General features: G+C 57.9%; 82 protein-coding genes (1 of these 82 running past the window's edge). 39 read left to right on the top strand and 43 right to left on the bottom strand.

The window, feature by feature from the left end:
• Both HY868_08535 and HY868_08530 read left to right on the top strand, forming a co-directional pair.
• On the top strand, positions 1-216 hold the final stretch of the coding sequence (locus HY868_08535; protein MBI5302169.1) for an FHA domain-containing protein. 1,482 nt of this gene lie to the left of the window's left edge; only the last 216 of its 1,698 coding nucleotides appear in the window; its start codon lies beyond the left edge, outside the window; the stop codon is at positions 214-216.
• A 102-nt stretch (positions 217-318) separates the two neighbouring features.
• Positions 319-4,332, top strand: coding sequence for a tetratricopeptide repeat protein (locus HY868_08530; GenBank protein ID MBI5302168.1), 4,014 nt, complete (start codon positions 319-321; stop codon positions 4,330-4,332).
• Between the two features lie 33 nt (positions 4,333-4,365).
• Here HY868_08530 and HY868_08525 read toward each other — a convergent pair whose 3' ends face one another.
• The 3 genes from HY868_08525 to HY868_08515 all read right to left on the bottom strand — a co-directional run bounded on the left by HY868_08525 (position 4,366) and on the right by HY868_08515 (position 5,883).
• Complete coding sequence (locus tag HY868_08525; protein ID MBI5302167.1) at positions 4,366-5,073, bottom strand: 1-acyl-sn-glycerol-3-phosphate acyltransferase; 708 nt, start codon at positions 5,071-5,073, stop codon at positions 4,366-4,368.
• A 237-nt stretch (positions 5,074-5,310) separates the two neighbouring features.
• Positions 5,311-5,610, bottom strand: coding sequence for a redoxin domain-containing protein (locus tag HY868_08520; GenBank protein ID MBI5302166.1), 300 nt, complete (start codon positions 5,608-5,610; stop codon positions 5,311-5,313).
• 27 nt (positions 5,611-5,637) lie between these two features.
• Positions 5,638-5,883 (bottom strand): hypothetical protein, encoded by a 246-nt coding sequence (locus tag HY868_08515; GenBank protein ID MBI5302165.1) that lies wholly within the window; start codon positions 5,881-5,883, stop codon positions 5,638-5,640.
• 134 nt (positions 5,884-6,017) lie between these two features.
• Here HY868_08515 and HY868_08510 point away from each other — a divergent pair, with 134 nt between their 5' ends.
• From HY868_08510 to HY868_08475, 8 genes are all read left to right on the top strand, one after another.
• Positions 6,018-6,716, top strand: coding sequence for a response regulator transcription factor (locus HY868_08510; GenBank protein MBI5302164.1), 699 nt, complete (start codon positions 6,018-6,020; stop codon positions 6,714-6,716).
• A gap of 189 nt (positions 6,717-6,905) precedes the next feature.
• Positions 6,906-8,111: a HAMP domain-containing histidine kinase gene (locus tag HY868_08505; protein ID MBI5302163.1), complete on the top strand. Its 1,206-nt coding sequence runs from the start codon at positions 6,906-6,908 to the stop codon at positions 8,109-8,111.
• 16 nt (positions 8,112-8,127) lie between these two features.
• Complete coding sequence (locus tag HY868_08500; protein ID MBI5302162.1) at positions 8,128-9,261, top strand: molybdopterin-dependent oxidoreductase; 1,134 nt, start codon at positions 8,128-8,130, stop codon at positions 9,259-9,261.
• An 87-nt stretch (positions 9,262-9,348) separates the two neighbouring features.
• Positions 9,349-9,936, top strand: coding sequence for a hypothetical protein (locus HY868_08495; protein ID MBI5302161.1), 588 nt, complete (start codon positions 9,349-9,351; stop codon positions 9,934-9,936).
• A 141-nt stretch (positions 9,937-10,077) separates the two neighbouring features.
• On the top strand, positions 10,078-10,665 hold the full coding sequence (locus HY868_08490; GenBank protein MBI5302160.1) for a sigma-70 family RNA polymerase sigma factor: 588 nt from the start codon (positions 10,078-10,080) through the stop codon (positions 10,663-10,665).
• Between the two features lie 54 nt (positions 10,666-10,719).
• Positions 10,720-11,562, top strand: a complete 843-nt coding sequence (locus tag HY868_08485; protein MBI5302159.1) for a hypothetical protein — start codon at positions 10,720-10,722, stop codon at positions 11,560-11,562.
• 224 nt (positions 11,563-11,786) lie between these two features.
• Positions 11,787-12,776 (top strand): BtrH N-terminal domain-containing protein, encoded by a 990-nt coding sequence (locus HY868_08480; protein MBI5302158.1) that lies wholly within the window; start codon positions 11,787-11,789, stop codon positions 12,774-12,776.
• The gene (locus HY868_08475; GenBank protein MBI5302157.1) at positions 12,773-13,777 is read left to right on the top strand and encodes a carboxypeptidase regulatory-like domain-containing protein; all 1,005 of its coding nucleotides are present in this window, start codon (positions 12,773-12,775) and stop codon (positions 13,775-13,777) included. The genes HY868_08480 and HY868_08475 overlap by 4 nt, the downstream gene beginning before the upstream one ends.
• 164 nt (positions 13,778-13,941) lie before the next feature.
• On the opposite strand, the gene HY868_08470 is transcribed toward HY868_08475, so the two are convergent.
• The 6 genes from HY868_08470 to HY868_08445 form a co-directional block, all read right to left on the bottom strand.
• Positions 13,942-14,847, bottom strand: a complete 906-nt coding sequence (locus HY868_08470; protein ID MBI5302156.1) for a hypothetical protein — start codon at positions 14,845-14,847, stop codon at positions 13,942-13,944.
• Positions 14,844-15,638: an inositol monophosphatase gene (locus HY868_08465; GenBank protein MBI5302155.1), complete on the bottom strand. Its 795-nt coding sequence runs from the start codon at positions 15,636-15,638 to the stop codon at positions 14,844-14,846. The genes HY868_08470 and HY868_08465 overlap by 4 nt, the downstream gene beginning before the upstream one ends.
• A gap of 100 nt (positions 15,639-15,738) precedes the next feature.
• A complete protein-coding gene (locus HY868_08460; protein ID MBI5302154.1) occupies positions 15,739-17,028 on the bottom strand; it encodes an extracellular solute-binding protein in 1,290 nt (429 codons plus the stop codon).
• A 56-nt stretch (positions 17,029-17,084) separates the two neighbouring features.
• Entirely contained in the window at positions 17,085-18,224 is a 1,140-nt protein-coding gene (locus HY868_08455) for a glycosyltransferase (protein MBI5302153.1), read from the bottom strand.
• Positions 18,224-19,600, bottom strand: a complete 1,377-nt coding sequence (locus tag HY868_08450; protein ID MBI5302152.1) for an MFS transporter — start codon at positions 19,598-19,600, stop codon at positions 18,224-18,226. The genes HY868_08455 and HY868_08450 overlap by 1 nt, the downstream gene beginning before the upstream one ends.
• An 84-nt stretch (positions 19,601-19,684) precedes the next feature.
• Positions 19,685-19,888 (bottom strand): DUF951 domain-containing protein, encoded by a 204-nt coding sequence (locus HY868_08445; protein ID MBI5302151.1) that lies wholly within the window; start codon positions 19,886-19,888, stop codon positions 19,685-19,687.
• 124 nt (positions 19,889-20,012) lie between these two features.
• Here HY868_08445 and HY868_08440 point away from each other — a divergent pair, with 124 nt between their 5' ends.
• Complete coding sequence (locus tag HY868_08440; GenBank protein ID MBI5302150.1) at positions 20,013-20,894, top strand: hypothetical protein; 882 nt, start codon at positions 20,013-20,015, stop codon at positions 20,892-20,894.
• A gap of 81 nt (positions 20,895-20,975) precedes the next feature.
• A complete protein-coding gene (iolG, locus tag HY868_08435) occupies positions 20,976-21,983 on the top strand; it encodes an inositol 2-dehydrogenase (GenBank protein ID MBI5302149.1) in 1,008 nt (335 codons plus the stop codon).
• 41 nt (positions 21,984-22,024) lie between these two features.
• On the opposite strand, the gene HY868_08430 is transcribed toward iolG, so the two are convergent.
• From HY868_08430 to HY868_08390, 9 genes are all read right to left on the bottom strand, one after another.
• Positions 22,025-22,654 carry a DUF47 family protein gene (locus HY868_08430; protein MBI5302148.1) on the bottom strand — a complete coding sequence of 210 codons (630 nt, stop codon included), beginning with the start codon at positions 22,652-22,654 and terminating at the stop codon, positions 22,025-22,027.
• On the bottom strand, positions 22,651-23,643 hold the full coding sequence (locus tag HY868_08425; protein ID MBI5302147.1) for an inorganic phosphate transporter: 993 nt from the start codon (positions 23,641-23,643) through the stop codon (positions 22,651-22,653). Before HY868_08425 ends, HY868_08430 begins: the two co-directional genes overlap by 4 nt.
• Before the next feature lie 89 nt (positions 23,644-23,732).
• Positions 23,733-25,094, bottom strand: a complete 1,362-nt coding sequence (locus HY868_08420) for an extracellular solute-binding protein (GenBank protein ID MBI5302146.1) — start codon at positions 25,092-25,094, stop codon at positions 23,733-23,735.
• Positions 25,095-25,197: 103 nt separating this feature from the next.
• Positions 25,198-26,772, bottom strand: a complete 1,575-nt coding sequence (locus tag HY868_08415) for an extracellular solute-binding protein (GenBank protein ID MBI5302145.1) — start codon at positions 26,770-26,772, stop codon at positions 25,198-25,200.
• Between the two features lie 102 nt (positions 26,773-26,874).
• On the bottom strand, positions 26,875-27,831 hold the full coding sequence (locus HY868_08410) for a carbohydrate ABC transporter permease (GenBank protein ID MBI5302144.1): 957 nt from the start codon (positions 27,829-27,831) through the stop codon (positions 26,875-26,877).
• Entirely contained in the window at positions 27,828-28,844 is a 1,017-nt protein-coding gene (locus tag HY868_08405; protein MBI5302143.1) for a sugar ABC transporter permease, read from the bottom strand. Before HY868_08405 ends, HY868_08410 begins: the two co-directional genes overlap by 4 nt.
• A 143-nt stretch (positions 28,845-28,987) precedes the next feature.
• Complete coding sequence (locus HY868_08400) at positions 28,988-30,508, bottom strand: extracellular solute-binding protein (protein ID MBI5302142.1); 1,521 nt, start codon at positions 30,506-30,508, stop codon at positions 28,988-28,990.
• A gap of 165 nt (positions 30,509-30,673) precedes the next feature.
• Positions 30,674-31,561, bottom strand: coding sequence for a carbohydrate ABC transporter permease (locus HY868_08395; GenBank protein ID MBI5302141.1), 888 nt, complete (start codon positions 31,559-31,561; stop codon positions 30,674-30,676).
• Positions 31,562-31,654: 93 nt separating this feature from the next.
• Positions 31,655-32,653 (bottom strand): sugar ABC transporter permease, encoded by a 999-nt coding sequence (locus HY868_08390; protein MBI5302140.1) that lies wholly within the window; start codon positions 32,651-32,653, stop codon positions 31,655-31,657.
• A gap of 268 nt (positions 32,654-32,921) precedes the next feature.
• On the opposite strand from HY868_08390, the gene HY868_08385 reads away from it, so the two are divergent.
• The 6 genes from HY868_08385 to HY868_08360 all read left to right on the top strand — a co-directional run bounded on the left by HY868_08385 (position 32,922) and on the right by HY868_08360 (position 37,200).
• On the top strand, positions 32,922-33,083 hold the full coding sequence (locus tag HY868_08385) for a redoxin domain-containing protein (protein ID MBI5302139.1): 162 nt from the start codon (positions 32,922-32,924) through the stop codon (positions 33,081-33,083).
• Positions 33,084-33,092: 9 nt separating this feature from the next.
• On the top strand, positions 33,093-33,410 hold the full coding sequence (locus HY868_08380) for a redoxin domain-containing protein (GenBank protein MBI5302138.1): 318 nt from the start codon (positions 33,093-33,095) through the stop codon (positions 33,408-33,410).
• Positions 33,411-33,543: 133 nt separating this feature from the next.
• Positions 33,544-33,918, top strand: a complete 375-nt coding sequence (locus HY868_08375) for a DUF2203 domain-containing protein (protein ID MBI5302137.1) — start codon at positions 33,544-33,546, stop codon at positions 33,916-33,918.
• A 165-nt stretch (positions 33,919-34,083) separates the two neighbouring features.
• Positions 34,084-34,320: a DUF2283 domain-containing protein gene (locus tag HY868_08370; GenBank protein MBI5302136.1), complete on the top strand. Its 237-nt coding sequence runs from the start codon at positions 34,084-34,086 to the stop codon at positions 34,318-34,320.
• Positions 34,321-34,438: 118 nt separating this feature from the next.
• Positions 34,439-36,166, top strand: a complete 1,728-nt coding sequence (locus HY868_08365) for an ABC transporter permease (protein ID MBI5302135.1) — start codon at positions 34,439-34,441, stop codon at positions 36,164-36,166.
• Entirely contained in the window at positions 36,163-37,200 is a 1,038-nt protein-coding gene (locus HY868_08360; protein ID MBI5302134.1) for an ABC transporter permease, read from the top strand. The genes HY868_08365 and HY868_08360 overlap by 4 nt, the downstream gene beginning before the upstream one ends.
• A gap of 53 nt (positions 37,201-37,253) precedes the next feature.
• On the opposite strand, the gene HY868_08355 is transcribed toward HY868_08360, so the two are convergent.
• Positions 37,254-38,066, bottom strand: coding sequence for a c-type cytochrome (locus tag HY868_08355; protein ID MBI5302133.1), 813 nt, complete (start codon positions 38,064-38,066; stop codon positions 37,254-37,256).
• 183 nt (positions 38,067-38,249) lie between these two features.
• Here HY868_08355 and nifJ point away from each other — a divergent pair, with 183 nt between their 5' ends.
• The 5 genes from nifJ (at position 38,250) to HY868_08330 (ending at position 45,559) form a co-directional block, all read left to right on the top strand.
• Positions 38,250-41,771, top strand: a complete 3,522-nt coding sequence (nifJ, locus tag HY868_08350; GenBank protein MBI5302132.1) for a pyruvate:ferredoxin (flavodoxin) oxidoreductase — start codon at positions 38,250-38,252, stop codon at positions 41,769-41,771.
• 101 nt (positions 41,772-41,872) lie between these two features.
• On the top strand, positions 41,873-42,874 hold the full coding sequence (locus HY868_08345) for a dihydroorotate dehydrogenase-like protein (protein MBI5302131.1): 1,002 nt from the start codon (positions 41,873-41,875) through the stop codon (positions 42,872-42,874).
• Positions 42,875-43,033: 159 nt separating this feature from the next.
• Positions 43,034-43,642 (top strand): PadR family transcriptional regulator, encoded by a 609-nt coding sequence (locus HY868_08340; protein ID MBI5302130.1) that lies wholly within the window; start codon positions 43,034-43,036, stop codon positions 43,640-43,642.
• 45 nt (positions 43,643-43,687) lie between these two features.
• Positions 43,688-44,083 (top strand): hypothetical protein, encoded by a 396-nt coding sequence (locus HY868_08335; protein ID MBI5302129.1) that lies wholly within the window; start codon positions 43,688-43,690, stop codon positions 44,081-44,083.
• A gap of 72 nt (positions 44,084-44,155) precedes the next feature.
• Positions 44,156-45,559, top strand: coding sequence for an MFS transporter (locus tag HY868_08330; GenBank protein ID MBI5302128.1), 1,404 nt, complete (start codon positions 44,156-44,158; stop codon positions 45,557-45,559).
• Positions 45,560-45,574: 15 nt separating this feature from the next.
• On the opposite strand, the gene HY868_08325 is transcribed toward HY868_08330, so the two are convergent.
• Together HY868_08325 and HY868_08320 are read right to left on the bottom strand one after the other, a co-directional pair.
• Complete coding sequence (locus HY868_08325; protein ID MBI5302127.1) at positions 45,575-48,343, bottom strand: MBL fold metallo-hydrolase; 2,769 nt, start codon at positions 48,341-48,343, stop codon at positions 45,575-45,577.
• 170 nt (positions 48,344-48,513) lie between these two features.
• The gene (locus HY868_08320; GenBank protein ID MBI5302126.1) at positions 48,514-49,506 is read right to left on the bottom strand and encodes a hypothetical protein; all 993 of its coding nucleotides are present in this window, start codon (positions 49,504-49,506) and stop codon (positions 48,514-48,516) included.
• Between the two features lie 301 nt (positions 49,507-49,807).
• On the opposite strand from HY868_08320, the gene HY868_08315 reads away from it, so the two are divergent.
• On the top strand, positions 49,808-50,014 hold the full coding sequence (locus tag HY868_08315; protein ID MBI5302125.1) for a hypothetical protein: 207 nt from the start codon (positions 49,808-49,810) through the stop codon (positions 50,012-50,014).
• Positions 50,015-50,161: 147 nt separating this feature from the next.
• Here HY868_08315 and HY868_08310 read toward each other — a convergent pair whose 3' ends face one another.
• The 7 genes from HY868_08310 to HY868_08280 form a co-directional block, all read right to left on the bottom strand.
• Complete coding sequence (locus tag HY868_08310) at positions 50,162-52,531, bottom strand: pyruvate, phosphate dikinase (GenBank protein MBI5302124.1); 2,370 nt, start codon at positions 52,529-52,531, stop codon at positions 50,162-50,164.
• A gap of 15 nt (positions 52,532-52,546) precedes the next feature.
• Complete coding sequence (locus HY868_08305; protein MBI5302123.1) at positions 52,547-52,963, bottom strand: hypothetical protein; 417 nt, start codon at positions 52,961-52,963, stop codon at positions 52,547-52,549.
• A 56-nt stretch (positions 52,964-53,019) separates the two neighbouring features.
• On the bottom strand, positions 53,020-53,271 hold the full coding sequence (locus tag HY868_08300) for a hypothetical protein (protein ID MBI5302122.1): 252 nt from the start codon (positions 53,269-53,271) through the stop codon (positions 53,020-53,022).
• Positions 53,272-53,519: 248 nt separating this feature from the next.
• Positions 53,520-56,375: a LuxR family transcriptional regulator gene (locus HY868_08295; GenBank protein MBI5302121.1), complete on the bottom strand. Its 2,856-nt coding sequence runs from the start codon at positions 56,373-56,375 to the stop codon at positions 53,520-53,522.
• Positions 56,375-57,433, bottom strand: coding sequence for a hypothetical protein (locus HY868_08290; GenBank protein ID MBI5302120.1), 1,059 nt, complete (start codon positions 57,431-57,433; stop codon positions 56,375-56,377). The genes HY868_08295 and HY868_08290 overlap by 1 nt, the downstream gene beginning before the upstream one ends.
• Positions 57,434-57,540: 107 nt before the next feature.
• Complete coding sequence (locus tag HY868_08285; protein ID MBI5302119.1) at positions 57,541-59,199, bottom strand: DEAD/DEAH box helicase; 1,659 nt, start codon at positions 59,197-59,199, stop codon at positions 57,541-57,543.
• Positions 59,200-59,697: 498 nt separating this feature from the next.
• Positions 59,698-61,083, bottom strand: coding sequence for an aminotransferase class III-fold pyridoxal phosphate-dependent enzyme (locus tag HY868_08280; protein ID MBI5302118.1), 1,386 nt, complete (start codon positions 61,081-61,083; stop codon positions 59,698-59,700).
• A 638-nt stretch (positions 61,084-61,721) separates the two neighbouring features.
• On the opposite strand from HY868_08280, the gene HY868_08275 reads away from it, so the two are divergent.
• The 11 genes from HY868_08275 (at position 61,722) to HY868_08225 (ending at position 82,210) form a co-directional block, all read left to right on the top strand.
• Positions 61,722-63,218 carry a hypothetical protein gene (locus HY868_08275; GenBank protein MBI5302117.1) on the top strand — a complete coding sequence of 499 codons (1,497 nt, stop codon included), beginning with the start codon at positions 61,722-61,724 and terminating at the stop codon, positions 63,216-63,218.
• Between the two features lie 276 nt (positions 63,219-63,494).
• Positions 63,495-64,550 carry an ornithine cyclodeaminase family protein gene (locus tag HY868_08270; GenBank protein ID MBI5302116.1) on the top strand — a complete coding sequence of 352 codons (1,056 nt, stop codon included), beginning with the start codon at positions 63,495-63,497 and terminating at the stop codon, positions 64,548-64,550.
• A 2-nt stretch (positions 64,551-64,552) separates the two neighbouring features.
• Entirely contained in the window at positions 64,553-65,698 is a 1,146-nt protein-coding gene (locus HY868_08265; GenBank protein MBI5302115.1) for an acyl-CoA dehydrogenase family protein, read from the top strand.
• Positions 65,699-65,730: 32 nt separating this feature from the next.
• On the top strand, positions 65,731-67,311 hold the full coding sequence (locus HY868_08260) for an amino acid adenylation domain-containing protein (protein MBI5302114.1): 1,581 nt from the start codon (positions 65,731-65,733) through the stop codon (positions 67,309-67,311).
• A complete protein-coding gene (locus HY868_08255) occupies positions 67,292-68,035 on the top strand; it encodes a hypothetical protein (protein MBI5302113.1) in 744 nt (247 codons plus the stop codon). The genes HY868_08260 and HY868_08255 overlap by 20 nt, the downstream gene beginning before the upstream one ends.
• Entirely contained in the window at positions 68,035-68,304 is a 270-nt protein-coding gene (locus HY868_08250; GenBank protein ID MBI5302112.1) for an acyl carrier protein, read from the top strand. The genes HY868_08255 and HY868_08250 overlap by 1 nt, the downstream gene beginning before the upstream one ends.
• A 94-nt stretch (positions 68,305-68,398) precedes the next feature.
• On the top strand, positions 68,399-74,083 hold the full coding sequence (locus tag HY868_08245; protein MBI5302111.1) for an amino acid adenylation domain-containing protein: 5,685 nt from the start codon (positions 68,399-68,401) through the stop codon (positions 74,081-74,083).
• On the top strand, positions 74,080-76,848 hold the full coding sequence (locus HY868_08240; GenBank protein MBI5302110.1) for an amino acid adenylation domain-containing protein: 2,769 nt from the start codon (positions 74,080-74,082) through the stop codon (positions 76,846-76,848). Before HY868_08245 ends, HY868_08240 begins: the two co-directional genes overlap by 4 nt.
• Positions 76,849-77,014: 166 nt before the next feature.
• Positions 77,015-77,803, top strand: a complete 789-nt coding sequence (locus HY868_08235; protein MBI5302109.1) for a class I SAM-dependent methyltransferase — start codon at positions 77,015-77,017, stop codon at positions 77,801-77,803.
• The gene (locus HY868_08230) at positions 77,800-79,728 is read left to right on the top strand and encodes a hypothetical protein (GenBank protein ID MBI5302108.1); all 1,929 of its coding nucleotides are present in this window, start codon (positions 77,800-77,802) and stop codon (positions 79,726-79,728) included. The genes HY868_08235 and HY868_08230 overlap by 4 nt, the downstream gene beginning before the upstream one ends.
• A gap of 52 nt (positions 79,729-79,780) precedes the next feature.
• Complete coding sequence (locus HY868_08225) at positions 79,781-82,210, top strand: hypothetical protein (protein ID MBI5302107.1); 2,430 nt, start codon at positions 79,781-79,783, stop codon at positions 82,208-82,210.
• A gap of 8 nt (positions 82,211-82,218) precedes the next feature.
• Here HY868_08225 and HY868_08220 read toward each other — a convergent pair whose 3' ends face one another.
• Positions 82,219-82,947, bottom strand: a complete 729-nt coding sequence (locus tag HY868_08220) for a 4'-phosphopantetheinyl transferase superfamily protein (protein MBI5302106.1) — start codon at positions 82,945-82,947, stop codon at positions 82,219-82,221.
• A gap of 241 nt (positions 82,948-83,188) precedes the next feature.
• Between HY868_08220 and HY868_08215 the strand changes: the two genes are divergently transcribed.
• The 3 genes from HY868_08215 to HY868_08205 all read left to right on the top strand — a co-directional run bounded on the left by HY868_08215 (position 83,189) and on the right by HY868_08205 (position 87,478).
• Complete coding sequence (locus HY868_08215; protein MBI5302105.1) at positions 83,189-83,791, top strand: HupE/UreJ family protein; 603 nt, start codon at positions 83,189-83,191, stop codon at positions 83,789-83,791.
• Positions 83,792-84,167: 376 nt separating this feature from the next.
• On the top strand, positions 84,168-85,790 hold the full coding sequence (locus HY868_08210) for a hypothetical protein (GenBank protein MBI5302104.1): 1,623 nt from the start codon (positions 84,168-84,170) through the stop codon (positions 85,788-85,790).
• A gap of 380 nt (positions 85,791-86,170) precedes the next feature.
• Positions 86,171-87,478, top strand: coding sequence for a hypothetical protein (locus tag HY868_08205; protein MBI5302103.1), 1,308 nt, complete (start codon positions 86,171-86,173; stop codon positions 87,476-87,478).
• A 177-nt stretch (positions 87,479-87,655) separates the two neighbouring features.
• Here the strand turns inward: HY868_08205 and HY868_08200 are convergent, their stop codons facing one another.
• The 3 genes from HY868_08200 to HY868_08190 all read right to left on the bottom strand — a co-directional run bounded on the left by HY868_08200 (position 87,656) and on the right by HY868_08190 (position 89,861).
• Complete coding sequence (locus HY868_08200; GenBank protein MBI5302102.1) at positions 87,656-88,714, bottom strand: hypothetical protein; 1,059 nt, start codon at positions 88,712-88,714, stop codon at positions 87,656-87,658.
• Positions 88,715-88,884: 170 nt separating this feature from the next.
• A complete protein-coding gene (locus tag HY868_08195; GenBank protein ID MBI5302101.1) occupies positions 88,885-89,637 on the bottom strand; it encodes a hypothetical protein in 753 nt (250 codons plus the stop codon).
• 53 nt (positions 89,638-89,690) lie between these two features.
• Positions 89,691-89,861, bottom strand: a complete 171-nt coding sequence (locus HY868_08190) for a hypothetical protein (protein ID MBI5302100.1) — start codon at positions 89,859-89,861, stop codon at positions 89,691-89,693.
• A gap of 340 nt (positions 89,862-90,201) precedes the next feature.
• Here HY868_08190 and HY868_08185 point away from each other — a divergent pair, with 340 nt between their 5' ends.
• Entirely contained in the window at positions 90,202-90,582 is a 381-nt protein-coding gene (locus HY868_08185; GenBank protein ID MBI5302099.1) for a hypothetical protein, read from the top strand.
• An 87-nt stretch (positions 90,583-90,669) separates the two neighbouring features.
• On the opposite strand, the gene HY868_08180 is transcribed toward HY868_08185, so the two are convergent.
• The 11 genes from HY868_08180 to HY868_08130 form a co-directional block, all read right to left on the bottom strand.
• Positions 90,670-91,269, bottom strand: a complete 600-nt coding sequence (locus HY868_08180; GenBank protein ID MBI5302098.1) for a sigma-70 family RNA polymerase sigma factor — start codon at positions 91,267-91,269, stop codon at positions 90,670-90,672.
• An 11-nt stretch (positions 91,270-91,280) separates the two neighbouring features.
• Positions 91,281-93,809, bottom strand: coding sequence for an ABC transporter permease (locus HY868_08175; protein MBI5302097.1), 2,529 nt, complete (start codon positions 93,807-93,809; stop codon positions 91,281-91,283).
• A 27-nt stretch (positions 93,810-93,836) separates the two neighbouring features.
• Positions 93,837-94,712 carry a hypothetical protein gene (locus HY868_08170; GenBank protein ID MBI5302096.1) on the bottom strand — a complete coding sequence of 292 codons (876 nt, stop codon included), beginning with the start codon at positions 94,710-94,712 and terminating at the stop codon, positions 93,837-93,839.
• 75 nt (positions 94,713-94,787) lie between these two features.
• Positions 94,788-96,563, bottom strand: coding sequence for a S8 family serine peptidase (locus tag HY868_08165; GenBank protein MBI5302095.1), 1,776 nt, complete (start codon positions 96,561-96,563; stop codon positions 94,788-94,790).
• A gap of 167 nt (positions 96,564-96,730) precedes the next feature.
• Positions 96,731-97,564, bottom strand: a complete 834-nt coding sequence (locus HY868_08160) for a thioesterase (protein MBI5302094.1) — start codon at positions 97,562-97,564, stop codon at positions 96,731-96,733.
• Positions 97,565-97,603: 39 nt separating this feature from the next.
• Positions 97,604-98,905: an MFS transporter gene (locus tag HY868_08155; GenBank protein ID MBI5302093.1), complete on the bottom strand. Its 1,302-nt coding sequence runs from the start codon at positions 98,903-98,905 to the stop codon at positions 97,604-97,606.
• A gap of 64 nt (positions 98,906-98,969) precedes the next feature.
• The gene (locus tag HY868_08150; protein ID MBI5302092.1) at positions 98,970-102,896 is read right to left on the bottom strand and encodes an amino acid adenylation domain-containing protein; all 3,927 of its coding nucleotides are present in this window, start codon (positions 102,894-102,896) and stop codon (positions 98,970-98,972) included.
• A gap of 113 nt (positions 102,897-103,009) precedes the next feature.
• Positions 103,010-104,632 (bottom strand): hypothetical protein, encoded by a 1,623-nt coding sequence (locus HY868_08145; GenBank protein ID MBI5302091.1) that lies wholly within the window; start codon positions 104,630-104,632, stop codon positions 103,010-103,012.
• Positions 104,633-104,834: 202 nt separating this feature from the next.
• Positions 104,835-106,508, bottom strand: a complete 1,674-nt coding sequence (locus HY868_08140; protein MBI5302090.1) for a hypothetical protein — start codon at positions 106,506-106,508, stop codon at positions 104,835-104,837.
• A gap of 33 nt (positions 106,509-106,541) precedes the next feature.
• Positions 106,542-115,052 (bottom strand): amino acid adenylation domain-containing protein, encoded by an 8,511-nt coding sequence (locus HY868_08135; GenBank protein MBI5302089.1) that lies wholly within the window; start codon positions 115,050-115,052, stop codon positions 106,542-106,544.
• Positions 115,049-115,343: hypothetical protein (locus tag HY868_08130; protein ID MBI5302088.1), on the bottom strand; the 295-nt coding region annotated here is incomplete at its 5' end. The genes HY868_08130 and HY868_08135, both read right to left, overlap by 4 nt.

The raw sequence follows: 115,343 nt of genomic DNA, 5'->3' as shown, positions 1-115,343 counted from the left end.
GGACTCAAGACGACGACGCGTGTGAATGTGCAACGCAACGCGGAAGGCATGTGGCGCGATGTCGAGTTCGTCAGCGGCGAAGCCGGCGATGACACGATTCCCGACAACAGCACCGTGATGGAAAATTCAGAAATTCATCCGGTCGAGCAACATCACGGATCGTTGTATGTGGACAACGACGTCAAGATTCGATTGAAGTTGGAATTGACTAGATAACCTCACCTCACTCCCCCAACCCCCTCTCCTTTAGCCACGTCCTTAAGGGCGTGGCTAAAGGAGAGGGGGCAAGGGGGTGAGGGATGAGGCGGTAGGTACTCTATGTCCACCCAAACCTTCGGCAAATATCTCGTCACGAAAACGCTGGGACGCGGCGGAATGGCGGAGGTATATCTCGCGCGCGATCCGCTGCTCGAACGCAACGTCGCGATCAAAGTGATTCATCCGCATCTTGCGACCGAATCCGATTTCGGCGAGCGCTTTCGGCGCGAAGCGAAACTCGTCGCGTCGCTCCGTCACGCGCACATCGTGCAGTTGTATGATTTCGATATTCAAAACGACACACCGTACATGGTGATGGAATTTTTGGATTCGGGCAGTCTCAAGATTCGGCTCGGCACGTTGCGCGCGCAAAACACGCTTCGCGTGATGCCGCTCGCCGAATGTGCGCGCATTCTCGACGCGATTGCAAGCGCGCTCGATTTCGCGCACGCGCGCGGCGCGATTCATCGCGATGTGAAACCGGCAAACATTCTTTTCACCGCGAACGACGACCCCGTGCTCGCCGATTTTGGCATCGCGAAAATCGTCGGCGAAGCCGCGCAGTTGAGCGCGAGCGGCGCGGTTGTCGGCTCGCCGGCGTACATGTCGCCGGAGCAAGCCGCAAGCAAACCGGTGGACGCGCGCAGCGATATTTACGCGCTCGGCATCGTCGCGTACGAAATGGTCACCGGGCGCGTGCCGTTCCAGGGCGAATCGCCGACGGCGGTGTTGATGCAACACCTCAACACCGCGCCGCCGCCGCCGCGCCAATTCAACGCGAGTGTGCCCGATGCAGTGCAAGCGGTGATTCTCCAGTCGCTCGCGAAAAATCCGGCGGAACGATTTCCACGCGCGGGCGAGTTCGCGCGCGCGTTCACGGCGGCATTGCGCGGTCAAGCGCCCGAAGCATCCGCCGGGTTATCGTCCGCCGGCACATTCGTCGAAGCGCCCGCCACGTCGAAAGACGCGGGTACGCTCGTCGAAAAACCTGGGACGCCGGAACCGGCGGCGAGTCCGCTTTCGACGATGGATCGGCGCGTCTTGTCCGGCGCGGGCAGAATCGCGCAAATGTTTGCGCCGCTCATCGGGCGCGATGTGCCGGATGTGCGCCAGCCGCAAGACCGGCGTAGTTACCTCGCGACGATCCTGGGCATCATCGGCATTCTCATCGCGAGTCTGCAATTCATCGTCGGTTTTTTCGATTTGATCACGCGCCCGCTGGTGCCGTTGATGTCCGCGTTGCCGTACGTGATTATCGCATTATTCGTCGCGAGCGGCGCGCTTTCGATTTTTCTCGTCGCGCGTCCGCGTGATCGCGTGATTCGTCAACGCGCGGCGATGATGCTCGGCGCGATTATTCTCGCGGGCGGCGCGTGGGGCGCGTGGACGATGTACGATCGGCTCACGCCGTCGGGCACGTTCGTCATCGCGATTGCGGATTTCGACGGCTCGCAAGCGCGGAGCACGATTGATTTCGCGCAACGCATTTATCGGCGCATGAGCGACGAAGCGAAAAACGCCGGCGGCGCGTTCGAAATTCAACGTACGGCGGAGATGTACAAATCGCCGGACGAAGCGCGCGCGCGCGCGGCGGAGCGCAAAGCGTCGCTCGTGATCTGGGGACGGTACGATGACGCGGGTGTGAGCACGGATGTGGTGCAATTGCAAACGGCGACGCTCACGCGCGAATCGTTGAGCGTGCCAGTCGTGTTGCAAGCCGCCGGACTCGGCGGACTCGCGTTGCCGGAGTTGCCGAAGGTGGGGCAAGTCACGCGCGCGGTGCGCGTGCCGGAAACGCTCGTGAGTTTCGATCTGTTCGGCAAAAATGTCCCGCAACAAATTGATTTGATCGCCATGTCCGGGCTGGGTCTCGCGTACTATCTGAACGGCGACAACGACAATGCGATCGCGCTGTTCGACAAGTCGCTCGCGCAAGGCGCGGCAAGCGGCGAAGGTTCGTCCGGGCTGGAGACAATTCGCTTTCATCGCGCGGCGGTGCTGTTCCGGCAAAATCGGATGGCGGACGCGGCGACCGAGTTGGAGCAAACGGTCAAGGCGAAACCGGATTTCTTCGAGGCGCAGTACAATCTCGCGATTGCGTACACCGAAACGTGCAACCCCGCGCGTTACGACCTCGCGCTCGACAAGGCGAACACGGCGGCGCGTCTGCGCCCGAGCAGCGCGGCGGCGCAACGTTTGCTCGCCGATCTGTATAACCAGGTTGGCAAGACCGATCTCGCGCTACGCGCGTTGGAGGGCGCGCTAAAACTTGCGCCGAACGACGCGACGACGTACGAAATGCTCGCCTCCATTCAAGCCGCGCTGGGTCAGGACGCGGCGGCGCAAAGTTCGCGCCAAAAAGCGATCGCGTTGCGCGAACAAGCCAAGCAACAAGCGACCGCGTCGGTCACCGCGTTGCTCGCGTTGGGCGACGCGTACTTGAGCAGCGGCGACGCGGACAAGGCGATGGCGGAATTTCAGCAAGCCGAAAAAATCGCGCCGAACGACGCGCGCGTGTTTCGCGCGCTGGCGAGTGCGTACTATAACAAAAAAGATCTCGCCGCGGCGGAGCGCGAGTACAAACGCTGGGTCGCCGCCGTTCCGAAAGGCGCGAACGCGCGTGTGTTGCTGGGTCTGCTGTACAGCGAGCAAGGCAACGCGCCGGCGGCAATCGAAGAACTGCAACAAGCGGTGCAGCTCGCGCCGTGCTCGACGACGGCGTACCGCACGCTCGGCAGTTTGTACTTTAACCAAAACGATATGCCCAAAGCGATTGCCGCGTACCAACAAGCCGTGAAATTCAACGCGCAGGATGCGGATTTGTTGTACGTGCTCGGCGCGTTGCAGTACGATCAAAAACAGTACGCCGACGCGGAAAAAAATCTCCAAGCCGCGCTCGCCTTGCGACCGAATTTTGCGTCAGCGCGTTTTGCGTTGAGCGCGGTGTATCAGGAACAACAACAATATCAAAAGGCGGTGACGGAACGCGAACAACTCGTCAAACTCGCGCCGAACGAAGCGTACTATCACGCCGCGCTCGGATTTGCATACGAAAAGGTCGCGCGCTGGGATGACGCGATTGCCGCGTACCAAAAATCGCTCGCGCTGCAAGAGGATCCGAACAATCGCGTCTATCTGGGCATGGTCTATAATCGGCTGGGCAAGTACGATGCGGCGGCGGTGGAATTTCAAAAAGCGCTCGCCGCGAATCCGAGCGATGCGCTTGCGAGCGGCGGCATGGCGCAAGCGCGCTTTGGCGTCGCGTCGAACGAGCTGCGGCGCTGCAACCTGAATGCGGCGCTGCAAGCCGCGAACGCGGCGGTGACGCTCGCGCCGGGCGAAGCGTTGTACAAGGATTTGCTCGCGGCGTTGTTCGAAGCGCAGGGGCGCGGGGACAACGCGGCAAAACTGTATGGCGAGTTGCGCGCGTTGCCCGCGAGCAATGCGCTGGCGCATTTGTTCGCCGGCGAATTCTTGTTGCGGAGCGGAAAAGCCGATGATGCCGCGCGCGAATTTCAAGCGTTGTTGGCGACGCCGAACTTGCCGCCGCTCGTGGCGTCGTGGACGCGTTATGATTTGGGCGACGCATTGTACGCGCAAGACAAACTGGCGGACGCGGAACGCGAGTACAAACTCGCGCTGATCGCGTTGCCGGCGAACGCGCTCGCGCAAGCGCGCGTGGGCGACCTCGCGTTGCGCCGCGGCGACGCGGCGAATGCGCTCGCGGAGTACGACCGCGGGATCGCCGCCTTGCCGGCGTGGACGCAACAAGTGGGGATTGAATCGGCGGCGTTCGTCGAGACGGGGTTGCATGTGCGGCGCGCGCTCGCGCTGACGCGCTTGAATCGGCGCGCCGAGGCGACGAGCGCGTTCGACGCCGCGCAAACGGTCGCACAAAAGATCGTCACCAGTTTTCCGCAGTGGTCGCGCGCGCGCTTTAATCTCGCGTTCGTGTTCCTCGCGCGCGGCGACAAAGCCAAAGCCGATCCAGAATTTGCCGCCGCGATCACGTGCGATCAATCGCTCGGCGCGGCGCGCGCGTTGTTGGAAGCGGAGTTGAACAAGTTGAAATGAGAAAACCTTCCAGGTTTTGACCTGGAAGGTTTTTTACAACTTGCGCGCGCCGAGGCGTCCGGAATTGGGCGGCAGTTCGCGCATCCACTTTGGCAACAGCGCCGCGACGTGATCGCGCATGACCCAGGACGCGCGGTCGGTCTGCGCGGGCGTTAGCTCGGTATCGTAGAATTCGTCGAGTTCAAAGACCGGACCGATGCGAAGCGTGATTTGAACCGGGCGCGGAAATTTTGCGCCGACCGGCAATGCGCGTTCGGGTCCCGTCGCGCCGACCGGCAGAATCGGGATGCGGCGCGTAATCGCGATTTTCGCGATGACCGGTTGGAACGCCTGAAGCTGTCCAGTCGGACTACGCGTGCCTTCAGGCGCGACCGCGAGCAAATTGCCGTCGCGCAAAACCGTGAGCATCGCCCGCATCGCGGACATGTCGCTGCGTTCGCGGTCCACCGGAAACATGCCGATGCCGCGCGCAAACCACGCGAGAATCGGATTGACGAACAATTCTTGTTTGGCGACCGCCCAGAGGTGAATGCCGGGGATAAGGTCTTGCCGCGCAATCGTCGTGCCGAGCGCGAGCACCTCGAGCACGCTCACGTGATTGGGGGTGACAAGCAGAGGTCCGTGCTTGGGAAGATGTTCGAGACCTTCGACGCGCAATTGGTGATAGAGCCGGAAATAGAGCCAAAAAAATCCAGTGACAAAAGCGACATAGATTCGATGGCGCAGTGGCACGCGAGACATGCTTCCTCCCAGCGATGGATTCGCGCTCGAGTCACTGGATTATAAAGCGTTGCCGGGAAAGCGTCAACCGCAAAATCTGGCGGGGGTGTCCGTCGAAATTTTGGAACACTCAACCTTGCGAAAGTTTTGACGACGAATCAAATAGGATTGCCGTTCAACCTTCGCAAGGTTTTTTCACCACCCAAAAACTTGACGCACACTCTTCTGGCGGAACCGCGTACCTCCGTCAGTTCTTATTTATGATGGTTCTTTCAACAATTCTTGAATCACGCGCTCCGATTCCGCGTACGCGCCTTCGCCGACATGCGTGAACCGAATCGCTCCGCGCTTGTCGAGGATGTACATCGAGGGCCATGCCCAGACTTTATACGCTTTCCAGATGCTAAAATCGTTATCGAGCGCGACCGCGTACGGAATGTTCAACTCGTTGATCGCGCGTTGCACGTTGGCGACATCCTGCTCGTACCCAAACTCGGGCGAGTGGACGCCGATCACGACGAGACCTTGCGCGTGATATTTGTTGTGCCAATCCCTCAAACTAGGGATTTTGTTGCGACAGTTGATTCAGCCGAACGTCCAAAACTCGACGACGACGACATGACCGCGCAGGTCGTTCGGCGCGAGCGGCGCAGAATTCAGCCAGGTATTGCTCGCAATCTCCGGTGCGAGTGGTCCGCGCGGGGCAGCGGTGGGTGCGATTGGTTTTGCTTTCGCAACATCCTCGGTCGCTGACCTGCGCCAGGCTTGCCACGCGCCCGCGCCGAACAAGAGCGCGACGACGACGAGCGCGAGCAGGATCGCGGTTTTCATATTTTTCGCTCCTGACAGTTGATATAATTGTTCCTAGTTTACGCGCTTGCTCTTTCTGGTCACTTACCAAATTCTTAACAGTTTCTTAAGCGTTTCGTTAGCGCAAAGCAAGAATTCCCGACTAAAATACAACTATGAGTAGCGAACGCATTCTCGTCGTAGACGACGAACCCCAAGTTGTCGAAGTTCTGCGGCTTTACCTCACGCGCGATGGATTTCGCGTGCAGACCGCGCGCGATGGACAAGCCGCGCTCGACGCGTTTTACGCGCAACCACCGGACTTGATCGTGCTCGATTTGATGCTGCCCAAAGTGGATGGTCTCGACGTGTTCAAGCGCATTCGCGCGAAACACGCAACGCCGATCATTATGCTGACCGCGAAAGGCGACGAACTGGATCGCTTGCTCGGACTCGAACTCGGCGCGGACGATTACATCGTCAAGCCGTTCAGCCCGCGCGAAGTCGTCGCGCGCGTCAAGAACGTGTTGCGCCGAGTAACGACTCCGCCGGACAATGGCGCGGGTAAAACGATTGCCTTGGGCGATTTGCGGATTGACCCGACGACGCGCCTCGTCCAAGTGAATGATCGCGCGGTGGACGTGACGAGCAAGGAATTCGATCTACTCTATTTTCTCGCGCAACATCCGGGGCAAGTGTTCACGCGCGCGCAGCTGCTCGACAAGGTGTGGGGGTACGAGTTCTTTGGCGATGCGAGCACCGTGACGGTTCACGTGCGGCGACTGCGCGAAAAAATCGAAGCGGACGCGGCGAACCCGTGTTACCTGGCAACCGTGTGGGGCGTCGGCTACAAGTTTGAGAGCGGTAAGCGGTAAGAATACGCAATACGCAATACTGTGCAGGGTTTTGTCATTGTCATTTCGACGAGCGGTTATTGCGAGGAGAAATCTCTGTTCGCGCAGCAAAAAGATTTCTCGCTTCGCTCGAAATGACAGACAGGTGCGACTTTGACAAAGCCCTGCAATACGGTGTGATGCGTATTGCGTATTGCGTAAAGAGGTTGGATGCTGTTCGTCGTCTTGTGGATTCTCGCGCCGGTCGGCGCGCTGGCGCTCGCGGCGTTTTGGCTCGGCGCGTCGCGCGACGATTTGATTTTTCTCGCGCAAATTTTTCTCGTTTCCGAAACGGTGTCGCTCGCGCTCGGCTGGGCGGCGTACCGCGTTGGCTTGCGCCTGGGTATCGCGAGTGTGCAATTAAAGATCGCGCTGACATTCGCGCTGGGTCTTGGCGTGACGCTCCTCAACATCTTGTTCGCTTCGATGCCGATGTTTCTCTCCGCGCACGACAGTGGGTTGTTGATCGTGCTCCTTTTTTTCGCGACGTTTGTCGCGCTGGGATTCGGTCAATTGATGGCGCGCTCGATCACCGGCAGTCTCGCGCAGCTCGCGGACAGCGCCGAGAACATCGCGGCGGGCGATTGGACGACGCGCGCGCGCGTGCAATCGCGCGATGAAGTCGAGCAGGTTGCGGACGCGTTCAATCGCATGGCGCAACAACTCGGCGCGATGCAGGCGCGCGAAAAGGAACTCGAACTCGCGCGGCGCGCGCTCGTCGCCGCGGTATCGCACGATTTACGCACGCCGCTCACCTCGCTCCGCGCGATGATCGAGGCGATCAACGACGGCGTGGTGACGGAACCGGAAACGGTCAAGCATTATTTGATGCTCGCGCAAAACGAGATTCAGAGTTTGTCGCGTTTGGTGGACGATCTGTTCGAGTTGACGCAACTCGACGCGGGCGCGCTGAATTGGACCACGGAACCTGGTTCGTTGCGCGATTTAATTTCGGACACGTTGGAGACGATGCAAGCGCAAGCCGCGCTCAAGCAAGTCACGCTGTCAGGTCAAGTGGATGCGTCGGTTGATCCCGTACCGATCAACGCGCTCAAGATGCAACGCGTGTTGTCGAATCTGTTGCAGAACGCGATTCGACATACGCCGGCGGGTGGCGCGGTTTCGGTGTGTGCGCGCGTGCGCGACCAGTGTGTCCAGGTCGAAATCGCGGACACCGGCGAAGGCATCGCGCCGAACGACCTCCCGCACATTTTCGAGCCGTTCTATCGCGGCGAAAAATCGCGCGCGCGCGATGGAAGCGGCGCGGGGCTGGGTCTCGCGATCGCGCGCGGCATTGTCGAGACGCACGGCGGAACGATTCGCGCGGAAAGCGAAGCGGGCAAAGGCAGTCGTTTTGTGTTTACGCTACCCAAATGAAATGTGAGCAAATCCGATGAATAAAAAATTGACGCGCCGCGATTTTGTGCGGCTGTTGGTATTGAGCGCCGGCGGCGCGGCGCTTGCCGCATGCCAACGCGCGACCGAGCCAATCGCGACGGCGACGCGTGCGCCGGAACCTATCGCACTGCCGACGCGCGCCGCGCCCACGCCGGAAATCGCGCGTGCAACCGCGACGCCAGTCGCATCGCCAGTTATGCCCACAGTTGTTTCGCCGCCGAGCGTGACTCCTGCCACGCGCTCAGTCCCGATTACGCCGATCAAGGAATTCTACACCGTGTCGTACGGACAAGATCCGTTCCAAGTTCCGAAAGATTGGGAACTCGCGATTACCGGTCTGGTGGATAAACCACTCGCGCTTTCGCTCGACGACATCAAGGCGATGCCGGCAGTGACCGAGATGCGAACGCTTGAGTGTATCTCGAACTCGGTGGGCGGTGAATTGATTTCGAACGGCGTGTGGAAAGGCGTGCGCTTGAAAGATGTGCTCGCGCGAGCCGGCGTCAAGCCGAGCGCGCAGTACATCAAACTCGAAGCGTACGACGGTTTGGACACCGGCATTCCGCTCGACCTGGGAATGCACGCGAACGCGTTACTCGTCTACGAAATGAACGGCGAACCTTTGCCGATTGCGCACGGCGCGCCGTTGCGTTGTTTGTTTCCGGGACGGTATGGAATGAAGCAACCCAAATGGATTCAAACGATCACCCTCGTGGACAGTTTGTATCGCGGGTATTGGGAAAAGCAAGGTTGGTCGAACGACGCGTTCATTCTGCCCAACTCGCGGATTGACGATCCGCAAGACAACGCGATTGTCACGACGCCGACGATCACACTTTCGGGCATTGCGTTCAGCGGCGAGGAGGGTATCGCGAAAATTGAGATCGTGTGGAATGATCGGAGTGATTGGCAGGAAACCAGGTTGACGCGTGGACCGTCGCCGTACGTGTGGACGATTTGGGAGTGGACGGGTCCTGCACCCAAACCGGGCAAACACCAGTTGTCTGTGCGCGTGACGACCAATTCCGGCAAGGCGCAAACGCGCTCGGAACAAGCAAGCATGTTCGGCGAAGCATTTCCGAACGGCACGGACAAGACGCACTCGATTGTGATCGAGTTTCGCGGATAGAAAATTCCGGGGGAGCAGGGGCGCAGAGGAGCAATAAGAATTTCTCCCCTGCTCCTCTGCGCCCCTGCTCCTCTGCATTTGATCTGTATGCAATCTACTCGTTGGAGATTTCTCGCGCTCGGTGTGGTTGCTGGTATTGCCGCGCTCGCCGTCTCGGTGGGCTGGGTATCGTATCAAGAACAGGACAATCGTTTCTGCGCGTCGTGCCATACGCAACCTGAAGTCGAGTACGTCACGCGTTATGCGCGCGCCGAGCAACGACCGGCAGACGACCTCGCCGCGTTTCACCATCGCAAAGACCAAGTGCGGTGCATTGATTGTCACGTCGGCGAAGGATTCGATGGACGCGCGGTCGTCGTCGCGTTTGCCGGGTGGAACGCGCTCAAGCATTACACCGGCAGCGCACAACAACCGGCGAAAATTATCGTGCCGCTCCAAAACGAGGCGTGCATCAAGTGTCACCTCGACGCGCTCAAGCGACCTGGGTTCGAGAATCACATGCACAACAAGTACTATGACCCCCAGGAATCGCCGCCGTTTCTCCGGTGTACCGATTGTCACCTCGCGCATCGCCCGGGCGACGAACGCACGCGCTTTCAATTTCGCGATGCGATCTATCCCCAGTGCGAAGAATGCCACGTCAAGATGGCGCGGGGTCCGCGCGGGCTAAAGTGAGAATTTGCGATTCTTGATGTACGATTTATCGGTCACTTGCTGAAATCTGTGTAATCCCCTGCAACTTTTTCTCGCCTCCTGCATTAGTATAGTATGGTGATTGTTACGACGCGTTATGTTTCACAAAGCAACAATGGATTTATGGATCTTGAAACAGAAAAACGCTTGATTGAAGATGCCAAAAGCAACCCGCTTGCGTTTGGTGAACTTTACGATATCTATTACCCCCCAATCTCCAATTATCTTCTTCACCGCTTGCCCCGCGCCGAAGTCGCGCAAGACATCGCCTCCGAAGTCTTCTTCAAAGCGATGACCAAGCTGCGCACGTTTTCCTGGCGCAACCTCTCTTTTTCTTCGTGGCTCTACAAGATCGCGAACAACGAAATCAAGATGTATTACCGAAGAAAGGAACGGAGTTTCTTTTCTCTGGATTTTCTTTTTGACCAGCAAAATTTCGAATTGCCTGACTCGTCGGATATCGAACAGGACTGGATCGCGGCGGAAGAAGAACTAGCGCGGAACGAAAAGTTCAAACAAGCTCAAAAGCATCTTCTCGCGCTTCCACTGATCTATCAAGAAGTTCTTGCTCTGCGTTTCTTTGAAGGGAAGAGTCTGGCGGAAATTAGCGAGATCACCGGTAAGAATCTGAACACGGTCAAGTCTCTGCTTTCCCGCGGGACCGAACAAGTGCGAATACGAATGACCCGGCGAAATGGGAGTGAACCATAGTTCTTGGACGCGCAACCTTTTTAGCCAGTCCGCATTATCCAAGTAGGGGACCCTATGAAACCGAAAACGACTAACGGCGTTTTGGAAGCAATCGAGATTCAACCGGTTGATATGCAACATCATCGTGCGGAGTTGCGACGCGCCTTGCTCGCTTCACCGTATTGGCAGAAACCAAACCCAGGTTTATTCTCGAAAGGAAAAGAAACAATGCTTAGGAGAACATTTATCGCGGCGGGAGCCGCTTTGAGTATCGCGGTGATCGCGCTCGTGTTCGGAATGATTTTTATGCCGACCAGTACGAACACCGCCTACGCGGCAGAAATCGCGCAAAAAAGTTACCAAGCTGTGAACGCATTACCACCGGAACAACAGGGCGAAGTTGGAAGAAAACTACAGGTCAGCGATCCAAAGGAGTTGCTGGAAAAAGCGAAAAACGCCAAGGACCTCAAGGCGCTCACGTATGACCAATTCGCGAGTCAGCATCCGGTACCACCGGATGAAATCGCCAACTTGCGCCGTCTAACTTTCCTGCAATTCACCGATGCGGATGGGAGTCAATTCGTGCTCGGCATTGACCCGAGTACCAATTTACCGTCATTCGTTGTGGTGGGATGGGGAAACCCAGGATCATCGAAACCCGACAAGCCGATGCATCGCAGCGTCAATTCTGATTCGTCGAAGGATGACGGCAGTAAGCGTCTCAGTTTCCAATCGCTGGAAAATGGTGTTCAAGTGGAGGGTACGATTGCCGCTGATGGCAAAGCAACCTTCAGCGTCAACGGCAAAAAATATGCCGCACCCCCAGATACTCAATTCTCGCTGGAGGAGCCACCGTCGGTAAAGATCGTGGGGAACGACGTGTACGTCAATGGTATAAAACTAGCCCCAGAGAATTAGTCGAGTCCGACGGGTAACGGTCAAACCAGGAGTTCAAAAAGCCGCCTTGTATAAAGGCGGCTTTTTGGTTCATCAAATCCCTTTCGCGATGCGATCTATCCCCAGTGCGAAGAATGCCACGTCAAGATGGCGCGCGGACCGCGCGGACTCAAATGAGGATTTGCGATTTTTGGTTTTTGATTTATGATTGGGCTGTCAACGAAATCAAAAATCGAAAATCGCCAATGAAACTCATCTCCAATTTTACCCACGCTCCCGGTGTTCACTGCGGCTCGACCGCGCTCGGCGATCTCGCGCGTTACCAGGGACTCGCGTTGAGCGAGGCGATGTGTTTTGGTCTAGGCAGCGGCTTGGGGTTTGCGTATTTCCCCAACACGCGCAGCTCGCCCTCGCGCCTATTTCACGGACGCACCCTCACACTCGAACAGGATTTTTGCGCGCACCTGGGCTTGGATTACGAAACCGGCGCGGAGAAAGTTCCGGCGATGCTGTGGCAGATCGCCCGCGCGTGGGTGGACGCCGATACGCCCGTGTTGCTCGCGGTCGAGTTGAATCAGTTGCCGTACTATCAAACGCGCACTTCGTTTCCGGGACATCGAGTTGTGCTCGCCGGGTATGACGATGCGCGCGCTACCGCGTTTCTTGCCGACACGCATTTCCCCGGCTTGCAACCCATCGCGTACGACGCGCTGCTTGCCGCACTCGACATACGCGCCGGGACGTTTCCCGCGCGCGACACCTGGCTGGCGATCCGCCCGGTGCGTCCGCGTGTGCCGCTCGTGGATGCCACGCGCGCGGCGTTGCGCGATAACGCGCGCGCGATGAATCTCGACCGCGCGCCGCACCTCGCGATCATGGGCATGGAAACATTGGCGGAGGATTTCGAAAATTGGGCGGACGCGCCGGACTGGGAGTGGTGCGCGCGGTTCGGTTATCAGATCATCGAAAAGCGTGGGACGGGCGGCGGCGCATTTCGCAAACTTTACGCCGCGTATCTGCGTGAGGCGGAAGCGCGCGACGACGCGTTGCGCGCCGCGCGCCTCGCCGAGACGATGGCTGAACTCGCGGACGAGTGGACGGCGTTCGCCGCAGTGCTCAAACGTGTGTCGGAAGAAAAGGAGCGCGCGTTGTTTGCCGATGCCAGCCGCGCGATCCGGCGACTCGCGCTGCGCGAGGAACATTTCTGGGGACGCGTGATGGATTTGACCGCGTGAGCGAAGAAAAAAGATTCCCGGCTCAAGTGCTTGCCGGCAGTATCGCGACGATCCTTTTCCTCGCGCTCGCGTTCTCCGCGCGCGCGCAATCGCCAACCGCGCACATCACCGGCGTCGTCCTCGACGCGCAGACCGGTGCGCCGGTTGCGAACGCGCGCGTGAATGCCGCCGGCGCGGAAACCTTCACCGACTCGCGCGGCGCGTTTACGTTGGCGAATCTTGCCATCGCAGCACCGTACGAGTTGGCGACGATTCGCGTGACTGCGCCGGGCTATGGTGGGTGGACGATGCGCGACGCCTTACTTTATCCTGGTGTGACGCGCACACTAACAATTCATCTCGGTTTGGAAGATGAAACGATTGTCGCCGGCTTGCCGCGCGCGCTGACCAGTGATCAGCCGTTCGATTGGCGTGGGAATTCGCCGCGCGTGCCGCGCTATTATTCCAACGACATTCTGCCGTTAACCATCAAAGTTGGCATCACCGATTATGCTCATTGCGGTGATTGGGTCAGCGCGGGCATGCCCGTGAAACGCGTGGATGTGATAGATTTCAAAACGTACGTGAAGAATGTTTTGCCGAACGAGTGGTACGCGGCGTGGGGAAACGATGCGCCGAATTCGCTCCGCGCGGGCGCGCTGGCGATCAAATCGTTCGCGTGGTGGCGCGTCAACCTGGGCGGCGTGCGCCCGCTCGGCGCGGAAGTCGTGGACAATACGTGCGACCAACGGTACATCCCCAACACGAACGATCCGCGCACCGATGCCGCCGTGGACGAAACCTGGGATTACTTGATGCGGCGCAACGCCCAGGTCATCGAGATTCATTATCTCGCCACCGTCGCGCAGTGCCAGACGTCGCCGTACCAACCGTGCATGCCGCAGTGGGGCACGTACTACGACGCGTTAGATGGAATGGACTGGCGCGCCATCGCGCATCGTTACTATGACCCAGTCGCCATTTCACCAGAGTGGTCTTTTTTCCCGATCATTCAAAAATAAAAAACCGCTCGCATCAAGAGCGGACCTGTGGCAATTGGAAATTGCCCCGCGGGAGCCATTGGCTGGTCGCCCGCCCCCACTCCGCTTCGCTAAGGGGCTATAGTGCGCGGGCGAAAGCGCGTCCGCGCAGGCGGACGCGCGGTGGAACCCCCGGAGAGGCGATTTCAATCGCCCCAGTTTTTTTTCGCCACGCGATACACCTCGCGCACCGTTGCGACATTCATCCCGGCGACCAAGCCGCCGCACGAACCCAGGATGAAACGCCGTCCATCGCCGGACAGACGCGCGATGAGTGCGCGAATATCGTCGTCCGCGCGCGGCGCGCTGAGAAAATCGAAACTCAGGTTGCCCCACAGCGTCAGCGCCGCGCCCACGCGCGCGCGCGTCGCGACCACGTCCATCCCCGCGCCCGGTTCCAAGCCCTGCAAGCCGTCGAGTCCACACGCGACCAAATCGTCGAGCACTGCGTTGAGATTTCCGTCCGAGTGATAGAACACCGCAAGCCCTGCCGCGCGAATTTCGCGCGCGAGCCACGCGACCGCTTGCCAGTACAACTCGCGTAGTTGCGCCGGCGCGATGTACGTTTGACTGCCGTAGGCAATGTCCTCGCCCAGCACGACGCCATCCGCACCGGCATCACGAATCGCGCGCGCGATCACGCGCGCGTCTTCTGCCCCGCGTTGAAACCACTCGCGCGCCAGTTCCGGCGCGCCGTGAATCGCGTGCATCGTTTCGTTGAAACCGTGTTGGCGAATCGCCGCGCTAAAAGGTCCGTCCATCACGGCGACGATAAAGTGCGATTCCGCCGCGCGCCAACGCGCGACATGTTCGAGCGCGCGGTCGGCGTCGGGTTGTTCGAGCGCGCCCCAGCCCTCGCTGAACGCGACGGGCGCGATGTCGAGATCGAGTTGCGCGATCACCGCGCGCTGCTGTTCCCACGCAATCGGCGCGTCGGCATCTAACGTGCGGAACGCGCGCGTGAAATCATCGGCGATGAAAAATTCGCCGCGCGCGAGTCGGTCGGTTAGTTCGCCGCGTAGTGCGCGCGTGATTCGTTCGCGTCCGTTCATTTGAAACAACGCATCATTTGCTTGTGGAGATGTCCGTTCGTCGCGACATAGGATTGCGAATGCACCGTCCACGCGTCGCCGGCCGGCGTAGTCACGCGTCCGCCGGCTTCTTCGACGATCAACGCGGCGGCGGCGACATCCCAGGATGAGAGCGACAAGTGAAAGTACGTGCTCAAGCGTCCCGCCGCGATGTAACAGAGCGACAGCGCGGCGCTGCCGAGCGCGCGTCCGCTCATCGCACGGACGACCGTGCGTTTGAACACATCGGCGGTGCGTCGGCGAATTGCCGCGGCGCGCGCCCACTCGGTCGCGGCGATGCCTTCTTCGAACACGCGCGTGTCGGTCACGCGAATCGGTTTGCCGTTCAACGTCGCGCCCTTTCCGCGCGCGGCGGCGAATAACTCGCCGCGCAGTGGATCATAGACCGCGCCGAGTTCCACGCGATCCGCGTGGAACAGCGCGAGCGAGGTCGAAAAGAACGGAACGCGGTGCGCGTAATTCGTCGTGCCGTCGAGCGGATCGGCGATCCACAGGTAGATTCCGTTTTCCGCGCGTGCGTTCGCCCACAGTTGCTCGCGCGTCTCTGCCGAATCTTCTTCCGACAGAAACGCATCGTTGGGAAATTGCGCGTGAATGATTTGACGCAACGCGTGATCGGCGGCGTAATCCGCGTCGGTCACAATGTCGCGTCTGCCTTTCAATTTGATCTCGCGCGGGTGCTCGAATTTTTCGCGCAGAACCTTGCCCGCCGCGCGCGCGGCGCGGCGAGCGATTTGATAACGCGTGGACATGGTTGTTCCTTTGACGAACGACCGCTGACCACTGACCGCCGACCGCTTTTGTTTTGGCGGCGGTTTGTGGTCAGCGGTCAACTCATTTGGATTAATTGCTTCAGGGAGTCTGCCCCAGCAAACGATTAACGCGCGTCGTCGCGCGTGTCAACGCGCTGGCGATATCGGCGGTCTGCGCGACGCTCGTCCACAGTTCGACGATGGCGGCGTCAATCCACAGCGCGTCTTTGACCGTCGGCGCGGCGCGCAGCGCGGGCAGTGGATCGTGCCACGCTCCGCGCAACAAGACGAGATTCGGGTCGGTTGCAAGCGACGCGCGCGCGGACAAACGCGTCGGCAACGCGTAGGTGGCTTGCGTCCAGCGCGTGGCTTGCGCCGGTTGCACAAGCCAGCGCGCGAATTGCCACGCCGCGCGCACGCGTTCATCCGACGCTTTGAACACCGCGATCTGCGAGCCAAAGACCACGCCGACCGGGCGCGTCGGGTCGGTTTGCGGTACGGGCGCGATGCCGAACCCAAACGTCGCGTGTGTGCGCGCGAGCGCATCGGACAACCCAGGCAGTTGATCGGTCGTGACGAACAAGAACGTGGCGCGCCCTTGTGCGAACTCGTCGAACGCCGCCGCTTCGGTTTCGACGAACGTTGCCGCGCCGCCGCGATTCAACGCGACGATCATTTGCAAAACCGACATGCCCGCCGCGTCGCCGAACTGGGCTTGCGTTAGCGCAGCGTTGAGTACGCTGCCGCCGCGACCCAGGATCAGCGCGTCGAATACGCGCGCGTCTGGTTTCATCGTCCAGCCGTGCGCGTTCGCACGCGTCGTGGCGCGCGCGGCGGCGCTGAACTGATCCCACGTGCGCGGCGCGTCCGCACGCGCGGCGACGAGCAAATTCGCGTTGTAGCACAGCACGACGGTGCGCGCGTCGAAAGCAAAGGCGCGGAGTTGATTCGATGCGCGTCCGGCGTCGAGCAAGCCGGGGATGAGATCGGCGCGTTCGTTTTCGCTCAACCCAATCCTGGGATCGTTCAGCCATCCATCGAGCGGCGCGAGCGCGTCGCGGCGCGCAAACTCGGCAACCGTGCGGTCGCTGGCGATGATGAAATCGGGTAATTGGTTCAGCGCCATCGCGGCGATACCTTGCCGCAATAGATCGCCGTCATTCGGTCTGGCTTCGCCGCGCACGACGATGCCTGGATTCGCCTTGTGAAAATCATCGGCGAACGCGTCGAGCGTTGCGGCGGCGACGCCGGTTTGCGCGTGCCAAAACGTGAGCGTGAGTGCCTCGTTCGTCGGCGCGGCGACCGGCGTGACACTGTTGCACGCGCTTGCGGCGATGAGTGTGACCGCGCTCCACGCGCGGAGATGTCGAGTGAAGAACTGTGGAAACATCGGGTTAGAAGGAAAACTAGGGAAATAAGGATAATGCGCGAAACAGAGATTCCTATTTACCGGTTTGCCTGATCCTCCAGGGTCGCGCGCAAAATGCTCGCGATGTCGAGCGCGGCGTGCGGACGCGCGAGTTCACGCGCGCGCGCGGCAAAACGCGTCAAGGTGTCGTTGCCCGGCGCGAGCCATTCGCGGAGCGTGCGCGCAATGTCCGATGGCTCGCGGCGCAACACGCCTACCTCGCTCCGCTCGACAAAGGTCACGTTGCCTTCTTCCTGCCCCGGCAAAAACCCGCTCAGTAAAATCGGCAAGCCGCACGCGACGGCTTCCATGATCGTGCCCGGTCCGGCTTTGGTGATAATCACGTCGGACGCGCGCATCCAGTCCGGCATGTTCGTAACGAACCCTTGGAGCGAAACGGGAATTTGCCACGACGCGTCTTGCAATTGTTTCAACAACGGTTTGTTGCGTCCGGCGATGACCGCAAGTTGCGCCGGCAATTTCGCGTCGTTCAGCGCGCGCGCGATCGGAAAAAGCGGTCCCATGCCCTCGCCGCCGCCGACGAGCAGAATCGTCCGGCGATTCGCGTCCAGACCCAGTTTCGCGCGCAGGTCGCGTTGATCGTGATCGTTCGCAAGAAATTTCAAACTGACCGGCAAACCGGTGAGCCGCAATTTTTCCGGCGGAATGCCTTCGGTTCGCGCAAATTCGTACGCGCCTTGCGTGGGCGCGATGATCAAGTCTGCCTCGCGGTCGAGCCACAAACGATGAATGCTGAATAGATCGGTGATGACCACGACGAACGGCGCGTGCGAACCGAGCGCGCGCAGCACGCGGCGCGGAATCGTTGTGAGGAGCGGATGCACGCTGACGACGAGATCGGGCGCGGCTTGTTGCAAGAGCGGTCGCATCTTGCGTGTCAGGACGCGCTTGAGCACGCGGAGCGACGTTGGCGCGATGCGGTTGCTCACGTTGAACAACGCGCCCCATGCCGGTTCGGCGTACGTCGTCATCGGCAAGTACCAATCGGCGGCTTGGTTGAAGGGAAACCGCGCGCCGTGTTTGATGCCGTCGAGCAGAGTCACCTCGTACTGCGCGGCGAAATCGCGCGCAAAGACACTGGCAATGGCTTCGGCGGCGCTGCGATGTCCGCCGCCGGTGTCGGACATTAGAATAAGAATGCGTTGTTTAGATTGCATCACGGTTGTTTCGGAGTGGAACTGGGAGGATGAATGGGCGCGGCGTGGCGCAAACGCGCGTGGCGCGTTGCCCACATCATCCACGCGAGATTGAGCGCGGCGAGCAGAACGACGAGTCCCGCGACCGCAAAGGTGACGTGCGGAATTCCATAGATGTCGGCGAGATTACCGATAAACAACATCGGCGGAATTCCCAGCGCGTTCGAGATGGTGAATTGCACCGCCATCACGCGCCCGCGCACATCGTTATGCGTGCGTTCTTGCACGACGGTCTGCGCGGGAATGTTGATCGCCGCCATTGCGATGCCGGTTAACAAGGCGAACAGCATCACAAAGCCGGCGGTGCTTGGCACGAGTTCGGGATGCAAGTGAAAGAGCGGCACTTGGTCCGCGCCGCCGCCGCCCGCCCAACCGAGTCCCGTCAGCGCGAGCGCGAGCGCGAACATGCCGATGCTCGCCAACACTTCGCGCGAAACGAAATGACCGAACCGCCCGACGAGAATGCTCGCGAGCAACATGCCGACGCCGGCGGGCCAGAACACGTAAATGGAATCCTCGGCGCTGAGACCCAGGACGCGCGCGGCATACCCCGGCGCGAGCATCGTCATCACCATCACGAGCATCGAGATGAGCGACAGTTGCAACAGCGCGGTGAAAATCGCGCGATGGCTCATCGCAAAGCGCCAACCCTCGCGAATTTCATTCCACGCGTGTTGCAATTCCGATACGCCATCTAATTTGCCGGCGCGCGTGACGTGGTCGCGCGGGATGAGCGCGACGCAGATCGTCGCGATGAGGTACATCGCGACGGCGACCCACAGCGAGCCGACGATGCCGATCGTTTTGATGCCGAGCGGCGCGAGAATGATCAAGCCGAGAATCTGCGACGCGGTGAAGGTGATCGTGAACAGCGAGTTGGCGGGCAGGAGATTTTCCGAGCGGACGAGGAGTGGGATCATCGCGCCTTCGGCGGGCGCAAAGAATTGACCGATGGCGGAGATGACGAACACGAGCACATAGATTGCGGCGAGAAAAAACGCTTCGTTGAGTTTTTGTCCGGGCAATTGCGCGGCGAGCAGCGCGAGCGCCGTGCCGGTCACCACGCGCAATCCATTCGACGCGACCATGATCCATTTTTTCGGTACGCGGTCTACGATCAAACCCGCCAGCGCGCTAAGCAGTACCGCCGGCAGACTGAACGCGAGGATCACCGCGGCGAGATGAGCGCTCGACCCGGTCACCTGCTCGATCAAAATGAGTTGCAGAAAGAACGCGCCGTTGAGCGCGGTGTTCGACGTGATCTGCGCGATCCACATCGCGACGAACTTGCGATTGCGGAGCAGGGCAGTGTAGCCGCGGGGATTGAGAGTGTCCATACGTAGCATCCAGTATCCAGTGTCCAGTGTTCAGTATTCAGGTCATCCGTGTCAATCTTCTGACTACTGAATACCGAATACTGATTACTGATTACTGGCATCGCCTCGTTTGACGAATGTCTTGACGCGTTTTTCGAGTTCACTGCGGGGCAAAAGCACGCGGCGTCCGCACGTCGCGCAGACCAAGCCAATGTCCGCGCCGAGCCGGACGATTTGCCATTCGTAGCCGCCGCACGGATGCGGTTTTCGCAGTCGCACGACGTCGCCCAATTGAAATTCCAGCACCATCTCGGCGCGGATTATAGCACGAATCGCGCTGAGAGCGAAACGGACGCGCGTTTTGACAATTCGAGAGTCGGAGTGTATATTCTTTTTGCACACGTTTGCATAAAATTACCGCTGGATGAAGGAAATGAGTGATTCGTTTGATGTATTGATGTTCGGGCATGTTGCCAAAGACCGCAACGTCGTGGATGGTCGCGGCGAGATTCAATCCGGGGGCGGCGTGTATTTCGGCAGCGTCGTTCTGCGCCGGCTGGGGTTGGATGTCGGCGTCGTCACGCGTTTGCATCCGGATGATTTTCCACGACTCGGTGAACTGGAACGCGAAGGGATTCGCGTGTTTGCGAGCGCCGCGTCACAAACGACCGGCATCGAGAACACGTACAACTCGGCGGATATGGAACGACGGATTTGCAAGCCGCTCGGTTTTGCCGGGGCGATTCGCGTGAACGAAATTCCGAAAACGCCGGCGCGGTTGTACGCGATCACGCCGATCATCGCGGGCGAAGTGGAATTGCCGGTGATCGTCGCGCTCGCGGCGCGCGGTCCGGTCGCGCTCGACGTGCAGGGGTTCGTGCGCGTGCACGAAGGGGATGCGCTCGTGTTTCGTCATTCCGACGAACTGAACGAGGGATTGCGCCACGTGACCTACCTCAAAGTAGATCGCGCGGAAGCGGAACTTTTGACCGGCGAAACCGATCTCGCGCTTGCCGCGCACAAATTGCGCGACCTGGGTCCGCGCGAAATCGTGTTGACGCAATCCTCCGGCGTGACCGTGTTCGCGAATGGGCAGGTGCACACTGCGCCGTTCACGCCGCGTTCGCTCGCCGGACGCACCGGGCGCGGGGATACGTGCTTTGCGACGTACCTCGGCAAACGTTTGAGCGCGTCGGCGGAGGAAGCATGTCGGTGGGCGGGCGCGGTCACCACGCTCAAACAAGAAATTTCCGGACCCTGGCGCGGCTCGCTCGCCGACGCGCAAGCGTTGATCGAGCAACGCACGTACTCGTAGAGCAAATTTCTAATTTGCCCTACATCTCTGGCAGACATCGGGCAATTTAGAAAATTGCCCCACTTTTACTGGAGGTCAACGATGACAATTAACTTAGGTGTTCTCGGCGCGGGACGCATCGGACGCGTGCATGCGGAAAATCTCGCGTACCGCATTCCCGGCGTCAAACTGCTTGCGGTCGCCGACGTGATTCCGGACGCGGCGAAAAAACTCGCGGCAGACCTGGATATTCCGTCCGCGTTCGACAACCCGCGTCCGATTCTCGACGATAAAGAGATCGACGCGGTGGTGATCTGCACGAGCACCGACACGCACGCGCAGTTGATCGAGGATGCGGCGCGCGCGGGCAAACACATCTTTTGCGAGAAACCGATCGCGCTCGATCTTGCCAAGATTGATCGCGCGCTCGTGGCAGTGCAACGCGCCGGCATCAAGATGCAACTCGGTTTCAATCGCCGGTTCGATCCCAGCTTCAAACGCGTGCGCGATCTGGTCGCAGCCGGCGGCATCGGCACGCCGCACATTTTGCGGATCACGAGTCGCGATCCCGCGCCGCCGCCCATCGCGTATGTAAAAGTGTCGGGCGGAATTTTTCTCGACATGACGATTCACGATTTCGATATGGCGCGCTTTTTACTCGGCGAGGTTGAATCGGTGTACGCGGCGGGCGGCGTGCTCGTAGACCCAGCCATCGGCGAAGCGGGCGACCTTGACACCGCCGTCATCACGCTGCAATTTGCGAACGGCGCGATCGGCGTGATTGACAATAGCCGCAAAGCAGTTTACGGGTACGACCAACGCATCGAGGTATTTGGTTCGGCGGGCGTCGCGATGGCGAACAACCAAACGCCGGACACGGTCGTGACGAGCGACCTGGTCGGCGTGCATTCCGCGAAACCGTTGCACTTTTTCGTCGAGCGGTACGCGGACGCGTACGTCGCAGAGATGTCCGAGTTTATCGCGTGCTTGCGCGAAAATAAAACACCCGCGGTGACGGGTGTAGACGGACGCGTGCCCGTGGTGATGGGCTACGCGGCGCAAAAATCGTACAGAGAAAAACGACCGGTCAAGTTGAGCGAGATTGGATGAAAAAACAGTAGAGACGTTCCATGGAACGTCTCTACTGTTTTTTACGTCATCTTGACGACGACATCGCTGATGATGTTCGCCGCTTCATCGCCGCGATCTGCCGCATTCGACAAGTGGCGATAAATCTCGCGCAGTTTCAACGCCTCGACGATGTGATCCACTTCGGCGGGACCGTTGAACAGATCGGCGAGCGCCTCGCGGTACACGCTCTCGACGCGATTCTCCAATGCCTTGGCGCGCTGGGCGTGATCGGCGGCGACGTTCGGGTGATCCTTCAAACGTTGCATCGCGAGAAAGACCTCGTTCGCGCCATCGCGCAAGAGCGACACGATTTGTTGAATGTGCGTGTTCGGCTTGACGTGCAAAACGGTCATCTCGTCTACAGTCGAGTACGCGTAATCGAGAATGTCGTCAATCGCGCGCGAGAGCGCGAAAATATCTTCGCGATCCATCGGCGTGACGAACGTGCGATTGAGTTCATCCACCAAGATGCGGCGCACCTCGTCCGCTTCTTTTTCGAGTCGCCGCACATTTTCGGCGGCGTTCCCATCGCACGTGCGCGTGTACTCCAACAGCGCATCGAGTCCGCGCACCGCGTATTCGGACTGTTGAATCAACAGACGCACAAAATTGTCTTGCCGTGGTTTAGTCAGTTTGTCTAGCCAGCTCATATCCAATTCCTCAATAGAGCGGCAAAAATTGCCGCGAGAATCGCCGCGACCGGAATCGTCGTCAGCCACGCGATGACGATTTGCTGGGCGGTACCCCAGCGCACTTTCGAGAATCGCTCGGCTGACCCGATGCCCATAATCGCGGAACTAACGACCTGGGTCGTGCTCACCGGTCCGCCCAGCAATGCCGCGCTCAGAATCACACCGGCGGACGTGATTTGGGTGTTGAATCCATGCACCGGGCGAACCTTAAAGAATTTGCTTCCCAACGTTTTGATCAAGCGCCACCCGCCCGTCCAGGTGCCCAACGCGATCGCCGCCGCGCTGAGAAAGATGACCCACAGCGGAACTTGAAAGGAATCAATCGCGCCGGCGGAAACCAAACCCAGCGTGATCACGCCCATCGTCTTTTGCGCGTCGTTCGTGCCATGCGACAGCGCCAACAAAATCGCCGTCGCAATTTGCATCCGTTTGAAAAAGGTGTTGATCGAAGGCGATGCGCCGCGCGCGAGATAAAGCACCACGCGCATTACGATAAACCCGCCCACAAAACCAATGACCGGCGAAATCGCGAGCGCCGTGATGACTTTGAGCAAGCCGGCAAGTTTGACCACTTGAAAACCGCTCTCAACGACCGCCGCGCCGATCAAGCCGCCGACGAGCGCGTGGGATGAACTCGAGGGAATGCCAAACCACCAGGTCATCAGGTTCCAAATAATCGCGGCAAGCAGCGCCGCCATGACCACCGAGAGTTTGATCTGGTCGTCATTCAAGATTTCGTGTCCCAGCGTTGTGGCGACCGCGACGCCGAAGAGAAACGGACCGATGAAATGCGCGATGGCGGTGATGGCGAGCGCCGATTGTCCGTTCATCGCGCGTGAGGCGATCATCGTCGCGACGATGTTCGAACTATCGTGAAAGCCGTTCAGGTAATCGAACGCCAATGCGAGCGCGATTAGAATCAAGAGCGCGACCGATAATTCCGGCATACCGAGTTCTTCCTCGTTGAGGATTTTTTGCACACGTGTGCATAAATCATACCACGATTTCCCGGATAAGACAAATTTGCGGTTCGCCGTTATTTTTTTGCCGACCCTGCGCCGTTATTCGCGTTTTTCGCCGCGTCGTTGAGCGCGTCGGACGCGGCTTTACCATTCGCGACTGCGAGCATCGCGTCTGCGAGGTTCACGCGGATCGTCGCCCACGCATCGAGGTTTGGCTCGGCGCGCGCGAATTTGAGCCAGCCGAGCGCGACGCCGTACTGCAGATTCGCTTTGGCGTAATCGGCGAGCGCGGTTTGTGCGGAGGCGCGCGCGGGAAACGCGCCGGTCGCTTTTGCCCACGCAACGTTCGAGGCACTCTCCAGCATCCACGCTACAAACGCGCGCGCGGCGCGTTCGCGCGCGGGCGTCGTTTGGAGAATCGCGAGACTTGTGCCGGACGCGAGAATCACCGGGTCGCGCGTCGCGCGCGGCGAGGGCGCGATGCCCCACGCGAACGGTTTCGCCGTGTTCTTGATCGCGCGGTCGTACAACACGAGTCCGCTCGTCGTGTCGAACGTGAACGCGATTTTGCCGAGCGCGAAATCGGTCGGTTCTTGAAATGCTTTGGCGGCAAGCGCCGCCTGTTTTTTCTTGAACAGGTCGCCCAGCAGGTTCAACGCCTCCACGCCGGGCTTGGACGCGAACGTAAGCGTCTTGCCATCCGCGCTCGCGATGTCGCCGCCGCGATTGGTGAGCCAGGTTGTAAACGTCGCCGCGCTCGGATTCATCACGTAACACAGCGCGTCGGGAATTTTGGCGAGCGCGTCGCACACACGTGCAAACTCGTCCCAGGTTTCCGGCGGGCGCAGCGCGCCGGCAAGTTTGAGCAAATCCGCGTTGTAGTACAGCACATGAAGATGGCGCGCGAACGCGATGCTGAATATCGAGTTACCGAATTGTGGATAGCGATCCACGAATGCCGGGAAAATATCTTGCGCGTCACGCGCGGACAAGACATCGTCGAGCGACGCGAATGTGTTTTGCCGAATCAGCCCGGCGAGATCGTCCGGATATGCGAGTAGTATGTCCGGCGGATTGTTCGTGTTGATCGCGTTGCGCGTTTTCTGGATGAGGTCGGTGGAATCACCTTGGTACGCTTCGACCACGCGAAGGTCGGGATGCGCTCCGTTGAATTGCGCGACAAGCGCGGCGAGCGTTGCGTGATGCGCGTAGGGTTGCGCGTGCCAGAGTTGCAGCGTGACCTGGGACGGTGTAGGTGTGGGTTGAATAGTTGAATAGTTGGGTAGTTGCGCGTAAGCGGTTGGGGCGTTAGGTGGTTGCGCGTCAGCGGTTGGGGCGTTGGATGGTTGAATGGAAGGCGTATGCGCGGGTCGGGTTGGTGTGGGCGCGCACGCGGTCAGAGCGAAGATGAGCACAAGCGCGAATAAAATTTTCATCGGCATTCAAAAAGTTGGCGGGCTGATTATGTTGCAGCCCGCCAAACTATCTACGCAAGACCCAAAGGGTTCGCTCCGCGAAAATCCTTTGGGTCTGAACGATCTACTTGCCGTACTGTTCCAACTGCTTGTTGACGCGTTGCACGCCTTCTTTTGCCGCGGCTTCCGGATCGGTCGCGGTAAAATCGGGCGAAGTCTTGGCGGTGGAGACCGCGGTCAACATGTTTTGGATGAGCGCGCGTGCGCCTTGCCATGCCGGCGAGATCGGTTCGCGCACGCCCATCGGGATAAAGCCGATGGCTTTCTTAAACTGCGGCAGCACCAACGCGATGCGGGCGTTCGTGCCCTTGACCTTGTCGGCATCCATCGCGACGATTTGATCGCGCGCCGACTTGGTCGCCGGGAAGTAGGACAAGCGCAATCCGAATTCGACCAGGTTCTGCGGTTGGAGCATGAATTTCATGAACAACCATGCGCCCTTTTGTCTTTCGGGCGTCGTCTTCAAGATTGCCATGCTGGGTCCGAAAAAGTCAACGAGTTGCTTGCCTTTAGCGCCAGCCGGATACGGCGCGATGCTCCACTGGAACGGACCTTCCTTGCGACCGTTCACCCCATCTTGATAGAACGGCAAGCCGGCGGTCGAGCCGAATGTGAACGCGAGTTTGCCATTGCCAAAATCGGTCTGGTCGCCGCGTGAAGTAGTCGAAGGCGTCTTCGCCCAGCCCTTGCTCACCAAGTTCTTGAGCCACGTAAGCGATTCGATACCAGCGGCATCATCGAACGTCGCTTTCTTTTCGTCCGCGCTGGCGTACGTGCCGCCGCGACTAAAGACCCAGGAGGCGAACGTCGAAGTTTCGACGCTGGGCGAGCTGATCGCGAAGCAATAATTGTCGCCCTTGGTCACTGCCGCGCAAATTTTGTCGAAATCGTCCCAGGTCGCGGGCGGGTCGTTGAAGCCAGCTGCCTTGAGCATATCCGCGTTATAGTACAACACGCTCATCGAGCGACCCGGCGACACGCCGAGCGTCTTGCCGCCGACTTGGTCGAAGAACAATTCGCCGTTCGGCGTCTTCATCGTCATGTCCGCGAGTTGATCGGCGGTCAGACCATCTTTCGCGTCTTTGATGTAATCGTCGAGCGCGACGACGGCGGCGGACGTGTTCCAGTCGAATACATCGCCCGGGTTGCCGGTCGCGATTTCGGGCAACGCGTTCGCGGTGATCGCGGCGTTCACTTTGCGACCGATGTCGCCGGTTGTGCCTTGCATCGTCACGACGACATAGTATTGCGGATTCTTGGCGTTGAACTCATCCGCAAAGCGCTGCATCATTTCGACTTGCTCGGGTGCGCTAAAGTGGTGCCAGACATTGATGCGAACTGCGCCGGGCGCGGCAGTCACAGCGGGTGGACGCAGAGTCGCGGTCGGTGCGGGTGGCTTGGTTGCCGCGGCGGCTTGCGTTGGCGCGGTGGTTGCCGCGGGCTTGGTCGCCTCAACCGGTTTCGTTGCCGGGACAGGTGTGGGTGCGGTGGTTGCCGGCGCCACAGTTGGTTTCGGCGCATCCGTCGGTTTTGCCGCCGGCACGGCAGTGGGTGGTACCGGTGTCGGCGAAGGCGCGGCGCACGCGACGAGCGCGAATACCGCGAGCAACATCAGCAAAAGCATCAATTTGGATTTCATTTGTTTGCTTCTCCTCCAAGAGAATGTGGGGTTTACGATTTTAGGACACGCGATTTTATTTGAGTAGACACCTCCATTCGTAACGCAAATTGGAAATTTGCGCTACCCGCGAATGCCGACATTTGCAATGCCGGATACGAACCACCGTTGCAGGAACAAGTACAGAATGATAATCGGAATGATCGTGATCGTCGCGCCAGCAAGCAGTAACTGCGTTTGCGTACCGGCTTCGGTGATGAGCGAACGCAACCCGACCTGGATCGGACGCATCTCCGGCGAATTGGTGACGAGCAGGGGCCACATCAACGCGTTCCACGATCCCAGGAAGGTGAGGAGCGCGCTCGTGATGAGCACCGGTTTCGACAGCGGCAGGACGACGCTGACGAGAAAACGCGAATGCGTCGCGCCGTCGAGCAACGCCGCGTCGAACAATTCGTTCGGAATGCCTTTGAAGAATTGGCGGAACAGGAAAATACTGAACACGGTTGCGATCCAGGGAATGATCATCGCATAGTACGTGTCAATCCAGTTGTGCGGTTCAGCGCCCGGCAAACCGAACGTCGTCGCGAACCAGGATTCGGGCGTGGGGAACCAGACCATGAACACGTAATTTGGAATCAAGGTCAATTCGCCGGGAATCATCATCGTCGCGAGCAACAGTTTGAACAACAACTCGCGCCCGGGAAAATGCAAGCGGGCGAACGCGTAGCCGGCGAGAACGCCCGTCGTCAAAACGCCCAGCACGGTGCCGAACCCGATCACGAGCGTGTTCGCAAAGTAGCGCACGATGATACAGCCGCGATCCCGTTCCAGGATCAACCACGGATTGGATGGATCGAATACGCAGGGTTTGCTGCCGTTCATCGTGCGGATCACATCGCCATAGTTCGACCACATCGGCGTGCTCGGCAGAAACTCGCCGCGCGTCGTTTCGGCAAACGACTGGAGCGAACCCAGCACCATCCACGCGAAGGGAAAGATCATAAACAGCGCGCCAGAAATCAAAATGAGATGAATGCCCAGGTTGGTCAGCTCGTGGCGCAGGCGATCGCGGTTCATGCGTTCTCCTTTTCTCCGCTGCGCTCAAAGTAGCGGAATTGGACGAGTGTCAGCGCGAAGATGATGAATGACAGGACGACCGCAATCGAGGTGGCGTACCCCGCGCGATTCTGGCTATAGAGTTGGTCGAACATATAGATGCTGACGGTGCGGGTCGTGCCGAGCGGACCGCCGAGCGGTTGCGACGCGGCGATGTTCATCGTGTAAATGTGATTGAATGCCTGGAACGAGCCGATAATGGAAATGACGAGGATGAAAAAAATCGTCGGGGTGAGCAAGGGAATCGTGATGTGGCGGAACAATTGCCAACCGTTCGCGCCGTCAATGCGACCGGCTTCGTACAATTCCGGGTTGATGTTCGTGAGACCGGCGAGAAAAATGATGACGTCAAAACCCAGGGCTTGCCACACTGCAAAGATCATTACCGAGACGAACGCAAGACTGGGACCGAACGCCCAGCTCGGCAACGGGATACCCAGTTGCATTCCAATCAACTTGAACACGCCGTCCGATTCGAGCAACCATTTTTGTTGCGGCAAGCCGATCAATTCGAACAACCGATTCGCGATCCCGCCGGTGGGGTTGAACACCCACGCCCACACAATCGCGGAGGCAACCGACGAGATGACATGCGGCAAAAAATAAACGACGCGATACACGCCGCGCCCGCGAATTTTTTGGAACAGCAGATACGCGACGAACAGACCGAGCGCGATGTTGACCGGCACGGTGCCCAACACGTACCACACCGTGTTGCCGAGCGCGCCCCAGAATTCCGGCGATTCGAGTGTGCTGATGTAATTATCCAGACCGATGAAACGAAACGCGCGGATTCTGCCGCCTTGCGTACTGATCCACAACGCGTAACCGACCGGCAAGATGTGGAACACAGTTAGAATTAGCAAAGCCGGGGCAAGGTAAACGTAGCCGATCCAGTCAACGCGTTGACGTTCGACCAACGTTGTTTTTGCCGATGCTTGTTTGAGCGGGACGGATGTGGCGGGATTAGACACCGATGTCTCCTTGCGCAAGTGGAATGGACTCTGGCGGCGCACGCGCCGTCAGAGTCCATTTTGCTTGGCGTGCTCAAGTTTGTCAAGTTGGGAGCAAGACCCGAAGGGTTTTCGCGAAGCGAACCCTTCGGGTCTGGTGAGCACTACTTGGGCGCGTTCTCTTTCAAGATTTGATTCGCTTCTTTCACCGCATCGTCAAGCAATTTCTTTGGGTCAACGGTGAAATCGGTGAGGACGAGCGTCATCATTTTTTTGTCAATGTTGTCACGCACCGGGTCGTAGCCGGCGACCGGCGATTCGATCATCGAGTACTGCACCCAGTCGAAAATCTTGGCATACGAATCGGCGACGGGACCCCACGCGGGATTCTTTTTGAGCGTGTCAATCACGTCCTGTTTCGCGCTTTGGCGCACCGGCAGATAACCGGTCGCCGCCGCCCACTTGGCGGTCTGCGTTTTTTCGCCGAGGAACTTGATCACGAGCCACGCGGCGAGTTCTTTTTCCGGCGTGGTCTTGTAGATCGAGGCGCTCGCGCCGTAGAGGTTCATCGCGGGCTTGGCGCCGCTCTGCGGCAACAACGAAATATCCCACGCAAATTTTGCGCCCTTGGCGACCGAGTCCTGATAGAACGACATACCGGAAGACGACGCGAAGACGAAGAGGACTTCGCCGTTGCCAAAGCGTGTCTGCTCGCCGTTGCGTTCGGCGACCGGAATTTCGACCGCGCACTTGTTCTTGAACATGCGTTGAATCATCGCGAGCGTGTCTACGCCGGCTTGGCTGTTGAACGCGTAGGACTGTCCATCCGCGGCGAGGATGCGCCCGCCGCGCGAGAATACCTGGGACGCAAAGTTGGACGCGTCATGGCGGAATGCCCAGCCGTACTTTTTGGTCGCGGGATCCGCGGCTTTACACGCCGCTTCTTCCCAGGTCTTCCAATCCTTCGGGATTTCGTTGTAACCCAGTTTCTTCAACCAGTCCATATTGACGTACATCACCTCGGCGGAACGCTGGGTCGGGAAGCCGAGGCGCTCGTTCTTGAATTGTGGATTCTGGTCGGTGTCGAGGAATGCCTGGACGTAGTCTTTTGCATCCGCTTCGCTCAAGCCGTATTTTTTGCTCTTGAGAAACGGATCAATGTTGACGACGGCGTTCGAACCGCGATAGAACGCGGCTTGGTTCTGGTACGCGACGGACATTTCCGGCGGTTGACTGGCTTGAATCGCCGCGCTCACTTTGGTGTACACGTCGGGATACGATGCGCCAGCGATTTCGGCTTTGGCGGTGATGCCGTACGGATTCGTCTTGTTGAATTCGTCGAGCATGGACTGCAACAATTCTTGTTGTGCTTGCGGGCGTTGGTGCCAGTACGTCACCGTCACTTTTTTGCCCATTAAATCAATCGCGTCCACCATTTCGGGCGAGGTTGGCGGATTGGTGACCGTCACGGGCTTGGGCGCTTCGGTGGGCTTGGGTGCGGCGGTTGCCGGCGCCGTTGTCGGTTGGGCGGGCGCTTTGGTCGGCTCTGCCGCCGGAGCTTTGGTTGCCGGGACCGCCGTTGGCGCCGGGGGCTTGGTCGGTTCGGGCGTCGGCGCGGCGCAACTCACCGCGACGAGCGCGAGAATCACCAAAGCGATCAGCGAAACGAACTTGAACGTACGCATTTTCTTTCTCCTCCTGGGATTGGATGTTGGACGTTGGAGGTTGGAGGTTTGATGTTAGACGTTGGATGTTGGAATCGCGTCTTTTGGATCAACACGCCAACCTCTAAGCACTAATTTCCAATTTCCAATTTCCAATTTCTAACTTCCAACTGCAAACCTGGGACACTAACCCTTGATACCGGTCGTGATCACCCCCTCGGTAAAATATTTTTGCGTAAAGAAGTAAAAGACCACAATAGGTACGACGACCATCGCCGCGAATGCCATCATCAATTGCACTTTGGTGCCGCCTTCGCTCACGAGAAATTGTTGCAAGCCGACGGCGAGGACGCGCATATTGCTATCGCGCGTGACGAGCAGGGGCCATTTGAAATTGTCCCACGCCCAGATAAAGTTGAGGAGCGCGGTCGTCACGATGGCGGGCTTGCTCAACGGTACGACGATGGTGATGAGATAGCGCAAATGTCCCGCGCCGTCCATCCGCGCGGCGTCGAACAAGTCTTTCGGTATCTGCAGAAAGAATTGGCGAATCAAAAAGATGCCAAACACGCTGGCGAGGAACGGCACGGTCAACGCGAGGTACGTGTTGTACCATTTCAAGTTGAACATCATCACGACTTTGGGCACGAGCGTGAGATCGTTCGGCACCATGATCGTCGCGAGAATCAACATGAAAATGAGGTTGCGCCCGGGTAGATTGATGTGGGTGAGCGCGTACGCCGCTAGCACCGACGTGATGACCGTGCCCGCGACAATGATCACGCTCGTGATGACACTGTTCGCAAAGTAGCGAATGAACAAGAAGGTTTGCCACTGCGTATCCTTGCCGCTCGTTTCAACCGCTTCGGTGAAATTGATCCACTGGAGCGGCTCATCGCCGAACGGCGCCCAGGGCCACCCGACGTTCGTCGTCGCGCTGCCGTACGTCTTGAAGGCAGTCATCACCATGTAAATGAACGGCGTCACCGATGCAAGCGCGCCGAGAATCAAGACGCTGTAAATCAGTACGCGGTTGAGCGATATTTTCGGAAGCTTATTTGTTGTGATTGTCACCGGAATCCTCGCTAGGAAAGGAAAGATTGGAAAGCGGAAATTTGATATTTTCTAATCTCCAGATTCCAACCTCCAATCTCTAATTTCCAATTTCTAATCATACACCACGCGGCGACCGGCGAATCGGTTTTGGAAGATCGTCAGCGCCAGAATTACCGCGAACAGGATGAACGATAGCGCCGCGCTATAGCCGTAGCGATTGAACTGGAACAACTGTTTGAAGATATAGATGCTCGTCGTCGTCGTCGCATCCACCGGACCGCCCTGGGTCATCACCCAGATGTGGTTGAACGCTTTGAACGTGCCGATGACGGTGAGAATCAACAAGAAAAACGTCGTGGGGGAAAGCAGGGGAAAGGTGATGTGACGAAACAGAGTCCAACCGCTCGCGCCGTCCACTTTGGCGGCGTCGTACAGTTCGGTTGGAATGTTGCCCAAGCCGGCGAGAAAGATCGCGATGTCGTAGCCGACAAAGACCCAGGTTGTGTAGATGACGAGCGCGACCATCGCGAGACTGGGACCATCCGCCCAGCCCGGCAAATCCACGTTGAAATTATTCGCCAGCAATTGGAAAACGCCGGTGCGTTCGCCGAGCCAGCGAAATGCCGGCAAGCCAAGCCGCGTGAGGATCGCGTTGATCAAGCCCTTGTCTTGATTGTAGAGAAAACTCCACACTGCGGCAGAGGCGACGGTTGACGTGATGTAGGGCGTAAAAAAGAGCACGCGGAAAAATTGTTGCCCGCGCACTTTTTGAAACAACAGATATGCCAACCCCAAGCCCAACCCCAACTGCACCGGCACCGCGATGATCGAATACGTCGCCGTGACCAACAACGATTGCCACACAGCCGAGTCGTCAAACGCGCGCAGGTAGTTGTTGATTCCGATGAAATCCACGCAAGTCAGACGCCAATCGCAGGCGCTGATATACAAACCATAAAAGATGGGGAAGATCTCGAAAACGATGAGGATGATTAACGTGGGCGCAAGCAACAAATACCCGAGCGAAACTTCTTGCGCCCGTCGCCATATCCGAACCGATGAGCGGCGTGTGGTGGTGACGCCGGTCATTTCAACCGAACGGGTCGCCATACAACCTCCATGCTGCTACACTGAATCAGGCGGAACCTGAGGGTGAGTTGTCCTGGCAGTGCGATAAGATCGCGTATGATTGTAAAGAGAGTATGGGTGGATGGTAAATCACACGTGAAGAATTGGACAAGAATTCATCATCTTGAACCGTGAGGTTTTTGACACGATGATTATATCTGAAAGCATTTTGTTTGACAACCCGCGTCAGTACTGGTACAATCGAGCCAGAGTGTCAACCGATCGCTGTTCCATTTACAAGGAGTCAACTATGTCCGATCTGCTTCGCGTCGGTGAAGTCGCCCCGGACTTTACGTTGCCCGGCGTCATCACCAAGCCCGAGGTTGCTCGTCTCGAAATCAAACTGAGCGACTATCGCGGGCGCAAAAATGTCGTGCTGGCGTTTCACACGTTCGCGTTCACCGCGACCTGAGACAAGCAAATTCCTTCCTACGAAGCGCAACGCGCCGAATTCGAAGGATTGCATAGCCAGGTTCTGGCTATCAGCAGTGACCCCATCTTTTCCAAGCAGGCGTGGGGCAAAGCGTTGGGCGGCATCTCGTATCCGCTCGTCGCCGATTTCTGGCCCCACGGCGAGGTCGCCCAAAAGTACGGCGTGTTCAATCCAAAGCTGGGTCGTCCTGACCGCTCGATTTTCATCGTAGACAAGCAAGGTATTATTCGTTGGGTGAAACTGTACGAACCCGGCATCTTGCCCGACAACGCCGACCTCTTGGCGGAATTGCGAAAACTCGGGTAATCTTTCGGAGCGCCTATTGGTTGGGGCAACGCAAGTCCCGCGCGTTGCCTCAACGTTTTTCCGGTTTTTGGTGATTGCTCAACCTTGCGAAGGTTGGGCGGAGTAGACACAGTTTTGGCGAGGTTGTTTCCCCTTGAAAGTATTTACGCACGCAGAAGCCACCGCACTGCTTCCGCGAATCAATGCCTTGCTCGACGAGATCATCCGTCTGCGCGATCTGCTGATCGCCCAAGGCGCGTCGCTTCAATCCGTGCTCGCGCACGCGGACGGGAATGGCGGCAATAAACATTCGAGCGAGTACGTCGTTGCGATGAAACAATTCAACGATTGCCTCAACGCGTTCAAAGACCTGGGTTGCGAACTCAAGGATATTGACGCGGGCTTGGTGGATTTCCCCGCGTACCGCGATGGGGAACTAGTCTACCTATGTTGGAAACGCGGCGAGACCGCCATCGAATTCTGGCATGCGCTCGATTCCGGCTACGCCGGGAGACAACCGCTCGACTGACCGTGGATGGCGAATGGCGAATAGCAAATAGCGGATGGCAAATGGCAAATGGCGAGTCGAACCGACGACGAAACTTTTCTCGACAACTGTCCGCGACATCTGATGGTGAGACGGTCCACAATGCGTTTTTCGACCGTCGTTTCAAACCTTGAAGGAGGCAAGACTATGCTTTTTGAATACCATTCGGATAGCGATATGCTCTATATAAAACTTGCCGACGAAGCAAGTACCGAGTCCGAAGAAATTGCGCCAGGGGTCGTGCTGGATTTCGACACAAATAATCGGGTCCTTGGCGTCGAGATTGAGGACGCCAGCAAGTTTATTGATCTATCGCGATTAGAGTTAAGAGCATTACCCATTGCTGATTTGATTCTCCGCGAAAGAATTCCAGTAGGTGCATGACACTCCAAGACACGAACGGGGAACCTACGCACCCCCAATAGTCGGCAGATAAAACGGCGACCGTCGCAATTCGCAACGTGATACTGTCTGCCATCTGCTATCAGCGATTTAGACTTACATGCGCCCCATCCTCACCATCGCGCTGCGCGAAATTACGCGCCTACAAAAACGGTTCAGCGGCGGCGCGAGTCCACTCACCGTCGTGTTGTTGCTTGGCGCGCTCGCGTTGTCGGCGTTCGCGTTCCGTGAAATGTCCGTACTCGGCAACGGATTGTATCGCGTCGGCGTGTCGCCCGACGCGCCGGCGATGCGCGATAATCGCTTCGCCGTCGTCGCCACGGATGCGACACGCGGCAAGACTCTTCTCGAGCAACACGCGCTCGACGCGTACATTGACGGCGCGCGCGTGCGCGCACGGCGCGATAACAAATCGCTCTACGCGGTCGGCGCGCTCAAACGCTACCTTGAAAAGCAAGAACTGGGTCGCATCTACGCGACGTACGAATTGACGCGCGCGTTTCCTCTGCGTGTTGAAATCAACTACCTCGATTCACCCACCGACGCCGCGCCGCGCGGCGCACTCGACGAGACGTTGACCGCGCCGCCGACCACCGCGCCCGCGCGCGCGAGCGACGCGGCGCTGCAAAAGCAACTCGAAAAAATCCAGACCGAAGGCAAACTCTCCGAAATCCGGATTGACGCGGCGAGCGATAAAGAAATCATCATCCCCTCGTTGATGACGCCGCCCGCGCCGTTCGCGCAAGTGATCGTCGCGTTCCTCTACATCATGCCGGTGACGTTCATCAGTATTTTCTTCACCAGCAGTTTTATGGACGAGAAGATCAACCGGCGACTCACGCTCCTGCTCTCCGCGCCGGTCACGCCGTTTCAAATCATCCTCGGCAAAATGTTGCCGTACGCGATCTTTGCGCTCATCGCGACCGCGGTGATGGCGATTATCACGCGCGGGAATGTTCTGCTCGCGCTCGCGATTTTCATTCCGACCATTCTATTCATTCTCGCGATCTATTTGATGGTGCCGCTGTTCTATCGCACGTTCAAAGACACCACGTTCATCTCGATGCTTGCGACGACCACAACAACCGCGTTCCTCGTTTTCCCGGCGATGTTCACCGGCATCAGCGACCTCGCGTTCATGTCGCCGCTCACGCTCGCGGTGAAAATGTATCGCAACGAGCCGTTCGGTTGGCAAGAGTATCTGTTTCCCTCCGTGCCGATGGTCGCGATTTTCGGTCTCGCGTTGTACGCGGGCACGCGCCTGTTGAACGAAGAATTCTTGATGGGCTTTCGTCCGATCACGCGCAAAATCGCCGATGGCATTTTTCTCGTGCTCGACCGCGCGCACCCGTACCTCTCCATCGCGTTGATGAGTCTGCTCGTCATTCCCGTCGTCTATCTGATGCAGTTGGTTTTGCTCGCGATTGCGACGAACCTGCCGACCGGGTTGATGCTGGGCGGCGCGCTCGTCATCGCCGCGACGATTGAAGAGGTGGCGAAGTCCGCCGGCATCGCCGTGTTCGTTGAGCAACGCGTCGTGCGGACGACGCGCCAGGCGCTCGCGCTCGCGTTTCTCTCCGCGCTCGGTTTTCTCGTCGGCGAAAAATTACTCCTGCTCGTTTCGGTCAACCTGGTTTCGCAGACGATGCTCTCGACCGCGTTGTTCAACACCGGCTTTTTGCTCGTTCCGCTCGCGGCGCATTTTGTATTCACGTCCATTGTCGTCGTGCTTCACGCGCGCTGGCGCGTGCGGTATCCTATCGCGATTCTCGTAAGCGTCATCCTGCACGCGATCTACAACGCGCTTATCGCGGGAGGGTTATCGTGAACGCGTTCCTCGCCATCTTGCGCCGCGAAGTGCGCGCGGTCTTGCGCGAGCGCACGATCCTCATCGCGATCTTGATCCAATTGTTCATCGCGTCGTTCTCGTCCGCGTTGCTCATCGGCTTGTTGTCGTTGTACGATCCGGAATCCATCGGCGTGTACGCGCGCGTGAATCTGGGCATCGGTTTGCTCGGCGCGCCGAATAGCGCGCTCGCGCCGATCTTGAGCGAGCGCGGCATTCGCGTGACGCCTTACGCGACCGCCGAGGACGCGCAAGCCGCGTACCAGCAAGGCGCGATTGACGCGATCATTGCCGCGCCGGATGATGGCGCGGGTCCAGTCGAAATGAAACTGTTCTTGCCGCGCGCGGAAGCGAAATCGTCCGTCATTTTGATGGTTCTGCAAGAACCGTTCAAGCAGTACGAAAATGTGTTGCGCGCGCAACGCGGCATCGAGGTACGCTACACTGACCTGCGCGGCTTGCCGCCGACGACGTTCGAGTTCATCTACTCGATCATCATTCCGGTCCTGATGTTTTTTCCGGCATTCGTCGCGGGGAGTATGGTCGTGGATTCGTTGTCGGAGGAATTGGAGAACAACACGCTCGACACGTTATTGACCGCGCCGCTCTCGTTGAACACGATTGTCGGCGGCAAGATTGCCGCGGCGTGGTTGCTCGCGTTCGTTCAGTGTCTGGCGTGGCTGGCGTTGTTGCGCGTGAATCGTATCGCGGTGGAAAATGTTTGGCTTGTGCTTGCGCTCGCGGTCATCACCGCCGGCATCATCACCAACGCGTCGGCATTCGTTTCGGTGGTGTTCAAGGATCGCGAACGTTCCCAGTTCGTCTACTCGCTTTTGATTCTCGCCAGCACGAGCATTAGTTACGCATTCGACGCGTCGCCGATCAAAACGATGACGCGCTTGGCGAGCGGCGATTATTACACGGGCGCGCGCGATGTGATTGGTTTTGCGGTGACGCTCGTTGTTGCAATCGTCGTCTTGTGGTTTGGCGCGCGACGCGTGGAGCACGCGCGATGAAATAAAAGAATCCAGGTTTCTTCAAGAAACCTGGATTCTGGTGACTTCATTATTTACGCCGGATTTTTTCTCGATCCCGCCAATCCCAGGGCGAGCGCGCCCAGCCCGACGACGGCGGCAATTCCCACGCATACAATCGCGATCCAGCCGCCGAACGCGCCGCCTTGCGGGATTTGCGGCGCGGCTTGCGTCGGTGCCGCGGCGGGCTTGAGCGAACGGATGAACGCCGCGGCGTCCGCGATTTCTTGATCGCTCAACGGACCGCCGGCGGATTTGCTCCACGCGGGCATCTTGGAACCGGCGACGCCGCGTGAGATCGTCGTATCGAGAAATTTTTCCGGATCAAGCACCGGGAAATCTTTTTGCAACGTCGCGCCGATGCGTCCCTCGCCGCGGTCGCCGTGACACGCCGCGCAATTAGTCGCGAACACTTGCGCGCCGCGCGTGGAATCGCCCACCGGAAAATTGGGCGCGGGTGAAGGGAGCGGCGCGCTCGTCGCGGTTGCGCCCGCCGGCGCGGTCGGCGCGATGGGACCGCTTAACGTCCGCACGAACGCGACGATGTCGTCAATTTCCGCGTCGCTCAACGGACCGCCTTTGCTCTTTGCCCAGGTCGGCATACGACTGCCCGCCACGCCATTCGAAATCGTTTCTTTGAGAAACGCATCCACGCGCAACGCCGGAAAATCTTTGGCAAGCGTCGCGCCGATGCGCCCCTGTCCTTTATCGCCGTGACACAGCGTGCAGTTTTTAGCGTACAACTGAGCGCCCCGTGTCGCGTCGCCGCCTTGCGCCGAAACGGATATGATGCCGATCGCGGTAAGCATCAGCGTCAATGCCAACCCAAACGCTCGGAATAATTTCATCGCCATGGCTCCTCGTGGAAATTGGCGCAACTATACCACAAACGCGATTTTTCTTCAATCGGTCACGCGCCGGCAGGCGCGTAAAATTGGCATTAAAAATCCAATCGGGGTATAATGTCTTTTGGCGACGAAACGGTCGTCGCCAATCCAGTGTGTGTTCGATTCCAACATATCGAGGTTAGCATGCCACGTAATCAAGTGACTCTGGACGCCAATGAAGCCGCCGCGTACATCGCGCATCAGGTCAGCGAAGTGATCGCGATTTATCCGATCACGCCGTCGTCGCCGATGGGCGAGTGGGCGGATCAATGGTCGTCGGAAAAGAAAAAGAACATCTGGGGCACCGTGCCGCTCGTCGTCGAAATGCAGAGCGAAGCCGGCGCCGCAGGCGCAGTGCATGGCGCGCTGCAAACCGGCTCGCTCACGACCACGTTCACCGCGAGCCAGGGATTACTGTTGATGATCCCGAACATGTACAAAATCGCCGGCGAGTTGACCTCGGCGGTGTTCCATGTCAGCGCGCGTTCGCTCGCCGCCCAGGGTCTTTCGATCTTTGGCGATCAAAGCGATGTGATGGCGACGCGCCAGACCGGCTGGGTGTTGCTCTGCTCGGACTCGGTGCAACAAGTGATGGATTTCGCGCTCATCTCGCACGCGGCGACCTTGCAGGCGCGTCTGCCGTTCCTGCATTTCTTCGACGGGTTTCGCACCTCGCACGAAGTAATGAAGGTCGAGCAACTCGCGCGCGACGATGTGCGCGCGATGATTGACGATAACCTCGTACGTGCGCACCGCGCGCGCGGACTCGCGCCGGAAAATCCGGTGATGCGCGGCACCGCGCAAAACCCGGACGTGTACTTTCAAGCGCGCGAAACGGTCAACCCATACTATCTCGCCGTGCCGGGCATCGTGCAAAAGACGATGGATCAATTCGCGCAACTCGTCGGGCGGCAATATCACTTGTTCGATTACGTCGGCGCGCCGGATGCGGAGCGCATCCTCGTCGCGATGGGTTCGGGCAACGAAGTGATTCAAGAAACCGTCGAGTACCTCAACGCGCGCGGCGAAAAGGTCGGCGGGTTGAAAGTGCATTTGTATCGTCCCTTCTCGGTCGAACATTTCGTCAACGCGATTCCCGCGTCCGTCAAGACGATGGCGGTGCTCGACCGCACGAAAGAACCTGGGTCGGCGGGCGAACCGTTGTACGTGGACGTGCTCACCGCGCTCGCGGAGACCGGTCGCGCGATCAAAACCGTCGGGGGGCGGTACGGTTTGTCGTCGAAGGAGTTTACGCCGGCGATGGTCAAGGGCGTTTTCGACGAATTGAAAAAACCGCAACCCAAGAATCATTTCACCATCGGCATCAACGACGACGTGACGCACACGTCGCTCGACTATGATCCGGATTTCTCGACCGAAGGCGCGGACACCGTGCGCGCGTTGTTCTATGGTCTCGGCGCGGACGGCACGGTCGGCGCGAACAAGAACTCGATCAAGATCATCGGCGAGGATACGCCGAACTTTGCGCAGGGTTATTTCTACTACGATTCGAAAAAGTCCGGCACGATGACGACCTCGCACTTGCGCTTTGGACCCAAGCCGATTCACTCGTCCTACCTGGTGCGCTCGGCGAACTTTATCGCGTGCCACCAATTCGAGTTCCTCGAAAAGACCGATATGCTCGCGGCGGCGGAGATGGGCGCGACCTTTTTGCTCAGTAGTCCGTACGGTCCGGATGAAGTGTGGGATCACTTGCCGCGGACGGTGCAGAAACAAATCGTCGAAAAGAAACTGAAATTCTACGTGATTGATGCGATCGCGGTTGCGAGAGAAACTGGCATGGGCACGCGCATCAACACCGTGATGCAGACCTGCTTCTTCGCGATCAGCGGTGTGCTCCCACGCGAGGACGCCATCGAAGCGATCAAGCACTCGATCCAAAAAACGTACGGCAAGCGCGGCGAATCCGTCGTCGCGAAAAACTTTGCGGCGGTGGACAAGACGCTCGAACGGTTGTACCAAGTGCAAGTGCCATCCCAGGTGACGAGCGCGTTCGACATGCGTCCGCCTGTACCGGCGGAAGCGCCCGCGTTTGTGCAACAAGTGACCGCGGCGATGATCGCGGGCAAGGGCGACAGTTTGCCGGTGAGCGCGCTGCCGGTGGACGGCACGTACCCGGTCGGCACGACGCAGTGGGAACGCCGCAACATCGCGCTCGAAATTCCGGTGTGGGACGCGGACGTGTGTATCCAGTGCGGCAAGTGCGTGCTCGTGTGCCCGCACGCGGTCATTCGCGCCAAAGTGTACGATGCGAGCTTGCTCGCGGGCGCGCCACAAACCTTCAAGAGCGCGGAACCCAAATGGAAAATTTTCGCGGATAAAAAGTACACGCTCCAGGTCGCGCCGGAAGATTGCACCGGGTGTACGCTTTGCGTCGAAGTGTGTCCCGCGAAAAACAAAACGCAAACCGGCTTGAAGGCGATCAACATGGCGCCGCAATTGCCGATTCGCGAACCTGAAAAAGCGAACTGGGAATTCTTCAAGCAACTGCCCGAAACCGATCGCGAGCAGTTGAGCGTCCAGTTGGTCAAGGATTCGCAATTGCTCCAACCGTTGTTCGAGTTCTCCGGCGCGTGCGCGGGTTGCGGCGAAACGCCGTACATCAAACTCGTGTCGCAATTGTTCGGCGACCGCGCGATGATCGCGAACGCGACCGGGTGTTCCTCGATCTACGGCGGCAACTTGCCGACGACGCCGTACGCCAAGAACGGCGACGGACGCGGACCCGCATGGTCGAACTCGTTGTTTGAAGACAACGCGGAATTCGGTCTCGGTTTCCGCTTGACCGTGGACAAGCGACTCGAATACGCGTCGGAACTGTTGCCGCAATTCGCGGATGCGATCGGCACATCGCTCGTGGACGAATTGTTGAGCGCGGATCAATCGAACGAAGCCGGCATTCTCAAACAACGCGGGCGCGTGCAATTGCTCAAAGAACGTTTGGCGAACATCAGCACGCCGCAGGCGAAAGAGTTGTTGAGCGTTGCGGACGTGCTCGTCAAAAAGAGTGTGTGGATCGTCGGGGGCGACGGCTGGGCGTACGATATCGGCTACGGCGGACTCGATCATGTGATCGCGTCGGGACGCAATGTCAACATTCTCGTGCTCGACACCGAAGTGTACTCGAACACCGGCGGGCAGATGAGCAAGTCCACGCCGCGCGGCGCGGTCGCGAAATTCGCGGCGGGCGGCAAGCCGCTCGCAAAAAAAGACCTCGCGATGATCGCGATGACATACGGCAGTGTCTACGTCGCGCGCGTTGCGATGGGCGCGAACGATTCGCAAACCATCCGCGCCTTTATCGAAGCCGAAGCGTACGATGGACCGTCGCTCATCATCGCGTACAGTCACTGCATCGCGCACGGCATTGATCTGGCAAAAGGGTTGGAACAACAAAAGCTGGCTACGGCGAGCGCGTACTGGCCCCTCTTCCGCTACAATCCCAACAACACCAAAGAAGGCAAGAATCCTTTCCAACTCGATTCCAAAGCGGCGACGATTCCATTGCAAAAATACGCGTACAATGAAACGCGCTACACGATGCTCGTTCAGAGCAACGAAGAAGCCGCCGAGCGTTTGCTCAAACTCGCGCAGGCGGATGTAGACGCGCGCTGGAAGATGTACGAGAAAATGGCGCAAGGATAAAACGTGAAGCGGAATGCGTGATGCGTGATGGGTTCATCACGTATCACGCACACTTGCGCCGCACGCCAGCGCGGGTGTCACGCATCAATAGGGGAAATCAAATGCCAGATCTTTCAACTACCTACCTGGGTCTAAAGCTCAAGAATCCCATCGTGCCGTCGTCGTCGCCGCTGATGCAGAAACTGGATCACATCAAGCGGATGGAAGATGCCGGCGCGGCGGCGGTCGTCTTGCACTCGCTGTTCGAAGAGCAAATCATTCGCGAAGCGGACATGCTCGATCACGCGCTCGACCAGGGCGCGCATTCGTTCGCCGAAGCGTTGACGTACTTTCCCGACCTGGGCACCTATAACCTGGGTCCGGAAGGGTATCTCGCGCACATCGCCAAAGTCAAAGCCGCAGTCAAGATTCCAGTGATCGCGAGTCTCAACGGCGTTTCGACCGGCGGCTGGATCGGGTACGCGAAAAAGATCGAGCAAGCCGGCGCGGACGCGCTCGAATTGAATACGTACTTTATCGCCGCCGATGTGGAGCAGACCGGCACACAAGTCGAGGAGATGTACCTCGATCTGTTAAGAGATATCAAGTCGCGTGTGCGCATCCCGGTCGCGGTGAAACTCAGTCCGTACTTTACCGCGTTCGCCAATTTTGCTCAACGCCTCGACCAAGCGGGCGCGAACGCGCTCGTGCTGTTCAACCGATTCTATCAGCCCGATTTCGATTTAGAGAATCTCGAAGTCATGCCGAACGTCGTGTTGAGCACGCCCTACGAATTGCGGAAGCGTTTGCGCTGGGTCGCGATTCTCTACAAGCGCATCAAAGGCGACATGGCGATCACCGGCGGCATTCATAGCGGCGAAGATGTCGTCAAGGCGATGATGGCGGGCGCGAACGTCGCGATGACGACGTCGGCGCTGTTGGAACACGGCGTCGGACGGATCCACCAGATGGTGGATGAAATGACGCGGTGGATGGACGAGCACGAGTACGCGTCCGTGCAACAAATGCGCGGCAGTATGAGCCAGCAAGCCGTCGCATACCCGCTCGCCTTCGAGCGCGCGAACTATATGAAGGTGTTGCGCTCGTACGACACACGCATCTAAAAACTCACGCGGTGCGAATCCATGCGCGGTCGGGGCGTTCAACGGAACGTCCCGACCGCGCTTTATTTATGGCTTTCTGGCGCGTGCACGCTTGACAGCGGTGGTCAAGCATGTATAATCCAATCGAATTAGTCAAAATGGACTATTCGAGGAGAACTGATGGATCACACGCTCTTGGTGTTGGGGTTGCTCAAACTGCAAGAGATGCACGGCTATCAACTGAGCGATTTGATTGACCGCCGCCTGAAATATCTTACCGATCTCAAAAAGCCGACGCTCTATCACTTGCTCGCCAAACTTGAAGCGGCGGGTCGAGTGACCAAAAGCGTTTCGCGCGAAGGCAATCGCCCGGAGCGGCACACGTATCGGCTGACGCGCGCCGGCGAGGAGCAGTTCACGCAACTCTTGGAGCAGAATCTGCGCGACGCGCACGCGGCGTACTTTAACGACGACATCGGATTGCTTTTTCTCAGCGAGATTGCGCCGGCGGACGCGCGCGCGTATCTCGAACGAAAACGCGCCGGGGTGGACGCGCACATCGCCGAAATCGCCGGCGGGCTAGCAGCGCACCAACCGCATACGCCGGCGTACTATACGCTGCGTCATCACGCCTTGCATCTGCAAACCGAACGCGCCTGGCTCGACGAACTGCTCGCACAGATGAAACGCCGCACTGCGCGGCAAAACGTTCTCGAATGTCTCGATGCGGCGGAGGCGTCTCCGCGCAAACGCGTCACAAGAAAGCGAACGGGATACAAGAAAATCTGAAATCTGAAATCTGAAATCTGACATCTGCAATTCTTGGAGGATGAAATGGACATTTTGTTTATGCTTCACGCGTATTTGCGTTGGTTGGTCGTACTCATCGCGGTCGTTGCCGCCGTGAAATTCGCGGTCGGCTGGTTGCAAAAAGCGAAACCCGCCGCGATGGATCGCGGCTTGATGTCCGCGTTCAGCGGCGTCATGGATTTGCAGGCGTTGCTCGGCATCGTCTTTCTCGTGTTGGCTGGCATTTCGATGCCGCGTCTCGAACACGCGTTCGCGATGATCGTCGCCGTCGTCGTCGCGCACGTGCCGATGCGCTGGCGCAAATCGGAAAACACGCATGTGTTCCGCAATAATTTTTTCGTTATCGTCGCCGCGTTGGTGCTGATCGTGATCGGCGTCAATTCGTTGCCCGGCGGAATGTTGCGCTGGCAGATTCGTTGAGGTGACTGACCGCATACCCTTGCGAAGGATCACAACCCTTCGCAAGGGTGTGCGGTGACGAGGAAACTAGGGATGGAAGCCAAAGCACGTAATCAAATTTTGCTCGTCTTGTTCATCGGCGTCCTGATGGGCGCGCTCGATATCGCGATCGTCGGTCCGGCGTTGCCGGCGGTTCGGAAATCGTTTGGCGTGGACGACCGCGCGGTCGCGTGGATTTTCACGACGTACGTTTTGTTCAATCTCATCGGCGTTCCATTGATGGCAAAATTATCTGATGCGATTGGGCGGCGTTCCATTTACATTTTGAATGTGACGTTCTTTGCGGTCGGCTCGTTCCTCGTCGCGATCTCGTCCGAGTTGCCGGTAATGTTGATTGGTCGCGCGATTCAAGGTGTTGGCGCGGGCGGCGTGTTTCCGGTTGCGAGCGCGGTGATCGGCGATACGTTTCCGCCGGAAAAACGCGGGAGCGCGCTCGGTTTGATCGGCGCTGTATTCGGCATCGCGTTCCTTGTCGGTCCGATTCTCGCCGGCGCGATTCTGTACCTGTTCAGTTGGCGCTGGCTCTTCATCGTCAACTTGCCGATTGCAGTAGTTGTCATCGCGATGGCATGGCGGCTTTTGCCGCGCGCACACGCGGCGAAGCGCCAAACCTTCGATGGGCTTGGCATGGTGGTGCTCGCCGCGTTGCTGGCATCGTTGACCTTTGCGGTCAATCAGTTGGATACCGCACATCTCGCGACGAGCATCATCTCGGCGAACGTGTTGCCGTTTCTGTTGCTCGTCCTCATTCTCGTCCCGGTGTTCGTCTTGATCGAAATGCGCGCGGTGAATCCGATCCTGCGTTTGGGATTGTTCCGCTCGCGGCAAATCGCGGTTGTCAGTTTGATCGCCGCCGGCGCGGGAGTGGGGGAATCGTCCGTTGTGTTCGTGCCCGCGCTCGTCGTCGCCGCGTTCGGCGTGTCGAGTTCGACCGCAAGTTTTATGCTTCTGCCGGCGGTGCTCGCGATGGCGGTCGGTTCGCCGACGGCGGGACGGATGCTGGACAAGTACGGTTCGCGTGTGGTGTTGTCGCTCGGTACCGCGTTGACGACTGCTGGGTTGTTCGTCGTCGCGTTCCTGGGTGTGAACCTCGTGTTCTTTTATCTGGCGGTTCTGCTCACCGGGGTGGGGCTGGGTGTTCTCCTCGGCGCGCCGCTCCGCTACGTGATGTTGAACGAAGCGCCCGCGTCCGAGCGCGCCTCCGCACAAGGCATTCTCACGTTGGACACGAGTATCGGACAATTGATCGGCGGCGCGCTCGTCGGCGCGGTGGCGTCATCGTTCGGCGGCGGCGTGAACGGTTATACGGTGGGATTCCTGGCGGTGGGCGTGGTGATGCTGGGCTTGACCGCGCTCACGTTCGCGTTGAAAGGTCGCGCGCAAGAAGTGGAAACTGCGCGCCGCAATCACGCGGCAGTGGACGCGCAACACGCGTGAGCTGTGCGACTCGCCTCACACCACTTCTTCCACGACCGCTGTGATGCGTTCCCAGCCCAATGTCTGCGCCGCGCGCAAACGATACAAGCCGTCGAGCAAAAGATAATCGGTCGCGCCGCGTCGTACGCGAATTGGTTTGTTCACGCGCCCCAGGCGTTGCAATTGCTCTAGCGTCTTGCGTTGTTTTTCGGGATCGAGTTCCAGCATTTGATGATGCCGCGTCAGGCGAATCCGCGCTATGGGAATTTCGACGATTTCTTCGCGCGACGCACTGGGTGTCGGCGCGCTTTGAACGGCGCTAGTTTCGATCACGAGCCGATAGCCCGTGCGCGTTTCGAACTCGGTTTGGAGACCCGCCGGGTCTTCAAGACCCTTCAGGTCTATGTTGACACGCACCTCGCCGCGATCGGTGTGGATGCTGGGTCCGCGCGCGGCGACCCAGCCCGCGCGCGCGATCAATTCCAGCGCGACTTGAACAATCGCGTTCTGATTCGGTTGCGGATTGATCGCGAGCGCCCAGCCGGTTGTTCGCGCGAGTTCTTCGATCTTTTCACGATACCGCGCGCCGACCTGAGGCGACATAAACGACAAGACAATTTCGTTCCCTTTCAAACTTGTGCGATACAGCGTACTTTCCGCGAGTTGCGCGCGAATCAAGCCGAGCGCGGCGTTGATTTCGAGTGCGCCGGTTGTCGGCGTGAATGCAACATCCTTCGTCGCGGGGGCATCGGCGAGCGCGACGTTCAACGTGTAACCGCTCGTCGCGCGAAATTGTTCGAGCGCGATAGTCAGATCGCCTTCCCCGCGTGCGGTCAGCGCGACGCGTTTTTCCTCGCGATAGATTGAAGGTCCCTTGAGAATTTCCCACTCACGCGGCACGCGAAGCGTTTCGCGCGCGAGCATTGCCAACGCACTCTGATTCGCTTCGGGATCCATTTCGATTTTCCATTGCGTCGCGTTTTCGATGCGCGCGAAAATGTCGGCGAAGCGTTCGCGCGCGGCATCCGGAAAATCAAAAGTAAGTGTGAGCGTTCGGGTGTCGAGCCGATAACCGGCGCGCCGCAAGCGCGCCTCTGGTGGGAATTGTTCGCGCGCGAACGCCAGCGCTTGGTTCGGCTCCATTGTCGTGGCAAGACCCGAAGGGTCTTCTAAACCCTTCGGGTCTGGGCGTTCAATTTGTTCGCGCGTGCGTGCGCGCACTAGATCGCGTTCGGTGAGCACAAAGTGCGCGTCGTCTTTTGCGAGCGCGTCGCGCAATTCGGCGATCCGCGCGTCCGCATCATCGTCCCACCACGCGCGCGCGAGTTCTGCGAGCGTGAAATAGCTTCCACCCGGCGCGGCGATTTCGCGCCAGAGCGCACCCAGGTCGAGTGGGCGATTCGCACCCATAGACCCGAAGGGTTTCCGCGAAGCGAACCCTTCGGGTCTGAGTCCGCGCAAGCGCAACTCAAACGATTGCCCCGCGCGCGGCAACTCAACGCGGCGTCCGCGCTCGCGCAATGCTTGGCGCAAACTCGCGCGCGCGGACGCATCGCCGTGCACGACGAACACCGTCGTCGGGTCGAGCGTTTCGGTGAGCGCGATGAGTTGTCCTTCGTCGGCGTGCGCGGAGAGCGCATAGGTGCCGAGTTGGCATTGCACGTCCACGATGTCTTTTCCCATCTTGATTGTGCCATGCCCGCGCGTTGCCATCGCTTGCAGTTTGCGCCCCGGCGATTCTTCGTCCTGGTAGCCGGTGAGCAAAATCGCGTGTTCGGGCTTGCCCGCGAGCGCGCGCGCGTAACTGAGCGACGGTCCGCCCGCCAACATGCCGGAACTCGCGATGATGATCCCAGGATTCGTTTCCCACACGAGCGCGTTGCGTTGCGCGACCGTTTCAATCGCGCGTGTCGTCTCGTCGAAAAATTTCGCGTTGCGTTCTTGCAATGCCAACGGGAGCGCGTCGGGAAACTGGGAATAGATGCCGCACACCGCGCGCACCATCCCGTCCACCCAAACGGGGATGCTCGGCAGTTCGCCGGCTTTGCGGAACGCGCGCAATATTTCGATCAACTCTTGCGCGCGTCCTAGCGCGAACGCGGGGATCAAAACTTTGCCGCCCGCGCTTGTGATCGTCGCGATGCGTTCGACCAGTTTGCGCTCCTCGGTCGCGCGATTTGCGTGCAGGCGTCCGCCGTACGTGCTTTCGAGAATCAACACGTCGGGGCGCAATGTCGGCGGCTTGCATCCGTCCACCGTGCGTTGCGGCGAAATCGAAATGTCGCCGGAAATGAGGACGCGCCCCTCGTCGCTGTCGAGCGCGATCATTGCCGCGCCGGCGATATGTCCCGCCGGATAAAATGTCGCGGCGAGATTTTCGCCGAGCGGCAAGCGCGCGTTAAATTCGATTGGCGTGAGCGCGGCGAGGAGTTTTTGTACGGCGACATCATCGAACAAAGGCAGTTCGCCTTCTTCGTCGAGGCGCGATTGCATGATGCGCCGCGCGTCCGCATGCAACACACGCGTGAGCGCAATCGTCGGCGGCGTGGCATAGACCGGGCAATGCGGATAACGTCCGACGACGAGTTCGAGCGCGCCGGTGTGATCGGTGTGCGCGTGCGTGACCAAGATTGCGTCGGGTGATTCGATCGCGTCGAGGTGCGGCAGTTGATCGCCGCGCAAGCCCACACGCGCTTTGGGCGAAGGACGGATACCGGCGTCAATCAACAACCGCTTGCCGCTGATTTCGAGGAGGAGACTGCTCGCGCCGACTTCATCCGCGCCGCCAAGAAAGGTGATTCGCATTATGGCTGCACCTTCCCAGGTTTGCGCTTGGCGGAATAGAGTGCGCCTTGCGGAACTGAATTTGTGATCTGAGATGCGGTCATGTCCGGAATTATAGCCGCATTCGCGCGATCTGCCAATTGACGCCACGCCGCTCGGTCGGAATTTGCTCTAGCCAGCGCGGGCAACGCTCAATGGATTGCCTCTGGCAAAAGATTGGCTCGCGCGACAATGAAATCAACCAAGCGCGAAAACGGATCGAATCCAACAACATCGGGCGCGTTGGCAACGAAGTTTGAGAGCGCATTCACATCATAATAGTAGACTCGACCGTCTCGATCATTCACCAAATACTCGACGCCGCCTACATCAATGTGCGCCGCGCGCATAATGCGCTTTACATTTTCGATGACTAGGCGCGGTGGAGTTGTTCCTTCGACGCGCAAACCCAGCTTGGGCGCGGCATCCACGGGGCACGCTTCCGTCGAGAGTGGTTGAGCTAGATTCGTAGGTTGGCAAATATCTGCCGGGCAAAGGTTGAATCCCTCTTCAGGTTTGGGATACACCTTGATCGCGTACAGAAATTCATGGTTGAGAATTTCAACTCGGACGATGTGTCCATCGCGCGCCGGTAGATATTCTTGGACCAGTGCAGTCTGATCAATCCCTAAATCAAGTTCCTCCGCGTCAACGACTAACTCAAGTTCCGCGCGCGAATCGAAACGCCGAATTTTTGCGCCGCTCCCCCCGATGTTTGGCTTGACGATGACGGGGAAAATCAAATCGCGCGCAGCGCGCACTGCTTGCGAGGGGTGATTGATCACACGCGCACGCGGATAGATCAGCCCAAGTTGCTCGAAGAGATCGAGTTGCATGGCTTTGGAGGTTTCCAGCCGAAATGCCGCATAGCCATTCACGACGTTGACGCCAAGCGAATCCAGGTATGCGAGATAGTGCAGCGCATAGAAAATGGAGTGGGCGTGTCCGCGCATGTACGCGGATGGACTCATACGATTGAAGACCAAGGCGTGTGGCACAACGCGTTCGCGCGGATCGAACTGATGTTGGTGGGCAAGCAAGCGTTCGTACGCGATGCCGCGACGGTCCAGTTCCGCAAAGAGTGGATTGAACCACTCTGGATGCTCGTAGAAAATCGCAATGGGACGATGGTGATTGGTGTTCATTTTTTCCTCTCCATAAATTGAATGGCGCAAACGCGGACGACTGAGTTTTTCGCAACCAATAAAAATAAAAACTCATCGCCGCGTTGCCGGCGATGAGCCATTCCAATCTGGTTCAATCGAACACGATCACCGCAACGCAAAAAGAGCGCCAGGCAAATGAGCGCAACACTCTTTCCGACAACAGATCGCGGTAAAGTTAATCGTCGAAACCATAAGAAATTTTCTCCTGGATATTCTATAACGAATCCGCGCCATTGTCTATCAGAAATACGTTGAGCTTTGGCGCAACTAATTCGGCGACATTGCTCAAGCCGGCACGCGCACCGTGCCGATCACGCAAGGCAAGCAAGTCCCTAGTGTTTGTCCGTACTGCGCGGTCGGTTGCGGACAAATCGTCACGGTCAGCGACGAAGGCAAGATCATTGACATCCTGACACGAACGCCGCGACGATCATCAGCGATGATTTCACAGGAGCGGAAGACCTCGACGGCATTTTCTCCGGCTTGAACAAGAACTCCAGGCGTATGCTACCGCATCGTGGGCGTACCAACGCAACGCCGCGCCGGCGAATTTGCCGACCGGCGAAACCAAGACGTTTGCCGAAGCATCGGTTAGTTTCGAGAACAAGTGTCATGCGTCGCACCCCATCCAATTTTAATCTCGAATGATGCTGACGATTCCTTTCCCACCATCCACTCGCACGCGATCCCCGGTCTTGAGCCGCATCGTCGCATCGCCGCAGCCGACGACCGCGGGAATGCCCAACTCACGCGCGACGATCGCGGCATGAGAGAGGACTGCGCCCACGTCGGTCACAATCGCCTTGGCGCGTGGGAAGAGCGGCGTCCAACCGATATTCGTTTGCATCGTCACCAGGATTTCGCCGGGTTGAAATTGATCGGCTTGTTCGAGGTTGTCCAACCGGCGCACGATGCCTTCGACACATCCCGATGAGCCAGCAGAGCCGACGATAGTATCGGTAGCAAACGCGACCCTGGAAATTTGCGCGTCGTAAATGTCGCCGCGCCGGTGCGGATCGGCAGCCCATTGGAAAAGATCGAAACGACCTTTGATGATTGCCGGATAAGGCGGCAGGGAACGATATTTCTGATATGTATTTTTTCGCGCGGCAATATTTCGTGTGACGCGCATGTCGCCACCCAAGACCTGAATCACTTCATTCGCAGTCAGAAAGAAAACGTCATCGCCCAAGCCAGTCAATTTGCCGGCGCGCAATGCCCAGACGCGAACGACCCAACTGATGCGGACGTACTCGGAGCGGATGGCTTCACGACGACGAACCACCTCGGCGGTCTGCGCGATTTGGCGACGGATGCTTTTGGCTTTGCGCGAATAGCGCGTTGCGAGACGATGCCAAGCCGCCTCGAATGTGCGATGCTGATTTTCAAGCACGGTCTCGACATCGCCGAGAGTTTGATTCGGCGTTTGCCGTGTTGTGACTTGGCGGTCAAGCCAACCTGGGTCTTCGGCTGGGCGCGGCGCAGCTAACTCAAACTCAAATGCTCCCCGGTGACCATAGCGATCCAAGTACTCGTTGCGCGTCAGTTTGCCTTGCACGACCTGGGATATGCCGACGATCAATCCCATGCTCGCCAACTCCGCTTCGCCACTCAAGTTCGACAACAACACACTCGCGTCCTCTGCGCCAACCATCGCGGTCAACTTTCGCCGAAGCGGTGTGGCTAGGTTATCCAGGTGCATCGCGACCAACAACGTTTGCCAGAAACCGGCGACGCCTCTGGGTTTGATTTCGTTGCGCCACACGTGAATCAATTCAGAATTCTGGTTGATCTGCTCGACTCGTCGGCGCATCGCTTCGCACCAGGTCGGATTTTCAGCGAGAAAAGTCTGCGAATGGTTCAGCTCTTTGCGCATCTTGAGCTGTAGAGCCAGCATGTTTGGAATGAACGAATACACAAACGATCTTCGCAATGGAATCAGCGGAATCTCCATATCGTCGGGCAGGCGGAGGAATCCCAAGCCCTCGACGATCTTGAGAACTTCCTCGCGCTTTTTTCCCAGCGCGGCATAGATCGAAGCAATCACACTCAAGTTCGTATACACGCGCCCCGCGATATTGCCCAGGTAACGATAACCCGGGATCAGGACCCACGCGTCCCAATACGCGCCAAGCACATCCCAGGTCAAAGGCGTCATCACATCCGGCACGCCTTCGCCGACGTTGACATTCGACCACAGGAAATCGCCGGCGAGAGTGTCATTCCATTCGCCGGTCGCCGGGTCGTGCGCGACCAAGGTTGTGATCGGGCGTGATTGAAGCAAGTACAATTTGCGGTCGGCGATTGCCCATTCGATGTCCTGCGGCGCGCCAAGCTCACGCTCCAGCCGGCTTCCCAGTTTGTAAAGTTCGCGAGCCAACTGTTTGAGCGCAGACGGACCGTCATACTTGCCATTGGGATGTTGCAACGAAAAAGATTCGGCGTTGGCTTGACCCGACACGAGTTGCTCGCCTAAGCCATGCACATAGTTTCCGGTCATCTGTCGCCGATTGCCGGTCACCGGGTCAGCCGTGAACAGCACGCCGGAAAAATCGGCGCGGATCAACCGTTGCACGACGATAGCCATCGCGTGATCGGTTTCCATGCCGCGTGCGTGACTATACGCGGCGACGCGTTCCGATAACCGCGAACAGTGCACGGTCTGAATCGCGTTCCGAATATCCGCATCGGTCTGCACATCCAGAATCGTCTCGAACGCCCCGGCGAAGGATGCTTGGGCGGAATCCTCACTCAATGCGGACGAACGGATTGCGAAAGCACAGTCCTTGTTGGATGCACGCATTCGTTCGAGGCGCGCGTGCACTTGCACCCAGGCATCTGTTTGTAAGTCGTCACCATCGAAAGCAGTTGGCAAGATGACAAAGCCATCGGGGACGGGGTAACCGGCTTGAAAGAGCCGCGCCAACATTCCACCTTTTCCACCGGCGGTGGATTGCTCGATGGCTGTCAATTCACCAAACGTTCCAACACTGTTTCTTGCCATGGGTAATCAACTTTCTCATAATTGATGGACGGTTTCTTCCCTTTGCATCGGCGATACAGACGAGAAAAGATAGACCATCGCTGGAACAAGACACAGGATGATGATCACCAGGGAACTTGTACCACGATAGCCGTAGAAAATAAACTCGGCGGCGATCCTGATCAGATAGAAAATCCCAAAGACAATCAAGAGCGATTTGCCGAGAGCGGTCTTGACCAATTCATCGGGATGACGAAACGAAAAGAAGGTGATCGTCGCCACCATCAAAATCGCGACCAAATTGAAGGTCTGGAAGGTTGCCCAGTTCATAGGGTCGAGACATGCCAGGGTCGCACTCCATTTGAACAGATAAAACATGAGGCAATGGAAGACGGTGAAGAACAAGCCGATGCCACCGGCAACAAACAGTGAAACTCGAATGCTCTTTTTCATTGGTTCTCTCCTTGCGCGTTTATCGCGCTGAATATAGTTTTGTTGTCATCGCCACATCACTCAATTTGTTTTCCAGGATCTTCTCGACACATTCGTACGCTTGTGAGATACAACCCAAGATCGCGCACCTTGTCTAGCAATCCATGCAGAGCAGCCTGGTCTACGACGGGACCAGTGAGTAGTGTATTGCCCTCGTCGTCGTAGGTGATTGCCAGGTCGTCGAACCAGTGCGACCAATCGGAGGACAAGTGTCCCTTCAGCCGGATCTCGTAAATTACCGGCGGCGCGGAGTCTTGATGCTTGGTCACCCGGTTGCCTCCTGTTCATCACTTGCGAGCACAATATACATAGAGGGTGGGTGCATTGTCGTCCACCCCAGGGTGAATTGCCGGGTGTATCTGGTAAAAATCAATGGGACGCGGAGTACCGCGGACGAACGTGGATAAAATTTCAATCTGCGTTCGTCCGCGTGGCTGTGGCGCACTCTACCACAGTCGGTCCGCGTCCCACCCTCACGAGAATGAGCTTGCTTCGTGTGACGAATCTTGATTAAATCCTACAATAATCCAATCCCTCTCGCCTTGACGATGGCTTGGATGCGCGTCGTTACGCCGAGCTTGCTAAAGATGTGATTGATGTGGCGCTTGACGGTGCTCACCTCAATGACGAGCCGCTGCGCGATTTCTGCATTCGACATGCCGTCCGCGATGGCGCGCAGCACCTCCAACTCGCGCGCGCTTAACGGCTCGACTGAAGGATGAATTTCCTTCACTCTGCCAAAAGCGACAAGTAATTGCCGAATGTATTCCTTCATCCCTCTGCCTTCACGCGAGGCGTTCATCCTTTCCAAAAGCAATCGCATCGGTTCGCCTGCGTCCACAAAAGTGCGAACGTACCCCGCCGGTTCTGCAAGCGTCATCGCCTGTCCGAGTGCCGAGATTGCCGCGTCCCGCGCGTCCTTGAGTTGCATCGTGACTGCCTCGAGAACCAAGGTCTCGATCACTCTTCCGATTCGCCCGCCGGCATTAGCCGAGGCATTCAGCCGATTGAGCAGACCCAGGGCTTGATCGAACCTTGCTTCAGCGATCAGTACTCGCGCCAATGCCAGGTGTTCCCGTTCGCGCACGTACGGTAATTCTGCATTTGCCTCGAGCGCGCTCGCGCGTGTCTCAGCCCAGCGTGTTGCCGCGGCGAGATTGCCTCCCTCTGGAGCTAACCAAAGCCGCACGCGAAACTGCTCTAAACGATCAACTGCCCAGGGGTCCGTACGATGCTGCTTTGCAATTTTCTCCGCTTGCTGAAACGCTTCGTATGCGCCAACCACATCGCCCCGCGCAAGTCGCATGCGTGCCATCGCCAACGGCATCCGCGCCAGAGCGTCCGGATATTCCCAGTACCGGCTCAATTCAAAACATTCTTCCGCGAAACGTGTTGCGGATTCAAGGTCGTTCCACTCGTAGTGCAGTTCGCTCAAGCCCATGTACGCCCTCGCCGCGGGCGGTAATGGTTTCGAGTGTTTATCGCGCCCGGCAGACAAGCGCAACACGTCCTCGTAAGTTTCGGCGGCTTGGTGGAGCTGACCCAGCACTATCTGCTGCCCACCCAACGTACTGAGCGCGCCGATGGACAACAGGAGATTACCCGACACTTGTCCGATTCGTCCGGCTTCCGCCAGTACCTGGCACGCCCCTTTCACATCGCCGGTCAAGAGCAGGGCAGAACCCAGGATGGAGTCAACGACACAACGCGTCTGGAGGTCATCGTCGGGTAAGTATTGAAGCGCTTCGCGCGCAAGCAAGGTCGCGCGTGTCGCATCGCCATGATGAGCCGCCGCATTGGCGCGTAACGCCACGATGTGTCCCAGCATTTCCCGACCCTGGACTGTGGAAGAGTCCAAGGTCTTAGCAACGCGTTGCAAGCGCGCTTCCGCCGCATCGAAGCGACCCGTCAGCGTGAGGACCCAGGCATGATAGAGGCACAGCCGCGTTCGGGTAAGCATCTCCATTTCTGGTAACGCCGTCAACCATCCCAAAAGCGTCGTCAGTTCGCCACGGTTCAGCAATGCCAAAGCATGTTGTTCGATGAGATCGGCAGCCCGTTCCCAGTCCCGCGCAAGCAATGCGTGGTTCACTGCTTCGGAGGTCAATCCGTTTCGTTCATGCCACAGACTAGCACGCCGATGCAATTCCGGAATTTGATCGGCGGCGCGTCTGCCCAATTGATTTCGCAACAGATCGGCAAAGAGATGATGATAGCGATACCAACGCCGTTCGTCGTCGAGGGGCACAATGAACAAGTTGTTGCGTTCCAAGTACTCTAGAATAAAGGATGAACGCTCTGCGTGAAGGATCAAGGATGAAACTTCTGAATGTGAATCCTTTTCATCCTTGATCCTTCCGCCTTCATCCTTTTGACCGAGCACCGCATCACACAATGAACCGCACATGCGGTCGAGGATTGAGGTGTGCAGCAGAAAGGTTTGAACGTATTCGGGCAGACCGTGGAGGACTTGTTCGATCAAATAGTCGAGAACGTAATGATGACTTCCGGAAAACGCCGCAATGAAACCAGCCGGGTCATCTCTGCCTTGCATCGAAAGCGCCGCCAATTGCAGCCCGACGATCCAGCCCTCAGTGCGCGCTTCCAGTCCCGCGACATCGTCGCCGGAGAGATTCAGCGCCATGACTTGATTGAGAAAAGTCGCGACCTCGTCGCCAGCGAATCGTAGATCGGCGGCGCGCAGTTCGACCAACTGCATTCGTCCGCGCAGACGCGCCAGCGGGATCGGCGGGTCGGCGCGGGTTGCGATGACCAAGTGCATCGGCGTTGGCAAATGATCAATCAGGAAAATGATCGCATCGTGGATGGGTCGGGATTTGATGACGTGATAATCGTCGAGGATGAGGACAAACGAGTTCGTGCTCTCGGAAAGATCGTTGATCAATGCAGTGAGGATCGGCTCGATAGCCGGTGGTTGCGGAGTTTGCAGCATGGACAACGCGACCTCGCCCAAACCTGGGTTCACTCGTTGCAAAGCCGCGATCAAGTACGTCAAGCAACGAATCAGATCGTTATCGCCTTCGTCGAGCGAGAGCCAAGCGACCGGGCGGGTATTGTCAAAGTCGCCCCTGCCTGTCATTGCGAGCGCTTTTCGCGAAGCAATCTCCAAGTTGCTCGGAGACTGCTTCGTTCCGCTCGCAGTGACATTCGGACTTTGGGTTTGAGTCACCCAATGGCTCAACAGCGTCGTCTTGCCAAAGCCGGCGGGGGCGCAGACGAGGATGAGACGCACTTCTGGACGCAATGCCGCGTCCAGTTTCTGGAGCAAATTGTGCCGCGTGACCAGGTTAGGGCGCTGCGGCGGAATGTAGAGTTTGCTTGCTAGGAGCGCATTCGGCTGAGGATTGGGCATTACGACCTGGTTTTCGACAACAGTGGATTACATTCTGGACAGTGCAGCGCGCCGTGGCGATTCACGCGCAGTTCAAACGTGGGGCGTTGGCAATTCGGGCAAACGAGCGCATCCGTTTTCTCGACGAGTGGATCCCAGGTCAGCGTGAGCGACGCGGGATGAATCGTCGGGATCTGTTTGGCAGTGACGTGCGTGGAAATGAACAGGCGCGGAATTTTAACGTGCAGGAGATTCACCAACTTGAGTTGCACGCGCAACTGCGCTTTGCGCGCGAGTTCGTCCAAGCGCAAGGCTTCTTCGCGATTCAGTGCGTCTTGACGCAAACGCAGCGATTCGGTTTCATCGCCGCGCGCGGTCGCGCGTTCAATCCGCTCTATAAGTTCCGCGCGCAAATCGGCGTAATACCGCTTCATTCGCTCAGTCTGTTCGACGAGCCGCGTTTGCGTTTGATGCTGCCGCGCGTGCACTTCGGCGCGCACCGTGCGGACGATGGCATCACGCGCATCGAGGTACGCGCGGTCGAGCGGCAACGCTTTCGCATCGGCAAAGGTCCATCGCCGCGTCTCGGTGAACCGTTCGCCCTCCAGCAGGTCGTCGAGACGCCGCACCTGCCGACCATAGTAGCGATCAATCGCGATTGGGTACAGGGCTTGCTCTTTCTCGTCACCCAGGTACGTGACCTCGAACCAAAACAGCGTGTGCGTCACATAGAGCGGGCGAATATTTTCGATCCGCAACGTGATCGCCGCCGGTAAAACCAGGTCGCGCGTTACGCGTTGCGCGAGCGCGTGCGGCGACAAATGCGCGTCGTCGAGAAACGCCAAGCCGATTTGTCCGCGCGTCTGCGCGCGCGTCAACAGGTCGTCGAGCAGCGCACTGCCGAACGTGAGCAATTGCGCCGACGGATGTTCGGGCAACGCGTCGGGGTCGAAGGCAACGCGCAGTGGTTTATCCGCCTCGGGCGTCAACACGTCGTACACTTGCGGCTCGATTTCATCCGCTAATCCGCCGACCGCGTCTACGTATTCGATTAGGAATTGCTCTAATGGGTCAGGCATTTTAGTTCGTTAGTGCACTAGTGCGATAGTGCGATAGTTACCGACCAACTAACGCACTACACTTGCACCGCACGCAAGTGCAGGTGTTGCACTATCGCACTAGTGCACTACTCCGGCGTAAACTTTTCTCCAAACAGCCGCTCTTCTTGTGCGCGCTGGCGCAAGTAATTTTCTTTCGCCGACAACAGTTGATCGCCCAAGCGGTCGAGCGCGGAGCGAAAATCGGAATCGTCACGCGACTGCACCCACAAATCGGTCACGACTTCTTCGAATTCTTTTTCCTCATCCAGGTTTCCCAGGATCATATCAATCTCGCCGATGACGAGTTCGAACATGGCGATTTTCGCTTCGAGCAGATGTAACACCGCGGCTTCGAGCGTGTCCGCTGCGGCAAGGTTGAACACGAACACATCGCGCGTCTGCCCGATGCGGCTCAAGCGTCCGACGCGTTGTTCGATCTTCATCGGATTCCAGGGCAAATCGAAATTGCACACCGCATTGCAGAATTGCAGATTGCGTCCTTCGCTGCCCGCGTCCGTGCTGAGCAAGATGCGTGCGTCCTTTTGAAATTGCCGGATTGATTCCTCTTTTTCCAAGCGCAACATCCCACCGTGAAACACGACGACCGATTGCCCCGCCTCGCGCAAACGCTTGTGCAGCCATTCCTGGGTCGCGCGAAATTGCGTAAAGACGACCATCTTATCGGGAAAATCCTGGAGCAAGGCAAGTAAGCGGTCGGCTTTGCTGTTCGCGGTCAGTGCGCGCGCGGTGTCCGCAAATTGCGCGAGGGTCGCGCGTTCGGGGGCGGGCAAGCGTTCGTCGTCCGCGATGCGGGCGAGCGTTGGCGCGGCGGCTTGGCTCGCGCTGCCCAATTCTTTTTGCAAGGTGATGAGCGACATGCGCGATAACGCGCGTTTTGGCTGGGAACCGTCCCGCAGGGATTTGGAATCACTGGGAATATTCAAACGCTGGCGCACAAAACGCGAAACGTCATCGTACAGTGCGCGTTCCTGGTCGTTCAGCGTGACGAAATGGGTTTTCGCAATCCGCCGCGTCAGCGCCAGCCCAACCGTCGAGCGGCGATTGCGTACCATCACTTCGGCGAGGAGGCGATGCAATTCGTCTACATTGCGCGGCATCAGTTTGTCGCGGCGATCCACAAATTGTTTTTGAAATGAACGCGCGGTGCTGAGCAACCCCGGTTGCAGAAGCGTGACGAGGTTGAACAATTCTTCGAGATCGTTTTGCACGGGCGTCGCGGTCAACAACAAAATGTACTTGCGACGCAGTTCGGATGCCATCTGCCACAACAACGTCTGGCGATTGCGAAAGTGATGCACCTCGTCCACGATCACCAAATCCCAGTCCTGCTTGAGGAGCGCCGCGCGATGCGGCTCGCGTTTCGCAGTGTGGTACGATGCGATGATGCGGTCGTGCGCTGACCAGGCGTTTGCGCCTTGCTCGCGGAAACCTGGGTCGTCGTGGACGATGAAATCCAAACCGAACTTGCGGCGCATCTCGCCTTGCCACTGCTCGACGAGCGACGGCGGCGTGAGGATCAATACGCGGCGCGCGAGTCCGCGCACGACGAGTTCTTCGAGGATGATGCCGGCTTCAATCGTCTTGCCCAAGCCGACTTCGTCGCACAAGAGCGCGCGCCCGCGCAGACGGCGCAACACGGTGCGTGCAGTGCGAAGTTGATGTTCGAGCAGTTCGACATCGTGCAGCCACGGCAGGCACAAGAGTTGATCGAACCCGGCGACCATCGCGAGGCGCGTCGCTTGCAGCGCCAAACGAAAATCGCGCCAGCGCGCAAGCGCGGAACGATTTCCTAGCAGCACCGCGTCTTCCGGGCTGAAGGTGACGACATCGTTGGGCGGTGTTGAAATTTGAATGGGCGCAGCGGATTCGACGACGAGACGGAAGCGGTACGGCTGAACGGTCTGGCATTCGAGGATGAGTGTCCCAGGTTGTTTGGCGAGTGGACGTAGGAGCTTGACGCTTTTGAACGCGCCTTGTGCGAGATTGAATTTCAGCGTAGTTGGTTCAGCGGCGTCAATCACAACTTCGGCTTGACTGAGCACACCGGCGAGGACTGGGTCGAGTGGTAACAATCCTTGGCGCAACGTGTTCGCGTCCGCATTCAATTCGATGCGGTCGCCAATTTGAAACCCAGGTTCGGTGATGGAGAAAGTGCTCACGCCAACGATTATAGCCGTATTCGCATGATCTGCCAATTGACGCGGTAATGAGGGTAAGCAGAATTATGATCTGAAACGTCGCGCAACGCGGCGGCAAACCTCGCCGAGCCGGTCAATGTCGGCTTCCGTGTGGGCGGTGCTGACTGCGCCCAAGCCATGAACTACATGTACATTTTCCAGGAGCATCGCGATCGGCAAGACTTTTTCGCTGAGGACGAGATCGCACACGTCGGGGTCGCGCGTATCGTCCGGTCGTTCCAGTTGACGCCCGGCTTGATACGGGAAGAAAAGCATCGCCAACGAAATGCCGGTGATGGCATCGTTGGGTTTGCCGGTGCAGTACGCGTAAATGCCCTCTTCCGTGAACGCCGATACAATCGTCTGCCGGGTTTTTTGACCCAGCGCCGCAAGGCGCGGATAAATCTCCGCTTCATGCTCGACGAGGTACGTCATGAACGTTTTCGCCGCTAACATCGCGGCGGGATGACCCGAGTACGTGCCACCCGAAAACGCGACCGGGCGGCTGCTTCCACGCCCCACCAAGTTCATGATGTCGGCGCGCCCGGCGACGGCGGCAACCGGCATTCCGCCACCAATCGCTTTGGCGAAGGTTGCCAAGTCGGGCTTGACGCCAAACAGCGCGCCGGCATCGCCCGCGCGAAAGCGAAAGCCGGAGATGACCTCGTCGAAAATCAGCACCGCGCCGTATTGCTGCGTCAATCGTCGCGCGGTCTGAAGATATTCGCGTGTCGCCGGGATCGAGCCGCCCGCGCCGATGAATGGCTCGACGATGAAACCGGCGATCTTATCGCCGTACTGACGAAACTGTTTTTCGAGCATCGCCGGATCGTTGAAACGCGTAATGAGAACTTGATCGCGCGTGCCTGGGGCAAGCCCGGCGCTGTCCAAGGAGTCAAAGCCGTGACCATTTTGAAAATGCGATCCCTTGAGTCCCCAAGGTTGCCCGCCGTGCCACCCGCCGCCGATTTTCATTACGAGATTACGCTGGGTAAACGCGCCGCCGAGCATGATCGCGTACATCGTCGCCAGCGCGCCGCTCGTTGTAAAACGAACGCGCTCCGCGCCGGTTTGCCGGCAGAGAATCTCTGCTGTTTCAACTTGCAGCCGGTCGGTAAAGCCGGTTTGGAGACCCCGGCGCGATTCAAAGGCATCTGCCAAAACGGAAGAAACGATCGCCGGGTTGTGACCCAGGATGTTGGCGTAATGCCCTTGCCAAAAATCGAGAATGCGGTGCCCATCCTCGTCTTGGACGTACGCGCCCTGGGCGGCGACGATGCGCGGCGGAAACGGTTGCATGAGCCGCAGCGCATGGTTGCCGCCATCCACCATGTGCGCTTTGGCTGTCGCATTCAGTGCGGCGGATTTTGGCGAATAGCGTTGATATTCCGCTGTCAATTCAGCGAGCAGTTTAGTGTGGTCTCTTTGCATGATTCTCCTTTCACTTCACTCTCATCCCCCATCACCGCGAGTCTGGATCGCGCGCGTTCTCTACGCAGCAATCCCAACCGTCGCGCAGATTATACTGCGCTTGTCCACATTCACAAACTCACCCACGGTTTTTCAAATGTCATTTGCAGACCCATCCCCCTGCCCCCTTCCCTATAAGGGAAGGGGGTTGGGGGTTAGGTTGGCAAGTGAGTCAAGCGACTTTTGAAAAGCCGTGCAAACTCACCGAGCGTGTCCTCAGCCAATCCAGCCAGCAATGGGCGGGGTTGACGACAACCCAGTGATGGCGATAGGCGATATGCCAGCACACTGGGTTTAGGTTAGACCATGAACCTTCTCAGAATCACGCGAAATTTTTATCTTTTCCCCATTGACACCTGGGACACGCGGTAGTAGAATTTCCGAAACACGCGCCTGATGAAGGGCGAGAAAAATTGTTCCGACGATGACGTCGGAACGTGGGTGGTCGTCGTTGCGACGCCGCAAGGGCGAATCACAGATGCAAATTTGGCGAATTGCAAACCTTTACTGAGCATCGCCTAGAGATATTTTCGCATCCTCTCACGGCGCGCGTCAAGCCGTTAATTGAGATTTGCGCACGTGCGGGTGTTTTGCTCGTTGTGTATTTTTTTCTAGAGCGCTGGTTGCGCCAAACGAGCCATCTACCCGCGCGTGACTATGCCCAGCCGATCCTCGCGGTCGGGTTGGTTTGGCGCATCGCCGAAAACCCCCTACCCCTTCTCCTGTTTGGTGTTCTCGTCATCACGCGTTTCCGCGCGCTCGCGCGTCCGTGGCGCGATTTAGAACACGGCGCGGAATTGCGCGCGCTGATCGGTCTCCTCGCCGGAATTTACGCGTGGACGTTCGCCGCGTACGACTATAATTTCTATTTCAATCAAGGTCATTGGCTTGATCGCGCGTGGTTGATCGGTTTTGCGGTATTGATACTCTGGCGTCCAATTTTTCTTCTGCCCTTTCTCGCGCTCGCGTTCACGCTGATCTGGCAATTCGATTATCCGCTCACGTGGCAATTTAGTTGGACGGAAATTGATTTGCCTTTGCGCGCGCTCGTGTTGTTCACTGCCGCGTTTCTGTTGAACGCCGCTACCCGCGAACGCCGCGCGGACACGTTTCTGTTCCTGCTGCTGTGTCTCGTCGCCTCGGCGTACTGGAGCGCGGGCGTCGGCAAGCTCGAACTCGATTGGCTCGCGCATCCGTACCTGTACTTTTTGCTTCCCGCCGGTTACGCGCATGGCTGGCTCAGTTTCCTCGATGCGAACCTCATCGTTACATTGACCCAGTGGCTCGCGCCCTTTACCTTGCCGCTAATGCTTTTTACGCTCGTCGTCGAACTCGGCGCGCTCGTCGCGTTGTGGCGACGCGACGTAACCATCTGGTGGCTTGCCGGGTGCGTCGCGATGCACGCGGGCATTTTGCTCGTGTGCGGCATCGCGTTTTGGAAATGGATTCTGCTCGATGCCGCGCTCATTCTCATCTGGCGCAAAAATCGCGGCGCGGATGGTTTGCCGATTTTCACGCGCGCGCATTTTTTCATCAGCATCGTGTTGATTGCTGGGTCGAGCATTTGGTTCAAGCCGGTGCCGTTAGCGTGGTATGACACGCCGATTACGCGCACGATTCGTCTCGAAGCCATTGGCGCAAGCGGCGCGGCGTACGTGTTGCCGAGTCATCTGTTTTCGCATTACGCGGATCTCGTCACGTTCAGCAATTTCGGATGGCTCGATCCAGCGCGACACATCCCAAATCAAATCTGGGGCGTAACTATGAATAACGCGATGGCGCGCGCGTTGGTCGCCGTGAAATCGTTCGAGCAGTTCGAGGCGGTCGAGGTGGAACGGGGGAGTGGCGAGTTCGACGCGCCGCGCGCCGAACTGTTCGATGATCTCGTGCGCCGCTTTCTTGCCAATCGCAACGCGTCGGCGCGCGGGGTTTCCTTCCAAGCGCCGGGGCATTTGTGGGTGTTGCCGCGTCCGCCGGTCTATGCCGATCAAGAGCCAATTCACCGTGTCCGGGTTTATCAAGTAACCTGGCTCTATCACGACGGCGCGCTGGATTCGCGCCGTCAATTGATTCGCGAAATTTCCATCGCCGAATGACGTGGGTGTTCGCCTGACTGGGCTGGGTCGTTTGGCGATGGCGGATTAGCCATAGAGGACATAGAGGGCATAGAGAAAACAATCAGGATTTCTTTATCTGCTCTATGGCAAAAAAGAATGGCTATTGCCAAAGCAGATACAAAATGAGCAAAAAGTGAGCACTTACCGGACTGGCAAAGCCAAGTCACTCGGTTTATATTTCCCAGGATTGAAAACGCCAAACGGAAAAAACCATGTATTGCGTGGCAAGTAGAAAACGCGAGAGAGAAACACTGAATGGACACATTGATTCTTTCCAAAGACACCGTGCGCCAAATCGTCGCGCGCGTCGGTCTCAACGCGCTGATGGACGAAATGATCCAGCGGCTCACACGCGCGTTCGAACAATACGATCCCGCGACGACCCAGATTCCCGCGCGTTCCGGTTTTCAATACACATCGCCCAATCCCGGCTTGCTCGAATGGATGCCGGTGATGGCGAACGATAAAATCACGATCAAGGTCGTCGGCTATCATCCGACAAACCCGACGCGGCGAAACCTGCCGACGATCATTTCCAACATCAGCGCGTACGACACACACACCGGGCATTGGCTCGCCGTCGCCGACGGTACGCTGTTGACCGCGCTGCGTACCGGCGCGGCATCCGCCATCGCGACACGCGCCCTTGCGTCCGAGCGCAGCAACGTCGTCGGCATCATCGGCGCGGGCGCACAAGCGGTTACGCAACTCCACGCGCTCTCGCGCGTGATGGACATTGAAGGCGTGATCGTGTACGACGTCAATCCGCTCGTCAGCAAAACGTTTCCCGACCGAACTTGCTTTTTGAATTTGGATATCGCGCTCATCGGCAAAGATTCACTCGACTATTTGGTTACCTCCGCCGATGTGCTGTGCACGTGCACCTCCATTGACCCCGGCAAGGGTCCGGTTTTTCGGAACGTGAACGTCAAACCGGGGCTGCACGTCAACGCCATCGGCTCCGATTTCGCCGGTAAAGTCGAAATCCCGCTCGATCTGCTCAAACGGAGTTTTGTCTGCCCCGATTTTACGGAGCAAGCGATGTGCGAAGGCGAATGCCAACAACTCGCGCGCGAGGATATCGGTCCCATGCTGGTGGAAGTGGTGAAGCATCCGGAAAAATACGCGCATCTGCGCGGCAAGACCACCGTGTTCGATTCGACCGGTTGGGCGCTCGAAGATATGGTCGCGCTCGAACTGTTCAGCGATTACGCGCGCGACATGAACGTCGGCACGCGGCTCGAAATCGAAAGCATCTCGTCCGATCCGCGCGACCCGTACCGCGCGGTGCGGAACGGACACGAAGCATAGCGATGGATTTCTCTCTCACCGACGAACAACGCGAACTCCGTCACGCGATCATCGAATTCGCGCAACGCGAACTCGGCGGCGATCTGATCGCGCGCGACAAGCAGGGAATTTTTTCGCGCGAGCATTGGCGCAAGTGCGGCGAGTTTGGCTTGCTCGGATTGAACGCGCCGCGCGAGTACGGCGGGCAAGGCAAAGACGCGCTCTCGACAACGCTCGCGCTCGAAGCGCTGGGGTACGCGTGCCGCGACAACGGCTTGACCTTTGCGATCAGCGCGCAATTGACGAGCATCCTGCCGACGATCACCGGCTTTGCGAGCGCGGCGCAAAAGGAACGGTACGTACCGCGCTTGTGCAAGGGCGAAATGATCGCGTGCTACGGCATGACCGAACCCGCAACCGGTTCCGACGCGTTCGCGCTTGCCACGACGGCGACGAAACGCGAGGACGGCTATTTGTTGAACGGCGAAAAAACCTTCATCACTTTTGCGCCGCTCGCCGATCTCGCGTTGATCTTTGCGACGACGAATCCGCAACGCGGCAACTGGGGCATCAGCATTTTTTTTGTCGAACGCGGCACGCGCGGATTTGAGACGAGCGCGGTGATGGACAAGATGGGTTTGCGCACCGTGCCGATGGGCAAACTCACGCTGAAAGATTGTTTCGTCCCGACGGAAAATCGTTTGGGTCCCGAAGGCGCGGGCGCGAGCATGTTCAACTCGTCGCAAGAGTGGGAACGCGCGTGCATTCTCGCGAGCGAGATCGGCGCGATGGAACGTCAACTCGACGCGTGCATTCGCTTCGCGCGCGCACGGCACGCGTTCGGTCAACCCATCGGAAAATTTCAAGCGATTTCGAATCGCGTCGCGGAAATGAAATTGCGGCTCGAAACCGCGCGCCTGCTGACGTACAAAGCCGCGTGGCTCAAACAAACGAATCAGTCCGCGATGCTCGACGCCGCGCTTGCGAATCTATTCGTCGGCGAAAGTTTCGCGCAATCGTCGCTCGACGCGGCGCGCATTCACGGCGCGCGCGGGTACGTGACCGAATTCGAAATCGAGCGCGATCTGCGCGACGCGTTGGGCGGACCGATTTACGGCGGCACATCGGACATTCAGCGCAACATTATCGCGCGCTTGCTGGGATTGTAAGGCAAATTTCAAATTTGCCTTACGGGATTCAAATGATTTACTTACTCTCGCACATTCTCGACGAATCCGCGCAACGGTATCCCGATCATCCGGCGATGCGTTTCGCCGGACAAACGCTGACGTACGGCGAATGGCATCGCCGGGCGAACGCGCTCGCGCGTGTGCTGGTCGAACAAGGTGTGCGTCGCGGCGACCGCGTCGGGATTTATTTACGCAAGGGCATCGAAACGCCCATCGCGATTTACGGCATCTGGAAAGCCGGCGCGGCATACGTGCCGCTCGATCCGCTTGCGCCGGTCGCGCGTTTGAATTTTGTCGTCAACGATTGCGCGATTCGCCACATCGTTTCACAGGAAAACAAGGTGGATGCGTTGCGCGACATCGCGATGAACAGCCCGCTCGAATGTGTGATCGGCGTCGCGCCGCGCGAGGATGTGCGTGCGCGAGGCGTACCCTGGGACGCGCTCGACGGGCGCGCTGTTCCCGCGCCGGATATTTTGTTGACCGAACAAGATTTGGCGTACGTGATGTACACGTCTGGGTCAACCGGCACACCCAAGGGATTGATGCACACGCACGCGAGCGGCTTGGCGTACGCGCGACTCTCGGCGGATTTGTACGGCGTGACGCATACCGACCGACTCAGCAATCACTCGCCGTTGCATTTCGATATGTCCACGTTCGACTACTTCACGGGTCCACTTTGCGGCGCGACGACCGTCATCATTCCCGAACCGACGACGAAATTTCCGGCGAGCATGTCCAAGTTGATCGAAGACGAACGCCTGACGATTTGGTACTCGGTGACGACCGCGCTCGTGCAACTCGTTTTGCGCGGCGTTCTGCCGAGCCGCGACGTTTCATCCCTGCGCTGGATTCTGTACGGCGGTGAGCCGTTTCCGCCCAAGCATCTGCGCGAGTTGATGCGCCTGATTCCGCGCGCGCGCGTGAGCAACGTGTACGGTCCCGCCGAAGTGAATCAATGCACGTACTATCACGTCCCGCAACTCGCGGACGATTACGCCGAATCCATTCCGATCGGGCGCGTGTGGGACAACTCGGAAGGAATCCTGCTCGACGAAAACGATCAGCCCGCGCGCGCCGGCGACATCGGCGAGTTGGTCGTCCGCACGCCGACGATGATGCGCGGTTATTGGGGGCGTCCCGATTTGAACGCGCGCGCGTTTTATCGGCGGCAAGTGTTCGAGCAGTACGACGACGTTTTCTATCGCACCGGCGATTTGATGCGCGTGGACGCAGATGGCTTGCTTCGTTTTTGCGGACGCAAGGATCGGCAAATCAAAACGCGCGGCTATCGCGTCGAACTCGACGAAGTGGAGAACGCGCTTTCGCTGAACGCGGCGGTCGGCGAGTGCGCGGTGTACGCGGTGCCGGATGGCGAGGGGAGTCAGTGGGTGGAAGCCGCCGTCATTCTAAAAAAAGAGACGCCCATTCCCGATTTGCGAAATGATCTCGCGCAACGCGTCCCGCCCTACGCGGTGCCGCACAAAATTTTGGTGCTGGACGATTTCCCGCGGACGGGCACCGGCAAAATTGATCGCCGCGCGTTGCGCGAACAGGCGATTGAAAACAATGGACACGAAACGACGTAACCGCCATCTCATCCTCGCGCTCATCGCCGCAATCAGCATCGCGACGATTTTTAGCGCGCTCGGTTTTTCGCCGGAGCAGTGGGAAGACGGCTCGGGTCGCAAAGCCGATTGGCTCAATTGGCGTTTGAGTCTCGCGTTCGCGTACACCGCGCTGACGTTCATCGTCGCGACGTTCGCGCTCGGTCCGCTGTACGTTCTGCGCCATCGCGCGCCTCCCGCGAATTATATGTTGCGCCGCGATGTCGGCATCTGGGCGGCGAGCATCGCGTTCGCGCACATCGCGTTCGCCGTAACCGTGCACGCGCCGGGCGGTTGGCGCATTTGGTGGTACTGGATTCAGCATTTGCCCAACGCGCACAATCCCTTTCCGATTCAAGCGAATCTGTTCGGGTTGGCGAATTACATCGCGCTCGCGCAGGCAGGCATTCTCGCGATGCTACTGGTCATTTCGAACAACATCGCCTTGCGACGACTCGGCACGCGGCGCTGGAAGTGGCTTCAACGGACGAGTTATCTCGCGTTCGCGTTCATCGTTACTCATGCTTTGCTTTATCAGACCATCGAGCAACGCGATGCGCTGTTGCGCGCGCCGTTGATTGTCCTTGTCGCGATTGCCGTCGCGATGCAGATCACAGGTTTCATCGCCGTCAAAGCTAGATTATCAATCGCAAATCGCAAATCCAAAATTGAAAATCCAAAATCCCTGGAGCAATCCCCGACATGATGATGACCCAGACTATCTTTCAAATGGACGTAAAAGAATCTTTGCGCCAATTCATCCTCGGCGAGTTGTTGCTGGGACGCGCCATCGAATTGCGCGACGACGACGATCTGTTGCTGAGCGGGCTGGTGGATTCGCTCGGCGCGGTGCGGATGATCGCGTTCATCGAAACGGAATTCAAAACGACGATTCCACCCGAGGATGTCGTGATTGAAAATTTCCAAACGCTCGACGCGATGGCAGAGTATTTGAGCAAGCGAATGGAAACGTAGATGTCGGGGCGACTCGCGTGGTTGCCCAGACTGGGCACGCACAAGATGTGCCCCTACGCAAAACCGCCATCTAATTTTTTTCGGAGCAACTGCCGTGGCATTGCCGATTTCCGATAACACGCTGCGCGAACGTTCGAATCTCACCAACACCCAGTTTCTCATTTGGCTGGGGCAAAAACTCGATCCCGACGCGCCGCTCTACAATATGATTCAGGCGTTCGCGTTCGACGGTGCGATTGACCGCGCCGCGTTTCAACGCGCGTTCCAGGCGTTGATCAATCAGAGCGACGCGCTCCGCACCGTCGTCGTCGAGCTCGACGGCGCGCCGCAGCAACGCGTCTTGCCGCAACTCGATTACGCGGTCGAGTGGATTGATCTTTCGCGCGCGGACGATCCCCCAGCCGCGTTTGCAGAATGGCTCGACGCGCGGCGCGCGCGCGTCTGTGATCTGCGTGCGCGTCTGTTCGAATCGTGCCTTGTCCAACTCGCGCCCGCGCGATTCGTCTGGTATCTCAATCAACATCACCTCATCACCGACGGCTGGTCGTTCGTCGTCGTGTACAAACGAATGGCGGAGTTGTACGCGCGCGCGTTGCAAAACGATCTACGCGATCTGCCCGCGCGTCCGACGTTCCGCGAGTACGCCGATTACGAACGCGCGTTTCGCGCGACGCCGCAATTCGCGCAGGCGGACGCGTACTGGCGCGCGCAAACGCCCGCGTCGCAACCGATCGAATTTTTCAATCGCGTTCCCGCCTCACGCGGCGCGCGCACCGAACGCGTTGCGTTGGATTTGGGTGCGGAACGCTCCGCGCAACTGCGCGCGCTCGCGAACGCGCCGGGGATGCGCCTGTTGAGCCAAGACCTGTCGCTCTACGCGATCTTTGCGACGCTGATGAGTGCGTATCTCCATCGCGTCAGCGGCAATGCGCGCTTGACGATTGGCGTGCCGTTCCACAATCGCGCGACGGCGGCGCACAAGGACACGGTCGGCGTGTTCATCGAAATTTGTCCGCTCACGTTCGAGGTCGCGGACGACGATACGTTTGCATCGCTCCACAAAAAAGTTTCGCGCGAGGTGTTGAACGCGTTGCGATACGCGCAACCCGGCGTGAGTAGCGCGGAGCGCAATCGCGCGTACGAGATTTTGCTCAACTATGTCAACGTCGCGTTTCCCGATTTTGCGGGAATGACGCCACAGGTCGAGTGGATTCATGCCGGTTACGGCGACAGCAATCACAGTTTGCGTTTGCAAGTCCACGATTTCGGCGCGACCGGCAATTTCACATTGCACTTTGATTTGAACGCGAGCGTGTTCGACGAAGCGCAACGCGCGTGGACGATTCAACAATTCTTGCGCGTCGTGGACGCGTTCCTTGCCGACCGCGCGCGCGTGCTCAACGCGATCAGTTTGCAGAGCGACGCCGAACATCAGGCGCTCGTCGTCGCATACAATCGCACCGCGACGCCGTACCCGGCGGAGCAAACCGTCGTCGCGCTGTTCGAGCAACAAGCCGCGCAAAACCCGGACGACATCGCGATCGAGTTTGAAGGCGCGCGCTTGACGTACGCGGAACTGAACGCGCGCGCGAACCAACTCGCGCATCACTTGCGCGGGCGCGGCATTGCGCCAGAGCAACGCGTCGTGATTTACATGGCACATTCCAGCGAGGTCGTCGTCGCGATTCTCGGCGTCCTCAAAGCGGGCGGCGCGTACGTCCCGGTTGATCCGGCGTACCCGCCAGAACGCCTCGCGCTAATTCTCGCCGACACCCGCGCGCCCATGGTGTTGACGCAATCGCATCTCAAGAATCGCGTTCTCGAATTCGATGGAACCGTCTTGTGTTTGGACACCGAGTTTCTCGATCTCCACGCAGCGCGTCCAATCACCAATTCCCAATCACCAATTAATTCCGATTCGCTTGCTTATGTGATTTACACTTCCGGCTCGACCGGCAAACCCAAAGGCGTGATGATCGAACATCGCGCGTTGACGAATTATATTTGGTGGGCAAAAAGGGTGTACACGCAAGGCGAGCGGCTCGCATTTCCACTCTTTTCATCGTTGTCGTTCGATCTCACGGTAACCTCCATTTTCACGCCGTTGATTTCCGGCGGACGCCTCGTCGTCTATCGCGACGATCCCGACGCGCGCGGGACGGCGATTCTAAAAGTGATTGCGGACAACGCGGTGGATATTATCAAACTCACGCCCGCGCACCTCGCACTGATTCGCGATTCTGATCTGCGCGCGTCGCGCGTCCGCGCGCTCATCGTCGGCGGCGAAGATTTCAAAACCGAACTCGCCCGCGCGATCACGCGCGCGTTTGATAAGCCAATCGAAATCTACAACGAGTACGGTCCGACCGAAGCGACCGTCGGTTGCATGATTCATCGCTTCGATGCGGAACGCGACCGCGCGCTGTCCGTGCCGATTGGCAAGCCCGCCGACAACGCGCAAATTTACGTTCTCGATCAACATCTCAATCCCACGCCCACCGGCGTCATCGGCGAAATGTACATCGCAGGCGACGGACTGGCGCGCGGATATTTCGGTCGCGATGACCTGACGGCGGAACGATTCCTCAATTCCCGATTCCCGATTCCCAATTCCCAATTGCGCCTTTACAAAACCGGCGACCTCGCGCGGTGGCTTGCCGGCGGTCAACTCGAATTCCTGGGTCGCGCGGATCATCAAGTCAAAGTTGGCGGCGCGCGTATCGAACTCGGCGAGATCGAAGCGCGCTTGCTCGCGCATTCCGACGTGCGTGAGTGCGTGGTGGATGTGGTCAAACCCGCGCGCGTTACACAAGACGTTTTCTTTTGCGCGCGCTGCGGACTCGCGTCGAATTTTCCCGGCGCGAGTTACGACGCGAACGGCGTGTGCAATTTTTGCCGCGCGTTCGACACGTACAAAGACAAGGCGCAACGATATTTCAAGACGATGGACGATCTGCGCGCCATCGTCGCGCAGATGCGCGCCGCGCGCGCCGGCAAGTACGATTGCATCGCGTTGTTGAGCGGCGGCAAGGACAGCACGTACATGCTGTATCGCCTCGTCGAGCTGGGTCTCACGCCGCTCGTCTTTTCGCTCGACAACGGCTACATCTCCGAATCCGCGAAAGCGAATATCGTGCGCGTCGTGCAGGCGCTCGGCGTGGATCACGTTTTCGGAACCACGCCGCACATGAACGCGATTTTTGCGGACAGTTTGAAGCAGTATGCGAACGTCTGCAACGGTTGTTTCAAAACGATTTACACGCTCGCGGTCAATCTCGCGCGCGAGCAAAACATCCGCTACATCGTGACCGGCTTGTCGCGCGGGCAATTTTTCGAAACGCGCTTGACCGAGGACGTTTTCCTCGCGCCCGATTTCGATCCCGCCGCGCTTGACCAAGCCGTGATCGCGGCGCGCAAGGCGTACCATCGCCGCGACGATGTGATCTCGCACAAACTCGACGTGGATGTCTTTCGCGACGACGCGCTCTTCGACAACATCCAGTTCGTTGATTTTTATCGCTACTGCGACGTGTCGCTTGCCGAGGTGTACGCGTTCTTGACGGAACACGCGCCCTGGATTCGTCCGGCGGACACGGGTCGCTCGACGAATTGTCTCATCAACGAAGTCGGCATTTACCTTCACAAGAAACAGCGCGGCTTTCACAATTACGCGTTGCCGTACAGTTGGGACGTGCGACTGGGACACAAAACGCGCGACGCCGCGCTACAAGAACTCGACGACGACATTGACGCGGCGCGCGTCCAGCGCATCCTGAACGAAATCGGCTACGTCGAACCGGCGCAGGACGCGGAGACGAATCGGCTCGCGGCATATTTCGTTTCGGACAAGCCGCTCACGCCGGCGGAACTGCGCGCGCATCTCGCACAACAGTTGCCTGCCTTTATGCTTCCCGCGCATTTCATTCGACTCGACAAACTGCCGCTGACGCCGAACGGCAAAGTGGATCGTCAGGCATTGCCGCGTCCCGGCGAATCGCGTCCCGAACTGTCGGCGACGTTCGTCGCGCCGCGCACGCCGACCGAAAAATTGCTCGCCGAAATTTGGCGCAAGGTGTTGCGAATCGAACGCGTCGGCATCCACGACAACTTTTTCGAACTCGGCGGCGATTCGATTCTGAACATCCAAACGATCGCGCGCGCGAATCAAGTCGGCTTGAAACTCACGCCGAGTCAATTGTTTCAGCATCAAACGATTGCCGAGTTGGCGAGCGTCGCGGTCGCGCAGACGCGCGCGCGCGCGGAGCAAGGCGTCGTTACCGGCGATGCGCCGCTCACGCCGATTCAACATTGGTTCTTCGAACAGAATTTCGCGGACGCGCATCACTGGAATCAAACTCTGCAACTCGATATCACCAAGCGCACCGATCCCGCGCTGCTCGCGAACGCGTTGCGCCATTTGCTCGCGCATCACGACGCGTTGCGTTCGCGATTCACGCGCGACGAAAACGGCTGGCGGCAAACACTCGAAGCAGGCGCGCTAGGGCTTGGTCCAAGTCCGAATGTCACTGCGAGCGGAGCGAAGCAGTCCCCAAGCAACTTGGAGATTGCTTCGCAAAAACCGCTCGCAATGACAGACGGGCGCGACTTACCCAAAGCCCTAGACGCGCAGCAAGATGTTCTCGATGAAATTGACCTGTCGCATCTGCGTGACTCGGCGCAAGAAACCGAACTCGCACGCGCGGCGGACAAGTTGCAAACGAGTTTGGATTTCGAACGCGGCAGGATGTTGCGCGCGTTGTGGGTCAATCGCGGTGACGCGCATCCGCCGCGCTTGGTGATCGCCGCGCATCATCTCGCGGTGGATGGCGTGGCGTGGTGGGTCTTGCTCAAGGATTTGGAAACCGCGTGCGATCAACTCGAAGAACATCGCGCGGTCGCGTTGCCGCCCAAGACGACGTCGTTCAAGCAGTGGTCGGAAAAATTGAGCGAGTACGCCGGCGCACGCGTCCATCGCAATGCTTGGCTGACGCAAACCCAGGACGCGTCCATCGAAATTCCGTTCGATGCGCGCGGCGACAACGCGCAAGCGCACGCGGCGACAATCTCGATCGCGCTCGACGTGGACGACACGCGGCGATTGATGCGCGAGGTCGCCGCGCGGTTCAACGCGCAGATCAACGATCTGCTCCTCACCGCGCTCGCGCACACCTTGTCCGATTGGACGGGACGCGCCGCGCACACGATCACGCTCGAAGGACACGGACGCGAGGATTTGTTCGCCGAGGTGGACCTATCGCGTACGGTCGGCTGGTTCACCGCGATCTTCCCGGTCAATTTGACCGCGCGCGCCCAGCGCGTCGAGACGCTCAAGCAGATCAAAGAAACTCTGCGCGCGCTGCCGAATCACGGACTCGATTACGGCGTTTTGCGTTATCTCGCAAACGATGCCGCGCTCGCCGTCGCGCCGCACGTATTGTTCAACTATCTGGGACAGTTCGACGCGGTCGCCGCGGATTCAACGCGCTTTCAGTTGGCGGGACCGTTGCAACTCGCGCGCAGTCCGCGCGCGCAAAGACCATACGCGCTCGAAGTCAACGCGCACATCGCGGACGACGCGTTGCGCGTGGACTGGACGTTCGGCGCGCGTCTGCACCAACGCGCGACGATTGAACAACTCGCGCAAAATTATCGCGCGCATTTGTGCGCGTTGATTGATGGCACAGAAAACGCGCGCGCGCTCACGCCCTCTGATTTTCCAGAGGCGCGATTGAACCAAACCCAGTTAGACGAAATTCTCGCTGAGTTTACAGAACCATGACCACCGGAAACATTCAAGCGATTTATCCACTCACGCCCACGCAAGAAGGGATGCTGTTTCACGTCATCCAATCGCCGAACAGCGGCGTCTACGTTCAGCAATTGATTTGCGAACTTGACGGCGAACTGAATCGCGACGCGTTCACGCGCGCGTGGGAGATGATCGCGAATCGGCACGCTGCGTTGCGAACCTTGTTCACGTGGGAGAAACGCGATCAGCCGTTGCAGATCGTACGCGAACGCGTCGAACTGGATTGGCAGATCGAGGATTGGTCGTCGCGCGACCCAGCCGAACAGGACGCGCGGCTAGAGGAAATTTTGCGCGCGGATCGCGCGCAAGGATTTGAATTGACGCGTGCGCCGCTGATGCGTTTGCGTTTAATCCGCACCGCGCCGCACGCGCATCGCTTCGTCTGGAGTTACTCACATCTGATTATGGACGGGTGGTCAACCTACCTCGTCCTGCGCGAGGTGTTGGCATGTTACGACGCGCTTTGTCGCGGCGAAACATTTTCGCGCGAGTCGCCGCGACCGTTTCAAGATTACATTCGTTGGCTCGCGCAACGCGATCACACGCGCGCGGAATCATTTTGGCGCGCCGAACTGCGCGGCTTGGAAGCGCCGACGAAATTGGAAATCGAATCGCGCACAACGGGCGAAGCGGGCTACATTCAAACACGCGTCGCGTTGTCCGCCGAAACGAGCGCGGCGCTGCAAACGTTCGCGCAATCGAATCGCGTGACGTTGAACACGCTGATCCAAGCCGCGTGGGCGATTCTGCTTAATCGTTACAGCGGCGCGGACGAGGTGCTGTTCGGCGTAACGATGGCGGGGCGACCGTTCGATTTGGACGGCGCGGAAAAAATGATCGGCATGTTCATCAACACGCTGCCCTTGCGCGTGGCGGTGGACGCCGCCATGCCGCTCGATGCGTGGCTCGAACAATTGCAAGCGCGCAACGTCGCCCTGCGCGAGTACGAACACACGTCGCTCGCGAAAATTCGCGCATGGAGCGAGATGCAACAGCAGCGCGCGCTGTTCGATACGATTGTCGTTTTTGAAAATTATCCGACCGAAGGTTCGCTCACGCCGCCGACGTGCAACATTCACCTCGGCGCGATTCGACACGCCGAGCAGAGCAACTTTCCGCTCGCGCTGCTCGTCGTGCCGGGCGCGGCGATGCAGTTGTACCTCATCGCGGATCGCGCGCGTTTCGCGCCGGCAATCGTTGACCAACTACTCGCGCATCTGCAAACGATTTTGGCGAATATGCTCGCGCATTCCCAACAACGCGTGGGCGAGGTCGAAATGTTGACGCGCGCGGAACTGGATACGATGCTCGTCGAGTGGAACAACGCGCGATGCGATTACCCGCGCGACGCGTTGATGCACACGCTGATCGAACAACACGCGGCGCAAACGCCGGACGCGCCCGCGGTGTTTTATCGCGACGAATGTTTGACGTACGCCGAACTCGACGCGCGCGCGAATCGTCTCGCGAATTTCTTGCGCGCGCAAGGCGTCGGCGCGAACGTGTGTGTCGGCTTGTGCGTCGAGCGTTCGCTCGAAATGATCGTCGGCATCGTCGGCGTGCTTCAAGCCGGCGGCGCGTACGTCCCGCTCGATCCATCGTACCCGGCGGAACGTCTCGCGTTCATGCTGTCCGACACGCATGCGCCGGTGGTGCTGACGCAACGGCGATGGCGCGACGCGTTGCCGCACACAACCGCGCGCATCGTTTGCCTCGATGCAGACTGGGAATCCATTGCCAACTATCCAACTATCCAACTATCCAACGATGCGACTTCCGATTCACTCGCGTACATCATTTACACGTCCGGCTCGACCGGCAAACCGAAAGGCGTGCCGATCACGCATCGCCATCTCGTTCATTCGACGTTCGCGCGTTTCGCGTTTTATCCGGAAAAAGCGGAACGCTATTTGCTCCTCTCGTCGTTCGCGTTCGATAGTTCGGTCGCCGGAATTTTTTGGGCGTTGGCGCAAGGCGGCGCGTTGTGCCTGCCCGATCAAGACGGCGAGAAGGATGTGAATTACGTCGGCGATCTCATCGCGCGCTGGCGCGTAACGCACACGCTCGCGCTTCCCTCGCTCTACCATCTCGTGCTCGAGTACGCGGAACCCGGCGCGCTCGATTCGTTGCGCGTCGTAATCGTCGCGGGCGAATCCTGTCCTGCCGCGTTGATTCAGAAACATTACGCGCGTTTGCCGCGCGCGACGCTCTACAACGAGTACGGTCCGACCGAAGGCACGGTGTGGGCAACCGCGTGCGCGATTCCGCCGGACGCGACCCAGGTTTCGATTGGGCGTCCGATTCCGAACATGCAAGCGTACATTCTCGACACACATTTGCGCCCCGTTCCCCTCGGCGTTGCCGGCGAGTTGTACATCGGCGGCGATGGTGTTGCGCCCGGATATTGGCATCGCGAAGATTTGACGGCGGAGAAATTTACCATTTACCAATTCCCATTTAGCAATTCCCCAACCCGCCTTTACAAAACCGGCGACCTCGCGCGTTATCGTCCCGACGGCAACATTGATTTCCTGGGTCGCGTGGATCATCAAGTGAAAATTCGCGGTTATCGCATCGAAGTCGAAGAGATCGAAGCGGCGATCAAGCAATACGCCGGCGCGCAAGACGCGGTCGTCATCACGCGCGATGCCGACGACGGTCTGCTTGCGCAACTCGAAGCGCGCGGCAACGCGCGCGCGCGGCAACTGCTCGACGAGATCGAGCAACTTGGTTAATCCGCGAAGCACGCGAATCTTCACGAATTGAACCGCTCAGATGTCATTGGGAGGAGCAAAGCGACGAAGCAATCTCCGCCCCCACCCTGCCCTCCCCCGCGCGCGGGGGAGGGTTGGGGAGGGGGATTGCTTCGCAAACGGCGCTCGCATTGACAGAATTGAACTTATGACTCGCAAACTCAAACGCACGCAAAATTTTGAACTGACGCTCGACCTCAAGAACGAAAATTTCATCGCGCCGCCGCGCGCGTCGCAACGCAATTGGCTGTTGAACAAGGCGATGGCGGAATTCGCCGACGACCTGAATCAACTCGATCAACTTGCCGCGCGCTTTGTGCCCGGCGCGGAAAGCGTTCACATCGCAGAACGCGGCAACGCGCCGCTCGCCGATGACGAAATCATGGAAGACTGGCAAATTCCGTTGATGCGTGCGATGGCGCAGATCGCCACGCAAACGCACGGCGACGTGCTGGAAATTGGGTTCGGGCGCGGCGTGTCGGCAGAATACATTCAAGCGTGCGGCGTCACATCGCACACGGTGGTCGAGTGCAACGATTCGGTCATCGCGCGGTTTCACGCATGGCGTGCGAAATTTTCCGAACGCGACATTCGCTTGATTCAAGGCAAGTGGCAAGACACGGTGGCTCAATTTGGAATGTACGACGGAATTTTTTTTCACACGTTTCCGTTGAACGAAACCGAGTACGTCGAGCAGGTGTTGAACAGCGTGACGTTCGCCGAACAATTCTTCCCAACCGCATCCGCGCATTTGCGCGACGGCGGAATTTTCACGTATATGACGAACGAGATGGATTCGTTCAGCCGCGCGCATCAGCGATTGGTCTTGAATCACTTTCGCGCGTTCGAACTCGCGCGCGTCAAACTGACCCTGCCGCCCGACCTGCGCGATACGTGGTGGGCGGATTCGATGGTCGTCATCAAGGCGGTCAAATGAGCCAATTGTCCGAACGACTCGCCGCGCTGTCGCAACAACAACGCGCGCGCCTCGCGCAAAAACTCGGCGCGACGCCGAACGCGAACGCGAGCAAACAACTGGTTGCGTACGTCGTGTTCAAAAACGGCGCAGACGCGGGCGACCTCAAAAATTTTCTCGGCGCGCGACTGCCGAATTACATGCTGCCCGCGCACATCATCGCGCTCGACGCGTTGCCGCGCATGCCGAACGGCAAAGTGGATCGCAAGGCGTTGCCCGATGTCGCGGCGACACCTGCCGATGCGTCCGCCGCGCTCGTCGAGCCGCGCAACGAAATCGAGAAACAGTTGGCGCAGATTTGGTCCGAGGTGTTGGGTCTCGAAATAGTCGGCATTCACGACAACTTTTTTGAAATCGGCGGCGACTCGCTGGTGTGTATTCAGATCGTCGCGCGCGCGCGGCGCGCCGATATTTTCTTTACGCCGACCGACGTGTTCGATCATCCGACGATTGCCGCTCTCGCCGCGATTGCAACCGCATCGCAAAAGCAAACTGCCGAGCAAACATTAGTGATCGGCGCGGTTCCGCTGACCCCAATTCAGCATTGGTTCTTCGAGCACAATCTCACGCGACCGCAACAGTGGAATCAAGGTTTCTTGTTGCGCGCGAACGAATCGCTCGATCCCGCCCGCGCGCGCGAAACAGTCGCGCAACTTTTGAAACAACACGATGCACTGCGCGCGCGGTTTTGGCAAGCCGACGGAAAATGGCATCAGGAATTTTTGGGGATGTTGGCGGAGATTCCGTTCGAACCAATCGCGCGCGATGAACCGGTCGAAAAAATCGCGACGCGTTTGCATCGCGCACTGAATCTCGAAACAGGCGCGCTGATTCGGTTCGCGCAGATTGGCGCAAGCGAATTGTTGATCGTTTGCCATCACCTGGTCGTGGACAATCTTTCGTGGCGCGTGCTTTTGCAAGATTTCGAAACGATCTATCGCCAGGCGCAACTTGCGCCCAAGACGACCTCGTTCAAACAGTGGAGCGAACAGCAAGCCGCGCACGCGGAATCACCGGCGCTGATCCAGGAGCGCGCGTTCTGGCTCGATGCGAAATTCGGCACACGCGCAACCCTGCCGCGCGATTTCGACGCGCGTGCGGACAACTCGGTGCGTTCGGCGCAAACGGTTACGGTCGCGCTCGATGCCGAAGAAACGCGCGCGCTGATGCACGACGTGCCGCCAGCATATCGCACGCAGATCAACGACGCGTTGTTGACCGCGCTCGCGCGCGTGTTGGCAGAGTGGACGAACGCGAATTCCGTTTTGCTCGCGCTCGAAGGACACGGACGCGAATCGCTCTTCGAGGGCGTGGATGTCTCGCGCACGGTTGGCTGGTTCACGACGGTGTTTCCCGTCGCGTTGCAAGTTGAAGCGCACGCGGATTGGGGACAAACACTCGTTGCCGTCAAAGAGCAACTGCGCGCGATTCCGAATCACGGCATCGGACACGGCATCTTGCGTTACTTGTCGCGCGACGCCGAGACGCGCGAAAAATTATCCGCGCTCCCCGAACCTGAAATCGTGTTCAACTATTTGGGACGCTTGGACGAAACGCAACACGCGCGCGGCTTGTTCGAGCCAGTTGCCGAGTCGGTCGGCGAGGCGCGGCATCCCGACGACGCGCGCCAATATCTCATCGAGATTAACAGTTACATTCGCGACGGCGCGTTTCACGCGGTCTGGACCTTCAGCGAGAATGCGCATCGCGCGGAAACGATCGCACGACTTGCCGCGCGATTCGCGGACGCGTTGCGGCAATTGATTCGACACTGCCAATCGTCGAACGCGAGCGGCGTAACCGCGTCCGATTTCGCGCTCGCATCGCTCAACCAAAACGACCTGAGTCAGATCGCAAACGCGCTGGCTGAGGTGGATGGGGAATAGGTGTCCAACCTGGCGAAGGTTTTAAAACCTTCGCCAGGTTTCCAATCAACGTATGAAAAACGTTCAAGACATTTACCCGCTCTCGCCGATGCAAGAATTGATGCTCGTCCATTCGCTCGGCGCGGCGCAATCGTCGGTGTTGTTCAATCAACTCGTGTACATCGCGCGCGGCGCGTTGGATGTGGATGCGTTCGAACGCGCATGGCGCGAACTCGTCGCGCGACACGCGATTTTGCGGACGGCGTTCGTGTGGGAAAAGTTGAAAGAGCCGGTTCAGGTCGTGCGCGAGTCGGCAACGCTCGAATTTGAAAAACACGATTGGCGCGCGACGCCGGCGTCGGACCACGAAAAATGTCTGAATGAATTTCTGGAGCGCGACCGCGCGCGCGGATTCAAACTGACTCACGCGCCGTTGATGCGCGTCGCGTTGATCCAGATCGCGGACGATGTGCATTACCTGGTGTGGAGCAGTCATCATCTCATACTCGACCGTTGGTGCATTCCGCTCGTGTTGAACGAACTCGCCGCGCTCTATCGCGCGCAGATGCACGGCGAAGCGATACCGCCGGACACGCGGCGACCGTTTCGCGATTACATCGCTTGGTTGCAAAAGCAAGACCGCGCGGCGGCGGAATCGTTTTGGCGCGCTGAATTACGCGAAGTGAAACCCACGTCAATTTTGCCGCCTGCCGCCGGCGCGAGCGAGTATCGCCACGCGGAACGCGCGCTCGCCGAATCCACGACGAAAGCACTGCGCCGACTCTCCGCGCAAAATCAACTGACGCTCAACACGCTCTTGCTTGGAATGTGGACGCTCGTGTTGAGCCGTTGGTCGGCAAGCAACGACCTGGTGTTGGGCGTCACGGTTTCAGGTCGTCCGCCTGAATTGCCCGGCGTCGAGACGATGCTGGGATCGTTCATCAACAACTTGCCGCTCCGCGCGCGCTGGCGGGATGACGACGCGGTGTGGACATGGCTCATGCAACTACAAAGAAAACAACTCGCGCAGAGACAGTTCGAGTATGTTTCGCCGGTCGCGCTGCAAGAGTGGGCGGAGTTGGACGCGCGCGCGCCGCTCTTTGAAAATCTGTTTCTATTTCAAGCCGCGATCAAATCGGCGCAGGCGAACGCGCTCGATTTGCGTCCGTTCAAAGGCGGCTTGACGACGAATTTTCCGTTGACGTTGGCGGCGATGGATGAAGGCGAACGTGTTTTGCTCTGGCTTGGTTACGACGCGGCGCGGTTCGATGAAAACACCGCGACGGAAATTCTGACGCGTCTGCAAAGTTTGCTGGAGCATCTGGCGAACGATGCCGCGCAAACGGTGGGCGCGTTGGCGCGGCGGATCCCCGCCGATAAACCCTGGCGCGCGCACACAACCCCATCGCGCGCGACCCAGGTTCCGGCAAAAATCGAAACGGTGAGCAACAGCATCGAAGCGCGTTTGCTCGCGTTGTGGAGTCAGGTCTTGGGAAAATCGGCGATCAGCGCGAACGCGAATTTTTTTGAACTCGGCGGCGCTTCGTTGCAGGCATTGCAACTCATCGCGAAAATCGAAAAGGAATTCGAGCGGAAATTACCGGTCTATGTGCTTTTTCAAGCGCCGACGATTCGCGCGTTGGCGCAGGCGATCAGCGACGGCGTCGCGCCGAGTCCGTGGCAATATCTCGTGCCGATTCAACCGGCGGGCACGCGTCCGCCGTTTTTCTTGGTGCATCATGGCGCGGGCGGCACGTATGGTTTTGCCAACATTCCGCGTTATCTCGATCCAGCGCAACCGCTGTACGGCATTCAAGAATCCGGGGGGCGTCCCGGCGAAGCGTCACCCGCAAGCATCGAAGCAATGGCGCGCGAGTATGTGCGCGAGGTGCGCGCGGTGCAACCGCGCGGACCGTATACGTTGGGCGGATTTTGTTTTGGGGGCATTGTCGCGTTCGAGATGGCGCAACAGTTGCAACGCGCCGGCGAGCAAGTGAAATTGCTCGTGCTGGTGGACGCGACGAGTCCGGATTTTTCGCCGAACGCGCCGCGCGCCGAACGCGCGCAGAAGCACGCCGCGCGGATGGCGACGATGAATGGGCGGCAAAAAATCGGATACGTTTTGCGGCGCATCGCGCGGCGCGTGTATTGGGAAACGCGCAATCGCGTTTATGCCGCGCGCGATGCGGTGTGGATGACGATTTATCACATCAACACGCGTTTGGGATTGCCGGTGTCCGGGAAGATTCGCGGCTTGTACCATTTGCAGTGGAACGCGCAATTGCTCACGCGCTATGCCGCGCAACCGTATCGCGGCAACGCGATTCTAATTCGGAGCGAACAACCCGACCTCGCGTTGGATTACGGTTGGAACGCGTGGATTCAAAATCAAGTCACGCTTTGCCCGATGCAAACGCAAGATCATCTGGGAATGTTGATGGAGCCGCAGGTCAAGGCGTTGGGCGAGTATTTACAAAAGCATTTGAACAATGGGCGTGAGTAAATTGGCAATTACTCGAACCGCCAGCACCGCAACTCGCGTTCGCGCGCTTGAATCGCGATAGCGCCGACGTACCCTGGCGCGGGTTCGAGCGCGAAGAGCGACCAGCGTTCTGACGCGAACGGATCATCGCGCGCAAACAACAATCGCGCCGGTTCGCCGGGCGCGAGCGTAACGTCGAATTCGTCGAGCGGTTGACTCAGACCTTTGCCGATCGCTTTGATGTACGCTTCCTTGCGCGTCCAACAATTGAAAAAACCGCGCGTGTGTTGATGGGCGGGCAGTGCGCGCAACGCGGCAACTTCGCGTGGCGAAAAAAATCGCGCGGCAATGTCGGCGCGGTTCTCAAGCGGCTTGATGAATTCGACATCCACGCCGATGGGCGCGTGCGCGGTGATCGCGCAGAGCGCGAGATTTTCGGAATGCGCCAGGTTGAAACGCAGAACGGGCGTGGGTTGAATCAATTCCGGTTTGCCGAATACATCCGTAGCGAAAGCCAGGTCTGGCGGCGCGATGCGCGTATAGCGCGCGAGAATCAAGCGCACACTTGCGTGCGCGACGATGAACCGCGCGCGATGTTCGGGAAAATGAAATGCCTGAGCGCGCGCGCGTTCATCACGTGAGAGGAGCGCGCTTAAATCATCCGCGCGCGCAGACGAATCGAGCGTGATGCGCCACACGTGAATCTGGTTGGGTTCGAGCGTTAATTGATTTGGAGGGCGTTGCCAAGCGTAGGACATTTTGTAGACTGATTATACAATTTTTCGCATTCAAAAGAAACCTGGCATCATCGTAGGGGTGTGCGTCAAGTTTTTGGGTGGTGAAAAAACCTTGCGAAGGTTGAACGGCAATCCTATTTGATTTGTCGTCAAAACCTTTGCAAGGTCGAGTGTTCCAAAATTTTGACGGACACCTTCATCGTAGTGTGGGCAGCTCGCCGCGCGACGATGGGTACACCCACCAAACCACACGGAGGGAAAAATGTATCTCGTGTTCACGATACTCGGTTCGATTCTTGTGCGCTACGCGGCATTCGGGTTGGTCTTGGCACACTCTGGCTCGGTTGGCAATGCCATCGAAGGATTTTTGCATCCGCTTCTCGGCATTGACCACTTGCTGGCAATGATTACCGTCGGCATGTTGAGCGCGCAAATGGGCGGGCGCGCGATCTGGACCGTGCCGACGACGTTCGTGAGTGTGATGGTGATCGGCGGCATCCTGGGAATCGCCGGCGTCGCGGTGCCGTTCGTCGAGTACGGCATCGCGTCGTCGGTCGTCATCCTGGGTGTCGCGTTGCTGACCAAGCGGCGCACACCGGAAGGGATTGCGATGCTGTTTGTCGGCTTGTTCGCGGTGTTTCACGGACACGCGCACGGCGCGGAGTTGGGGACGGTGAGTGATGTGATGCAAGTGATTGCGTACGTGCTCGGCTTTATCGTCGCGACGGCGGGCTTGCACGTCATCGGCGCGCTGCTGGGATACATCGCGTTGCGAAATTCGCGCGGCGCGCTGATCTTGCGCGTGTCCGGCGCATGCATCGCGTTGATGGGCGTGTATTTCGTTTCGACGGTGGGCGCGGCGTAACCTGGTCGGACCCTACGAGGTTGTCTTAAGTCTCACGCCAAGCCGCAAAGAGCGCCATTTTCTGTTCTCTTTGCGCCGTTGCGTGAGAAACCAGCGCCCCTATTTAACATACTCTAAGGGTTTACAAAAGCCAACCTTGCGAAGGTTTTGCCGTCAAAACAAGTGTGGTTTGCAGGCGGCAGGCGTGTCATTAATTCCTTCATCCGCGAATCTCGCGAATCTGCGCTAATTTTGTTTTTTATTCGCGTGATTCGCGTGATTCGCGGATCAATTAATGATTTTGGCGAAGGTGTTGATTAAGCGACACGTTTCTAATCAACCTTCGAAAGGCATTTCGCCGAATTGTTAAAAAGCTCTTAGGGTCTTGGGAGAGTCTATGGAAGAACTTTACGATCCACTCGCGCTCGAAAAGAAACTCGCGCCGAAACTCAGCCACGCCGAGTACATTCTGTTGCTCGTGATCGCGGTGATGTTGTGGACGGCGGGATTCGTTGACTTGTTTACGCACACGACTCCCGACGGACAAATCTTCGGTTTGTACTCCGCACCGTTTTTCATTCTGCTCGTGCTATACACGTTGGGGTACGCGTTCTGGTTCGGCTTGATCGTGCCGCGCGATAGCATTACTTGGCTCAAGCGCGGGCTTGCGTACATCCAGAATCACGCGGCAGTCGGAGTCACGATTCTCGCCGCGCTCGGCGCGATTTTGTTCACGATGTTCGTGTGGGATCAATGGCTGTCGTACCCGTTGCTGGCAGCCGCGATGCTGATCTTGATCGTCGTCGTCGTCGGCATGATCTTGCTCGCCAAGCCAGAGCCGCACGTCAAGATGCAAAATTGGCGCAAGGTCGTGCTGGTCGCAGCGCTGGCGTACCTCGGCGTCGAGGGCGCGTTGCAAATCGGCGCGCTCTTCAAAATTCTGCCCGCGCAAAACACATCGGGATTGTTCGTGCCGCACGGACGCGTGTATCAAAATCGCGAAGGCGCGGCAAATGGGCTGACGAATCGGTACGGCTATTACTATCCGCCGTTTCGGCTCAAAGCGGACGCGCGCAAAATCGTTTTGGTTGGCGATACGTTTGTGCAAGCCCTGCAAATTCAGCCCGAACAAAATATGGGTATCGGGTTGGAAAAGCAAATCCGAAAAAATGAACGCGATACCGAAGTGCTGGCGATCGGTTTTCCCGGCTATGGTCTGGGGCTGTACGCGGATCCGATTCTTTATCCGTACATTCTCAAGCCGCTCAGTCCGAACGAAGTCGTTGTCGTGTTTCATCTCGTGAATGATCTACAAACTCAGACTGCGTCGGCGAACACGATTCCGCAGTTTAGCGTGGACGATCAGGGCAATGTCGTGACTCATCCGGACGATGTGGTCACGCGGCACACGCTTCAACACGTCGTCATCACTGGTTATGAACCGGTTAAACCGGTGCAAGCGCTGCAAAGCCAGTTGTTCACGCTGACGTTGGTGGATTCGCTATGGCGCGGTTTTCGAAATCAGCCGCCGCTCGTGCCAACGTTCCCCGCGAACACCGACAGCGCAACCGATACCGCGCCATTCGGCGCGAGTAGTTTCGTGTTCGAGCGCGAGGGTAGTGCAGCGTCCGCGCGTTCAATGGCAATCGTAAAAGGATTGCTCAAGAATTTCAAACAGCATCTCGATCAACAAGGTGTCAAGATGCGCCTCGTTACGATTCCGTACTTTCCTGCGGCGTTCTATCAACAATATCAAGGACGCGCTTGGTCGCCCGCGCTGGGCAAGTACGATGTGTTTCGACCGGAGCGCGAACTGGGACCATTCGCGCAAGAGAATGATATTGCATTCTTGCCGATGGGACAGTTCATTCGCCAAGCGGGATTGAACACGGACGAAATCAAAGCGTTGTTTTACAAAGATGGGACCGGACACTTGACGCCGCAGGGACATGCGTATTTCGCGCAAGCGATGTATGCGTGTTTTTACGGCGCGGATCGCGGTGCGTGTGGAATCGAATAGCGCGTGAACACGCGCGTTTGCACGCGACTCTCCAAAAAGAGTCGCGTGTTTTTTTTGTGATGGTAAAACGCTGATCTCTCATCCCATTGAAAGTTGCGCGGTTCAGCGCGCTTGCGATGAAGATCAATGGGAAAATTCAGCGAAAACTGAATGGCTATGTCGTGACATTGCCCGATGGCACGGCGCCGATTTATTTTCTCGTATCCAAACAGGCGCTTGAACGTCGTACAAGTAGAGAGAGTGTGTCGGAATTTCTGCGGCGTTAATGAGCGGTTGAACTTTGTGGGTTTGATATGTTCCAGTGGCACAGAAAACTTGGCAAGTCTTCGAATGTTTGGCTTGAGCCAGAGCTACACAAGACGCTGGCGTGTTTAGACGCTGTGCCGGAACGAAATCCGCACGCTGCTGCGCGCGGTCGCGCCAGGTTTCTTGCCACCGCCGAATCCCTGCGGCAACGTTTGCCGCAGACGCGCCATGCCGATCACCCAGGATGGCTGGTTTGGTTCGCGCCAGTGGGACGTTTTAATCTATCGCCGTTGAAAATTTTGCTTGTCGTTGTAGCAATCGTTTTGGGCAGCGGCAGTGCGAGTGTCTACGCGGCGCAAGATACGTTGCCCGACAACCCATTCTATTTCGTGAAAATCTGGAGCGAAGATGTTCAGCTTGCGCTGATTGGCGATTTGGAAATGCGCGCGAATCAATTGCTCAAGCTATCGGATCGTCGCGCGCAAGAAATCGCCGCGCTGAACGCGAAAGGTATCGCACCCGGCGCGGCGGTTTTTGTGCGCCAGCAGGATGAGATCGAAAACGCGCTGGTCCTCGCGGCGAACTTGGATGACTCGGCAAGCAATCGTGTGCTGGCGCGTGCGCGCGAGACGCTTGATCAGCAACTGCAAAACATGTCGGACGCGACAACGCCGCCCATTGAGCAAGCCCGCGAGATGATTGCCCACCGGCTCGCGTTGACAGAATTAGGATTGGCTGACCGCGAGGAATTTCGCGCCCGGGTGCATGGGGAACTGAAACCGGCAACGAGTCCCTCTTCGAGTTTCCCAACTGGATCACCTTTGCCGACACTCGCACGCGCCACCCCGCGCGCGACGACTATTCCTCCGGCGTTGATCGTTCCCCCAATCCCTTCGCCCGTGAGGACGAGCGCATGGCATACGCCAGTCGTTGACGCGACCTTGATTTCGCCATCGCGTACAGCTACGCCTGCGCCGGTGAATCAACCAACGCCAACGGCGGTTCAGATTCCAACGCATTCACCAACATTGCGGGTAACTCGAGTGCCTTCGGTTGTGATGACCCCACCGAGTTTTCCAACCTTCCCAGTATTTCCGACCTGGTCGGTCATGCCGACCTCGCCGAATATTCCAACCGTACCTGCCGCACAAACACCGCGCAGTTTTCCAACTATGCCGGCTTTCCCGACTTTTCCGGTTGTGCCGACCTCATCATATATTCCAACCGTGCCAGTGATCCCGACCGTACCCGCCGTGCAAACACCGCGCAGTTTTCCAACACTGCCGGCTTTCCCGACATGGTCGGGTGTGCGTACACCATCCAACTTGCCTACGTCGCAACCACCGACCGGCAAAGCCACGACTGTGTCGCCACCGGCTAGTTCGCCCCAGCCAATTCCAACTAAATTGCAATCACCACCTTTGCCAACGTCCGGGCATTAGCGAATCAATAAAAACGTGACGCCGCAATCGAATCACTGCGGCGTCACGTTTTTTTAGCGCATCATTTTTTCTCATCAAGCCAGAAAGGATGGTTGAATACAACATCTCCAGTTGTTGCGACGATTTGAGAATTGACCTTTGGCAACTTCACTATACCGTCGAATGCCATCGAAATGGCTACGGTCCAACGGCGCTCGTCTGTCCGAATGGCGAACTCGTTGTTCCGCCTGTGCCCATGACTCGAAGCTGAACCGCGTTGATACTGCCGTCCGGTTGGATGTACCCTTTCACTTCGACGATCGAGCCAACTCTGGCAGGACCATTGAGGATTTGGGTCTGGCTGGTCACGTTCACTTGCAACCCGCTGACCATCCACGTGCCCACCGTTCCAGAATTCGGCATGCTCTGGACCGTGCCATAGAACTTGATGTACTTGTTGACTGGCGGAGGAGACGTGTTGGCTCTCACTTCGATTTCTGTTGCGTTCACCGAGCCATTGGCTTGGGCAATGCCTTTCACCTGGACAAAAGCACCCACCTGAGCCGTGGCGCGTGTCTGGTCAATTTTTGTGCTGGCGGAGACGTTCACTTTGATTCCGCTGACACTCCACTCGCCGACGAGACCACCACTCGGCAAACTCTCGATCTTGCCAAAGAACGCAACGGGTTTGCCTTGATTCTGCGGCACAAATACGACGGTGATCTCGATGGCATCCACAGACTGGTCATTCTTGAGCACGCCTTCTACCTTGACAAACGCGCCGACGACAACGTTGCCCTTGGTCTGATCAATCTTGGTCGTGTTGGCGACATGGACGATGACACTTTGGTTTACCGCTACTTGCACAGTCCAATCGCCAACTAGGTTGGCGGCGGCGGGCAAGACCTTGACGATGCCAAAGAACTTGGTTTTGTCGCCAACTCCGGCGACGACGGTAATGAACGTCCCATCTACCGAACCATCGGGCTTGGGCCACCCTTGCACGGCGACGAGCGCGCCAATGCTGACCGCGCCCTTTTGTTGGTCAACCACCGTACCGCTCGTCACATGAACGATCACATTGTTGACTTTCCAATCGCCAATAAAACCGGGCGTGTTCGGCAGACTTTGAATGGTGCCGAAGAAAAAGGTGCCAACGTACTCGTCCGCTTGAGCAACTGGGACCGGCAACAAACCGATTGCGATTGCCAGCAAGAAAACTAGTCCCAACCATCGCATGTGCTGATTAACTTTCATCGCTTGACCTCCTTTGATGGCAAGCCGAGTAATCACGTTCCCGCGCATTTCGAGCGAGTGTCTCAATGGTGGGTCTGGTGTAAACTCGCTCTATATATTATGACGTGGGATGACTTGGCTGGTTACTCTGTAAGCGGGAGGTGAGTGCTTGCGTTTCTTCGCTCGCCATTCTACTTGACGCTGAAACTTGATGTCTGAGCAAGAATGCTGTTTGAGTAGATTTCGACACGATATGTACCCGTTAGCGTGATGGGACCCTGAGTGAAATCAACGAACGTATTTCCAGACTCTGTGATCCACTCGATGGGATTGGAGATTTGGGTGTTGGGCGGCGCGGCGTTGCCGACATCAACAGCGTACCATACCGCTTTCACTTTTATTTGAGCCGGCGCATTTTGCAAAGCAACTATGGCGTGCACGACCGCGTTGCGCGGGAATACGGTCGCCACGTTAACCGGTGACCCGGTAGACAAATCAACTCCCTGCGCCAAGGTTACACTTTTGATGAAGCTGGGTGGCTGGGTGGCAGATGGCGTGGATGTGCGAGTCACGGTAGGTGGGAGTGCGGTGGGCGTTGTGGTAAAAGTGGGTCTTGCCGTATTGGTCGCCGTCGCATTGGGTTTCACGGTACTTGTCGCCGATGTGACTATGCCTGGTCGCATCGGCGGAGTTTTCGTTGGGGTCAGTGGTGACATCCGAGCCGACGTGGTCGGTGTGATAGGAAAGGAGAAAAGAGGCGTCTCTGCCGGGATCGCTTCAGTTGGTATGGGAATTAATGCGATGGCTTCCGGCTCGGTATCGGTTGCGATAGGCGCTGGCTCTGCCGGCGCAATTTCGGCGCGCGAAAACACTTGACAGGCGAGCGCCGGCAGAATCAGGAGCAATAGGTTTGGAATTAGAAACAAAAGCACGCGGCGTTGCATTCTTTCCTTCGTGCCCTCCGGATGTACGGTGCGCTTGGGTTGCGCGTGCCGGCTTACTGGCATGCGCTAACGACCACATCATCAATAAAGAAATTGGTGGGATCACTCGAATCCGTATTCGCGACAAGGACGATTCGCAGCGTTTGTCCGGCGTACGTCGGCGAAATCGGAATCACTTGTTGCACCCACGCTGAATTTGCATCGCCATCATACAATGTGTACACCGTCTGCAACCAATTTCCGTTTGCGTCAGTGATTTGAACATGAAGACTATCGTTGATGAGAGGGGCGGACTCGCTAGTGTTCACGTGCCACCAGAAACTAACTTGGAGGGTTGTCGCGCTGGTCGCCACGGTGAATGTTTGCCACACGCTCTCTTGCACTAAATTAGCGCCGCCCAACCATGCCTTCCATGTACCCGTGTGAGTGGGGTTGGGTTGAGGGATTGGTGAATTATCGAGGATCTCACTCGATTGACTACTACTAACTTGCCAGTACAAACTGGGTGACCCCGCTTCAAAACTGCTATCGCTGACAAGTTGTGTTATCGTGCAGGTGGTCCGAGTGCTTGTCGGCGTGCTGGTGGGGGGGTGCGTTGATGTGTTCGTCGGAGTACTGGTGGGCGTGTTCGTCCGAGTGCTGGTGGGCGTGTTCGTCCGAGTGCTGGTGGTTGTGCTGGTGGGCGTGTTCGTCCGAGTGCTGGTAGTTGTGCTGGTGGGTGTGTTCGTCCGGGTGCTGGTGGTTGTGCTGGTAGGCGTTTTGGTTTGGGTGGGAGTTGACGTAGGCGTACGAGTCAACGTCGGAGTACCTGTGTGTATGGGTGTAGTTGTTAGTGTGCTGGTCGGAATTAGCAAAGGCGTTCCATCGCGTTGTACCATTGGCAGGAAAACAACATGGGTGGCTTCCGCCGCGCTTGCCATCTCAAATGAATTGGGGATGGATTGAAACAGCGAACCGACATAGACCAAACTCAAACTGAATGCCATGAGACACAAAACAAAGCGGCGCATGAATCCTCCTTAAAGAGCATCGTCACACACCGTTGCTCTCGCCGTTGTGCAAAACCTGACGCAGTGTTAGTACTGCGCGGTGCTGTAGCGCTTTGATTGCCCCAGGAGGTTTGCCCAATGCGAACGCGATTTCTTTGTTATCCCAGTCTTCGTAGAACTTGAGCATGATAACCTGGCGTTGATCAGGAGTTAAACATAGCAGAGCTTGCTGCAGTTGCTCTTGTTCACTTGGGTCCGGTATCTCTTCGGTGAAATCCTCCATCAAATATTCAGGGCGATCACTCTCCATGGGCATTGGCAACGCCTCCTGTCGGCGCCACCAATCCGTGATCCAGTTGTGTGCGATGCGATAGATATAAGCGCGCAAATGCTCGCGTGGTCCTTTGCCGTTGTTCATAATATAGAGCAGACGACAAAAGACCTCGGCGACACATTCTTCCGCCAGATCGGCGTTGCCCAACAAGCGCGCGGCATAACGATACACACCTGTGCTGTATTGATCGTAAATATCTGCCAGGGCTTGATGCTCCAGTTGACGGGCACGTCGTAAAAGCTCTCGTTCAGCAATCACCGTACATTCCCATTCGCCATGTCTTTGGTTCGGCATGGCGATCATCGGCATGTCGCCACGCCTCATTCATAAACGAGCACCTCGCGGACAGTCAGGCGCGAGGCGCTGTACGCTGGCAAAAAACTCGAAGCGGCGGATAGCCCCATGACAAGGATGAGCCAGAGTCCCATGCCGGTAGTCGAAATCGTGTACTGGAGGGCAAGTTGCAAGACGGCAAGTCCCACGGCATCGCTGAGGAGATTGCCTAACGGAATCGAGATGAGGATGGCAATCACGCCGCTCAGCATGCCTACAAAAATTCCTTCCGCCATAATGATTCGTCGAATCGCGCCGTTCGACGCGCCAATCGCGCGCATCACGCCGATTTCGCGTGTGCGCTCCAAGACATTCAACGACATCGTTCCCATCAAGCCGAGTCCGCCGACGAGAGCCATCAGGGATGCCATCACCAACAATAAAGCCACAATGATGTTGAAGAAAAGTTCATTCTGTTCGCGAATCTGTCCACTCGTAATGCCGCCGCCCCCGACGCGCATCCCAGCTTGCCGGTAACTTTCCTCCAATGCTTTTTTGATTTCAATTTGGTACGCCGTGTCGTGTCGGTCGGTTACCACTTGAACACTTGCCGCGCGTCCCACTTGCCCGACGATGCGCGCATAGTGATCATAGTTCACGTACACGTTGCCGATTCCCGCGCCAAAACGACCAAGCACCGGCATGATGCCGACGATGCGCCAGGTCGTTTCGCGCCCGCGAATTTTGAGCACAAGCGCATCGCCCACCTGCAGGTCTGGCTCGGCTTTGACGACATCGGTGCTAACGACAATTGCGTTTTCATCTTCAGGCAATAACCAACGACCCTGGGTTACGTTGGGTTGCAACATTGCCGTTTGTGCGGTGGGCGCGAACAACGTAATCGCATCACTTTCGCTGTCGTCGGCGCGCAATCGGCGAACGGTATCAAAGCCCCAGGATTCCGCTTTGACAATGCCCGGCACACGCGCGGTTACTTGCTCAATCGCATCAATCCGGTACGGATGCGCGAAAGGAATCAAGACGTCGAATTGCCAGTATCCCAGCGCCTCTTCGAGTGTCGCTAACATCGAGACATGGACGTTGAGAACAGAGACAAAGATGGTTCCGCTGAGAACCAAGGTCAGCAGTGTAAGGATCAACCGGGCTTGGCGGCGAAAGGTGTTCCGAAAAGAAATTCGCATCGGGCGCGATAGACCGCGCACGTGCGCCAACACACGATCCAGTCGTCCTGCGCCGACTGCGCCCTTGCCCAGACCGTACTCGTTGATGGCTTCGCGGATGGTGAGGTGCGTCCCGTTCCAAACTGGGATGATCGCCGCGACCAAGGGCACGAGTAGACCGATGCCAATTTCGATGGCGAGGACGGCGGGCGAAATGTCGAAATCGGAAAAGTCTACGTTGACAAAACTCGCCAGGTACAACGTGGTCTCGCGTGCGACGAACGTTGATGCCGGGATCGCGATGCCCAATGCCAATACGCCAAACAAAAACACCATCAGCAAATACATCGCGGCGATCTGGTGGGTGCGCGCGCCGATTGCCTTCATCATGCCAATTTGCCGGACTTGCTGCGCCAGCAACCCGGAGATGGTATTGATCACCAGAAAGCCACTCAGGAACAACGACATGAATCCCAGCAAATTCAAAATCAGCAACATTCCGACAAATAAATCCTGCAAGGGATGTTTGCCCGGCGTTGGAATTTCTGTGGCATACACCGTGCGTCCGCTGGATTCGATCTTGTTGCGAACTTGGTCGGCGATGCGAGTGATGTGGGCTTGGTCTAGCCGGTTTTCGGCGACGATGATGTGCAATGTGTCGGAACGACGCGATCCGGTCAACCATTCGAATGTGCCCGGCGTAATGTAACCAAACGCCGAGTTGATGAAAGGCGCAGGCAACTGGGTGGACTCGTGCGCGAGTCCGGCTAACACGAGTTCGCGTCTCTCGCCGCCGGCGGATAACTCGATCTCAATCGTTCTGCCAACTCGCGCGTCGGGCGGAACGAAACCTGGGATAAGCAGCGACGAACGCTCGAGTACGACGGCGCGATCCGGCGGGGGCCAGTTTCCGCGTTCGGCTTGAAATTCCGAATTCGCCGCGTACGCGCCTTGGGGAATTACCTTGTTGATGCGAATGTCGGTGAAATCCGGAATCGCGTACAGCCACAAGGATTTCCATTCGTCCGCGCCAATCCGCACGCGCACGACGACGGTACTGCGCGCTTCCACATCGCCAACTCCAGGCAGTCGCCGTATGGTCTGGACTAGATTGTCGTCGAACGCGTCGGTGTACAACGTGGCGCTGGCTGGATTGGCTTGCGGGTAACTGAGTGCCAATTCTTGCGAGATAATTGTGAATGTTTGGGTGACGGTACCAACAGCAAACACGCCGACCGCAATAGACAACACGACGAGAAAGGTCCTCAGCTTGTTGCCCCAAAGATCGCGCAAGACCTTGCACCAGCATGGACTAACGAATCGCGACAGTCCTGGTCTTGGACGTGGCAATTCGAGCGAGACTGGCTTGATCGCGCGCTCCGCCAGACCCTGCATGTTGACCTCGCTTGTGCCTTGTTTGCGCTAGATGGATTTGGGCGTTGACCGGTTTCGTCGCCGAATAGATACAATGACGCCAATCCACAAAATGGTCGCGATGCCGGCGAGTGCGAGCGTGATGATCTGGCGATTCCAGGCATCGTCGCTGGCTGATCGAAAACTTGAGAGAGCAACCCGCGTGGGCGTGCCCCCGGCGACGTTGTACACTTGGAGGGGGGTGGTTTGATCAATATTCGTGATCGTGACCGGATTCCACGGCAAGGATGGGATAATGAGGATTACTGTGGCAAATCGAATGTTGACCAAGCCACGACAGTTGTTCGTATCCAAATCGTCCGGCGGTAGATCGGTTACCGGCACGCGCCATTCGATAAAGGCAGTCGAGCCAACCCGTTCTCCAAATTCCGGTCCCGCCGCGCCGGTGCCCGGCAAGATATAGCATTGACCACTTTGCGGGTAACTCCCCTGGCACACCGAGGTCTGATCGTTGTACGAATTTCCGAGCAAATACGTAATCATGCGGTCGTGCGCCTCGTTGTCGAGTCCGTCTCGGTCGCAGTCTATGATCGCGACCACTCCGCGTTGCGCATTGCCCGAGACATTCAACGCCGGCGCGGTTCGGGTTTCGACCATAAAGTTGAGCGACGATGCAGTTGTGGTGACCGCGCTCACTGCCACCCAGGTATTGAGAATGTCCTCCGTGCCGGTGATAACATCGCTCGCCGGGTCGGTTTGGAACACGGCGACGGTGTTCCAGTCGGCGGTCGAGTTGTCATTGGTGTTGATCGGGTAGAACGCCGCTGCGACGACGGACACCGTTGCCAACAATGCCATCAGCAGATTGACGATGATGAAACTGGTTCGCAAGGTTCGATTCAAAGTGCGTGTTTGGGTAAACATAGCGTCCTCCTTTTTTCAGGGTCGAGGAGGCAAGGAATTCCCTTGCCTCCCAACATCGTCCATCCCAACTCAAAACTAGCGTGTCAGCGGTCGCAGTGCATCCACCAAACCCGCCCCATAAGCATCTGCATCAGAAATGGGGTTGCCGCCGAGATGGCAGTACCCATCTTTGCAAATCAGCCCAGTCAGGTCGCCGGCAGATTTATCCGTCGCACTCAGGGGCGGAGTGACGTTGCCGGTCATTTTTTGCGCTCCCCGTTTCATCAGGAGCACCAAGAGATCAGCGTCGCGTCGCGCTGCCGGGTTCTGGCTTGCGACCAATGCCAGTACCGCAGAGACGTGGGGTGTTGCCATCGAGGTGCCCTGGATCGTCGAATAGCACTCGTTCGGATAAAAGATGCTACTCGTCGTCCAGTAATAGCAGGGTATCTGTGTTGACCAGTTCGAAGTGATGCTAAAGTCTTCCCAGGCATTGTAGCCGTCGGCAGTAGTTGCCGGATACCCCGGTGTGCCTCCACGATCCCAGGCAGGCAGGTTGAATTTGCGCGCGCCGCCGGGCGCTGCCACATCAATGCGTGGTCCATAGTTGCTATAGTACGTCAGTTGATTTTGCTTTCCGACACCGATCGGTTGGTGCGCATCGCTCGCCGGCTTGCAGGTGGCGCTGCTGCCGGTCGAGTTCGGGGGGCAACTCGGCGATGAACCATTGACAACATTACCGGTCGCGGCGACATCCACTACACCTGGCACACCGCCCGGAATCTGGAACCAGCCAAAGAAATCTTCCGTCACCGTCGCCCCAGGAGCGGTCAAGATACCGTGGCTGAGCACGATGCCGCCCGGACCGATGCGCGCGTGTTCGTTGCCTGCCGACGCGACGATGACCGTCCCTTTGAGGCGAGCATACGCCGCGGCGAGCACGTACTGTTTGTAGATCGTTTGCTGTTCGGGGTCCTTCAAGTCCAGGTATCCACCGAACGAGATGCTGACGATGTTGATGCCATGGTCAGCAGCATAGAGGAACGCATCCAGGATGGTGGAGTCGTACGCATAGCCGCACCATTGGGCGATTTTGAGCGCGACGAGTTTTACGTTTGGCGCGATGCCGTTGATGCCCACACCGTCGAGCGAGGCGGCAATGTTCCCGCCGATCCACGAACCGTGACCGTTCCAGTCGGTCTTGGCTGGTCCGCCATATTGACTCGCCAAGTCCGCATCCGAAACCCCAAAGTAATACTTGCAGAGCGGCGGATCTTCATTCACCGTCAAGTCCACGACATCCGCGATCCGCGCCTTGAGTTCCGAGTGTGTGAAATCCAAACCCGTGTCGGCGACCCCAACTTTTACGGCTGGATTCCCAGTTGTGATCTTCCAAGCATCAGGCGTACGGATTCGCAATACATTCCACAGCAAGCCGGGCAGGTTGTACGCCGGATCCGGGTTGACGGGCGGTTTGATCGAGTTTTGACTCGCGCCCAGGTTGATGCGCTGGCGGAACTCGGTCGTGCCATAAAGTTCTGCCTTCATTTCCGGTCGAATAAGCTTTTGCACGCGATCCGGCGCGACCCCAGCCGCGTGGGTGCTTGCTTTCAGTTTATCCTTGAAATTACCCGGCGCAGAAACCACCAGCATCTTGATGGCTGGCATTTCGCGAATGATCTTGCCCCCAGCTTGGAGTGCTTCGGCGCGTAACGCGCTCAAGTCAGCGTCACTCTTGGCGACGGCGATAAAGCGCTGACCCGCGGCAACTTGCGCGGCGTTCGCGGTGGGAGCGCCACCAAAACTGAGCATGATCATCGCGATGAGCATCACCAGCCCCACCATGACAAGCCATTTCTTCTGCGAATACATTCTGTCCCTCCTGTAATTGAAAATCTTCGGTTTCTACTCTTTTTCACAGTTCATTCGGATTCGGTTGATCGCGTGACCTCCTTTCGCCGGTCACATGGGTGTCGCCGGCAAGATCGAACCATCGAGTCGCGAGTTGGTAAATCTAAAGCGATACGCCACAAATGGATTTAGGGCGCAATGTGATCGGCGGTAGTTGCCACGGAATATCTGAAAGCATTTGCGTTCTTGTCCAGACCATTGGCTTGGATGATGGACGCCAGTTCTTGACCGACCATACGCAATACCGATGCCCGCGCGGTGTTGATGAAAAAATGGTCGCCCGGGAACATGCGTACCAAAAATACGGCAGTGGTCTGGGCGCGCCATTCTTCGATCTCTTTGCGACTCACGTACTCATCGTCCAAGCCGCCAAACGCAGAAATGGAACAATCCAACCGCGCGTCCGGCGAATAGGTGTATGTTTCGCACGCCTCAAAATCCGCGCGTAGAACCGGTAAAACGATTTGCAACAGTTCGGCGTTTTCGAGTACTTCCGCCGGGGTTCCTTTGAACTCACGCAGTTGCGCGATGAACTCGGCGTCCGGTAATTTATGAATCGGTGGATTGCGGTCGGGAATGTGCGGCGCGCCGTGACCAGAGACAATCAGGTGAACCGGGCTGACGTGATGATAGCGGCGCAAATAGCGCGCCAGTTCGAAACTCAACAATGCACCCAAGCTATGTCCAAATAGCGCGAATGGCTTGTCGAGGTGCGGTAACAGCGCGTTCGCAGTTGCGTGCACGAGCGACGCGAGTCGTGTGAACGGCGGCTCGCCGATGCGCGTGCCGCGTCCAGGGAGTTGCACCGGGCACACCTCGATGTCCAGCGGAAGGTCGTCTTGCCAAGCATGAAACAACGCGGCGTTACTGCCGGAGTACGGAAAGCAAAACAAACGGAGCCGCGCTTGCGGAACTGGGTGCGAATGCGCGAACCACGCATTCGATTGAATAAGATTGCTCACAATCGTTTTCCTCTCCTTTGAAAAACCAATCGTGATGAATTAGTGAACCGATACCGCTGGGTTGGGCAACGGTTCAGGAACTAGATGCTCGCGCTCGAATGCCAGGTAATTTCGAAATTCGCGACTGAGCGAAACGAGGATGGACAGCACGAATAAAATCGCTCCACAACTGATATAGATGAGCGCGATGTCATGTCCAAGCGCATCGGCGATCACACCGGTCATGCCCATCGCGATAGGGGTGATACTGCCTGCAATCGTCGCGAGGAATCCAAACACGCGCCCGCGAATATCACCCGGCGTGGTGATTTGTAAAAGCGTGGTGATGAGAATGCCGACAAAACCTCCCACGCATCCACCCAGCAACGCGAGCGCGAGCGCGGTGTACGGGCTGTCGGCAAAACCCAGCAAGCCGTACCCAAATGATTCGAGGATGATCATGCTCACCATCACACGACTGCGCGCGTTGCCCTCCAAACGGATGATCCCTGCGAGCACATACCCAATCACGGAGCCAACCCCGTACGCCGCGAGCAAGAATCCGTACCAATCCACGCTGACCTTGAGAAAATCTTCGACGTAGAAAGGCAATAGCACGATGATGGGCACCGTGAAAAAATTCAAGAACGCGGACACGAAAACGAGTTCACGCAAGCCATGTGTGTGCCACACATAACGAAAGCCATTCATCAAATCCACTTTGAGTATCGTAAACTGCTTTCGCCAATCGCCGGCTTCGGCGGGTATTTCTTGGGGAATCCGGATGAACAGGACGCACGCCGCAGAAAACAAATAGGTCAACCCGTTAATCAAAAAGAGTATTGGCGCACCCAGCAAACGAAAGAGCGTGCCGCCAATCCCTTGCCCAAAGAAAACGGCGATCTGCGCCGTGAACTGACTCAGCGAGTTGGCGGTGGCAACCCGCGTTTCGGGAACGAGGTCGGGGATTGCGGCGGACATGGCTGGGTTGAAGAAGGAACTGACGACCGCGCTAACGAACGAGACGATGAACAGCCAAACGAGCACGATGTCGGTTGATTCCGGCGCGACGAACAACAGCGCGGCGAGCGAAAGCACGGCGATGCCATTCAAGGTCTCGCTTACCAAAATAATCGCGCGTCGCGAGTACCGGTCGGCGAATGTTCCGCCAATCGGACCCAGCACAATCCCCGGCAAATTCGACAACATCAGCATCAATCCCATCAAGGTCGCCGAATCGGTTGCATGCTTGATCCAGAATAGCATCGCGATCTCGAACGCTTGAATGCCCAAGCGGCTAACCGATTGCCCTTGCCACAGCAGAAAGAAATTTCGATTCATCAGTTTTGCAGGTCGTTGCATTTCCTAGTCCTTGTGAATTCCCATTTTCAATGTGAAGAACGGACGCCATGCTGTTTCGCATTCCCTACGGCGTTTCGTCCAAGCATCCTTTTAATTTTTCTGCCAACACCTGGACATGCGGTTCGTGAATCATGCTGAGGTGATCGCCCGGCACGGAGTGAATCTCAACACCCTGGGTGGCTAACGCACCCCACCCCAGGTCATGAGCAGGCGGGTCGTCTGCCGGTCGTTCCTCCGCGCGAAAGAGTGTGACCTTGCCAGCGTACCGTTGCGGTTTATATTGTCGAAATGCGTCGGTATGTGTTCGCAAGATGCGAATGAAATGACTGAACTGATCGAGGGTGACATCCGGGTAAAGCCATTCGGCTTGGCGCGCTTGACGCCAAACGTGCGCGATTTGCTCGTGCGGTTCGAGTTGGCGAAGTTGTTCGGTGGCAAGTGGAATGTGCTTGCCAAAGGTATCTACCAAGTACGCCGCGTCGTCTTCAGGTTCTTTGGCTCCGAGCGTTGGACCTTGATCGAGCAGCGCAAGCAAAGACACGGGTTGATTCAGCGCGCGCAATTGTTGCGCCATCTCGTACGCGACCGACACACCCATTGACCAACTGCCGATGCGATAAGGTCCGTTGGTTTGTTGCGCGCGCATCGCGTCGAGGTAAAATGCCGCCATATCTTCGACACGCGTGTGCAATTCGGCGTCGCCATGTACGCCGCGCGCTTGCAATCCGTAAAATGGCTGGTCCGCTCCGAGAGATTCCGCCAATTCGGTGTACCAATGCACACTTCCGCCGGACGGATGCACGAAAAATATCGGGGGCTTGGTCCCGTGGGGTTGAATCGGCACGACCGTCGGCGTCGTCATCTCTGCGCCGCGCAACACACTGGCGAGATGTTCAATCGTCGGCTCCTGGAATAAATTCACGAGCGGCAAACTTTGTCCCAGTTCTTGCTGAACGAGCGCACTCAGGCGCAACGCGAGCAACGAGTGCCCGCCCAGTTCAAAAAAATTGTCGCGCACGCCGATGGGATGCACGCCGAGAATCTTCTCCCAAATCTGCGCTAGTTCGAATTCCAACGTGTCGCGCGGCGGAATCACCACGCGTGCCGTCGCGACGGGAACGTGATCCGGCGCGGGCAAGGCGCGGCGATCTACTTTGCCGCTGGCATTGAGTGGAAACGCCTCCATCATTACGAATGCCGCTGGCGTCATGTAGGCAGGCAATTTGGTTTGCAAGAATTTGCTCAGGTCGTTCGTGGTGATTTCGCCAACGGAAATGACGTAGGCAACCAACCGTTTTTCTCCCGGCGGATCTTCACGTGCGAGCACAACCGCATCCTGCACGGCTGGGTGTTCACGCAACACGGTTTCGATTTCGCCCAACTCGATCCGAAATCCGCGCAGTTTGACCTGATGATCAATGCGACCCAGGAATTCGATGTTGCCATCCGCGCGGAACCGTCCCAGGTCGCCAGTCTTGTAAAGACGAATCGGCGATTGGCGATTGGCGATTGGCAATTGGTAATGGATGAATTTTTCCGCGGTGAGTTCGGGACGATTCAAATAGCCGCGCGCCAGTCCAACTCCGCCGATGTGCAATTCACCGGGCACACCGACCGGAACCGGTTGGAGCTGTTGATCGAGAATATAAATTTGCGCGTTCGCAATCGGACGACCAATCGGTATGGTCGTCTCGCTGTCCAATTCTTCCACGCGATACCACGACGCGGCAACCGTTACTTCGGTCGGTCCGTACCCGTTGAAGAATTGGCGACGACGCGCCCAGCGCAGCGCATCATCGCGACGACAACTTTCCCCGGCGGAAATGATCGTTTGCAAATCGGACAAGCCATCGCTCGGGAGCAGCGCGAGCAAGGCAGGCGGGAGCATGGCGACCGTGATGTGTTGCGCTGCGATGAGCCGCTCGAAGTCGTTGATGGATGAGACTGCGTCGGGCGGAGTTAGGCACAGTGTTGCGCCATTCAACAACGCCGAAAAAATATCGGCGACCGATCCATCGAAGCCAAACGAAAAGAATTGCAGGACGCGACTCGTCGCGCCAATCCCAAAATCGCGATGATAGGCGGCAATCAAATTGCATAGACCGCGATGTTGCAAGAGCGTACCTTTCGGTTTGCCGGTCGAGCCGGACGTGTAGATGACGTACACGAGATTTTCCGGTGTGGCGCAGAGCGGAAGATTTGCATCACTCTCGCGCGTCATCTTTTCCCAATCTGTGTCCAGGCAAATCTGGATGGGATGTTGTGGCAGGCGCGACGTGAGATGCGATTGAGTAAGCAATATCGGCGCGCGCGAATCGTCAAGCACAAATGCCAGTCGGTCGAACGGATAAGTGGGATCAAGGGGAACGTACGCGCCGCCGGCTTTGAGCACACCCAGCACGGCGACAATCATTTCGAGCGAGCGTTCCATGCAAATCGCAACGAGTGTTTCTGGTTTGACACCCAGCTCTCGCAAGTGATGCGCGAGTTGATTCGCGCGCGCGTTCAATTCGCGATAGGTCAAGCGCGCCTCGCCGAGCGTCACCGCAATCGCGTTCGGCGTGCGTGCGACCTGTTGCTCGAATAATTCGTGCGCGCACCGGTCGCGCACATAGTCGGCGGTTGTGTCGTTCCACTCGACCAGAATTTGTTCGCGCTCGACCTGGGTCAACAACGGCAGTGCGGCAAGCGATTGACTTGGATTTTCCGCTATCCCTTCGAGCAAGGTTCGCCAATGTCCCAGCATTCGCGTGATTGTCGGCTGGTCGAAACGTTCGTTGTCGTACACAATTTTGAGCATTAACTCAGAACTGGGTCCCGCGACAGCCGTGAGCGGATAGTTCGTCTGCTCGACCGAGCGATAGTTCAAAATCTCCAGGTCGTCGTCTTGCTCGCGCAGGGAATCGCTCACCGGCAAGTTTTCAAAAACAAGAATGCTATCGAACAAGGACAAGCCGCGCGGCGCTTCGCTCCAACTCTGAATTTGCACGAGTGGTGTGTACTCGTACTGCCGCAACTCTACTTGCTGGGTCTGGAGTTCTTGCAGCCACGCGACCACCGGCAGGTTTGGCGTGACGCGCACGCGCACCGGCAGCGTGTTGATGAACAAGCCAACCATCGTTTCCGCGCCGGGTAACTCAGCCGGACGCCCGGACACGGTCGCGCCAAAAACGACATCCTCTTCGCCGCTATAACGACTCAACAGCAATGCCCACGCGCCTTGGACGAGTGTGTTCAGCGTCAACCGATTCTGCCGCGCGACGGATTGCAAAACGTTCGTCGTCGCAAGCGACAAGCGAGTTTCTACTTCGGCGCTGTGTGCGGCATCCGCATTTTTTATCGCGCGATCAACGATGAGCGGCGTCGGCGCGGTGAATCCTTTGAGCGTGCGCCGCCAAAAATCTTCGGCTTGACGCAGGTCTTGTTTTCTCAGCCAAACGATGTAATCGCGATAGGGACGCGGCGGCGGCAGTTGCAATGCTTGATTGCGACAACGTGCGTGGTAGAACGCGAACACTTCTTGCAGTACGATCGGCACGGACCAACCGTCGAGCAACGCGTGATGATGCTGCCAGACAAATTCGTACATGTCGTTCGTCACGCGCATCAGTGCAACGCGCATCAAAGGCGCGTCCGTTAAAACAAAACCGCGTCGCCGTTCGTCCGCGAGAAATGCGCTGAGGCGCGCCGGTTGTTCGGATGTTGGTGTGTCGCGCCAATCTTGAAACTCGAACGGCAATTTCACTTGGCGATGCACGACTTGTACCGGCTCTTTGAGTCCCTCGCCAATAAATGAGGTCCGCAGAATCGCATAGCGGTCGAGGACGCGTTGCCACGCGCACTCGAATGCCGCGACATCGAGCGCGCCACGCAGTGCGCAATTCAATTGCTCAATGTAGACGCCGGATTCCGGCGCGGCGATACTGTGAAACACCATCCCTTGTTGCATCGGTGAGAGCGGATAAACGTTTTCGATATTTTTCGTGTTCATTACCAATTGACCTTGCGCAAATTTCACACCGGGATTTCGAACGAAGCAAGAAATCTCAATTCGTCGTTCAGCCAAGATGTCTCGCTTCGTTCGCCATGGTAGATAGAGTCCGGTCACCTGGTTTTGATTTGCGGTTTGGAAGTTGGAGCGATTTGGGTAACGTCAAGTTCATACGCGCCGAGATCGCAACCAGAGCCACTGGGGCGACTGACCCCGCGTTGGTCAAGCGTGAATGTCGTGCCACAGCCGTTCACACCCTGGAGAATTCGATCAATCGCCAAACTGCCGGACAGGAGCGCGTGGGTTTCAGTTGTGCCGCCATTGTTTTGCAATGGTCCCAAATTGGGATCGCCAGAGAGTGTCGGACTGCACGTGTTGTCTTCGATCAACGTGCTAGCCATCGTGATTGGACTGCTCTGGTTTATGCAATCTTGCCCGACACTGTTGGCAATGATCGTATTCGTGAGATCCGACAGCGTGTCAGTGACAGTGCCGGTGATATAGATTCCGCCACCCAGTATGCTCGCGGCGTTGTTGCTGATGGTCGTAAAAGTCGCGCGGAGCGTGCCTTCATCGTTGATCAATCCACCGCCATGCAAGTTTGACGTGTTGCCGCTGATCGTGCTATTTTCCACGGTCAACGTGCCGGTGGTGTTATCAATTCCGCCGCCGCCCGTACCGACCTGACCCGAGCCCGAGCTCGGACGTTTGCCGCGCGCCACGTTCGCACGGATGGTGCTCTGTCTCACCGTGAGTGTTCCCAGGTTTTCAATACCACCGCCATCGCGATCGGCGACGTTGCCGACCAGCGTGCTATTTTGGATCAGCAGATTGCCAGCTTGCCAGTTAAGGATGCCACCACCGAATCCGCCCCATGCGCCTTTCGCATCGGAATTGGAATTGTTGCTTTGCAGGACGCTAGTGGCGATGGTCATTTGACCGTTGTTGTAGATGCCACCGCCGCCGCCGTTCGAATAACCGGTCGCGGTGTTGTTGCTGATCGTGCTGGCAGTGATCGTCGCCGTACCGCGATTGCTGATGCCGCCGCCGCCGTATTGACCCAGCGTAGAGGCGGTGTGGACCTGGTTGCCGCGAACGATGCTGTTGCTCAGGATCAACTTGCCGTCGTTGGAAATTCCACCGCCGCCGGCTGAGTTTGCCGCGTCTTTGTTGTCGCTGATCGTACTGTTGGTAATCGTGACGGTTCCCGAGTTGTAAATTCCACCGCCGCCGAACATGAGAATGCCCAACAAGTTGCCGCCGATTTGGTTCCGGGTGACGATGCAGTTATCTAGCGTTAGAGCGCCGGCGTTGTTGACCCCACCACCCCTGAGATTATTGATCCGTCCATTCGCAATGGTGAGACCGGCAATTGCCACAACTCCACTCGTGCCAACGTTAAAGATGCGCGACGTATTGTTGCCGCTAATCGTCAAGTTACTCGCGCCTAGCCCGGTAATGTAGAGTCGCTTGTTAATCGTGAGTTGTCCGCTGGTCAGGGTAATGGTTCTTCCGGTGAGACTGCTATCAAAGACGATAGTATCTCCCGCGGCAGCATTCGTAATTGCCTGTCGTAGTGAGCCCGCTCCGCTGTCGTTGGTGTTTGTGACGGTGATCGTCGCGGCAGAGGCGACCCGAACCGTCACTAGCCCAAAAACGATTCCGACTACCAGTGTGGCAACGAAGCAATAGCACAGAGTGGTGGTCAGCCGGCGTGCCAAGGATTGGCTGTCCATTGTCAATTCCTCTCCACCTGATTGTGTTCAGGTTGTCTTAATCTGTGCGTACCGCGTGCCCAACTTTTCTCGCCAATTTGTACTAGCGCGCGCTTGGTGTGAACGGAATGCGAACGCGAGCGGATGCCGATCATTGCCGAGAACAGCCAAGACGATTTTGGAAGTTATTCCTCCTTTCCTGTCCCGCGAGATTTGGCGCGGATCATTTCCTTGTGAACCCCACGCGACGATACAACCATCCGCCAAGAACCAGAGCGACGCCGCACACGAGTGTTCCCAGCGCGTGCTCAAGACTCCACGGCAACTCATCGCCACGCGCACCGAATGCGGAAAGCGTGACCGCCGTGGGGCGCACGTACTCGTACGCGCCGAGATCGCAGCGAACATTATTCGGGCGACTCGTGCCACGCTGGTCAGACACGATACTGGCGCCGCATCCATTCTCGCTCTGCAAAATCCGATCAATCGCCAAACTCCCGGGTGAAAGCGCGTGCGTTTCAGTCGTCCCACCGTTATTTTGCAAGGGACCGAGACCGGGATCGCCGGAAAAAGTTGGCGCGCAGGTATTGTCCTCGACCAACGTGCTCGCAATCGTGATACCACCACCCAGGTTCACACAATCTTGTCCAGTGTTGTTGGCAATGATCGAAGTCGCGAGCGACGTCATCGTGTTGGTGACATTGCCAGTGATATAAATCCCGCCGCCAATCGGGTTGCCGGTATTCCCGCTGAGTGTGCTAAAAGTGATAGTGACCTGACCTTCTTCGTTGCGAATTCCTCCGCCGCTCGGCGACGCGCGATTGTTGCTGACCGTGCTGTTTTCCAGAATGACGGCGCCTTCGGTATTGTCAATTCCGCCGCCGCCAAAATAAATGCTGTTCGCCACATTCCCGCTAATCGTGCTTTGCGAGATGGTCAACGTACCGACATTTTCAATTCCGCCGCCATCCTGATTCGTCGTATTGTTGGCGAGCGTACTGGTTCTGATTGTGAGCGCGCCTTGGGCGGCGTTCATGATGCCGCCGCCAAAAGTCTGGGTCGCATTATTTTCCCGCACGACGCTGGAGATAATGGTCAGTGTGCCATCGTTGTAGATGCCGCCGCCGCCGCCGAAGGTATAACCGGTTGCCGTGTTACTGATGATCGTGCTGGAAGTGATCGTCGCCGTGCCGCGATTGCAAATGCCGCCGCCGCCCACGATGCCGTAACGTGAAATCGTGCGCGATTGGTTGTTGCGGACGATGCTGTTGCTCAGATAGAATGTCCCATCGTTGTAAATTCCGCCTCCGCCGGCTGAATTGTTCGCGTCGCGGTTGTCGCTGATCGTGCTGTTGGTAATCGTCAGTGCGCCCGAATTGTAAATGCCACTCCCGCCGTACGTGAGAATACCCAAGAGTGCTCCGCCGATTTGGTTACGCGTGATGATGCAATTGTTCAACGTCAGTGATCCGGCATTGATGATGCCGCCGCCTCTCGCATTGTTGGCATAGCCATCCGCGACGGTGAGATCGGCAATGGTGACGACAACATTAGCGCCGATGTTGAACACGCGCGACGCGTTATTTCCACGAATCGTCAAATCAGTCGCGCCCAGCCCTTGGATGGTGAGTGATTGATTGATCGCGAGTTGACCACCGGTCAGCGTGATCGTTCCACCGCGGAGACTGGCATCAAACATAATTGTGTCGCCAGCCGCGGCGTTGGTAATGGCTTGTCGCAACGAGCCAGCTCCGCTGTCGTTCACGTTCGTGACGGTAAGCGTCGCCGCGCGAACGATAGGGACCGGCAACCACCAGCCAGCCAATCCAATGAACGCAATTACCAGAGCAAGACCCAGGATTTGGCTCACGCGAAGGGTTAGAGACTTGGCATTCACTTTGCATACCTGCCTTTCCGCCAGACAACCTGACTAATGTGCCTTCTCAATTGCCTCGAGAATGTTTTGCCTGTCTTCGTTGTTCCATCCAAACACATCGGCGTCTTCGCCAAGATCTGATTCGGTTTCGACCGCTTCGTGCGCGGCGACCAGCGCGCGCAACGCGCGAATAAAATCGTTTGCCACGCGCTCAATCGTCTCGCGGCGATGAATGTTCTCGCTGTAGGTCCACTCCATCTGCAAGCAGCCCCCGGCGATGCCGCCGTTGATGTCGAGCAAATGCGGGCGTGCATCACACAGACTGCGCTCCGCGCCGCGCGATTCCGGCGCGATCTCGAGCAATGCGGCTTCAAGACCCTGGTCGAACTGTCCCAGGTAGTTGAATACAACTTGCGGATGCGATAACGCGCGCAATGGCTGTGCTTCCGCGTTCAAGTAACGCAACAAGCCATAGCCGAGTCCATGATTCGGCACGCGACGCAATTGTTCTTTGATCGCGTTTAGTGCATGGCTTGGCGTGGCGTTGTCCAACTCCAATCGCACCGGATACAGCGCCGTAAACCAACCGACCGTGCGCGACACATCCACGTCCTCGAACAAATCCTCGCGTCCGTGTCCTTCCAAATCCACGATCACCGCGCGCGACCCAGTCCATCGCGTGAGAGATTGCGCGAGTGCGGTCAGCAGTACATCGTTGATCTCGACCTGGTTCGTTGCTAGAACCCGGTGTAGCAACGCGTCGGTCTCGTCCGCATCGAGCGAAACAACGACGCTTTGCGCGGATGCTTCGGCGTTCTCGCCGTCTGCATCCATCGGCAACGCTGTCGCGCCATCCTCCAATGCGTCGAGCCAGTGCGGCAATTCGTCGCGCACCGAGTTGGATTGCGCGTACGCATTGCATCGTTCCGCCCAATGTTGGAAGGAGGTCGTCTTGAGCGGCAACTGCACGCGCTCGCCGCGATGCGCGTGTTGATACGCGGTCAACAAATCTCCGAGCACGATGCGCCAAGATATGCCATCCATTACCAGGTGATGCGCGATCAACAGCAAGCGTCCTGCCCGGTCTGCCCCCAAATCAAAATACGCTACGCGGAACAACGGTCCGGCTTCAAGATTCAAACTCGCTTGCAACTCTGCCGCGCGCGCTTCGATAATCCGCGATGGTTCTGATTCTTCGCGCAAATCAATCCACTCGATTGGCATGGCGCTGGTTGCATCGGCGTTCGTCGCGCGCCAACCTAGGTCCTCGCGCGTGAATCGTATTCGCAACGCATCGTGATGTGCCAGCACCGCCGCGACGGCTTGTTCCAGCGATTCGCGCGTCAACGGTTCGCGCACTTGCAACATCAGCGATTGATTCCAGTGATGCGATTCACTCAAATTCAAATCAAAGAACCACTGTTGAATTGGGGTGAGCGGCACATTGCCATTGACGGCAGCTTGGTCCGCGTGGATCGCGCGCGTTGTTCCAGACACTGCCGCGAGTTGCGCGATAGTTGGATGCTGGAACAATTGCTTGGGTGTGAGTGTCAACCCGGCTTGATTCGCGCGCGCGATGATTTGAATGACCAAGATCGAATCGCCGCCGAGTTCAAAGAAATCGTCGTGAATCCCAACGCGTGGAACACCCAGGACTTGGATCCAAATGGTCGCGAGAATTTCCTCCGCGCGCGTGCGCGGCGCGACGTACTCGGTTTGCAATTCGCCGCGCGTCATGTCGGGCGCAGGCAACGCGCGCCAGTCTACTTTGCCGTTCACGGTGAGCGGAATTTCATCGAGCATCACAAACGCGGAGGGCGCCATGTATTCCGGCAATTTCGCGCGCAGAAATTCACGCAGTTCGAGACCTGACAGGTTTCCCGGATCTGGAAGGTCTTGATGCGGCACTACATACGCAACCAAGCGCGGTTCGCCGGTGTCGTTGCGAAGAATTGCGACGGCTTGCCGCACACGCGGATGTTCCGTCAATATCGCTTCGATCTCACCTAGTTCGATGCGAAAGCCGTGCAGTTTCACTTGAAAATCCACGCGACACAAATATTCAAGATTGCCGTCGGGCAGGTAACGCACCAGGTCGCCGGTCTTGTAAAGGCGAATTGGCAATTGGCAATTGGCAATTGGCAATTGGTAATTGATGAATTTTTCTGTCGTAAGTTCCGGACGATTCAAATACCCGCGCGCCACGCCGATGCCGCCGATATACAATTCGCCCGTCACGCCAATCGGCACGGGTTGCATGTGTTTGTCGAGCACGAACAATTGCGTATTGATGATCGGTCGCCCAATCGGAATCGCGCCGGATTTGTGCTTGCCGAGTGGCGTCCAGTACACGCAACACCCGACGACGGTTTCGGTTGGACCGTACTCATTGACGAGTTGCGTGTCGGGCGCGTGCGCTTGCCAAAACGCAATGTGATCGGTCAACAGATTTTCGCCGCCAATGATGAATGCGCGCGTGCTTCCCGCCGCATGCGCGGGCGACAATTGTTGCCCCAACAATTTCAAATGCACCGGCGTGATCTTGACGAGCGACAAATCACGCTCGCGCGTCAATGCCTCGCTCAACGTTTCGACGCCCGAACCTTCGGGAAGTAGAATCGCGCGGCGACCACTTATAAGCGGCGCGAACAAACTCGTGATCGTGAGATCGAATGAAATCGAAGAATGCACCGGCGCGCCTTGTCCGGCATCGAGCGGATACGCGCGTTGGCACCAGGTCAAATAATTCACCAGTCCACGATGCGCAATCATTGCGCCTTTCGGTTTGCCCGTTGAGCCGGAGGTGTAAATGATGTAGGCGAGATTGTCCGGCGTAACGTCGCTTGTGGGATTGGCGTCGTCTTCGCGCGCCATGTCATCCCAGGATGTGTCAAGACAGAGCGAATTGCGAACACCTGCACTTGCGTGCGGCGCAAGTGTTGCGAATTGCGAATTGCGGAATCGTTCGACGAGATGGGCTTGCGTCAACACGATGGACGCGCCGGAATCTTGAAGCATGAACGCGAGACGTTCGGCGGGATAACTGGGATCGAGCGGGACGTACGCGCCGCCGGCTTTCATAATTCCCAGCAAGCCAATCGCCATTTCGAACGAGCGCTCGACACAAATGCCGACGAGTGTTTCCGGTTGCGCACCCAGGTTTTGCAAATGGCGCGCAAGTTGATTGGCGCGGCGATTGAGTTCGGCGTACGTCAGATGTTGATCGCCGAACGTGACCGCAATCGCATCGGGCGTGCGCGCGACTTGTTGTTCGAATAATTGATGCGCGCACAAATGCGCGGGATAATCCGCCGCCGTAGCGTTCCATTCGACGAGGAGTTGATGCCGTTCGCGTTCGGTCAGCATCGGCAGAGTCGAAATGGAGTGATCGGGATCCGCGACGATGGCTTGCAACAACGTCTCGAAATGTCCGATCATGCGCGTGATCGTATCCGCATCGAACAAATCGGTGTTGTACTCGAACGCGCCGCTCACGCGGTCCGCCTCGTCGAGCATGAACAGCGTCAAATCAAATTTCGCTGTACCGCTGTGCGCTTCAACTGGACTCAAGGTGAGGTTGCTCGCAATTTGTTGCGCGCGCGGCGGCGCATTCTGGATGACGAACATGACCTGGAACAGCGGCGCGTGACTAAGGTCGCGTTTAGGTTGTACCGCGTCCACGAGCATTTCGAACGGCACGTCCTGATGCGCGTACGCGCCGAGCGCAGTTTCGCGCGTGCGCTTGAGCAACTCACGGAAACTGGGTTCGCCGGACAAATTGCCGCGCAGGACGAGCGTGTTGACGAAAAAGCCAATCAACCCTTCGAGTTCTTGGCGCGAGCGATTCGCAATCGGCGTGCCAACGCAAATGTCGTCTTGATGACTGTAGCGATGCATCAAAATCTCAAACGCACTGAGCAAGGTCATGAACAAGGTCGCCCCTTCGCGTTGACACAATGCCTTGATCGCGCGTGACAAATCCTTGCTCAAGGTGAAAGTTTGATACGCGCCGTTCGGCGTTTGCGCCGCCGGGCGCGGTCGGTCGGTGGGCAATTCGATCAGCGGCGGAATCCCGGCGAGTTGTTGTTGCCAGTACGCGACCTGGGTGTCGAGCGCCGCGCCTTGCAACCACGCGCGTTGCCATGCGGCATAGTCCGCGTACTGAATCGCGAGCGGCGGCAAGGGCGATGACCGTCCATGCACGAACGCATCGTAGAGCGCGCCGACTTCACGCATGAGTACGTTCGACGACCATTCATCGCCGATGATGTGATGCAATGCGAGCAAGACAATGTGCTCGTCATCGCGCACGCGCACAAGATGCGCGCGCAACAGCGGACCGCGCGCGAGATCGAATGGACGCTGCGCTTCACTTTCCGCGATTTGCCTCGCGCGCGTTTCACGCACCGATTCATCCAGGGCGCGCAAATCACTGATCGGCAATTCGAGTATCAACGTCGGCGCGATCACCTGAACCGCTTTGCCATCCACCATCGGGAATGTCGTGCGGAGCGATTCGTGTCGGCGCACGACCTCGTTCAATGCGCGTTCGAGCGCGGCGACATCGAGCGCGCCAGTCAGCCGCGTGGCTTCGGTGAGATTGTAGAACGGGCTGTTCGGTTCGAGTTGATCGAGGAACCATAAGCGTTGTTGCGCGAACGAGAGCGGCAACTCGCCATCGCGCGACACCGGACGGATGGGCGGCGCGATGATGCCCGTCGCCGCGCGTTTTGCGATCTCGACATGCTCGGCGAGTTCGGCAATCGTCGGCGATTCGAAAATGTGGCGTAACGGCAATTCGATTTGGAATGCTTCGCGCACGCGCGACACGAGTTGGGTCGCCAGCAGGGAATGTCCGCCCAGGTCGAAGAAATTATCGCGCACGCCGATTTGCTCGACGCCGAGAACTGGCTTCCAGATTTCGACGAGCAGTTCTTCGACCGGTGTGCGCGGCGCGACGAAATCGCCTGCCCAATCGCGACGCGATAAATCCGGCGCGGGCAACGCGTTGCGATCCAACTTGCCATTCGGCGTTAGCGGCAACGCGTCGAGCATCACAAACGCGCACGGCACCATGTAATCCGGCAATTTTGCTTTCAAGAACAAACGCAGGTCGGCAATCGAAAATCCTTTGGCTTTGATGAGCGCGGTCAGCCGCATGTTGAGCAAATCGCGTTCCGCCGGGGTCGCCTCGAATTTCACTCCGGTGTGCCCGTTGCTTCGCCACCACACGAGACCTTTCATCCACACTTCAGCGGGCGCGCCCGGCAATTGCAAGCGCACGCGTACCCCGCGACCTGGTTCGGCAATATGATGTTCCGCGACTAGGCACGCGCCGCCGCGCGACACATTTTCGATAGTCAATTCCTGGGTGATGCCTTGATCAAATTCGACGAGACACGTCGTACGCAGCGGTAGACGCGGCTCGCGGTCGCGCAGATCGCTCACCCAGTCTGCGTGAGTCTCTGCGATATACTTGACGCTTTTTCGCAAAAGGGTTTCTTGTTCTCGGGTTGGCGCAAAAGTGATTCCCGCATTCCCATTGTTGCGCCAAGTCACCGCTCCATTGAGTACGAGTTCATCGGTAACGTCAGGCACTTGCAATCGCAAATGCAATGGCTGACCCACTTGCCATGCCGCTGGTGCGTGCATCAGGCAAACCCCGCGATAAGCAAGGTCAATCGCCTCCAATTCGAGATTGTCTTCGACGACCCAGCATTTTCCCCGCACGGGAATTCGCTCCACCGGCAACTCGGCGACGAGATATGCGATCAAACGTTCAGCGCGCGCCGCGACGGCGACATCGCGCACGACTGGATGCTGGCGCAAGACCGCTTCGACTTCGCCGGTCTCGATGCGATAGCCGCGCACCTTGACCTGGAAATCATTGCGACCCAGGAATTCGACGTTGCCATCGGCGAGATAACGCGCACGGTCGCCGGTCTTGTATAAACGCAGTGAACGGTTGTCAGTGAACAGTGAGCAGTAAATACTGTTGACGGTGATGAATTTTTCCGATGTCAGTTCAGGACGATTGAGATAGCCGCGCGCGACACCCGCGCCGCCGACGTACAATTCGCCGGGGATGCCGATGGGCACGGGTTGCGCGTGCGCGTCAAGAATGTAGAGTTGCGTGTTCGCGAAGGGACGACCGATTGGCACGACGCGGTCGGCTGGCGCATCGGCGAGCGATCCCTCAAAGTACGTGCTGTCAATCGTCGCTTCGGTCAACCCGAACGAGTTGATGAGCCGCGTGGGTGAGCCGCAAAAGCGTTTGAATTTATGATATTCGTTCACGTACCAACTGTCCGAACCACAAATCAGCAGACGCATAAAATCGAGCCGTTGATTTGTCTCGTCGAGATATTGAATCAGTTGGCGCAAAACCGCCGGGACAAATTCCGCGCAGTCCACTTGCTCGCGACGCATCAATGCGTACAACTTGTCCGGCAATAAAAGCCATTCGCGCGGGCAGAGGACCAACGTTCCGCCAGAACACAACGCGCGCACGAGATCGCCGGTGAACACGTCGAACGAAAAACTCGCCATTTGCAAATGCGCCCGCGCGTCGTCGAGTTGGTACGCCTCGCGCCACGCGTGAAATTGATTCGCTAGCGAACGGTGTTCGATCGGCACGCCCTTGCATTGCCCGGTCGAGCCAGACGTGTAGATGATGTACGCGAGATTTTCCGGCACGGTGAGATTGGTGGGATTCGCGTCGCTCTCGTGCGCGAGGGTATGCCAATCGGTGTCGAGGCAGAGCGAATGGGGCATGGCAAATGGTGAATGGCGGAACCGTTCGATGAGATGCGTTTGGGTCAGTACAATGGGTGCGCCGGAATCTTGCAGCATGAACGCGATGCGATCCGGCGGATAATCCGGGGCAAGCGGGACGTACGCGCCGCCGGCTTTGAGTACGCCGAGCGCCGCCACAATCATTTCGAGCGAACGCTCGACGCAAATGGCGACGGGTGTTTCCGGCGCGACGCCCCGGTTTTGCAAATGATGCGCGAGTTGATTCGCGCGGCGATTCAATTCGCGGTACGTCAATCGCTCGTCATGCCACACCACGGCAATCGCATCGGGCGTGCGCGCGACCTGGGTTTCGAAAAGTTGATGCACGCACACGTCACGCGGATAGTCAATTGTGGTGTTGTTCCATTCGACAAGCAGTTGATGTCGTTCGGTAGATGTGAGCAGGGGGTAATTGGTAATTGGTAAATCAGGATTCGCAACGATGCTTTCGAGCAACGTTCGGTAATGTCCCAGCATTCGCGCAATCGTGTCGGCGTTGAACAAATCGGTGTTGTACTCGACGGCGACATCGAGTCCATCGGCGACTTCGGAAATCGAAAATGTGATGTCGAACGTTGCGGTGCCGGCATCCACGTCGAGCATTGTCAACGTCATGCCCGGCAAGTCCTGGCTTTTGACCGGCGCGTTCTGCAAAATCAACATCGCTTGGAAAATCGGCGAGTGACTCATCGCGCGTTGCGGCTGCAAAAGTTCGACTAACTGCTCGAATGGCACGTCCTGGTTCGCATACGCGTCGAGCGTCAACTGTCGCACGCGCTTGAGCAATTCACGAAACGTCGGATTGCCGGAGAGATCGGTGCGAATGACGAGCGTGTTGATGAACAAACCGATCAGCGGTTCGAGTTCCGCGCGCAACCGATTCGCAATCGGCGTGCCGACGCAAACCTCGTCTTGCCCGGTGTAGCGATGTAAGAGCAATTGAAACGCGGTCATCAACGTCATGAACAATGTCACGCCCTCGCGCTGGTTCAACGCGTTGATCGTCTCGACCAAGCATTTCGGCACACGCGCCGATTGCGTCGCGCCGCACGAGGTCTGCACTGCTGGGCGCGATTTATCGGTCGGCAATTCGAGAACGGGGAGTGCGCCGCCCAATTGCTTTTTCCAGTACGCCGTCTCCGCTTCGATGCCGCCTTGTTCGCAACGCTCGCGTTGCCACATCGTAAAATCGGCGTACTGGATCGGCAGTTCCGGCAACGGCGAAGGTAGCCCCATCGAAAACGCCGCATAGAGCGCGCCCAGTTCGCCGATCAGCACCGCCATAGACCAGCCATCGCTGATGATGTGATGCATCGTCAACAAAATCAGGTGCTCATCATCGGCGAGACGCAACAAGCGGACGCGTACGAGCGGACCGCGCGTCAAATCGAATGGCAGGCGCGCTTCGTCATTCGCGCGGCGCATCGCTTCGGCTTCGCGTTCCGAGACAGACCAGTCGAGCAAATCATCCAGCGGCAACGTCAAGGTGAGACGCGGCTTGATGATTTGCATCGGCTGACCGTCAATCGCCGCGAAGGTCGTGCGTAAGATTTCGTGACGCCGCACGATTTCGTTCAGCGCGCGTTCGAGCGTCGCGATGTTTAGTTGACCTTTGAGCCGCGCGGCGGAGGGAATGTTGTAGAACGGGCTGTTCGGCTCGAACTGATCGAGAAACCACAGTCGCTGTTGACCGAACGATGCCGGGAAAACAAATGCGTCGTCTTCCGTAATTTCATTTTGATTGATTGGGGTGACAAGTGGTTCGCTCATTGCGTTATCCTTGTCGTTTGATCCGGCTGATGCGATCCATTGCCGCCGGATGTGAGGGTGGAGAGTTTGACGCGGCGCGATTCGCGTGGCACGATTTTGATCGTCAAGTCGCTGGATTTGTTTTCAGAATGTAAGCGCTCGACTTCGGGCGCGAGTTCACCGATGCTGGGTTTCTCGAACAGAGCGCGCAAAGGCAACTCGATGCGAAACTCGTCGCGCACGCGCGAGACGAACTGGGTCGCAAGCAGCGAGTGCCCGCCCAACTCAAAGAAACTATCATGCACACCCACG

The organism is Chloroflexota bacterium, from assembly GCA_016219275.1.
Classification (GTDB): domain Bacteria; phylum Chloroflexota; class Anaerolineae; order UBA4142; family UBA4142; genus JACRBM01.
Note: the sequence above shows the minus strand (reverse complement) of the source record. Positions and strands in the feature narration are given on the sequence as shown.

Excerpts from the sequence above, each read along its gene's own strand:
- HY868_08530 (MBI5302168.1), top strand. The coding sequence starts at position 319 with ATGTCCACCCAAACCTTCGGCAAATATCTCGTCACGAAAACGCTGGGA.
- HY868_08345 (MBI5302131.1), top strand. The coding sequence starts at position 41,873 with ATGCCAGATCTTTCAACTACCTACCTGGGTCTAAAGCTCAAGAATCCC.
- HY868_08150 (MBI5302092.1), bottom strand. The coding sequence starts at position 102,896 with ATGAACACGAAAAATATCGAAAACGTTTATCCGCTCTCACCGATGCAA.
- HY868_08485 (MBI5302159.1), top strand. The coding sequence starts at position 10,720 with ATGAAACCGAAAACGACTAACGGCGTTTTGGAAGCAATCGAGATTCAA.
- HY868_08410 (MBI5302144.1), bottom strand. The coding sequence starts at position 27,831 with ATGAACCGCGATCGCCTGCGCCACGAGCTGACCAACCTGGGCATTCAT.
- HY868_08440 (MBI5302150.1), top strand. The coding sequence starts at position 20,013 with ATGAGTGATTCGTTTGATGTATTGATGTTCGGGCATGTTGCCAAAGAC.
- HY868_08290 (MBI5302120.1), bottom strand. The coding sequence starts at position 57,433 with ATGCCTGACCCATTAGAGCAATTCCTAATCGAATACGTAGACGCGGTC.
- HY868_08505 (MBI5302163.1), top strand. The coding sequence starts at position 6,906 with ATGCTGTTCGTCGTCTTGTGGATTCTCGCGCCGGTCGGCGCGCTGGCG.
- HY868_08470 (MBI5302156.1), bottom strand. The coding sequence starts at position 14,847 with ATGAACGGACGCGAACGAATCACGCGCGCACTACGCGGCGAACTAACC.
- HY868_08490 (MBI5302160.1), top strand. The coding sequence starts at position 10,078 with ATGGATCTTGAAACAGAAAAACGCTTGATTGAAGATGCCAAAAGCAAC.
- HY868_08390 (MBI5302140.1), bottom strand. The coding sequence starts at position 32,653 with ATGGCGACCCGTTCGGTTGAAATGACCGGCGTCACCACCACACGCCGC.
- HY868_08330 (MBI5302128.1), top strand. The coding sequence starts at position 44,156 with ATGGAAGCCAAAGCACGTAATCAAATTTTGCTCGTCTTGTTCATCGGC.
- HY868_08510 (MBI5302164.1), top strand. The coding sequence starts at position 6,018 with ATGAGTAGCGAACGCATTCTCGTCGTAGACGACGAACCCCAAGTTGTC.
- HY868_08465 (MBI5302155.1), bottom strand. The coding sequence starts at position 15,638 with ATGTCCACGCGTTATCAAATCGCTCGCCGCGCCGCGCGCGCGGCGGGC.
- HY868_08370 (MBI5302136.1), top strand. The coding sequence starts at position 34,084 with ATGCTTTTTGAATACCATTCGGATAGCGATATGCTCTATATAAAACTT.
- HY868_08270 (MBI5302116.1), top strand. The coding sequence starts at position 63,495 with ATGGACACATTGATTCTTTCCAAAGACACCGTGCGCCAAATCGTCGCG.
- HY868_08355 (MBI5302133.1), bottom strand. The coding sequence starts at position 38,066 with ATGAAATTATTCCGAGCGTTTGGGTTGGCATTGACGCTGATGCTTACC.
- HY868_08180 (MBI5302098.1), bottom strand. The coding sequence starts at position 91,269 with ATGCCGATGATCGCCATGCCGAACCAAAGACATGGCGAATGGGAATGT.
- HY868_08340 (MBI5302130.1), top strand. The coding sequence starts at position 43,034 with ATGGATCACACGCTCTTGGTGTTGGGGTTGCTCAAACTGCAAGAGATG.
- HY868_08260 (MBI5302114.1), top strand. The coding sequence starts at position 65,731 with ATGATTTACTTACTCTCGCACATTCTCGACGAATCCGCGCAACGGTAT.
- HY868_08455 (MBI5302153.1), bottom strand. The coding sequence starts at position 18,224 with ATGCAATCTAAACAACGCATTCTTATTCTAATGTCCGACACCGGCGGC.
- HY868_08265 (MBI5302115.1), top strand. The coding sequence starts at position 64,553 with ATGGATTTCTCTCTCACCGACGAACAACGCGAACTCCGTCACGCGATC.
- HY868_08280 (MBI5302118.1), bottom strand. The coding sequence starts at position 61,083 with ATGCAAAGAGACCACACTAAACTGCTCGCTGAATTGACAGCGGAATAT.
- nifJ (MBI5302132.1), top strand. The coding sequence starts at position 38,250 with ATGCCACGTAATCAAGTGACTCTGGACGCCAATGAAGCCGCCGCGTAC.
- HY868_08365 (MBI5302135.1), top strand. The coding sequence starts at position 34,439 with ATGCGCCCCATCCTCACCATCGCGCTGCGCGAAATTACGCGCCTACAA.
- HY868_08295 (MBI5302121.1), bottom strand. The coding sequence starts at position 56,375 with ATGCCCAATCCTCAGCCGAATGCGCTCCTAGCAAGCAAACTCTACATT.
- HY868_08325 (MBI5302127.1), bottom strand. The coding sequence starts at position 48,343 with ATGCGAATCACCTTTCTTGGCGGCGCGGATGAAGTCGGCGCGAGCAGT.
- HY868_08400 (MBI5302142.1), bottom strand. The coding sequence starts at position 30,508 with ATGCGTACGTTCAAGTTCGTTTCGCTGATCGCTTTGGTGATTCTCGCG.
- HY868_08430 (MBI5302148.1), bottom strand. The coding sequence starts at position 22,654 with ATGAGCTGGCTAGACAAACTGACTAAACCACGGCAAGACAATTTTGTG.
- HY868_08335 (MBI5302129.1), top strand. The coding sequence starts at position 43,688 with ATGGACATTTTGTTTATGCTTCACGCGTATTTGCGTTGGTTGGTCGTA.
- HY868_08215 (MBI5302105.1), top strand. The coding sequence starts at position 83,189 with ATGTATCTCGTGTTCACGATACTCGGTTCGATTCTTGTGCGCTACGCG.
- HY868_08240 (MBI5302110.1), top strand. The coding sequence starts at position 74,080 with ATGACCACCGGAAACATTCAAGCGATTTATCCACTCACGCCCACGCAA.
- HY868_08235 (MBI5302109.1), top strand. The coding sequence starts at position 77,015 with ATGACTCGCAAACTCAAACGCACGCAAAATTTTGAACTGACGCTCGAC.
- HY868_08420 (MBI5302146.1), bottom strand. The coding sequence starts at position 25,094 with ATGAAAATTTTATTCGCGCTTGTGCTCATCTTCGCTCTGACCGCGTGC.
- HY868_08200 (MBI5302102.1), bottom strand. The coding sequence starts at position 88,714 with ATGAAAGTTAATCAGCACATGCGATGGTTGGGACTAGTTTTCTTGCTG.
- HY868_08135 (MBI5302089.1), bottom strand. The coding sequence starts at position 115,052 with ATGAGCGAACCACTTGTCACCCCAATCAATCAAAATGAAATTACGGAA.
- HY868_08195 (MBI5302101.1), bottom strand. The coding sequence starts at position 89,637 with ATGCAACGCCGCGTGCTTTTGTTTCTAATTCCAAACCTATTGCTCCTG.
- HY868_08445 (MBI5302151.1), bottom strand. The coding sequence starts at position 19,888 with ATGGTGCTGGAATTTCAATTGGGCGACGTCGTGCGACTGCGAAAACCG.
- HY868_08460 (MBI5302154.1), bottom strand. The coding sequence starts at position 17,028 with ATGTTTCCACAGTTCTTCACTCGACATCTCCGCGCGTGGAGCGCGGTC.
- iolG (MBI5302149.1), top strand. The coding sequence starts at position 20,976 with ATGACAATTAACTTAGGTGTTCTCGGCGCGGGACGCATCGGACGCGTG.
- HY868_08495 (MBI5302161.1), top strand. The coding sequence starts at position 9,349 with ATGCAATCTACTCGTTGGAGATTTCTCGCGCTCGGTGTGGTTGCTGGT.
- HY868_08250 (MBI5302112.1), top strand. The coding sequence starts at position 68,035 with ATGATGACCCAGACTATCTTTCAAATGGACGTAAAAGAATCTTTGCGC.
- HY868_08525 (MBI5302167.1), bottom strand. The coding sequence starts at position 5,073 with ATGTCTCGCGTGCCACTGCGCCATCGAATCTATGTCGCTTTTGTCACT.
- HY868_08165 (MBI5302095.1), bottom strand. The coding sequence starts at position 96,563 with ATGTATTCGCAGAAGAAATGGCTTGTCATGGTGGGGCTGGTGATGCTC.
- HY868_08385 (MBI5302139.1), top strand. The coding sequence starts at position 32,922 with ATGTCCGATCTGCTTCGCGTCGGTGAAGTCGCCCCGGACTTTACGTTG.
- HY868_08305 (MBI5302123.1), bottom strand. The coding sequence starts at position 52,963 with ATGAAAAAGAGCATTCGAGTTTCACTGTTTGTTGCCGGTGGCATCGGC.
- HY868_08320 (MBI5302126.1), bottom strand. The coding sequence starts at position 49,506 with ATGAACACCAATCACCATCGTCCCATTGCGATTTTCTACGAGCATCCA.
- HY868_08225 (MBI5302107.1), top strand. The coding sequence starts at position 79,781 with ATGAAAAACGTTCAAGACATTTACCCGCTCTCGCCGATGCAAGAATTG.
- HY868_08155 (MBI5302093.1), bottom strand. The coding sequence starts at position 98,905 with ATGCAACGACCTGCAAAACTGATGAATCGAAATTTCTTTCTGCTGTGG.
- HY868_08230 (MBI5302108.1), top strand. The coding sequence starts at position 77,800 with ATGAGCCAATTGTCCGAACGACTCGCCGCGCTGTCGCAACAACAACGC.
- HY868_08480 (MBI5302158.1), top strand. The coding sequence starts at position 11,787 with ATGAAACTCATCTCCAATTTTACCCACGCTCCCGGTGTTCACTGCGGC.
- HY868_08175 (MBI5302097.1), bottom strand. The coding sequence starts at position 93,809 with ATGCAGGGTCTGGCGGAGCGCGCGATCAAGCCAGTCTCGCTCGAATTG.
- HY868_08450 (MBI5302152.1), bottom strand. The coding sequence starts at position 19,600 with ATGGACACTCTCAATCCCCGCGGCTACACTGCCCTGCTCCGCAATCGC.
- HY868_08255 (MBI5302113.1), top strand. The coding sequence starts at position 67,292 with ATGGACACGAAACGACGTAACCGCCATCTCATCCTCGCGCTCATCGCC.
- HY868_08220 (MBI5302106.1), bottom strand. The coding sequence starts at position 82,947 with ATGTCCTACGCTTGGCAACGCCCTCCAAATCAATTAACGCTCGAACCC.
- HY868_08145 (MBI5302091.1), bottom strand. The coding sequence starts at position 104,632 with ATGGACAGCCAATCCTTGGCACGCCGGCTGACCACCACTCTGTGCTAT.
- HY868_08415 (MBI5302145.1), bottom strand. The coding sequence starts at position 26,772 with ATGAAATCCAAATTGATGCTTTTGCTGATGTTGCTCGCGGTATTCGCG.
- HY868_08210 (MBI5302104.1), top strand. The coding sequence starts at position 84,168 with ATGGAAGAACTTTACGATCCACTCGCGCTCGAAAAGAAACTCGCGCCG.
- HY868_08515 (MBI5302165.1), bottom strand. The coding sequence starts at position 5,883 with ATGAAAACCGCGATCCTGCTCGCGCTCGTCGTCGTCGCGCTCTTGTTC.
- HY868_08310 (MBI5302124.1), bottom strand. The coding sequence starts at position 52,531 with ATGGCAAGAAACAGTGTTGGAACGTTTGGTGAATTGACAGCCATCGAG.
- HY868_08425 (MBI5302147.1), bottom strand. The coding sequence starts at position 23,643 with ATGCCGGAATTATCGGTCGCGCTCTTGATTCTAATCGCGCTCGCATTG.
- HY868_08170 (MBI5302096.1), bottom strand. The coding sequence starts at position 94,712 with ATGTTTACCCAAACACGCACTTTGAATCGAACCTTGCGAACCAGTTTC.
- HY868_08285 (MBI5302119.1), bottom strand. The coding sequence starts at position 59,199 with ATGGTCGCCGGGTTCGATCAACTCTTGTGCCTGCCGTGGCTGCACGAT.
- HY868_08500 (MBI5302162.1), top strand. The coding sequence starts at position 8,128 with ATGAATAAAAAATTGACGCGCCGCGATTTTGTGCGGCTGTTGGTATTG.